The sequence below is a fragment of the Lichenifustis flavocetrariae genome (assembly GCF_026130545.1).
GTDB classification, from domain to species: Bacteria; Pseudomonadota; Alphaproteobacteria; order Rhizobiales; family Beijerinckiaceae; genus Lichenihabitans; species Lichenihabitans flavocetrariae.
On sequence record NZ_JAMOIM010000001.1, the window covers coordinates 459,779 to 573,482 of the forward strand.

The 113,704-nt window shown below is 63.5% G+C and carries 111 protein-coding genes and 1 tRNA gene (2 of these 112 cut by a window edge); 40 read left to right on the top strand and 72 right to left on the bottom strand.

From position 1 onward, the window contains the following. The 6 genes from metK to miaB all read right to left on the bottom strand — a co-directional run. On the bottom strand, window positions 1-659 hold the 5' portion of the coding sequence (metK, locus tag M8523_RS02100; protein WP_282583155.1) for a methionine adenosyltransferase. The gene continues 532 nt to the left of window position 1, outside the view; only the first 659 of its 1,191 coding nucleotides appear in the window; it begins with the start codon at window positions 657-659; its stop codon lies off the left edge, out of view. A gap of 171 nt (window positions 660-830) precedes the next feature. Further along, window positions 831-2,468, bottom strand: coding sequence for an apolipoprotein N-acyltransferase (lnt, locus tag M8523_RS02105; RefSeq protein ID WP_282583156.1), 1,638 nt, complete (start codon window positions 2,466-2,468; stop codon window positions 831-833). A 118-nt stretch (window positions 2,469-2,586) separates the two neighbouring features. After that, a complete protein-coding gene (locus tag M8523_RS02110; protein ID WP_282583157.1) occupies window positions 2,587-3,549 on the bottom strand; it encodes a hemolysin family protein in 963 nt (320 codons plus the stop codon). Then, window positions 3,546-4,046 carry an rRNA maturation RNase YbeY gene (gene ybeY / locus M8523_RS02115; RefSeq protein ID WP_282583158.1) on the bottom strand — a complete coding sequence of 167 codons (501 nt, stop codon included), beginning with the start codon at window positions 4,044-4,046 and terminating at the stop codon, window positions 3,546-3,548. Before ybeY ends, M8523_RS02110 begins: the two co-directional genes overlap by 4 nt. After that, window positions 4,043-5,137, bottom strand: coding sequence for a PhoH family protein (locus tag M8523_RS02120; protein ID WP_428349632.1), 1,095 nt, complete (start codon window positions 5,135-5,137; stop codon window positions 4,043-4,045). Before M8523_RS02120 ends, ybeY begins: the two co-directional genes overlap by 4 nt. Beyond that, on the bottom strand, window positions 5,124-6,584 hold the full coding sequence (miaB, locus tag M8523_RS02125; protein ID WP_282583159.1) for a tRNA (N6-isopentenyl adenosine(37)-C2)-methylthiotransferase MiaB: 1,461 nt from the start codon (window positions 6,582-6,584) through the stop codon (window positions 5,124-5,126). Before miaB ends, M8523_RS02120 begins: the two co-directional genes overlap by 14 nt. A 338-nt stretch (window positions 6,585-6,922) precedes the next feature. Here miaB and M8523_RS02130 point away from each other — a divergent pair, with 338 nt between their 5' ends. Continuing rightward, on the top strand, window positions 6,923-8,362 hold the full coding sequence (locus M8523_RS02130; RefSeq protein WP_282583160.1) for an ABC transporter substrate-binding protein: 1,440 nt from the start codon (window positions 6,923-6,925) through the stop codon (window positions 8,360-8,362). A gap of 53 nt (window positions 8,363-8,415) precedes the next feature. On the opposite strand, the gene topA is transcribed toward M8523_RS02130, so the two are convergent. Then, entirely contained in the window at window positions 8,416-11,049 is a 2,634-nt protein-coding gene (topA, locus tag M8523_RS02135) for a type I DNA topoisomerase (RefSeq protein ID WP_282583161.1), read from the bottom strand. Window positions 11,050-11,328: 279 nt separating this feature from the next. Here topA and M8523_RS02140 point away from each other — a divergent pair, with 279 nt between their 5' ends. The 3 genes from M8523_RS02140 to pyrC are packed head-to-tail and all read left to right on the top strand — an operon-like array spanning window position 11,329 to window position 14,625. Next, window positions 11,329-12,294 carry a DMT family transporter gene (locus tag M8523_RS02140; protein ID WP_282583162.1) on the top strand — a complete coding sequence of 322 codons (966 nt, stop codon included), beginning with the start codon at window positions 11,329-11,331 and terminating at the stop codon, window positions 12,292-12,294. A 55-nt stretch (window positions 12,295-12,349) separates the two neighbouring features. After that, the gene (locus M8523_RS02145) at window positions 12,350-13,303 is read left to right on the top strand and encodes an aspartate carbamoyltransferase catalytic subunit (RefSeq protein WP_282583163.1); all 954 of its coding nucleotides are present in this window, start codon (window positions 12,350-12,352) and stop codon (window positions 13,301-13,303) included. Next, entirely contained in the window at window positions 13,300-14,625 is a 1,326-nt protein-coding gene (gene pyrC / locus M8523_RS02150; protein WP_282583164.1) for a dihydroorotase, read from the top strand. Before M8523_RS02145 ends, pyrC begins: the two co-directional genes overlap by 4 nt. 70 nt (window positions 14,626-14,695) lie before the next feature. Here the strand turns inward: pyrC and M8523_RS02155 are convergent, their stop codons facing one another. Then, entirely contained in the window at window positions 14,696-16,426 is a 1,731-nt protein-coding gene (locus M8523_RS02155; RefSeq protein ID WP_282583165.1) for a response regulator, read from the bottom strand. Beyond that, window positions 16,416-17,924 carry an ATPase domain-containing protein gene (locus tag M8523_RS02160; RefSeq protein ID WP_282583166.1) on the bottom strand — a complete coding sequence of 503 codons (1,509 nt, stop codon included), beginning with the start codon at window positions 17,922-17,924 and terminating at the stop codon, window positions 16,416-16,418. The genes M8523_RS02155 and M8523_RS02160 overlap by 11 nt, the downstream gene beginning before the upstream one ends. A gap of 374 nt (window positions 17,925-18,298) precedes the next feature. On the opposite strand from M8523_RS02160, the gene M8523_RS02165 reads away from it, so the two are divergent. Next, window positions 18,299-18,742, top strand: coding sequence for a DMT family transporter (locus tag M8523_RS02165; protein WP_282583167.1), 444 nt, complete (start codon window positions 18,299-18,301; stop codon window positions 18,740-18,742). Between the two features lie 138 nt (window positions 18,743-18,880). Beyond that, the gene (locus tag M8523_RS02170) at window positions 18,881-19,777 is read left to right on the top strand and encodes an MBL fold metallo-hydrolase (RefSeq protein WP_282583168.1); all 897 of its coding nucleotides are present in this window, start codon (window positions 18,881-18,883) and stop codon (window positions 19,775-19,777) included. A 5-nt stretch (window positions 19,778-19,782) separates the two neighbouring features. Here M8523_RS02170 and M8523_RS02175 read toward each other — a convergent pair whose 3' ends face one another. Then, window positions 19,783-21,285 (bottom strand): glycosyltransferase family protein, encoded by a 1,503-nt coding sequence (locus M8523_RS02175; RefSeq protein ID WP_282583169.1) that lies wholly within the window; start codon window positions 21,283-21,285, stop codon window positions 19,783-19,785. A 140-nt stretch (window positions 21,286-21,425) separates the two neighbouring features. On the opposite strand from M8523_RS02175, the gene M8523_RS02180 reads away from it, so the two are divergent. The 6 genes from M8523_RS02180 (at window position 21,426) to M8523_RS02205 (ending at window position 25,539) form a co-directional block, all read left to right on the top strand. Next, window positions 21,426-22,172, top strand: a complete 747-nt coding sequence (locus M8523_RS02180) for a YebC/PmpR family DNA-binding transcriptional regulator (protein WP_282583170.1) — start codon at window positions 21,426-21,428, stop codon at window positions 22,170-22,172. A 24-nt stretch (window positions 22,173-22,196) separates the two neighbouring features. Further along, a complete protein-coding gene (gene ruvC / locus M8523_RS02185) occupies window positions 22,197-22,736 on the top strand; it encodes a crossover junction endodeoxyribonuclease RuvC (protein WP_282583171.1) in 540 nt (179 codons plus the stop codon). Next, entirely contained in the window at window positions 22,733-23,338 is a 606-nt protein-coding gene (gene ruvA, locus M8523_RS02190) for a Holliday junction branch migration protein RuvA (protein WP_282583172.1), read from the top strand. Before ruvC ends, ruvA begins: the two co-directional genes overlap by 4 nt. A gap of 103 nt (window positions 23,339-23,441) precedes the next feature. Next, window positions 23,442-24,533, top strand: a complete 1,092-nt coding sequence (locus M8523_RS02195; RefSeq protein WP_282583173.1) for an L-lactate permease — start codon at window positions 23,442-23,444, stop codon at window positions 24,531-24,533. Continuing rightward, on the top strand, window positions 24,494-25,042 hold the full coding sequence (locus M8523_RS02200) for an L-lactate permease (RefSeq protein ID WP_282583174.1): 549 nt from the start codon (window positions 24,494-24,496) through the stop codon (window positions 25,040-25,042). The genes M8523_RS02195 and M8523_RS02200 overlap by 40 nt, the downstream gene beginning before the upstream one ends. Further along, window positions 25,024-25,539 carry a GNAT family N-acetyltransferase gene (locus tag M8523_RS02205; RefSeq protein WP_282583175.1) on the top strand — a complete coding sequence of 172 codons (516 nt, stop codon included), beginning with the start codon at window positions 25,024-25,026 and terminating at the stop codon, window positions 25,537-25,539. The genes M8523_RS02200 and M8523_RS02205 overlap by 19 nt, the downstream gene beginning before the upstream one ends. Here the strand turns inward: M8523_RS02205 and dnaQ are convergent. The 4 genes from dnaQ to rpmB form a co-directional block, all read right to left on the bottom strand. Next, window positions 25,536-26,258 (bottom strand): DNA polymerase III subunit epsilon, encoded by a 723-nt coding sequence (gene dnaQ / locus M8523_RS02210; protein ID WP_282583176.1) that lies wholly within the window; start codon window positions 26,256-26,258, stop codon window positions 25,536-25,538. The genes M8523_RS02205 and dnaQ overlap by 4 nt on opposite strands. Next, window positions 26,258-26,848, bottom strand: a complete 591-nt coding sequence (gene coaE / locus M8523_RS02215; RefSeq protein WP_282583177.1) for a dephospho-CoA kinase — start codon at window positions 26,846-26,848, stop codon at window positions 26,258-26,260. Before coaE ends, dnaQ begins: the two co-directional genes overlap by 1 nt. 7 nt (window positions 26,849-26,855) lie before the next feature. After that, window positions 26,856-27,479, bottom strand: coding sequence for a flavin reductase family protein (locus tag M8523_RS02220; protein ID WP_282583178.1), 624 nt, complete (start codon window positions 27,477-27,479; stop codon window positions 26,856-26,858). A 222-nt stretch (window positions 27,480-27,701) separates the two neighbouring features. Further along, complete coding sequence (rpmB, locus tag M8523_RS02225) at window positions 27,702-28,001, bottom strand: 50S ribosomal protein L28 (RefSeq protein ID WP_282583179.1); 300 nt, start codon at window positions 27,999-28,001, stop codon at window positions 27,702-27,704. A 419-nt stretch (window positions 28,002-28,420) separates the two neighbouring features. Here rpmB and M8523_RS02230 point away from each other — a divergent pair, with 419 nt between their 5' ends. Further along, entirely contained in the window at window positions 28,421-29,374 is a 954-nt protein-coding gene (locus M8523_RS02230; protein ID WP_282583420.1) for an acetyl-CoA carboxylase carboxyltransferase subunit alpha, read from the top strand. A 153-nt stretch (window positions 29,375-29,527) separates the two neighbouring features. After that, window positions 29,528-31,009: a L,D-transpeptidase family protein gene (locus tag M8523_RS02235; protein ID WP_282583180.1), complete on the top strand. Its 1,482-nt coding sequence runs from the start codon at window positions 29,528-29,530 to the stop codon at window positions 31,007-31,009. A 211-nt stretch (window positions 31,010-31,220) separates the two neighbouring features. On the opposite strand, the gene pheT is transcribed toward M8523_RS02235, so the two are convergent. The 16 genes from pheT to M8523_RS02315 all read right to left on the bottom strand — a co-directional run bounded on the left by pheT (window position 31,221) and on the right by M8523_RS02315 (window position 46,670). Further along, on the bottom strand, window positions 31,221-33,653 hold the full coding sequence (pheT, locus tag M8523_RS02240) for a phenylalanine--tRNA ligase subunit beta (RefSeq protein ID WP_282583181.1): 2,433 nt from the start codon (window positions 33,651-33,653) through the stop codon (window positions 31,221-31,223). Between the two features lie 41 nt (window positions 33,654-33,694). Next, window positions 33,695-34,777 (bottom strand): phenylalanine--tRNA ligase subunit alpha, encoded by a 1,083-nt coding sequence (gene pheS / locus M8523_RS02245; RefSeq protein WP_282583182.1) that lies wholly within the window; start codon window positions 34,775-34,777, stop codon window positions 33,695-33,697. Window positions 34,778-34,958: 181 nt separating this feature from the next. Then, window positions 34,959-35,342 carry a 50S ribosomal protein L20 gene (gene rplT, locus M8523_RS02250; protein ID WP_282583183.1) on the bottom strand — a complete coding sequence of 128 codons (384 nt, stop codon included), beginning with the start codon at window positions 35,340-35,342 and terminating at the stop codon, window positions 34,959-34,961. A gap of 39 nt (window positions 35,343-35,381) precedes the next feature. Beyond that, entirely contained in the window at window positions 35,382-35,582 is a 201-nt protein-coding gene (gene rpmI, locus M8523_RS02255) for a 50S ribosomal protein L35 (protein ID WP_282583184.1), read from the bottom strand. 223 nt (window positions 35,583-35,805) lie between these two features. Beyond that, the gene (locus M8523_RS02260) at window positions 35,806-36,504 is read right to left on the bottom strand and encodes a DUF2934 domain-containing protein (RefSeq protein ID WP_282583185.1); all 699 of its coding nucleotides are present in this window, start codon (window positions 36,502-36,504) and stop codon (window positions 35,806-35,808) included. Continuing rightward, window positions 36,501-36,764, bottom strand: a complete 264-nt coding sequence (locus tag M8523_RS02265; RefSeq protein ID WP_282583186.1) for a hypothetical protein — start codon at window positions 36,762-36,764, stop codon at window positions 36,501-36,503. The genes M8523_RS02260 and M8523_RS02265 overlap by 4 nt, the downstream gene beginning before the upstream one ends. A 107-nt stretch (window positions 36,765-36,871) precedes the next feature. Further along, window positions 36,872-37,360, bottom strand: coding sequence for an MmcB family DNA repair protein (locus M8523_RS02270; protein ID WP_282583187.1), 489 nt, complete (start codon window positions 37,358-37,360; stop codon window positions 36,872-36,874). A gap of 158 nt (window positions 37,361-37,518) precedes the next feature. Beyond that, window positions 37,519-38,451 carry a sugar-binding protein gene (locus M8523_RS02275; protein WP_282583188.1) on the bottom strand — a complete coding sequence of 311 codons (933 nt, stop codon included), beginning with the start codon at window positions 38,449-38,451 and terminating at the stop codon, window positions 37,519-37,521. A gap of 71 nt (window positions 38,452-38,522) precedes the next feature. Continuing rightward, window positions 38,523-39,557 carry an ABC transporter permease gene (locus M8523_RS02280; protein ID WP_282583189.1) on the bottom strand — a complete coding sequence of 345 codons (1,035 nt, stop codon included), beginning with the start codon at window positions 39,555-39,557 and terminating at the stop codon, window positions 38,523-38,525. Beyond that, entirely contained in the window at window positions 39,557-40,330 is a 774-nt protein-coding gene (locus M8523_RS02285; RefSeq protein ID WP_282583190.1) for an ATP-binding cassette domain-containing protein, read from the bottom strand. Before M8523_RS02285 ends, M8523_RS02280 begins: the two co-directional genes overlap by 1 nt. Before the next feature lie 249 nt (window positions 40,331-40,579). Further along, window positions 40,580-40,894, bottom strand: coding sequence for a DUF1476 domain-containing protein (locus M8523_RS02290; protein WP_282583191.1), 315 nt, complete (start codon window positions 40,892-40,894; stop codon window positions 40,580-40,582). Between the two features lie 202 nt (window positions 40,895-41,096). Further along, window positions 41,097-42,068: a dipeptide ABC transporter ATP-binding protein gene (locus M8523_RS02295; protein WP_282583192.1), complete on the bottom strand. Its 972-nt coding sequence runs from the start codon at window positions 42,066-42,068 to the stop codon at window positions 41,097-41,099. Then, window positions 42,065-43,069: an ABC transporter ATP-binding protein gene (locus M8523_RS02300; RefSeq protein WP_282583193.1), complete on the bottom strand. Its 1,005-nt coding sequence runs from the start codon at window positions 43,067-43,069 to the stop codon at window positions 42,065-42,067. Before M8523_RS02300 ends, M8523_RS02295 begins: the two co-directional genes overlap by 4 nt. Continuing rightward, the gene (locus M8523_RS02305) at window positions 43,069-43,989 is read right to left on the bottom strand and encodes an ABC transporter permease subunit (RefSeq protein WP_282583194.1); all 921 of its coding nucleotides are present in this window, start codon (window positions 43,987-43,989) and stop codon (window positions 43,069-43,071) included. The genes M8523_RS02300 and M8523_RS02305 overlap by 1 nt, the downstream gene beginning before the upstream one ends. Beyond that, window positions 43,979-44,992: an ABC transporter permease subunit gene (locus tag M8523_RS02310; RefSeq protein ID WP_282583195.1), complete on the bottom strand. Its 1,014-nt coding sequence runs from the start codon at window positions 44,990-44,992 to the stop codon at window positions 43,979-43,981. The genes M8523_RS02305 and M8523_RS02310 overlap by 11 nt, the downstream gene beginning before the upstream one ends. 76 nt (window positions 44,993-45,068) lie before the next feature. Then, window positions 45,069-46,670, bottom strand: a complete 1,602-nt coding sequence (locus M8523_RS02315) for an ABC transporter substrate-binding protein (protein ID WP_282583196.1) — start codon at window positions 46,668-46,670, stop codon at window positions 45,069-45,071. 215 nt (window positions 46,671-46,885) lie between these two features. Between M8523_RS02315 and ahcY the strand changes: the two genes are divergently transcribed. The 7 genes from ahcY (at window position 46,886) to M8523_RS02350 (ending at window position 60,994) form a co-directional block, all read left to right on the top strand. Beyond that, window positions 46,886-48,313 (top strand): adenosylhomocysteinase, encoded by a 1,428-nt coding sequence (ahcY, locus tag M8523_RS02320; protein ID WP_282583197.1) that lies wholly within the window; start codon window positions 46,886-46,888, stop codon window positions 48,311-48,313. Window positions 48,314-48,575: 262 nt separating this feature from the next. Next, window positions 48,576-51,059 (top strand): PAS-domain containing protein, encoded by a 2,484-nt coding sequence (locus tag M8523_RS02325; protein WP_282583198.1) that lies wholly within the window; start codon window positions 48,576-48,578, stop codon window positions 51,057-51,059. Between the two features lie 159 nt (window positions 51,060-51,218). Further along, window positions 51,219-52,727 carry a tRNA (adenosine(37)-N6)-threonylcarbamoyltransferase complex ATPase subunit type 1 TsaE gene (tsaE, locus tag M8523_RS02330; RefSeq protein WP_282583421.1) on the top strand — a complete coding sequence of 503 codons (1,509 nt, stop codon included), beginning with the start codon at window positions 51,219-51,221 and terminating at the stop codon, window positions 52,725-52,727. Between the two features lie 29 nt (window positions 52,728-52,756). Then, window positions 52,757-53,461 carry a nucleotidyltransferase family protein gene (locus M8523_RS02335; RefSeq protein ID WP_345894215.1) on the top strand — a complete coding sequence of 235 codons (705 nt, stop codon included), beginning with the start codon at window positions 52,757-52,759 and terminating at the stop codon, window positions 53,459-53,461. Window positions 53,462-53,490: 29 nt separating this feature from the next. Beyond that, window positions 53,491-56,604 (top strand): double-strand break repair protein AddB, encoded by a 3,114-nt coding sequence (gene addB, locus M8523_RS02340; protein ID WP_282583423.1) that lies wholly within the window; start codon window positions 53,491-53,493, stop codon window positions 56,602-56,604. Then, window positions 56,601-60,116 (top strand): double-strand break repair helicase AddA, encoded by a 3,516-nt coding sequence (gene addA, locus M8523_RS02345; RefSeq protein WP_282583199.1) that lies wholly within the window; start codon window positions 56,601-56,603, stop codon window positions 60,114-60,116. Before addB ends, addA begins: the two co-directional genes overlap by 4 nt. Beyond that, window positions 60,113-60,994, top strand: a complete 882-nt coding sequence (locus tag M8523_RS02350) for an NAD(P)-dependent oxidoreductase (RefSeq protein WP_282583200.1) — start codon at window positions 60,113-60,115, stop codon at window positions 60,992-60,994. Before addA ends, M8523_RS02350 begins: the two co-directional genes overlap by 4 nt. Window positions 60,995-61,064: 70 nt before the next feature. Here M8523_RS02350 and ligD read toward each other — a convergent pair whose 3' ends face one another. The 9 genes from ligD to M8523_RS02395 all read right to left on the bottom strand — a co-directional run bounded on the left by ligD (window position 61,065) and on the right by M8523_RS02395 (window position 71,862). Beyond that, entirely contained in the window at window positions 61,065-63,734 is a 2,670-nt protein-coding gene (gene ligD / locus M8523_RS02355) for a DNA ligase D (RefSeq protein ID WP_282583201.1), read from the bottom strand. A gap of 95 nt (window positions 63,735-63,829) precedes the next feature. Further along, window positions 63,830-64,663 carry a phytanoyl-CoA dioxygenase family protein gene (locus M8523_RS02360; protein ID WP_282583202.1) on the bottom strand — a complete coding sequence of 278 codons (834 nt, stop codon included), beginning with the start codon at window positions 64,661-64,663 and terminating at the stop codon, window positions 63,830-63,832. 37 nt (window positions 64,664-64,700) lie between these two features. Further along, a complete protein-coding gene (locus tag M8523_RS02365) occupies window positions 64,701-65,726 on the bottom strand; it encodes an ABC transporter permease (RefSeq protein ID WP_282583203.1) in 1,026 nt (341 codons plus the stop codon). After that, window positions 65,723-66,760, bottom strand: a complete 1,038-nt coding sequence (locus tag M8523_RS02370; protein ID WP_282583204.1) for an ABC transporter permease — start codon at window positions 66,758-66,760, stop codon at window positions 65,723-65,725. Before M8523_RS02370 ends, M8523_RS02365 begins: the two co-directional genes overlap by 4 nt. Continuing rightward, complete coding sequence (locus tag M8523_RS02375) at window positions 66,757-68,277, bottom strand: sugar ABC transporter ATP-binding protein (protein ID WP_282583205.1); 1,521 nt, start codon at window positions 68,275-68,277, stop codon at window positions 66,757-66,759. Before M8523_RS02375 ends, M8523_RS02370 begins: the two co-directional genes overlap by 4 nt. A 258-nt stretch (window positions 68,278-68,535) precedes the next feature. After that, window positions 68,536-69,519: an ABC transporter substrate-binding protein gene (locus tag M8523_RS02380; RefSeq protein WP_282583206.1), complete on the bottom strand. Its 984-nt coding sequence runs from the start codon at window positions 69,517-69,519 to the stop codon at window positions 68,536-68,538. 237 nt (window positions 69,520-69,756) lie between these two features. Further along, window positions 69,757-70,683 (bottom strand): ribokinase, encoded by a 927-nt coding sequence (gene rbsK / locus M8523_RS02385; RefSeq protein ID WP_282583207.1) that lies wholly within the window; start codon window positions 70,681-70,683, stop codon window positions 69,757-69,759. Window position 70,684: 1 nt separating this feature from the next. After that, window positions 70,685-71,563 carry a DUF4432 family protein gene (locus M8523_RS02390; RefSeq protein ID WP_282583208.1) on the bottom strand — a complete coding sequence of 293 codons (879 nt, stop codon included), beginning with the start codon at window positions 71,561-71,563 and terminating at the stop codon, window positions 70,685-70,687. Window positions 71,564-71,598: 35 nt separating this feature from the next. Beyond that, window positions 71,599-71,862, bottom strand: a complete 264-nt coding sequence (locus tag M8523_RS02395; protein WP_282583209.1) for a hypothetical protein — start codon at window positions 71,860-71,862, stop codon at window positions 71,599-71,601. 220 nt (window positions 71,863-72,082) lie between these two features. Here M8523_RS02395 and deoC point away from each other — a divergent pair, with 220 nt between their 5' ends. The 3 genes from deoC to M8523_RS02410 all read left to right on the top strand — a co-directional run bounded on the left by deoC (window position 72,083) and on the right by M8523_RS02410 (window position 76,526). Beyond that, on the top strand, window positions 72,083-73,141 hold the full coding sequence (gene deoC, locus M8523_RS02400) for a deoxyribose-phosphate aldolase (RefSeq protein WP_282583210.1): 1,059 nt from the start codon (window positions 72,083-72,085) through the stop codon (window positions 73,139-73,141). Between the two features lie 156 nt (window positions 73,142-73,297). Continuing rightward, on the top strand, window positions 73,298-75,697 hold the full coding sequence (locus tag M8523_RS02405) for an aldehyde dehydrogenase family protein (protein ID WP_282583211.1): 2,400 nt from the start codon (window positions 73,298-73,300) through the stop codon (window positions 75,695-75,697). A 97-nt stretch (window positions 75,698-75,794) separates the two neighbouring features. Next, entirely contained in the window at window positions 75,795-76,526 is a 732-nt protein-coding gene (locus tag M8523_RS02410; protein ID WP_282583212.1) for a DeoR/GlpR family DNA-binding transcription regulator, read from the top strand. Here M8523_RS02410 and M8523_RS02415 read toward each other — a convergent pair. From M8523_RS02415 to gap, 3 genes are all read right to left on the bottom strand, one after another. Further along, window positions 76,512-77,573, bottom strand: a complete 1,062-nt coding sequence (locus tag M8523_RS02415; protein ID WP_282583213.1) for a Gfo/Idh/MocA family oxidoreductase — start codon at window positions 77,571-77,573, stop codon at window positions 76,512-76,514. The genes M8523_RS02410 and M8523_RS02415 overlap by 15 nt on opposite strands. A gap of 61 nt (window positions 77,574-77,634) precedes the next feature. Then, on the bottom strand, window positions 77,635-78,825 hold the full coding sequence (locus M8523_RS02420; protein WP_282583214.1) for a phosphoglycerate kinase: 1,191 nt from the start codon (window positions 78,823-78,825) through the stop codon (window positions 77,635-77,637). A gap of 248 nt (window positions 78,826-79,073) precedes the next feature. Further along, window positions 79,074-80,081, bottom strand: coding sequence for a type I glyceraldehyde-3-phosphate dehydrogenase (gene gap, locus M8523_RS02425; protein WP_282583215.1), 1,008 nt, complete (start codon window positions 80,079-80,081; stop codon window positions 79,074-79,076). Between the two features lie 198 nt (window positions 80,082-80,279). Here gap and M8523_RS02430 point away from each other — a divergent pair, with 198 nt between their 5' ends. From M8523_RS02430 to M8523_RS02460, 7 genes are all read left to right on the top strand, one after another. Continuing rightward, window positions 80,280-80,579 (top strand): DUF4164 family protein, encoded by a 300-nt coding sequence (locus M8523_RS02430; protein WP_282583216.1) that lies wholly within the window; start codon window positions 80,280-80,282, stop codon window positions 80,577-80,579. A gap of 18 nt (window positions 80,580-80,597) precedes the next feature. Further along, the gene (locus M8523_RS02435; protein WP_282583217.1) at window positions 80,598-80,966 is read left to right on the top strand and encodes a cell division protein ZapA; all 369 of its coding nucleotides are present in this window, start codon (window positions 80,598-80,600) and stop codon (window positions 80,964-80,966) included. A gap of 97 nt (window positions 80,967-81,063) precedes the next feature. Beyond that, on the top strand, window positions 81,064-81,858 hold the full coding sequence (locus M8523_RS02440) for an inositol monophosphatase family protein (RefSeq protein WP_282583218.1): 795 nt from the start codon (window positions 81,064-81,066) through the stop codon (window positions 81,856-81,858). Window positions 81,859-81,963: 105 nt separating this feature from the next. Continuing rightward, the gene (locus M8523_RS02445) at window positions 81,964-82,935 is read left to right on the top strand and encodes a flagellar motor protein MotA (protein ID WP_282583219.1); all 972 of its coding nucleotides are present in this window, start codon (window positions 81,964-81,966) and stop codon (window positions 82,933-82,935) included. Further along, window positions 82,935-83,963 (top strand): peptidoglycan -binding protein, encoded by a 1,029-nt coding sequence (locus M8523_RS02450; RefSeq protein ID WP_282583220.1) that lies wholly within the window; start codon window positions 82,935-82,937, stop codon window positions 83,961-83,963. Before M8523_RS02445 ends, M8523_RS02450 begins: the two co-directional genes overlap by 1 nt. After that, window positions 83,960-84,430: a GNAT family N-acetyltransferase gene (locus M8523_RS02455; RefSeq protein WP_282583221.1), complete on the top strand. Its 471-nt coding sequence runs from the start codon at window positions 83,960-83,962 to the stop codon at window positions 84,428-84,430. Before M8523_RS02450 ends, M8523_RS02455 begins: the two co-directional genes overlap by 4 nt. Window positions 84,431-84,678: 248 nt before the next feature. Next, window positions 84,679-84,755 (top strand) — tRNA-Arg (locus M8523_RS02460). A 113-nt stretch (window positions 84,756-84,868) separates the two neighbouring features. Here the strand turns inward: M8523_RS02460 and M8523_RS02465 are convergent. Then, entirely contained in the window at window positions 84,869-85,456 is a 588-nt protein-coding gene (locus tag M8523_RS02465; RefSeq protein WP_282583222.1) for a hypothetical protein, read from the bottom strand. Beyond that, window positions 85,449-85,712 (bottom strand): hypothetical protein, encoded by a 264-nt coding sequence (locus M8523_RS02470; protein WP_282583223.1) that lies wholly within the window; start codon window positions 85,710-85,712, stop codon window positions 85,449-85,451. The genes M8523_RS02465 and M8523_RS02470 overlap by 8 nt, the downstream gene beginning before the upstream one ends. Before the next feature lie 384 nt (window positions 85,713-86,096). Here M8523_RS02470 and M8523_RS02475 point away from each other — a divergent pair, with 384 nt between their 5' ends. Both M8523_RS02475 and M8523_RS02480 read left to right on the top strand, forming a co-directional pair. After that, window positions 86,097-86,630 carry a hypothetical protein gene (locus M8523_RS02475; protein ID WP_282583224.1) on the top strand — a complete coding sequence of 178 codons (534 nt, stop codon included), beginning with the start codon at window positions 86,097-86,099 and terminating at the stop codon, window positions 86,628-86,630. Between the two features lie 247 nt (window positions 86,631-86,877). Further along, a complete protein-coding gene (locus M8523_RS02480) occupies window positions 86,878-87,588 on the top strand; it encodes a hypothetical protein (protein WP_282583225.1) in 711 nt (236 codons plus the stop codon). A gap of 368 nt (window positions 87,589-87,956) precedes the next feature. Here M8523_RS02480 and M8523_RS02485 read toward each other — a convergent pair whose 3' ends face one another. Then, complete coding sequence (locus tag M8523_RS02485) at window positions 87,957-88,124, bottom strand: hypothetical protein (RefSeq protein ID WP_282583226.1); 168 nt, start codon at window positions 88,122-88,124, stop codon at window positions 87,957-87,959. A gap of 59 nt (window positions 88,125-88,183) precedes the next feature. Next, window positions 88,184-88,648: a hypothetical protein gene (locus M8523_RS02490; protein WP_282583227.1), complete on the bottom strand. Its 465-nt coding sequence runs from the start codon at window positions 88,646-88,648 to the stop codon at window positions 88,184-88,186. A gap of 94 nt (window positions 88,649-88,742) precedes the next feature. Between M8523_RS02490 and M8523_RS02495 the strand changes: the two genes are divergently transcribed. Together M8523_RS02495 and M8523_RS02500 are read left to right on the top strand one after the other, a co-directional pair. Further along, entirely contained in the window at window positions 88,743-89,189 is a 447-nt protein-coding gene (locus M8523_RS02495; protein WP_282583228.1) for an NUDIX hydrolase, read from the top strand. Window positions 89,190-89,221: 32 nt separating this feature from the next. Continuing rightward, complete coding sequence (locus tag M8523_RS02500; RefSeq protein WP_282583229.1) at window positions 89,222-89,668, top strand: C40 family peptidase; 447 nt, start codon at window positions 89,222-89,224, stop codon at window positions 89,666-89,668. Between the two features lie 177 nt (window positions 89,669-89,845). Here the strand turns inward: M8523_RS02500 and M8523_RS02505 are convergent, their stop codons facing one another. Further along, window positions 89,846-90,406: a hypothetical protein gene (locus tag M8523_RS02505; protein WP_282583230.1), complete on the bottom strand. Its 561-nt coding sequence runs from the start codon at window positions 90,404-90,406 to the stop codon at window positions 89,846-89,848. Window positions 90,407-90,475: 69 nt separating this feature from the next. Here M8523_RS02505 and M8523_RS02510 point away from each other — a divergent pair, with 69 nt between their 5' ends. Then, window positions 90,476-90,733, top strand: coding sequence for a hypothetical protein (locus tag M8523_RS02510; RefSeq protein WP_428349658.1), 258 nt, complete (start codon window positions 90,476-90,478; stop codon window positions 90,731-90,733). 853 nt (window positions 90,734-91,586) lie between these two features. Here the strand turns inward: M8523_RS02510 and M8523_RS02515 are convergent. The 17 genes from M8523_RS02515 to M8523_RS02595 all read right to left on the bottom strand — a co-directional run bounded on the left by M8523_RS02515 (window position 91,587) and on the right by M8523_RS02595 (window position 102,892). Then, a complete protein-coding gene (locus tag M8523_RS02515; protein WP_282583231.1) occupies window positions 91,587-92,618 on the bottom strand; it encodes a diguanylate cyclase domain-containing protein in 1,032 nt (343 codons plus the stop codon). Between the two features lie 167 nt (window positions 92,619-92,785). Next, entirely contained in the window at window positions 92,786-93,052 is a 267-nt protein-coding gene (locus tag M8523_RS02520) for a helix-turn-helix domain-containing protein (RefSeq protein WP_282583232.1), read from the bottom strand. Window positions 93,053-93,249: 197 nt separating this feature from the next. After that, window positions 93,250-93,600: a hypothetical protein gene (locus tag M8523_RS02525; protein ID WP_282583233.1), complete on the bottom strand. Its 351-nt coding sequence runs from the start codon at window positions 93,598-93,600 to the stop codon at window positions 93,250-93,252. A gap of 111 nt (window positions 93,601-93,711) precedes the next feature. Next, window positions 93,712-93,993: a hypothetical protein gene (locus tag M8523_RS02530; RefSeq protein ID WP_282583234.1), complete on the bottom strand. Its 282-nt coding sequence runs from the start codon at window positions 93,991-93,993 to the stop codon at window positions 93,712-93,714. Next, entirely contained in the window at window positions 93,993-94,406 is a 414-nt protein-coding gene (locus M8523_RS02535; RefSeq protein ID WP_282583235.1) for a hypothetical protein, read from the bottom strand. Before M8523_RS02535 ends, M8523_RS02530 begins: the two co-directional genes overlap by 1 nt. A 2-nt stretch (window positions 94,407-94,408) precedes the next feature. Continuing rightward, window positions 94,409-94,846 carry a hypothetical protein gene (locus M8523_RS02540; protein ID WP_282583236.1) on the bottom strand — a complete coding sequence of 146 codons (438 nt, stop codon included), beginning with the start codon at window positions 94,844-94,846 and terminating at the stop codon, window positions 94,409-94,411. A gap of 10 nt (window positions 94,847-94,856) precedes the next feature. Beyond that, a complete protein-coding gene (locus M8523_RS02545) occupies window positions 94,857-95,975 on the bottom strand; it encodes a hypothetical protein (RefSeq protein WP_282583237.1) in 1,119 nt (372 codons plus the stop codon). Between the two features lie 2 nt (window positions 95,976-95,977). Next, entirely contained in the window at window positions 95,978-96,214 is a 237-nt protein-coding gene (locus tag M8523_RS02550; RefSeq protein WP_282583238.1) for a hypothetical protein, read from the bottom strand. An 85-nt stretch (window positions 96,215-96,299) separates the two neighbouring features. Beyond that, window positions 96,300-96,800: a hypothetical protein gene (locus M8523_RS02555; RefSeq protein ID WP_282583239.1), complete on the bottom strand. Its 501-nt coding sequence runs from the start codon at window positions 96,798-96,800 to the stop codon at window positions 96,300-96,302. A 230-nt stretch (window positions 96,801-97,030) separates the two neighbouring features. Further along, window positions 97,031-97,246 carry a hypothetical protein gene (locus M8523_RS02560; protein WP_282583240.1) on the bottom strand — a complete coding sequence of 72 codons (216 nt, stop codon included), beginning with the start codon at window positions 97,244-97,246 and terminating at the stop codon, window positions 97,031-97,033. 420 nt (window positions 97,247-97,666) lie between these two features. Next, window positions 97,667-98,818 carry a helicase RepA family protein gene (locus M8523_RS02565; RefSeq protein ID WP_282583241.1) on the bottom strand — a complete coding sequence of 384 codons (1,152 nt, stop codon included), beginning with the start codon at window positions 98,816-98,818 and terminating at the stop codon, window positions 97,667-97,669. Continuing rightward, a complete protein-coding gene (locus tag M8523_RS02570) occupies window positions 98,815-99,714 on the bottom strand; it encodes a DUF7146 domain-containing protein (protein ID WP_282583242.1) in 900 nt (299 codons plus the stop codon). The genes M8523_RS02565 and M8523_RS02570 overlap by 4 nt, the downstream gene beginning before the upstream one ends. Next, on the bottom strand, window positions 99,711-100,091 hold the full coding sequence (locus M8523_RS02575; RefSeq protein ID WP_282583243.1) for a hypothetical protein: 381 nt from the start codon (window positions 100,089-100,091) through the stop codon (window positions 99,711-99,713). The genes M8523_RS02570 and M8523_RS02575 overlap by 4 nt, the downstream gene beginning before the upstream one ends. Window positions 100,092-100,351: 260 nt before the next feature. Continuing rightward, complete coding sequence (locus tag M8523_RS02580) at window positions 100,352-100,552, bottom strand: hypothetical protein (RefSeq protein WP_282583244.1); 201 nt, start codon at window positions 100,550-100,552, stop codon at window positions 100,352-100,354. 3 nt (window positions 100,553-100,555) lie between these two features. Then, entirely contained in the window at window positions 100,556-100,795 is a 240-nt protein-coding gene (locus M8523_RS02585; protein WP_282583245.1) for a helix-turn-helix transcriptional regulator, read from the bottom strand. Between the two features lie 98 nt (window positions 100,796-100,893). Then, window positions 100,894-101,703, bottom strand: a complete 810-nt coding sequence (locus M8523_RS02590) for a hypothetical protein (RefSeq protein ID WP_282583246.1) — start codon at window positions 101,701-101,703, stop codon at window positions 100,894-100,896. Continuing rightward, window positions 101,687-102,892: a tyrosine-type recombinase/integrase gene (locus M8523_RS02595; RefSeq protein WP_282583247.1), complete on the bottom strand. Its 1,206-nt coding sequence runs from the start codon at window positions 102,890-102,892 to the stop codon at window positions 101,687-101,689. Before M8523_RS02595 ends, M8523_RS02590 begins: the two co-directional genes overlap by 17 nt. Before the next feature lie 465 nt (window positions 102,893-103,357). Between M8523_RS02595 and M8523_RS02600 the strand changes: the two genes are divergently transcribed. Both M8523_RS02600 and M8523_RS02605 read left to right on the top strand, forming a co-directional pair. Next, window positions 103,358-103,555, top strand: a complete 198-nt coding sequence (locus M8523_RS02600; protein ID WP_282583248.1) for a hypothetical protein — start codon at window positions 103,358-103,360, stop codon at window positions 103,553-103,555. A gap of 30 nt (window positions 103,556-103,585) precedes the next feature. Beyond that, on the top strand, window positions 103,586-103,783 hold the full coding sequence (locus M8523_RS02605) for a short-chain fatty acyl-CoA regulator family protein (protein ID WP_282583425.1): 198 nt from the start codon (window positions 103,586-103,588) through the stop codon (window positions 103,781-103,783). 34 nt (window positions 103,784-103,817) lie between these two features. On the opposite strand, the gene M8523_RS02610 is transcribed toward M8523_RS02605, so the two are convergent. Together M8523_RS02610 and M8523_RS02615 are read right to left on the bottom strand one after the other, a co-directional pair. After that, on the bottom strand, window positions 103,818-104,711 hold the full coding sequence (locus tag M8523_RS02610; protein WP_282583249.1) for a DMT family transporter: 894 nt from the start codon (window positions 104,709-104,711) through the stop codon (window positions 103,818-103,820). Window positions 104,712-104,995: 284 nt separating this feature from the next. After that, complete coding sequence (locus M8523_RS02615; protein WP_282583250.1) at window positions 104,996-105,517, bottom strand: YcxB family protein; 522 nt, start codon at window positions 105,515-105,517, stop codon at window positions 104,996-104,998. Window positions 105,518-105,857: 340 nt separating this feature from the next. Here M8523_RS02615 and M8523_RS02620 point away from each other — a divergent pair, with 340 nt between their 5' ends. Continuing rightward, window positions 105,858-107,267 carry an alpha/beta hydrolase gene (locus M8523_RS02620; protein ID WP_282583251.1) on the top strand — a complete coding sequence of 470 codons (1,410 nt, stop codon included), beginning with the start codon at window positions 105,858-105,860 and terminating at the stop codon, window positions 107,265-107,267. Then, a complete protein-coding gene (locus M8523_RS02625; protein ID WP_282583252.1) occupies window positions 107,264-108,805 on the top strand; it encodes a GMC family oxidoreductase in 1,542 nt (513 codons plus the stop codon). Before M8523_RS02620 ends, M8523_RS02625 begins: the two co-directional genes overlap by 4 nt. 160 nt (window positions 108,806-108,965) lie before the next feature. On the opposite strand, the gene M8523_RS02630 is transcribed toward M8523_RS02625, so the two are convergent. The 6 genes from M8523_RS02630 to M8523_RS02655 all read right to left on the bottom strand — a co-directional run. Then, window positions 108,966-109,844, bottom strand: a complete 879-nt coding sequence (locus M8523_RS02630; RefSeq protein ID WP_282583253.1) for an SMP-30/gluconolactonase/LRE family protein — start codon at window positions 109,842-109,844, stop codon at window positions 108,966-108,968. Window positions 109,845-109,868: 24 nt separating this feature from the next. After that, window positions 109,869-110,744, bottom strand: a complete 876-nt coding sequence (locus M8523_RS02635) for an SMP-30/gluconolactonase/LRE family protein (protein WP_282583254.1) — start codon at window positions 110,742-110,744, stop codon at window positions 109,869-109,871. Window positions 110,745-110,883: 139 nt separating this feature from the next. Next, the gene (gene kce, locus M8523_RS02640) at window positions 110,884-111,813 is read right to left on the bottom strand and encodes a 3,5-dioxohexanoate:acetyl-CoA acetone transferase (RefSeq protein WP_282583255.1); all 930 of its coding nucleotides are present in this window, start codon (window positions 111,811-111,813) and stop codon (window positions 110,884-110,886) included. A 9-nt stretch (window positions 111,814-111,822) separates the two neighbouring features. Continuing rightward, window positions 111,823-112,767, bottom strand: coding sequence for a 3-hydroxyacyl-CoA dehydrogenase (locus M8523_RS02645; RefSeq protein WP_282583256.1), 945 nt, complete (start codon window positions 112,765-112,767; stop codon window positions 111,823-111,825). 7 nt (window positions 112,768-112,774) lie between these two features. Then, on the bottom strand, window positions 112,775-113,554 hold the full coding sequence (locus M8523_RS02650; protein WP_282583257.1) for an SDR family oxidoreductase: 780 nt from the start codon (window positions 113,552-113,554) through the stop codon (window positions 112,775-112,777). A gap of 10 nt (window positions 113,555-113,564) precedes the next feature. Then, a protein-coding gene (locus M8523_RS02655) for an ABC transporter permease (RefSeq protein ID WP_282583258.1) crosses the window boundary here: on the bottom strand, window positions 113,565-113,704 show its end. The gene runs 1,921 nt beyond the window's last position; the window shows 140 of its 2,061 coding nt (coding positions 1,922-2,061); its start codon lies beyond the right edge, outside the window; its stop codon occupies window positions 113,565-113,567.

Sequence of the window (113,704 nt, forward strand, 5' to 3'; positions counted from 1 at the left end):
GCCTTGCGGGCATAGGGTTCGATGAGCGCCCGCATGTCTTCGGAGGTCAGGCTCTCATCGACATGCTGGTGCGACACGACGATCTGAGTCGCAGCCACCGGCTTTCCGTTCTCGTACCGGACCGTGACCTGGCTCTTGGCATCTGGTCCGAGGGCCTTCTCGGCGCCCGAGCGGCGGGCTTCAGACAGAAGCTGCAGGATGCGATGGGAATAATGGATTGGCGCGGGCATCAGGTCCGGCGTTTCCTTGCAGGCGTAGCCGAACATGATGCCCTGGTCGCCGGCGCCTTCATCCTTGTTGCCGGCGGAATCGACGCCCTGCGCGATGTCGGCCGATTGCGCGTGCAGCAGAACTTCGACCTGGGCGTTCTGCCAGTGGAAGCCGTCCTGCTCATAGCCGATGTCCTTGATGGCCTGGCGGGCCGTCTCGACGATCGTTGACGTTGCCAGCTCTGGACCCCGCACTTCACCGGCGATCACGACACGGTTGGTTGTGGCCAGCGTCTCGCACGCGACCCGGATCTGATAGGGATCGAGACCCGCTTTGGCGCCTTCGCGAAAAAACAAGTCCACGATTTCGTCGGAGATGCGATCACAGACCTTGTCGGGGTGACCCTCGGAGACCGATTCGCTGGTGAAGAGGTAGCTGGGGCGCGCCAAATCCAATGCTCCATTTCCTGATACGGCGCCGCTCCGCGACTCCGGGCACGAGCCGACGCTCGCAGAATCGAAAAAACTTGCCTGCGTTGAAGGCAGGCCGTCAAGCGGAAAACCGGAAATTCGTTCGATAAAACGAACGCTATGGTGCATTAGCCATAAAGAGCCGGGACGTCAGGCACGCCGCGCGAGTGCAAAGCACAGTGCTGCGATCACTGCCGCCGTATAGAGCAGAGGCTGAATCATCGGCCAGTGGCGGGCGAAGAGCGTCGGCGCGATGCGTTTCGGCAAAGCACCGTCGAGCACGCCTCTGGCACCGAGCGGCAGACTTGCACGGATGCGGCCATAAGGGTCGATGATCGCCGAGATTCCTGTGTTGGCGGCGCGAATCAGCGGAAGCCCTTCCTCTATGGCCCTTAGGCGTGCCATTGCGAAATGCTGGTAGGGGCCGGAAGTCTGCCCGAACCAACCGTCATTGGTGACATTGAGGATCACGCCGGCGCGTGATGCGCTCGGCCCCTCCGGGAGGACGGCCCCAGAAAAAATCGCCTCATAGCAGATGACCGGCGCGGCCGGTGGCAGGCCGGGCACATCGAGAAGGCGACGTCGCACTCCGGAATCGAAGCCCCCCGGAATATGCACAAAGTTCTTGAGCCCGATCGCGCGCAGCAGGCCGTCGAGCGGCAGATATTCGCCGAACGGGACAAGATGGACCTTGTCGTAACTGTCAAGAATGGTGCCGTCCGCTCCCAGCACCTCGACGGCATTGAAATAATGCACGCGTCCTGGATGACCGGGACCGGCATTCGGCTCAGTTTCCATGCGGGCCGCGCCCGTGACCAGCAGCGTGCCCTGCGGCAGAGCGGCCGCAATGGTGCCGAGTGCATCGGGCTCGCGGGACAGGATGAACGGGAACGGCGACTCGGGCCAGATCAGATGCGTGACGTCCTTCAAGCCGTTGGAGTCGGACGACGATCCGCCAGTCGACAATGCGAGATAGTCCGCCAAGATCTTGTCTTTGTTGACATAGGTGAAGTTCTCGTCGAGCGGCGTGTCAGGCTGCATGAGGCGCAGATGCACACCAGCCACGTCTCCCACCGGGCCAGCTGCCAAGCGGTGCAGCCCAAAGCCGCCCAAAGCCAACATCACGAAAGCCGCGAGCGCCGTTGGCGCCAGACGCCTCGTCACGCCTGAAACCGGATCGGCCAGGGTGGCGGGCGCGGCGAATACGGCGATCGCGATCAGAGTGAGCCCCTCGAGCCCGGCCCCACTCGCAGCTTGGGCGAGCGTGAGATCGCCGCCGAGTGACATACCGTAGGCATTCCAGGGAAAGCCTGTGAAGACCCAGCCGCGCAGCCACTCGCTCAGGCCGAGTCCTGCGGCAAGCGCAATGATGCGGCCGGCATTGGCCGACCAGAGCGTGCGGGCCAATGCGAAACCGAGCGCCGGAAAAGCCGCCAGGAGGGCCGGCAAGGCTACGACACCGAGAGGAAGCGCCCAGACATAGCCAGGTTCAACCAGAAAGGCCGCGCCGAGCCACCAGAAGCCTGCAACGAAATAGCCGAACCCCCACCACCAGCCTATCCCGGCTGCCGCCAGGCTCGAGCGCCAGCGGACGATCCTCCCGAGGCGTTTTCCCTCGGCGCGCGCCGATCCGTCGATCAACCAGACCGCGACGGTCATCGGCACCAACATCATTGGCACGGCGTTGACGGGTGCAAGCGCAAGTGCGCCGGCGGCTCCTGCCAGGAAGGCGACCAGCCAACGCCGCCACCCTTCCGACAAGACGATCCAATGCGCGATTTTGGCCATTCACTCGTCCCGGTCGATTCGTTTCAGCGACGAATCGTCGGACGCCGAACCCTCATCGGCCGAACCACATGCACGAACACGATGGTGACGGGAACCCTGCGACGACGGGACGTGACGCTCAGGACCCGGTCTCGAGATTCTGCACGGCGGCTGTCGCGGCTTCCGACGAGTTCGCCGCCACTTTCGGACGGATGCGGACCTGCTTGACCCGACGCGAGTCGGCATCGAGAATTTCGAACGCCAGCGGACCTTCACCCGACACGACATCGCCCACGGCGGGAACGCGACCGGCCAGCGATGTGATCAGGCCGCCGAGCGTATCGACATCCTCGGCCTCCTCGTCGGTCGCGACCGCACTTCCGACCACTTTCACGACATCCTCGATGTCGGCCCTTGCATCCGCCAGATAGGTGCCGTCGGGTTCCGAGGTGACGATCGGGCGCTCGTCCTCATCGTGTTCGTCCTCGATGTCCCCAACGATGACTTCGACGATGTCCTCGATGGTCACGAGACCGTCGGTCCCACCGAATTCGTCGATCACCAAGGCCATATGGGTGCGCGTCGTCTGCATGCGGACAAGCAGGTCGAGGGCCGGCATGGAGGGCGGAACGAACAGGACAGGGCGCATCACCCCGGCATCCTCGATGCTCCGGCTCATGTCGACCTGCACGGTCACGCTGTCGCCCGTCTCCGGCTCGGCGATCACATCCACGAAGTCGCGGATGTGGATCATGCCTTTGGGATCGTCGAGCGTGTTGCCATGCACCGGAAGCCGCGAATGCGAGGCTTCGCGAAACACCGTCAGCACCGTCTTGAGGTTCGCCTTGCAGTCGACCGCGATCATGTCGGCGCGCGGCACCATGATGTCCTCGACCCTGATTTCGTGCAGGTTCAGCACGTTGCGGAGCATCGTGCGCTCCTGCGGAGAAAACACGGCGTCCGGATCGGGCTCGTCCAGGGCGTCTTCGATGTCGTCTCGGACGTTGGCGGCGCTCAGGCCGAACAACGAGCGCATGCGCTCGAGCAAGGTCGGAGGCTCGCTCCGTTTCTCAGCACGGGCATCGGCATCACGACTGCTCATGATGTCGACGCCTCGGCTGGGTCGGTGTCGGCATAGGGGTCGGCGATCTTGAGTACGGCGAGGATGCGGGTCTCCAATGCCTCCATGGCGACAGCCTCGTGCTCCACCTCATGGTCGAAACCAACGAGATGCAGGAAGCCATGCACGACGAGATGGGTGAGATGATCGCTAAGCGTCTTGCCGTCATGCTCCGCTTCGCGGCGCACGGTTTCGAACGCAATGGCGAGATCGCCCAGCAACGGCTTTTCTTTCAACGGCAAGGGCGACGAAGCCGGAAACGACAAGACGTTGGTGGCCTTGTCGAGACCGCGCCATTGCCGGTTCAATGTCCGGACCGTTGCATCATCACAGAGCAGGACGGAAATCTCGGCCTCTTTCGCGAGGTCGAGCCCAGCCGTTCGTTGCGCCTGGTCGACGGCGCGCTGGAGGAGGCCGTCGAGGTCGCCGAGGGCCTCCCAACCGGAATCTTCCACGGCAAGATCAATGTGAAGGCTCATCGGCCCTGGCCTGCCTCCACCTGGGCACGTGTCGCCGCCTCATAGGCCGCAACGATGCGGCGCACGAGATCGTGTCGCACGACATCGCCTTCGCGGAATGTGACGTGAGCAATACCCTCGAGGCCGGACAAGAGGCGAACGGCTTCGCTCAGGCCCGACTTTTGACCCGGCGGGAGATCGGTCTGGGTCGGGTCGCCGGTAATGATCATCCGCGACCCCTCTCCGAGACGGGTCAGGAACATCTTCATCTGCATGGCGGTGGCATTTTGCGCTTCGTCGAGCAGCACGACGGCATTGGTCAGAGTGCGCCCGCGCATGAAGGCCAGGGGGGCAATTTCGATCATGCCCGTGAGCATGCCGCGCTCGACCATGCGGGCATCCATGAAATCGTAAAGCGCATCGTAGACAGGGCGAAGATAGGGGTCGACCTTGTCCTTCATGTCACCGGGCAGGAACCCGAGCCGTTCGCCCGCCTCGACGGCGGGGCGCGACAGGATGAGCCGCTCGACGAGGCCGCGTTCGAGCAGCGCCACGGCATGGCCCACCGCCAGCCAAGTCTTGCCGGTGCCGGCCGGGCCTTCGGCAAAGACAAGCTCGTGGTTCTTGAGCGCCCGCATGTAGATGTCCTGCGCGGCCGTCCGGGCCTTCACGGAACCACGCTTGCGGGTGCGGATTTCGTCGAAGGCGCTCCGCTCCGGCTCACTCTGCTTGGGGAACAGGGATCCCTGCAGCACGCCTTCTTCGATCGCGCCGTCGACGTCGCCCAAAGTGAGACTCGCGCCTCCCTTGACGCGAGCGTAAAGCGCTTCAAGGACACGCCTGGCCTGCTCGCAGGCATCGGGCGGCCCCTTGATGACCACATGATTGCCATTGGCGGTTGCCCGAACACCGAGACGGCGTTCGATCTTCGCGAGATTCTGATCGAATTGGCCGAGCACCAACGAGGTCAGCCTGTTGTCGTCGAAGGTGAGGCTCACGTCGGAGAGCGGATCGCCACCATCGCGAATCGGACCGCCGGGAAGCAGCGCTGGCGGTTGCATGTCCCTGATGCTGCGGCGGCCCGACGACGGAACGCGATCAGGTGGTCTCATATAGGCTCTCTCTTTCGAGCGTGGCCGACGGCGGGCGCGGCAGCACCCGTCCAAATAGGGAATTGGCCTCGACGGATTCAATGGCCACGTCGTGAACCGTGCCGATCAACGTCGCCGGTCCCTCAACATGGACCGGTTGCAAATAGGGGCTCTTTCCGACCAGCTGGCCGGGATGGCGACCTAGTTTCTCGAACAGCACCGGCATCGTGCGACCGACCGCTGACGCGTTGAAGCCGTGACGCTGCGACTCGACGAGGGTCTGGAGCCGGGCGAGACGGTCGCGCTTCACAGAGTCCGGGACCTGATCGGGCAGGGTGGCACCCGGTGTTCCGGCGCGGGGCGAATAGATGAAGAAGAAGGTCGACGCGAAGGTGATTTCCGCGATCAGGTCGAGCGTTGCCTGGAAGTCGGCCTCTGTTTCTCCGGGAAATCCGACGATGAAGTCGGACGAGAGCGCAATGTCGGGGCATGCTGCCCGGACGCGTGCAACGAGAGCCCGATAGTCGGCCGCGCGATGCTTGCGGTTCATGGCGGCCAGCACGCGGTCCGACCCCGATTGCACCGGCAAGTGAAGGAACGGCATCAGGCTCGGCACATCCCGGTGTGCCGCGATCAGGTCGTCGGCCATGTCGTTCGGATGACTTGTCGTGTACCGGACCCGGACCAGGTCCGGGAGGGCATCGAGCTGACGCACGAGGCGCGCGAGCGACCATGCTGCGCCGGCACCATCGACCCCGTGATAAGCGTTGACGTTCTGACCGAGCAGCGTCACCTCGCGAACACCGGACGCGACGAGCGTTTCGACCTCGGCCAGCACCTTCTCGGGCGGGCGTGACACTTCGGCGCCGCGTGTATAGGGCACGACGCAGAAGGTGCAGAACTTGTCGCACCCCTCCTGGATCGTGACGAAAGCCGAAAGGCCGCGAGAGCGGATCTTGGCGGGCGAAGGGGCGGCGATATGGTCGAGCTTGTCCTCGACCGGAAAATCCGTATCGACCGCGTGGCGGCCGTGCGCCTGCCGCAGCAATTCCGGCAGGCGATGGTAGCTCTGTGGGCCGACTACGACGTCCACGGCCTTTTGCCGCCGCACGATTTCAGCCCCTTCGGCCTGAGCGACGCAACCCGCGACCGCCAGGGTCAGCGGCCGGGCGCTCGCCGCCCTTTCGTCTTTCATCTCGCGTAGGCGACCGAGCTCGGAAAAAACCTTCTCGGTTGCCCGTTCTCGAATGTGGCAGGTGTTGAGGATCACCAGGTCGGCGCTTTCGACATCGCTCACCTCGCGATATCCTTCAGGCGCAAGAGCATCCGCCATTCGGCCCGCGTCATAGACGTTCATCTGGCAGCCGAAGGATTTGATGTACACCGTGCGGGTACCAGTCGCCTCCGGGCCAGCCTCAGCCGCGGGTTCCTGCCGTCCTCGCACCGCTTCCGCGACCTGTGTAGTCATGAACCCCGTCGTAACCTCGGCGTGCCTCGCCTGTCACTTCATAGGGTGTTTCGACGTCGTTGAGAACCGCTTCGAGGCAGCTGTTACCGGAGATTATCACGCTTCCTGAAAATCGGGCCTTTGCGTGTTGCCCGTACGGTTCTCCCGTTGAGCATGAAACCGGCGCACGGTTGCGCGGTGCTCCTGCAAAAATCTCAAAAAATGGCCAAAAGCCGCCTTCTTCACGGTCTGTTGACCGATGAACCTACGGCGCGGCTCTCTGATGGTCACTTCTGGACCGGTTGCACGTTGTAAATAGACAGGTAGGCCCAGGGATCGTTCGATTGAGGAAGGTCGCCATGTACGACAAGGAAAAAGATCTCTTCAATGCCTTCGCTGGCCGGCGCCTCAGCCGACGCGAGCTGCTCGCGGCAACCGCGAAGCTCGGTGTCGCGACATCGGCGGCCCATTCGCTTCTCGGGGCGGCCTCGACCGCAGCCATGGCGGCCGACTTCGACTGGATGAAATACAAGGGCAAAAGCCTCAAGCTTCTGCTCAGCAAGCATCCCTATTCGGATGCGATGATCGCAGATCTCGACAGTTTCAAGTCCCTGACCGGCATGGATGTCTCTTACGACCTCTTTCCGGAGGACGTGTTTTTTGACAGACTGGCGGTCGAGCTGTCGTCCAAGTCCGACCGGTACGATGCCTTCATGACCGGCGCCTATATGACGTGGACCTACGGTCCGGCAGGCTGGGTCGAAGATCTCAAGCCCTATCTCGCCGACGCCGGCAAGACGAACCCTCATTACAACTGGAACGACATACTCCCCGGCCTAAGGGCCTCGACGGCGTGGAACGGTATTGCCGGCGCGGCGCTCGGCACCGACGATGCGAAGCAATGGTGCATTCCGTGGGGCTATGAGCTGAACTCGATCAGCTACAACCGTCGAATGTACGACAAGCTGAAGATGCAGCCGCCGAACAGCATGGCCGAACTGATAGACGGCGCTGCCAAGTTTCAGAAGGACGCGGGTGGCCCCTATGGGGTCGGGGTGCGCGGCTCGCGCTCCTGGGCGACGATCCATCCGGGATTCCTCTCGGGCTACACCAACTTCGGGCAGAAGGATTTCACGGTTGCGGACGGCAAGCTGACGCCCGCCATGAACACGAGGGAATCCAAGGAGTTTCACAGGGACTGGGTCAGGATGATCCAGCAGTCTGGGCCTAGAAACTGGTCGACGTACACGTGGTATCAGGTCGGCGCGGATCTTGGCGCTGGCCTCTCAGGCTTGATCTATGACGCCGACGTCATCGGCTATTTCGCAAATGACATCGGCAACGCGGAGGCCGACAATATCGGCTACCACGCGTTCAAACCCAACCCGGCCGCCGCCGCACCGACCCCGAACGTCTGGATCTGGTCGCTGGCCATGTCGCGCTTTTCAAAGCAGAAGGATGCGGCCTGGTACTGGATGCAGTGGGCCTCCTCGCTCGAGCACGGCCTGTTCGGCGCCCGCACGAAGGATTTCATCAACCCGGTTCGCGCGACCGTCGCCGACGATTCGGAATGGCATGCCCGGATCGCCAAGCGCTATCCCGGCTACATCGAGCAACTCAACGTCTCCTCCCCTGGAGCGCAGATCTACTTCACGCCTCAGCCGCTCTTCTTCAATGTCACGACCGAATGGGCCTCCACCCTTCGGCAGATGGTGTCCATGGAGGTGCCCGTCGACGAGGGGCTCGACCGCTTGGCCCAGAACGTGGCCCAGCGGCTCAAGGACGCCGGGCTGGGTTGACGATCTTATCGTGACGGGGCCGGGGCATCGTGCCTCGTTCCCGTCTGAGCCGCTCACGACGTCTTGCGAGCTCTGGCTTTTACGGGCGCCTTTGCGGCTTTGGTTGGCGCCTTAGCTTTCGCGGCCGGCTTCGCCTTCGTGGTCGCGCGGCCCTTGGTCGGGCTGCGTCCGCTCGGTTGGGCTGCGGCCCGCGCTTCGATCAGCCGGAGCGCCTCGTCGAGCTCGATCGTCTCTGGTGCCGTGCCTTTCGGCAGCGTCGCGTTGACCTTGCCCCAGTTGACGTAGGCACCGAACCGACCGTCCCGGACCGTCACGGCGCCCCCCTCCGGGTGATCGCCGATCGTGCGCCCGGCTGGGGCCGCGCCCCGGCCGCGCCGTTCGCCCGTTCCGGTTTCCTTGCCGACGATGAGATCGATGGCTCGGTTGCCGCCGATTTCGAGAACGTCGTCGTCATTGCCGAGGTTGGCGTAGGTCTTGCCGTGCTGCACATAGGGGCCGTAGCGCCCGATGCCGGCCAGGATGGGCTCGCCCGAGGTGGGATGCTTCGCCACCTCGCGGGGCAGGGACAGCAAGGCCAAGGCTTTTTCGAGATCGATGCTCGCGGGGGTCACGCCTTTCGGCAGTGACGAACGCTTCGGCTTCTCGCCTTCGCCGAGTTGGATGTAGGTGCCGAAGCGCCCGTCCCGGACCGTGACCTCCTGGCCGCTGACGGGATCGGTTCCAAGGCTGCGCTGGCCCGGTTTTTCCCCCTCGCCGGTCCCCTCGGCGCCGGTCGCCGACAGCGTCCGGGTGTACTTGCATTCGGGGTAGTTCGAGCAGCCCACGAAGGCACCGAACTTGCCGACCTTGAGCGACAGCTGGCCGCTGTTGCAGGAGGGGCAGAGGCGCGGATCGAGCCCATCGGCCCTCGGCGGGAAAATCGCCGGGCCCAGCAGCTCGTTCAAATTGTCGAGGACCTCCGTGGTCCGCAGGTCCTTTGTACCACCGATGGCGGCCGAAAAATCGGTCCAGAAATCGCGCAGCACGGCGCGCCAGTCGATCTCGTGGTTGGAGATCCGATCGAGCTGCTCCTCGAGCCCGGCGGTGAAATCGTAGTCGACCCACTTGTTGAAGAAGGATTCGAGAAAGGCTGTGACGAGGCGCCCCTTGTCCTCCGGCACGAGCTTCTTCTTGTCGATCTTGACGTATTCGCGGTCACGCAGCACCGCGAGAGTCGCCGCATAGGTGGAAGGGCGACCGATGCCCAACTCCTCCATGCGCTTGATCAGCCCTTCCTCCGCATAGCGGGGCGGCGGCTCGGTGAAATGCTGGTCGGCGTCGATCTTCTCCTTGGCCAAGGTTTCGCCGCGCGCCATGGGGGGAAGACGGCCGTCGTCATCACCCTCTTCTTCGGTGTCCACGCCATAGAGCGTCAGAAACCCGTCGAAGCGGATCACTTGCCCGGTGGCGCGGAGATCGAGCTTGCGGCCACCCGCCTCGGCCAGGATGTCGACCGTGGTGCGCTCGAGTTCGGCCGATTCCATCTGGCTCGCCACCGTGCGTTTCCAGATCAGCTCATAGAGCTTGGCCTGGTCGGGTTCGAGGTAGCGGGCCATGTCGCGCGGCAGGCGCGAGAAGTCGGTGGGCCGGATGGCCTCGTGCGCCTCCTGGGCGTTCTTGGCCTTGGCGGTGTATTTGCGCGGAACCGAGGGGACGTAACGGTCGCCGTGCAGGTCGCCGATCACCTTGCGGACGCCGCTGATGGCCTCGGGCGCCATGTCGATGCCGTCTGTTCGCATGTAGGTGATGAGACCAACCGTCTCGCCGCCCAGCGTGATTCCTTCATAGAGTTTCTGAGCGATCTGCATGGTGCGAGCGGGCGAAAGGCCGAGCTTGCGCGAGGCATCCTGCTGCAGCGTCGAGGTGCGGAATGGTGGATAAGGATGGCGCTTGGCGGGCTTCGATTCGATCTCGGCCACGCTGAATTTGGCGGCGTCGAGCGCCGCCCGGAACGCCATGGCTTCCTGCTCGGTGCCGACATCGAGCCGCGTGATCTTCTTGCCGTCCGCGCCGGCAAGCCGCGCCGTGAAAACCGCGCCCTTGGCGGTCTTGAGCTGGGCTTCGATCGACCAATATTCGCGCGGCTTGAACAGCTCGATCTCGCGTTCCCGATCGCAGACGAGGCGCAGGGCCACGGATTGGACGCGGCCCGCCGAACGGGCGCCCGGCAATTTGCGCCACAGCACAGGTGAAAGATTGAAGCCGACGAGATAGTCGAGAGCACGCCGGGCCAGATAGGCGTCGACGAGGGCCTGGTCGACCGGGCGCGGATTGTTCATCGCGTCGCGGATGGCGGTTTTGGTGATGGCATTGAACACCACCCGCTCGACCGGCTTGTCCTTGATCAGCTTCTTGGCCTTCAGCACTTCAAGCACGTGCCAGGAAATGGCCTCGCCCTCGCGGTCCGGGTCGGTCGCCAGAATGATCTTGCTGGCCGTCTTGGCGGCGCGGCCGATTTCGGCGAGGCGCTTACCTCCTCGGTCATCCGTCTCCCAGACCATCGCGAAATCCTGGTCGGGATCGACGGACCCGTCCTTGGCCGGCAGATCGCGCACATGGCCGAATGAGGCCAGAACCTCGTAATCCTTGCCGAGATAACCATTGATGGTCTTCGCTTTCGCCGGGGACTCGACAATGACGAGGTTCATTCAGGTCCGATCCTTGGTGGCGTGCGCAATACGGTGATCCGCTCGCCAAAACGGCGCGGACCATGGTTGAGCCCCAAGGGTTAGTCAAATGGGAGCGGGAGGTGCCGACGAAAAGACCTCACAGCTGCGGTAAGTGGATCACGTTGGCGGTCATGCCGTCGATTAAGGCCTCAAATCGCCAACACGGTCTTGTTCGTATTCAGACAAGCCGACAAAGACGGGGTCTCGCAAAATGAATGCGGGTAAGCGCCACGCGTCTCGATGCGGCTCGGAGATATCATGTTGATCGGGATCTTGGCGGGGCTCGCCACCTGCGCGCTTTGGGGGCTGACCTTCGTGGCCCCGCGGGCCGTCGCCCCGTTTTCGACGTGGGACCTTCTGGTGGTGCGCTACGGGCTGTTCGGCATCACGTCGCTCCTCCTCATGCTTCACCCTCGATTGCGCCTCCCGCGCATGCCGCTCGCGCAGGCGGCGCGAGGTCTTCTCTTCGGCGGTGTGTCCGCGGTTGGCTACTTCGTGAGCGTTGCCTATGCGGTGAAGCTCGCCGGCGCCGCCATTCCGCCGCTGATCGTCGGGATTGCGCCGGTCCTGCTCGCTATCCTGGCGAACCGGCGCGATGCGTCGCTGCCATGGGGGCGTCTGGCATGGCCGCTCGGTTTCATTCTCGCAGGGCTTCTGATCGTCAACATCGACGGCATCGGGCAGGCGCCCCCGGGGCAGGGGCTGGCTTTGCTGCTCGGGATTGTGTTCTCGGGTCTCGCGCTCGCGGCCTGGGCGGGTTTCGGCTGGGTGAACGCCCGTGTGATGCAGGGACCCAATCCGCCCGACGGTCTGCACTGGACTGGACTGCAAGGTCTCGGGGCCGGATTGGGCGCCCTGCTGCTCATCCCGGCCGTTTCCGTCGAGCATTTCGAGATCGCGTCTCCCGCCGCGCGCCTCTCATTTTTGTTCTGGGTCTTGCTGATGGGCCTCGTCGGTTCCTGGATCGCGACGTGGCTTTGGGTGGTGGCGTCACGGCGGCTTCCTCTGGCGCTTCTCTCGCAATTGATCGTGGGAGAAACGGTGTTCGGCCTGACATACGGGTTCATCTTCGAACACCGCTGGCCGACGGCGCCCGAATGGATCGGCTCGCTTCTCCAACTCCTCGGCGTGGTGGTGGCGATTGCTCTGTTCACGCGGACGAAGCGCAGTACAGTGCCACTCGTTCCGGCGCCCCAATGTGCCCTCGAAATTCCGCAGTCCTGACCGCAATCTGCGCATCGCGCTTGCCCATGGGCGCCGCGACCGCTAGACGGCAGGCATGTCCGCTGCCACGCCGGTCTTTTCCCATCGTCATCTCCTCGGCATCGAGGGTCTGTCGGCGTTGGAGTTGACGGCCCTGCTCGATCTCGCCAACGAGGCCGTCGATCTCTCCCGGCAGGTCGAGAAGAAACGCTCGACCTTGCGGGGCCGGACGCAGATCAATCTTTTCTTCGAAGCGTCCACCCGCACCCAATCGTCCTTTGAGATCGCCGGCAAACGGCTCGGTGCCGACGTCATGAACATGGCGGTGGCGGCCTCTTCGATCAAAAAGGGCGAGACGCTGATCGATACGGCCGCGACGCTCAACGCCATGCATCCGGACATCATCGTGGTGCGGCACAATCAGGCCGGAGCCGTGCACCTGCTTGCCCGCAAGGTCGGCTGCTCCGTGGTCAACGCGGGTGACGGCGCGCATGAGCACCCGACCCAGGCGCTGCTCGACGCCTTGACGATTCGGCGCAACAAGGGGCGGATCGAGGGCCTTGTGGTCGTGATCTGCGGCGATATCCTTCATTCTCGTGTGGCACGCTCGAACATTCTGGCCCTGTCGGCGCTCGGCGCCCAGGTCCGGGTCTGCGGGCCGTCGACGCTGCTGCCCGCTGGGATCGAACGCATGGGCGTGACTGTCTTTCGCGACATGACGCTGGCGCTCCGCGACGCCGACATCGTCATGATGCTGCGCCTGCAGCGCGAGCGGATGAACGGCGGCTTCGTGCCGTCGACGCGCGAATATTTCCGCTTCTTCGGCCTTGATGAGGCCAAGCTGAAGCTCGCCAAACCCGACGCGCTCGTGATGCATCCCGGCCCGATGAACCGCGGCGTCGAGATCGACACCCTCGTGGCAGACGGGGCGCAATCCTTGATCCAGGAGCAGGTCGAGATGGGGGTCGCGGTCCGCATGGCGGTCCTCGAAGCTCTTGCGCGTCATCTGCCGAACAGTTCGCCGCAATGAGCGTTCACGCCCTTTCGCCAGCGCCGCTCGCGCTTGTCAACGCACGGCTGATCGATCCGGAGCAGCTCACGGAGGCGCGCGGCGGTGTGCTGGTCCGCGACGGCGTGATCATGGCGCTGGGGGCGGGGGTCTCGGCCGGAGCGCTTCCAGGGGATGTGAAGGTCGTCGATTGCCACGGCGACTGCGTTTCGCCTGGCCTCATCGATCTTCGAGCCTTCGTGGGCGAACCGGGCGCCGAGCATCGCGAGACGATCGCGACTGCGACCGCGGCGGCGGCGGCCGGTGGCATCACCACAATGCTGGCGATGCCCAACACAGATCCCCCGATCGACGACCCGGCCGTCGTCGACTTCCTGCTTCGCCGGGCACGCGACACCGGTCGAATCAAGGTCCTGTCGGCAGCGACGCTCACCCGCAAGGCGGCCGGTCACGAATTGTCCGAAGTGGGGCTTCTACAGGCGGCTGGCGCCGTGGCCTTCACGGACGGACTCCATTCGGTTGCCGACGCACGTGTGATGCGGCGCGCGCTTACTTACGCGCGAGACTTCAGCGCCCTGGTCATGCATTTCTGCGAGGATGCGTCGCTCGCCGATGGTGGCGTGATGAACGAGGGGGAGCTCGCGAGCCGCCTCGGACTCACCGGCATTCCGCGCGAAGCCGAAACGATCGTTCTCGAACGCGACCTGCGTCTCGTGGCTCTGACGGGCGCGCGCTATCACGCGGCGGTCGTCAGTTCGTCGCAGTCGCTCGCCCTGATTGCGCGGGCCAAGGCTGACGGGTTGCCGGTGACGTGCTCGACCACCATCAACCATCTGACACTCAACGAGTCGGATATCGGCGATTACCGCACGTTCCTGAAATTGTCGCCGCCCTTGCGCGGCGAGGATGAGCGTCTGTCGCTCGTCGAGGGGCTGCGCGACGGCGTGATCGACACGATCGTTTCCGATCACAATCCGCAGGATGTGGAAACAAAGCGCCTCCCCTTCGCGGAAGCTGCGCCCGGCGCCATCGGCCTCGAGACGCTGCTGTCCGCCGCGCTGCGCCTGTTTCATGCCGGACAGGTGGGCCTGCCGGATCTCATGGCCGCATTGACCTGCAAGCCGGCCTTGATTCTGGGATTGCCGCAAGGCCGGCTGGCGGTCGGCGCCCCGGCCGATCTCATTCGCTTCGATCCCGACGAACCTTTCGTGCTCGACACGAACTCGCTGCGCTCACGCTGCCGCAATACGCCCTTCGATGGCAGCCGTATGGAAGGTCGGGTGAAGTTGACTCTGGTCGACGGACGGGTGGCGTTTGAGGAGCAAGGGATTTTGCGCGGCTAGATTTTGCCTGAACGGCGAAATCAAGCAAGCCGCACTCCTCTGAAATCAAGCAAGTGTTGGAAAGCCGTGCTCAGGAGGAGCAGATATCGGCCTCCTTGGAGGAGTGAATCGTGTCGCGATCCTCCAAGATGTCGCCGATCAGCGTGGCCACTTCTCCGATCCGATAAGGTTTTCTGAGAACCCGTTCCGTGGACAGTTCCTCGCCAAAAGTCTGGATGTCGGCGTAGCCGCTGGCAAACAGCAATGGGACGTGAGGGGCGATCTCGCGGAGCCGCCGCGCCAATTCGACGCCGGACATGCCCGGCATCACCACGTCGGTCAGGACCAGGGCGAAGTGGTTCCTGCCGAACTCGCGAAGCGCCTCCGCGCCGCTGGAGACCGCCACGACGCTATAGCCGACCTCCTCGATCATCTGAGCCGCGACCTCACGGACATCGCTGTCGTCATCGACGATCAAGATCCGGGCGCCACCTCCATCGACGTGTTTCATGCCCTCGATCTGTGCGGGTTCAGTGCTGTCGCGGGTCCGTGGCAGATAAAGGGTGATCCGAGTGCCTTCGCCTTCGGCGCTCGTGATTCGGACCGTCCCGCCCGATTGCCGTGCAAAGCCGTAGACCTGCGCCAAGCCGAGTCCGGTCCCCTTGCCCTGCGCCTTGGTCGTGAAGAAAGGCTCGAATGCGCGTGCCTGCACCTCCTGCGACATCCCAATGCCTGTATCCGCCACCTCGATGGCCACATATTCGCCTTGTGCGAGTTCGCCCTGTACCGACGCCGGAACGCGAGAGATGTTTCGCGTGCCGATCGTCAGTGTGCCGCCCGCCGGCATGGCGTCGCGGGCGTTGATGGCCAGATTGAGCAGCATGACCTCGATCTGTGTTGGATCGGCCAGAGCGCGCCATAGATCGCGTGCAAGGTCGGCGCGAACCATGACCCCAGCGCCGATCGTGCGCGTCAGCAGGTCGCTCATCGACTCCACGACCGTGTTGATCTGGACCGGCCTCGGCGAAAGCCTCTGTTTGCGCGAGAAGGACAGAAGCTGCGACGTCAAAGCCGCTCCACGCTCACCCGCCTGCAGCGCCATACTGGCCAAGCGCTGGATCTTCTCGTCATCGGTGCGACGTATCAGCATCTCGAGCGAGCCGATCACCGCTGTCAGTAGATTGTTGAAATCGTGCGCGATACCGCCCGTCAGCTGGCCGATCGCCTCCATTTTCTGCGCCTGAACGAGCCGCGCCTCCGCGCGTTCGCGTTCGCCGATTTCAGCAGTCAAGCGGTCATTGGCGGCCGCGAGTTCCCGCGTGCGCTCCAACACCTTCGCTTCGAGCGTATCGGCGAACTGTTGCAGTTCGGTGCGCGCTTTTTCGCGATCCGCCAGATGTTGCGCTGCGAGCCGTTGGCGCTCACGAGCGCGCAGAGCGGCTCGCGCGGCGCTGACCAGGGAGGCCGGATGCAGCGGCCGCTCGAGCACGGTGACGTTGATCACGTCCTCCAGCCGTCGGGTTCCCCTCCGCAGCTCTCCACGCTTGGTGAGCAGGATGAACGGGAAATCGGACCACGGCGCCTGCGCCTCGATCGCATGGAGGATCTCGCCCTCGTCCAGCCGCGAGAGAGCGTCATCGGTCAGGATCGCGCCGGCGTGATCACCGTTCGAGATTGCAGCCGTCAACCGGCGGCCGTCAGGGTCAGCCAGGGCTTCAATCCCTGCGGTACGCAACAATTGCGCCGTGACCTCCGCATCACGACCAGCCGGCGCGACAACCAGAAATAGGTTCTGCAATTTCTCCGATTTTTCAGTCGTCACTACGCTTCTTCAACAATCGCTCTTCGCCTTCAAAAATCGGCGTCCCCGTAAGAACACCTCGGAAGCCGGAGAGTTTCGGGCCGACCCGAATTCCGCTTTGGTCGATCCGGAACTCGCGCAGCGTCGTTTCATGGGGCCCCGTACGCCGCTTCAGAAACGACATGGCACGGCGAATGTCGCCATCCGACTCGAAGAAGCGGAGCAACATCACCGAATCCGAGAGGTAGGTCAGATCGACCGGGGACTGCATCGTGCCGATCATCCCGGTCTGGGTTAATACAAGGAAGGTAAGCACGCCCTGCTGGTTGAGATAGGTGACGATTTCGTGCATCTGGAGCAGCAGATACTTCTCCTCCAACATGGCGTGCTGGTAGCCAGACAACGAATCGAGAACCACGACAGTGGCGCCGTGCTGTTCCACCTGCCTGCGGATGAGCCCGGTCAGTTCACCCGGCGAGATCTCGGCCGGGTCCACTTGCCGGAAGACGAAGCGGCCATGGTTTGCCTGTTCCGAAACGTCCATGCCGAGCCCGGCGGCACGCTGCATGAAGACGCGCTCGGTCTCATCAAAGCTGACGAAAAAGACGTGTTCGTTGCGGCCGAGTGCGGTGATGACATATTGCATGGTCAGCGTCGTCTTGCCCGATCCCGACGGACCGATGACCAGTGTCGATGTCCCATAGTCGATGCCGCCGCCGGTTAGCGTATCGAGTTCGGCGATCCCGCTCGTGGCCACCCGGTTGGCATATCCTTCGTCGGGGTGAGCCCCGGCGGTTAGGCGCGGGAAGATACGAAGACCCCCAGGCCGGATCACGAAATCGTGGAAACCGCCACGAAACTGGCGGGCGCGCATCTTGTAGACCCGCAGACGGCGCCGCTCTGTGCCATAGGGCAGCGCGATCTGTTCGAGCCGCAAAACGCCATGGGCCAGGCTGTGGAGGCTGAGGTCGTCATTGGTCTGCGTGAGATCATCGAGAAAGAGTGCGGTGCAATGACGCTGCGCGAAATAGTGTTTGAGCGCGAGGAGTTGTCTCCGAAAGCGGAGCGGACCCTGCGCAAGAAGGCGGATTTCCGACAAGCTGTCGAAGACGATGCGGCTCGGCGCGACACGATCGACCTCATCCATCACCATCCGGACAGTCTCGCCGAGCTCCAGATCGGACGAGTAAACGATGGATTGTTCCCGGTCGACGTCGAGGCTGAGTTCTGGAGGAACAAGCTCAAAAATCTCGATCCCGTGCATGTCCCAGCCATGCGTTTCAGCCACTTGCACCAATTCGTCTCTGCTTTCGGACAGCGTGATGTAGAGACAACGTTCTCCTTTCGACTGTCCGTCGAGAAGGAACTGCAATCCGAGGGTCGTCTTACCGGAGCCGGGTTCACCCTCGATAAGATGCACGCGATTGAACGCATAGCCGCCCTGAAGGATGTAATCGAGCGAGGCGAGGCCAGTCGATATCGCGCTCCCGCCTCGATGTGGAAAGGACTCTTCAGTCACGCGCTTGCTCCATGGGGAAACCCGCTGAGCCAAATACTTGCCCGCTTGCGCAGCGTAGGCTCGCCTGCGCGGGCCGCGGTATGCCGGGTAGGACGATTCACAACGGCGACATGGATAGATGCCGCAACCAAGACAAGGGCATGTTGGACTCTAAGCCGCGCGAAAGCGTGGTGGCGCTTGGGCCGGCACAGGCGTGAGGTGCCGGTCACTGTCGCCGCCGCCTCTCCACGCATGCTGGAGTTGGGTTTTTGGCGCCGCATCTCGGCGTCCGACATTCGTTGGGTTATGAGCATTACGCAGTATCTCGGGCCGGCCGATCGTCCGCGCTCTTCCGGATGCTGTCATCCTCTTCGGGCATTGTGATGGACCTGACTGTGCTACTGTTTTCGACGCTCGCGGTCATGGCCGGGATGCTGTTCCCGAGCCAGACGGCGATCAACGCGAAGCTCGCGGCCGGTGTCGGCGGCCCGGTGGTCGCAACGACGATTTCCTTCGTGGCCGGGCTGGCATCGCTGATCGTGCTGTTGGCCATCACGACGCGCGGCGCGCCGGACTGGGCGGCGATCCGGCAAACGCCGCCTTGGCTGCTCTGCGCCGGTGGTTTCCTGGGGGCGATCTATCTGTCGCTGAACGTGTTCCTCGTGCCCAGAATTGGCGCGGGCGCCATGATGGCGCTGGCCATCGCGGGACAGATGTTGGCGGCTCTGACGATCGATTCCGCAGGTCTGTTCGGGGTGGCGCATCACACGATCTCGGTCGGGCGCGCGGCAGGGGCGGTCGTTGTCCTTCTCGGCGCCCTGATGGTGCGATTTCTCTAGCCGGCGAAGTTCGGGCTTCGAGACCTTCGCAGGGGGCGGCTGAGCGCCTACATCGACGCCATGACAGATTTTCGGATTTCGGATCACTGCGATGGCCAAAGATTCTTCAATCCCGGTGTCAACACGGACAAGAGCCTGGTGGACATCCTTCGCTGGCAACGCAAACGGGAGCGTGTTCCCTGGCCAAGGGCAGTCGCCAATCAACCCTTCCCGCCGCCCCCTGAGGCCACCGGTCCCGGCGAGGCGACCATCACGTTCATCGGTCATGCCTCCTATCTGATCAGGGTCGACGGATTCACGCTGCTCACCGATCCAATCTTTTCCGACCGGGCGAGCCCCTTCGCGTTTGCCGGCCCGAAGCGCGTCCGAAAACCGGGTCTGGCACTCGACGCACTCCCGCCTATCGATGCCGTACTGCTCAGCCACAACCACTATGACCATATGGATCTGCCGAGCCTTCGCGCGCTCGCGTCCCGGTGCCGCCCCACGATCGTGACGGGCCTCGGCAACGGCGCCTATCTGTCCGCACGCGGCATTGGCCCTTCGGTCGAACTCGACTGGTGGGAGCGAGCGGAGCCGAAGCCGGGGCTCGTCATCACCTATGTCCCGGCCCAGCATTGGTCGAGCCGTAGCTTACTCGACCGGCGCCGGATGCTTTGGGGAGGCCATGTCATCGAGACGGCCTCGGGGCGCCTCTACTTCGCCGGCGACAGTGGGTATTTCGACGGCTTTCGCGAGATTCGCTCACGCTTGGGCTCGCCATCGGTCGCGTTGCTGCCGATCGGCGCCTATGAACCACGCTGGTTCATGCAGAGCCAACATATGAACCCCACCGAAGCCGTCGAGGCGCATGTCGACCTCGACGCGGCTCTGAGTCTTGCCACGCACTGGGGCACGTTTCAGCTCACCGACGAGGGGATCGACGCGCCTCTGGAGGCGCTGCAAACAGCCAAGCGGGAGCGGGGGCTTCGGCAGGAGGCGTTCCAGGCGCCATTGCCCGGCCAAACGATCGTGGCACGGCTTGAGCGGATCTGATCGTTCTAGGGCCGTCGGTACAGCGTCCATTGCGTGCCTGACAGCGGGGAAGACGCGAAGGGGCGGCGCGCCCGATATGTGGTGCGACACTGTTCGGGACCCACCGCCAGTGGCGCATCTGGCATCGGATCGTAGAGACCGACCGCGATGTACCATTCGGGCGGATTTGGGCAGAACGCCGCCGCCGAAAGCGGGACGCCGGCCATGGTCCGTCCAGCGGCGGCGTCGAGCAGCAATGCCGCCATCTTGGGGCGGCTGGCCGTATAGGTTTCATCGCCCTCTGCGTTCATGAGAGCCAGCGTGGCGCTTGCGGCGCTCCGTCCCCAGCCGATCTGCAAGCTGTCGAGCGTGAGCCCGCCTGTCACGATGGCAACACTGCCCGCCACAGCCCAACGCCGTCCGTTTTCGCTGCATACCCAGAGGTGACCCAGCGCCGCCGCCTCGATCATGAGAAGAACCAGTCCGCAGACCGCAAAATAGCGTGCGTAGCCGACATTCGGCGGCTGGGCGGCCAGGATGACGCATGGCAGGATCACGAAGGTCGAAAGGCTCAACGTGGTCCAATGGGGCGCCAGGATCCGCCGAACGGCCGCAGTGGCCACAACAGCCAGCGTCGCCGTGATCGCAACTGCCGGCGGGATCGTGTCGGGCAGGCCGGTGATCATGGTGAGCATGCCGCCCAGACCTTGCGCCAGTTTGGCAGCCGAAAACGGATCGATATCGCCGATCTTGTAACCGCCACCTCGGTCGATGCCGATCGCCAATGCGGTCAGAGCCGGGAGAAGGTAGAGACAGCACGGCAGGAACAGGCGGGTGGCGCCCACAAGAGTCGTTACGACCCGACGCGTGCTGGCGCCCATGTGGATCAGAGTTGCGGCGCCCAGCACCGAGACGGTGAGCATCATGCCGAGGTGGCTCAAGGCTCCGAACCCTATCGCTAGACCCAAATCGCGGCGCGCCCGCCGATAAAGGCTGGGCCGCGACCAGGGAGGGGCCGCGACAACCCTGTCCCAGGCATCGATGGCCAGCACCGAGGCCAGCGTGAGCCCCGCATATCCGCGCGCCTCCGAGCCGAAATCGACGAGCGGCAGAGCGACGGCGGCGAACCACGCTCCGATGATGCCGGCAACCTCGCTCCTGCGGCCGAGGCAGCGCGCAACCGCCGCGATCGTGAGCGTGCCGAACACGATGGCCGGCATCCTGTAGAGCCAGACGGGTCGCCCGGCACCGATCAGAAACAGCCACGCCGAATTCAGTGGATGGTTATTGTCGTGCGGCAACCCCCAAAAAACGTCTCCGAAACTGTGTAATCCGGTCACCAGCTTCAGGGACCACGCTTCGTCGAGCCCGAGATCGCCGGTTGCAGCCGCGATCCGCAGCACGAGCCCGACCAGGAGGGCCACAGCCACAGCGGCACGCCGGCGCGTCATCCAACCGAAATGGGAGGTCGATCGGCCTTGTGGTGAAGCGGATGCCAGAGCGCCGGACGGCGGGGCAGTGCGGAGCATGGCAATCCTGGCGACCAGACCAGGCAACACTTTGTGCGGTCGGCGTTGACAAAGGGTGAGGAATGCCGTCGCTCCCTTTTCTTGCAGGCTGCTTTCGCTTACATCCCGCGGAAGCATCTGCCCGGCATCGCGAGGGGACCATGGCTGGCCATAGTCAGTTCAAGAACATCATGCACAAGAAGGGCAAGCAGGATGCTGTTCGCTCGAAGGTGTTTTCCAAGCTCGCCCGCGAAATCACGGTTGCGGCCAAGATGGGTTTGCCGGACCCGGCCATGAACCCGCGCCTGCGCGCGGCCGTCATCGCGGCCCGGGCCGAAAACATGCCCAAGGACAATATCGAGCGCGCCATCAAGAAGGCGGCCGGCGGCGAAGGCGACAACTATGACGAGGTGCGTTACGAGGGCTATGCGCCCGGTGGCGTCGCCGTGATCGTCGAGGCGCTAACCGACAACCGGAACCGCACGGCAGGCGAGGTGCGCTCCTATTTCACCAAATCCGGCGGGGCGCTTGCCGAGACGGGCGCGGTCTCGTTCATGTTCGATCGCGTCGGACTCATCGAATACGACATCAAGGCCGCCTCCGAAGACGCCATGATGGAAGCCTCCCTCGAAGCCGGAGCCGACGACGTCTCCACCTCCGAAGATGGCCACGAGATCGTCACCACGGTCGAAAGCATGAAGGACGTCGCCAAGACCCTCGAGGAAAAATTCGGGGAGCCGCGTCGCGCGGCCCTGGTCTGGCGGCCGCAGAACACCATCGCGGTCGACGACGAGGCGGGCGAGAAGATTCTCAAGCTCGTCGGGTCATTGGAAGACAATGACGACGTTCAGAAGGTCTATGCCAACTTCGAGGTGTCTGACGCTTTGATTGCCAAGATGGATGCGTAAGGCGCCTCCCCTGTGCGTGGCGGCGTGAGCTCGGCGGTCCGTATTCTCGGTATCGATCCAGGCCTTCGCAACATGGGTTGGGGGGTCATCGAATCCGAGGGCACGCGCCTCTCATTCGTGGCCTGCGGTTCGATCCATTCCGATGGCGAAACGGCCTTGAGCGAGCGTTTGCGGTATCTGCACCAACAGCTCAGCCATGTGATCGAAGCGCATTGGCCGCATGAGGCGGCGGTCGAGGAAACCTTCGTCAACCGCGACCCGCAGGGAACACTGAAGCTCGGCCAGGCGCGCGGCATCGCGCTCGTTGTGCCAGCCCTCGCGGGTCTCACGGTGGCCGAATATGCCGCCAACCTGGTCAAGAAGACCATCACGGGAACCGGGCACGCCGAAAAGCATCAGATCAGCGCCATGTTGAAGATCCTGCTGCCGAAGAGCCATGTCACGAGCCCGGATGCGGCGGACGCCCTGGCGGTCGCCATCACCCATGCTCATCATCGGCGTCCGGCCCGTCTCGATGCGGCGCTCGCCAAAGCCGTGGCAGGCACGAAAGTGCGGACGGCGTGATTGGCAAGCTGACCGGCCTCGTCGACAGCCAGGGTCCGGATTTTGCGATCATCGACGTGAACGGTGTCGGCTATGTGGTCTCCTGTTCGCCACGCACATTGTCGCAATTGCCCGGGACTGGCGAGCCCGTGTCGCTGGCCATCGAGACTCAGATGCGTGAGGATTCGATCCGCCTGTTCGGCTTTTCATCCGCTGCCGAGCGTGACTGGTTCCGGCTGCTGCAGGGCGTGCAGGGCGTCGGTTCCAAAGTGGCCCTCGCGATCCTCGGGGTTCTGCCGCCGAGCGATCTGACCCTCGCGATCGGACGACAGGACAAGGTGGCGGTGGCGCGGGCGCCGGGGGTAGGGCCCAAGCTCGCGGCGCGAATCGTGGCCGAGCTCAAGGACAAGACGGTCGACCTCGGCGGTGTGGGGCCAAGTCTCGCGGAGGTCAGTACGGCTTCGCTGCCGCGGCAGGCCGACGATGCCGTCTCGGCTCTGGTCAATCTCGGTTATGGGCGACCGCAAGTGATCGGGGCCGTCGCCGAGGCGGTGGCGTCGCTCGGCCCCGAGGCCGCTACCGCGGTGCTGATCCGCCAGGGCCTCAAGCTGCTCTCGAGCTGATCCGAAGCAGGCCGTTCAAGCCCCCGAACCCTCCGAGCACGGGTCCGCGGGTTGACGCCGATGACACCCATGCCTCTGATGAGGAAAAACATTGGGAGGATTCGTGTTCGCACAACTTTTGACGCCGGTCGGCGACAGCTTGCTTTTGTCTTTTTTTGTCGCCGCCGTGCCTGTCGTGGTTGTGCTCGTCATGCTGGGGGTCATTCACCGTCCCGGCTGGCAGGCCTCGCTCGCGGGGCTCGCAGTCGCATTCGTGCTTGCGACGACGGTGTGGGCCATGCCGGTCGGCATTGCCGGAGCCGCGGTCCTAAACGGGGTCGTCTTTGCGCTCTGGCCGGTCATGTGGATCGTGGTCAACGCCTTGCTGCTCTACAACATCGCCGTGGTGTCCGGCCGGTTCGATGCGTTCCGGGATTGGGTGATCGCGCGCCTGCCGAACGACCGCCGCGTCGTCCTGGTGGTCATCGGTTTCTGCTTCGGCGCTCTTCTCGAGGGCGTGTCCGGCTTCGGCACGCCGGTGGCTATCACCAGCGCCCTTCTCATTTTGGTCGGCTATGCGCCGCTGGAAGCCCTGACCTTTACGCTGATCTTCAATACCGCGCCGGTCGCCTTTGGCGCCCTCGGTGCACCCGTGACGGTGCTGGGGCAGGTGACCGCCCTGTCGGACGTCACCCTCGGCCAGATGATCGGCCGGCAATTGCCGATCATCGCGGTACTGCTGCCGTTCTACGTCATGGGCGTCTATGGCGGACGACGTTCGATCGCGGCTGTCTGGCCCGTGCTGCTCGTATCAGGCGTGAGCTTCTCGCTCAGCCAGTTCTTCGCCTCGAACTATCTCGACTACCGGCTGACCGATGTCTTGTCGTCGCTCGGCTCGCTTGTGGTGACCATCGCGTTTGTCCAGGTCTGGCGTCCCGCACCCGATCCGCTCTATGCGATCGCCAAACCGCCCGTCGCGATTGCCGGGGCGGCGCGGATTCCCGGCTGGCAAGGCTGGTTGCCGTGGATCATCGTGTCGGTCGTCGTGATCGTCTGGACCCATCTGCAGATCCCGGGCTTGGCGCCCTCAAGCTGTCCTGGCCGGGCCTCGATAAGGCGGTCTCGATCACGCTTTACGGCAACAAGCCCTATGGCGCCGTCTATATCTTCCAGCCCTTGGCGGGCGGCACCGCGATCCTGCTCGCCGCTATTCTGACGGCCGTGGTCGTCAGATTGCCGGCCGGATCTTTCTTCACCTGCATCGGCACGACGTTGCGGCAGAGCCGGATCGCCATCCTGACCGTGGCCCTGATCGTCGGCTTGGCCTATCTCATGAACTATTCCGGAATGACCTACACGCTCGGCAAGGGCGTGGCTTCGGTCGGACCGGTGTTCCCGCTGGTGTCGGCCTTTCTCGGGTGGCTTGCCGTGTTCCTGTCCGGCAGCGATACCTCCGGCAACGCGCTGTTCGGCAACCTTCAGGTGGTCGCCGCCAATCAACTCGGCCTCAACCCCGTGCTGATCGCGGCGACGAACTCCTCCGGCGGCGTCATGGGCAAGATGATCTCGCCACAGAATATCGCCACGGGCGTCTCGGTGACGAACCTGAAGGGCCAGGAAGGACCGGTCTTCGCACGCACTTTCCACAGCATCGTGCTCACGCTCCTCCTCGGCGTGATCGTCGTCCTGCAGCAATATCTCGTGCCATGGGTCATCCCGAAGTGAATTCGGTCCCATCTGCCGAGCCGGGTCTGCAGGGCGAAAGCTGGGCTTTCGGCGGCTTTCGCCTGCAAAGGTGGACAGATCCGGGTCTGCCGGGCGGCCTTTCTCGGCTGCTGGCCGAAGCCGAAGGGCAAGGATACGCCTGGATCGTCGAGTTCCTCGGGGAGTGGACAGGGCGGCCCTTCGCAAACGATGGCGAGGCCTTGTTCCTGGCCTTTGACGAAGCCGATCCCGTCGCCATGGCTGTGATCAGCGCGGATCCGCATGTCTCTGACCGGGAGACCGGACGGCTGCGTTACATCTATGTGGGGCAGGGCGCCCGCAAGCAGGGTTTAGCGCGCTGCTTGGTTGAGGCCTGCCTGCGGCGCGGCGGGGCACACTGGCAGCGCTTGCGGCTTCACGCAGACAATCCGGTCGCTGCGCGACTCTATGAAAGCTACGGATTTCGGCCCGTCGATGGAGAGGCCCGCTCCACCCACGTCAGGATAGCCGCTCGCTAAACGGCTGCGACGCTGGCGTCCCGTACCGCCTCGACTGACGCGTAGTTTGCCCAGAGCGGGGTCCCGCCCATCGTGGCGATGAAAGCCGCATGCGCCTCGCGTTCGGCATCAGTGAGCGCGGACGGGAGCGGGACAGGACGCTGGCGCACCACATCCTTCGTGTCCCGCCGCAGGGTGATGATATTCGACCCGAGGCCGAGCGTCGTCTGCCGGCCGCCGAGCAGTTCGAGATAGACGTCAGCCAGGATTTCCGCGTCGATGAGCGCGCCGTGCTTGGTCCGCTTCGAATTATCGATCTTGTAGCGCACGCATAGGGCGTCGAGCGACGCGGGTGCGCCCGGATGCTTACGGCGCGCCATCGCCAGCGTATCGATCACATGCTCCATACCGATCGCCGACCGGCCCAACAGGCCAAGCTCGTGATTGATGAAACGCATGTCGAATTCAGCATTGTGAATGACGAGTTTGGCGCCCTCGACAAAGGCCAGGAACTCGTCTGCCACGTGCGCAAAAAGCCGATGCGCGGACAGGAACTCGGCCGACAAGCCATGCACCTTGAACGCGCCCTCCGGCATGTCGCGCTCGGGATTGATATAAGTGTGGTAGTGCCGGCCGGTCGGGATGGAGTTGATCAGTTCCACGCCGGCGATCTCGACGAGACGGTCACCAGTCTTCGGGTCGAGCCCGGTCGTCTCTGTATCGAGCACGATTTCACGCATCAGGCTGCCAATACTCTCGCTTCCGCCAAGATCGCGCGGACCTTCGCGCGTGCGGGGCCGATCCCGTCTCCCGTCTCGATCACCCAGTCCGCCCTGCGCCGTTTTTCGGCATCGGGCATCTGCTTGGCCAGTATGGCCGAATAGTGCTCCGCCGTCATGCCGGGCCGCGCCAACACACGCGCCTTTTGCACCGATTCGGGCGCGGACACCACGACCACGCGGTCGACCTCTCCCTCGGCTCCGGTCTCGAACAACAGGGGAATGTCGAGGACGACGACAGCCGCACCTTTCGCTTTCATCTCAGCCAGGAATGCCTCGCGGGCGGCCCGTACGAGAGGATGGACGATCGACTCGATCTGACGGAGCGCCGTGCCGTCGTCGAGGACACGAGCCCGCAGCAGTGCGCGGTCGATCACGCGATCTCGCACGACCTCCGGGAAGATCGCGGCGACCGGTCCGACCGCGGCACCGCGATACAACGCATGTACCTCGGCATCCGCGTCATGCACGGGAATTCCCTCGTCCCGGAACATCTGCGCGGTGGTCGACTTGCCCATGCCGATGGAGCCGGTGAGGCCGAGCACGAGCATGGGAATCTCATGAGCCCGGACGGCTCATGACGAACTTGTTCTCCGGCAGGATGTCGAAATAATCGCCGGCGCCACCGCCGCGCACGACAGGCCGGGCTTCGGCGGTCTGATAAATACCGTCCTTTAGGAAGGCGGGGTCGATGTAGACCGCCAGGACTTCCCCGAAGATCATCCAGCAATCCACTTCGCGGCCCTGCAGGTCTTTCAGCCTGAACATCTGGGTGACGCGGCATTCGAAGGAAACCGGACTTTCGGCGACACGCGGCACGGCGATATGTCGGGAAGGCGCTGGCGTCACGCCAGCCAGTTCGAACTCGTCCACATCCGGAGCCACGGTGGCGCTCGATGCATTCATGGCTTCGACGAGCGGCTTCGTCACAAGGCTCCAGCCGAACTCCCGCACTTGTTCGATATTGCGGGCCGTGTCCTTCCAGCCCGTCGTCGAAAAGCCGATGATCGGCGGCTTGTAGTTGAAGGCATTGAAGAAGCTGTGGGGCGCCAGGTTGCGAACGCCATGCCGATCCTGAGAGGAGATCCAGCCAATCGGCCGGGGTCCGACGATCGCATTGAACGGATCATGTGCCAGGCCGTGCCCCTCGGATGGTTCGTAATAGTAGCGCTCAGCACTCATCCCGCACCCGTCCCAACCCTATCTGCCTCGCCCGCCATGCCACCGCCGATTTGCGTCCCATCAGCCAATCGAACGCCGACACATTCGTCCCGACGCAAGCAGGCGCTAGATGGCCGTTGTCGTCACACCGCGATAACAAAGAAGCCCGGCTGCTGTGCAGCCGGGCTTTATCGGAACGCATCACGCAGGCCTACACAAGGCCCGCTTTTGCATGGATGGTCTTCAGGCTGCGCTTGGCACCTCGGCCGTCTTCTTCACGATCTCCCGTCTCAGGATGCGAGCGTTTTGCGACAGCTCGGTCTCCCTGGCCTTGATCAGGAATGCATCGAGGCCGCCGCGATGCTCGACGGACCGAAGCGACGCCGCAGCCACGCGCAAACGCACAGAGCGGCCAAGCGCGTCGGAAATCAGCGTAACGCTGCACAGGTTGGGCAGGAACCTGGTCTTGGTCTTGTGGTTCGAGTGGCTGACGAGATGACCGGACTGAACAGCCTTCCCGGTCAATTCACAACGACGGGACATGAGAACACCTTGAATTCGAACGAGCGATGCGCATGAAAGCCATGCGGAGGCGCATCGGAAACCGATCCCCATCCACCGCTTATGATGCCGGAATGACGCCTCATATGAGAAGAGGGCGGCGACGTCAAGGTCGACGACCCCTGCTTCCAGTTGGATCTTCAGCGAGCGATAGAGACAGTGCGCCGCGATAGCTTCGACTTGCACGTCAGACAGGCTCGTTGTGGAACCCGTTGCCTTGATCGCTTCAGAGGGAGAGGTTCCGTTGCTCCATATGCTATTCAAGCTTATGGATCGTTCGCAGGTTGAATGATCAGGGCAATGCTTGACTTGCCGAAGCATTGAGGGGCAGGGTCCGGCCTCATTTTCGGCCGGACTTACGCTTGCTGGCCCTGTTGTCCGATGAGAATGTGCCCGAGACCATGCGTTCCTATCTCGATTTCGAAAAGCCTGTCGCCGATATCGAGGCCAAGATCGAAGAACTTCGGGCTGTTGCCGCCAGCGGCAATGCGGTGCCGATCGGCGAGGAACTCACGCGGCTCGAGGTCAAGGCCGACAAGGCCTTGGCCGATCTCTATCTCGGCCTGACGCCTTGGCAGAAGACGCAAGTGGCGCGGCACCCTCAGCGGCCGCATTTCTATGACTATGTGAAGCACCTCGTGACGGACTTCACCCCGATGGCGGGCGACCGTGCCTTCGGCGAGGATGAAGCGATCGTCGGCGGCTTCGGGCGGTTCCGCGGGCGTCCGGTCTGCGTGCTGGGTCAGGAAAAGGGCTCGGACACCGACAGTCGCATCCGTCATAATTTCGGCATGGCCAAACCCGAAGGCTACCGCAAGGCGCGGCGCCTGATGGAGCTGGCCGACCAATTCAACTTGCCTGTCATTTCGATGGTCGACACCGCCGGGGCGTTTCCTGGGATCGAGGCCGAAGAGCGCGGTCAGGCGGAGGCGATCGCCCGTTCTACGGAGGCGTGCCTCGCCCTCGGCGCACCCAATGTTGCGGTCGTGATCGGGGAAGGGGGGTCGGGTGGCGCTGTGGCGATCGCCACGGCAAACCGGGTTCTCATGCTGGAGCACGCGATCTACACAGTGGCATCGCCCGAAGCCTCGGCCGCAATTTTGTGGAAAAGTTCCGCGCGCGCCGAGGATGCGGCCACCAACATGAAGATCACCGCGCAGGATCTCCTGCGTTTCGGCATCATCGACGGCATTATCCCGGAGCCTTCCGGGGGCGCCCATCGGGATCCCCAGGCCGCGATCGAGTCCGCCGGACAGGCGATCTCCGACGCATTGGGAGATTTAGAGGGCATGAGCTCCGAAGACATTCGCGAAGCGCGCGCCGCCAAGTTCCTCGCCATCGGTCGACGCGTATAAAATTAATTGTCGGAGTATGGAACCTTTTTACAACAGCTTTCTGAAATCGCCCGCTCGGCTTGCTGTAATGGTTCGGTAAGGTTACAAGACGTAAGCTTCAGGACTGGTACGCGTGCGACCGGACCCTGTCCGGCCAAGATTGGACGATGACGTATGGCGCTTCGCCGCTCCGTAAAACTTCTTTCGGCCATGGCCATCATTGTTGCGTCAGCGGGCCTTCTCGCTGGCTGCGACAGCCCCACCGAAAGCAGCTCCGGCTATCGCGCCTTCGCGCCGCTCTCCCCTGAGCTTCTCGCGTCCATGCGCGCCAAGGACACGGATCAGAACGCGCCGATGTTGATCCGCGCCTATAAGAAGGAAGCGGAATTCGAGGTTTGGAAGAAGAAGAGGGATGGGAAATACGCCCTCCTGAAGACCTATCCGATGTGCCGTTGGTCCGGCCAGCTCGGGCCCAAGAAGACTGAAGGGGATCGCCAGGTTCCCGAGGGCTTCTATACGATCACGCCGGGTCAGATGAACCCGAATTCGCACTACTATCTGTCGTTCAACGTCGGCTATCCGAATGCTTACGATCGAGCGAACGGCAGGCAGGGCGGCTCCATCATGGTGCACGGAATCTGTTCTTCCGCCGGCTGCTTCTCGATGACCGACAAGCAGATCGAGGAGATCTATGCGGTGGCGCGCGAGTCGTTCGCGGGTGGCCAGCGTGAGATCCAGATGCAGAGCTTTCCGTTCCGGATGACGGCCGAGAATATGGCCAAGCTTCGGCTCGACCCGAACATGCCCTTCTGGCGCGAAATCAAGAAGGGCGCCGACTACTTCGACGTAACCAAGTTGGAAACGCCGGTCGGGGTCTGCGCGAAGCATTACGTCTTCGGTACGCCGAAGGCGGGCCGCTTCGATGCGTTTTCTCCGTGCCCGCCCCTGAAGACCGACAAAGACACGGATGCCGCCATTGCGGCCAAGGCTGCAGCGGACGACCGGGAAGTTGCCGAACTCATCGGCAAGGGTGTGAAGCCGGTCAAGATCGTCTACGCCGACGGCGGCCAGAACCCCGAGTTCGCGCACCGGGTCGCGGAAGTCAGCCGTCCGGACGCTCTCGCGGCAGGTGCATCCGAGATCGCACTCGATGATAGCTCAAAGGCGAAGTCGGCTGTCGTGCAGGTCGTCGCGGCGAAATCGAAGGCGCTGGTGGCTGTCGCTCAGTCTGCACCGGCTGCCGCCCAGGCTGCGCCAGCAGCCCTGAAAGTCGCCGATGCGACCCCGACGGGTTCGATCTCTCCGGGAGGTGACTCAGTGGTTCCGGCGACGTTCACGGCAGCGCCTTCGGCCTATGCCAGGGAAGAGCCGAAAACCGGCACGGAGGGGTTTTTTAAGAAGTGGCTGAACCTTGGATCCAGCGAGACCCCGGAAGCGACGCCCGCCATCGCGGCTCAGCCCACCGTGATCGCGCCGACATCTGACAAGAAGCCTGCGCCGAAGCATATCATCGCCAAGAACACCCACGTGAAGCCTGTGCCGGTCTCGTCACCGGCTCAGACTGCGAAACCGGAGCAACTCTCCAGCGCGGCAACCCCTTTGTTGAAGGTTGCGGCTGGGGTGACCGGAGACACGGCTTCGGCGCAGACTCGCTGACCTCGTCGGGGTACCCTCGCGCACTGTGTTGTTGCACAAATCTTCGGTTGCGTGACAGCGCGCGCCCTGGGACGGAAATCGTCGGCCAGGCTCGCTATCAGCTTATAGCTTCGCCGATTTCGATCTTGAGACGTCTGCCCGTCGAGTCCTCTCCTGTCGTATCGCTTGGCTGGAGGACCCCGAAGACCGGGGGCTCAACACGACCGGTGCGCTATCCGCGCAGCACGGCTCCCGTCTTCTTGCCAACTTCCTCGACGATGCGCCGGCCGAGCGATTCGAGATCCGCTTCTGTGAGGGTCCGCTCGCGCGGCTGAAGGGTCGCGGCAATGCCGATCGACTTCTTGCCCTCAGGCACGCCCGCGCCCTCATAGACATCGAAGACCGCGAGCCGCGTGATCAGCGCGCGGTCTGCCGCTTGGGCAGCCTTGAGGATATCGGCTGCCTGAACGCCACGGTCTACCACAAAGGCGAAATCGCGTTCGACCGGCATGAGCTCGGGAAGATCGAGCTTCCCCTTGACCTTGGTCGGCTTGGCTTTCGGCTGGGGCAGTGTGTCGAGGACAATCTCGAAACAGGCCATCGGGCCTTCCGCGTCGAACGCATCGAGGATGGTGGGATGGAGTTCACCGAAATGGCCGATGACGGCTTTCGGTCCGAACTGCAACGTTCCGGAGCGGCCCGGATGGAAGTAGGATGGTCCACCCGCGACGATTTGAAGACCGCCTGTCGCCACACCGAGCGACGTCAGCAAGTTCAAGGCGTCAGCCTTGGCATCGAAGACGCCGGCGCGATCGGTCTTCTCGCCCCACTGCCGACCCGCGCCCGCCACTCTGGCGGTGCCCTGCCGCAGACCGGCAGCGGCGACACGTTGGTCGTTCTCGCCCGCACCGAGAAAGATCTGCCCGACCTCGAAAAGCGCCGCATCGCTCATGCCGCGCCGGGCGTTGCGTTCCGCTGCTGCGATGAGTCCGGGCAGCAGGCTCGGTCGCATATCGCTGAGGTCGGCCGCGATCGGGTTGGCCAGAGCAAGCTCTTCGCGGCCGCCACCGAACAGCAGGGCTCGCTCCCTTGACACGAAGGACCAGGTAACGGCTTCCAGCAGCCCGCAGCTGGCCAGCGTACGCTTGGCGAGCCGGGCTCGCTTCTGCAGCAGTGTGAGCACGGGACGGGGGACGGAAGGCGTCGGGCGTGCAAGCGGTACAGGCGCAACCTGGTCGAGACCGGCCAGCCGCACCACCTCCTCCACAAGGTCAGCCTTGCCGTGCACATCGGGGCGCCAGGATGGCACGCGGACGAAGACGCGATTGTTGTCGCCCTCATCGCTCGAAAGCTCGAAGCCGAGCCGTTCCAGACTGCGGGCCATTTCGGATTGCGGCAGCTCGAGCCCCGTTAGACGCGCGACCTCGCTCCATGGAAAGACGATGCGACGATCCGGCTGCGGCACGGCGCCGGCCAGTGCGTGTTCCGAAGGCGTGCCGCCGCACAGGTCGACCACCATGGCGGTCGCGAGGTCCAGCCCGGGAACGCAGAAGGCCGGATCGACACCGCGCTCGAACCGATAGCGTGCATCCGTGTTGATGCCGAGTTTGCGCCCGGTGCGCGCAATCATGAGCGCATCCCAGAGAGCGCTCTCGATCAGGACATCCGTGGTGCTCTCGTCGCAACCCGAGGCTTCGCCGCCCATGATCCCGGCAATGGATTCCGGGCCCCGCTCGTCGGCGATGACCAACACGTCGGTGTCGAGCGCGTAGCTGCGCCCGTCCAGTGCCGTCAGGGCCTCGCCCGCCCGCCCGCGACGCACGACAAGATCGCCCGCCACTTTCGCGGCATCGAACACGTGGAGCGGCCGCCCGCGGTCGAAGGTCAGATAATTGGTGATATCGACGAGCGCATTGATGGGCCGCAGGCCAATGGACACGAGGCGCCTGCGCAGCCACTCGGGTGAGGGACCGTTCTTCACACCACGCACGCGCCGCAGCGCGAAGGCGGGGGCGAGATGGCTGTCAGCGTCGGCCAGATCCAATCGCGCGGTGACACCGGGCGCGCCCCGACCGGCCACCGGCGTAACAGCGCCCCTCCGCAGCGTGCCGAGACCTGCCGCAGCCAGATCGCGGGCGATGCCGTAGACGCTGGCGGCATCGGGCCGGTTTGGCGTGAGATTGATCTCGATCACCGGATCGTCGAGACCTGCATAGGCCGCATAGGCGGCGCCGATGGGCGCATCGAGCGGGAGATCGATGATGCCGTCGTGATCGGTCGAGAGTTCGAGTTCGGCCTCCGAGCAAAGCATGCCCTTCGAGTCGACCCCGCGAATGACGCCCTCGCCGATCGTGATGTCCTTGCCCGGAATATAGGTGCCGGGGGGCGAAAAGACCGAGACCATGCCGGTTCGGGCGTTGGGTGCTCCGCACACGACCTGCACCGGCGCGCCTTTCCCGGTGTCCACCATGCAGACACGCAAACGATCGGCGTTCGGATGCTGTGTTGCCTCGATCACGCGAGCAATCGTGAACGCCGCGAGGCGCGCGCCGGGATCCTCGACCCGCTCGACCTCAAGGCCGATGCGCGTGAGGGTTTCGACGATCTCGTCGAGAGCCGCGGTGGTGTCGAGGTGCTCTTTGAGCCAGGAAAGGGTGAATTTCATTCACTCAGCCAAAAAGTCGGAAGTTCGGAAAGCGGAGTTCGTCACCCTGTGAGACCACCCGCCAACGTCGGGATGTCCAATGGCCGGAACCCGTAATGTTTCAGCCAACGCACGTCGGCCTCGAAGAAAGGTCGCAGGTCGGGCATGCCGTATTTCAGCATGGCGATGCGATCGATGCCCATGCCCCACGCAAAGCCCTGGTACTCGTCAGGATCGATGTTGCAGTGGCGCAGCACGTTCGGATGCACCATGCCGCAGCCGAGGATCTCCAGCCAATCGTTCCCCTCGCCGAAGCGGATCTCGCCGCCCTGACGCGAGCATTGGATGTCGACTTCCATCGAGGGCTCGGTGAAGGGGAAGAACGAGGGGCGAAATCGCATCTTCACCTGGTCGACCTCGAAGAAGGCCCTACAGAACTCCTGCAGCACCCATTTGAGATTGGCGAGATTGGCGGTCCTGTCGATCACGAGACCCTCGACCTGATGAAACATCGGCGTGTGGGTCTGATCGGAATCGCACCGGTAGGTGCGCCCGGGGCAGATGACCCGGATGGGTGGCGCCTTTCCGAGCATGGTGCGGATCTGAACCGGACTCGTATGCGTGCGCAGGAGCTTCCGTTCCCCTTGAGCGTCCGGCTTGAAGAAGAACGTATCGTGCATCTCCCGGGCCGGGTGGCCTTCGGGAAAATTCAGGGCCGTGAAGTTATAGAAATCGGTTTCGACATCCGGGCCCTCGGCGATGGAAAAGCCCATATCCGCGAAGATCGCGGTGAGCTCGTCCATAACTTGGGTGATCGGATGGATACGCCCGAGGGTGACCGCCTCGTCCCGAACCGGCAGTGTCACGTCGACAGCTTCGCGCTGCAGGCGCTCGGTCAGGGCCGCGGCCCTGAGCCGGTCCCTCTTGCTGGCGAGCGTCGCCGAAACGGCGTCTTTCAGCGTGTTGATCGCGGCGCCGCGTAGTTTGCGCTCGTCGGGCGACATCTTGCCGAGCGTCGCCAACAAGGCCGACACGGAGCCTTTTTTCCCGAGGGCCGACACGCGCACGGCCTCAAGAGCCGCCTCGGTGGCGGCTGCCTCGATCTCGATCGCGATGCTTTTTTCGAGTTCGATTGTGTCGGTCATGATCCGTCCCGATGGTCCGGGACCATTCTCTCGCGGTGACAGGAGAAGGCGCTCCTCACCTCGGTGAGGGTCGATGAGGGAGACCATGACCTCAGGACCGGGGGTCCCCTCATCCATCACGGCCAGGCCGTGCCACCTTCTCCCGCAAGGCGGAAGAAGAGATCCCGTTGCAGGTTTAGCCCTAGGCGGCCTTGGCGGTTTCGGTCTGAGCGGGAAGAGCTGCCTTCACCTTGTCGACGATCGCCTTGAAAGCCTCGGGCTCATGGATGGCGATTTCCGACAGCACCTTGCGGTCGATCTCGATGCCAGCCCTGGACAGGCCATCGATGAAGCGGCTGTAGGTCAGTTCGTATTCACGGACAGCGGCGTTGATGCGCTGGATCCAGAGCGCACGGAACGTGCGCTTCTTGTTCTTGCGATCGCGATAGGCATATTGCATCGATTTCTCGACGGCCTGCTTGGCGATGCGAATTGTATTCTTGCGACGACCATAAAAGCCTTTGGCTTGGTCGAGGACTTTCTTGTGCTTGGCGTGCGAAGTGACGCCGCGTTTGACACGTGCCATGGTCTAAAATTCCAGATCAGAGAGAAGGGGAAAGCGCGATCAGCTGTTGGGAAGAAAGAACCTGATGATGTTGTCACCATCGGTCTTGAACAGCACATCGGTTCCGCGGTGATTGCGGATCTGCTTGTTGGTCCTCTTGATCATGCCATGACGCTTGCCGGCCTGCTGGTATTTGACCTTGCCGGTTCCGGTGATCTTAAAGCGCTTCTTCGCGCCTGACTTGGTTTTCAGCTTGGGCATTTGGCTCTCCATAACGTGCAGGCCCGCACCCTGGAGGACGCAGGCCCAAATTACTCAACAAAGTCGAGCGTTCGAACCGCCACGGCAGCCCTGATGAGCCGGACGGTTCGCGAGGAGAGGCTTATAGGCGGAAGGGCGACCAAAACGCAACCGCCTTTGTAGCTTCGAAGCGCGGCGAGGGTACGTTTTGGCGTGGGCGGTCACGTCCGACAAAGAACGGCTGTTACTGAGTTTTTTCTTTCGCAGAAGCCGCCGGCTTCTTCGCGGCGCGCCCTGGTTTCACGATCTCGGGTTTTGCAGCCTCGGGCATGCTTGCGGTCTTGGGTTGAGCCGCAGCGGCAGGAGGCATCGGGTCCGGCTTGGCCTGCTTAATCGAACTCTTCGGTGACGCAGCCTTCGGCGCGGCGTCACCTTTGGTCGGCTTCGCGGACGCCCTTTTGGGCTGTGGCGGTATGCCGGGCTGATCGGAGATCGGCACCTCGGCCTTAATCGAACTCTTCGGTGACGCAGCCTTCGGCGCGGCGTCACCTTTGGTCGGCTTCGCGGACGCCCTTTTGGGCTGTGGCGGTATGCCGGGCTGATCGGAGATCGGCACCTCGGCCTTGGGCATTCGCCCCTTTTTACCCGACGGCGTCGCGGTGAGGTCTGGCTCCCGGTCCGTGCTGGTCAGAAGGTTTTCACCCTGGTCGGTCAGGTTCGGAAAATCGGCCAAGTTGCGGAGAGCCTCTTCGGCTTCCTCGATCGGTTCCTCGGCTCCGGTATCGCGCGGAAGAAGCGTGTCTTTCTGGCTGTCTTCGATCGCGATGATCTCGCGGGCTTGATCCCAATGATCTTGGTCACGACCGTGTGGGCGGCCCTCGGCCTCCCACAGTTCATGCGCCTTCTTGCTAATGCGGTCGAAATCCGGGTCTTGCGCCATCATAAACTCCCAGGTGTATCCAAGGGCAGGTCTTCAGCTTGATGGCGCACCTCTTCGTCGGTGTCGTCCAGGCCGTCGACAGTTTCGTCGGGAAGATCAGGGCGGCTCTTCTCCGCTTCCGCGAGGTTTTCGTCCAAGTCATCCGTAGGAATGTTGGATGTCATGCCGCCCACGACGCCGCTGGGCTCGTTGTCGGGATTGCTGAGCGGGCCTTGGCCGCCGCGATCGAAAACCGGCAATTGTTTGTCCGCTGCACGCGTCATCTCTGGCCTCCTTATCTGTTGCTCCGTTCCGAAGCAACGTTCGCCATCAATGCAGGTTCCGAACCTGCCCGATGAGGGCGAAAAAGCCACAAGTCCAAGATGATGGATCAGAACAATCCCTGCTGGTCGGACCAGCCTTCAGGGTCGCCAAGACGATGGAGTCGGTGGGCGGCGGCCTGTCCGAATCGGATGAACATCGCACGCCGTGTGGCGGCAGCGAGGCGTCTCTCGACGGCCTCGCGAATAATCTCGGCCCCATAGGCGTCCGCGACGATCAATCCCGCTTCCTCCGGCATCAGAGCCGCCGGGACGACCGAGGGAATCGCGAAAAGAAGACGATCGCAATGGGCCTGATAAAACCGCCACTTGGTGTCGGCCTTGTAGTCGGCCACAGAGGATTTCACCTCGACGATCGTGATGGTGCCGTCGTCCCCCAAGGCGACAATATCCGCACGTCGACCATCAGCGAGCGGCAGTTCGGTCACGGTGGCGTAACCATGCGCCCGCAACAACCTGCGGGTTCCACGCGCTACCGCCCGCGCCGTTTCGGATTGGCGGCCATCATCGGGGAACTGAAATTCGGTTTGCGCCAGCACTCGCACGTCGATGCCTTCAACTGAGTCGAATCAGTTTAGCGGAAGGCGAACTCGGGATGGAAGTGGAAGCGCAAAGTCTTGCCACTGGCATAGACTTTATAGCCCGGCGACCCTCTCTCCGACTGAGGAGAGAGGGCGCCTTCGCGCGAATGAAGCGATTATTTCAGGAACTTGTCGACATTGTCCTTCGTGACGACGTCCAGCCCCGCGATCGTGACAGGGTCGACTTTCTCGCCCTTTTTCAAAGCCAGCAGGATGTCCATCGCCTTCTGGCCCATCTCGTAAGGTCGTTGGCCGACCAGCACCTGAGCGTAGCCCTCCTTGAGGGTCTGCAACTCCACCGGCAGCGTGTCGGGCATCACCAGCGGGAACTTGCCGGCCTTGACCTTGTCCATATTGGCATCGACGAAGCTTTTATAGGCCTTGGGGGCGAACAAGGCCCAGCCGCCGACCGGGATGATGGCGCCAATGTCAGGGTTCGCCGTGGCGAAATCCGCCAATTGCTGGGCCGCCAAGGCCGCATCGTCATTGCAGAAGGCAGGCGAGCCCTTGACTTCTGTCCAGCCCGCGCCTTTCAGCCCTTCGTAAAGGCCCGCGAGCCGATCGTTGAGGTTGGCCGCGGCGGGACCGCCCGATTGCGTTGCAAAGGTGCTGGGCTGCGGATGCACCTTGATGAGCTGGCGGGCGAGTTCGCGGCCCATTTCCTTGTTGTCGGTGCCGACATAGGCCTGTCGGGCCGATTTGTCGGCGTCGGCATCGAAGGTGATGACCGGAATGCCGGCCTCGCGCGCCTGTTTGATCACGCCGATCACCGAATCGGCATCCGCTACCGAGATCGCGATCCCGTCCACGCCCTGTGTGATGAAATCCTGCATGATCTGGACTTCGGTCGCCGGCTCGTGTGTGGCCGGACCCTTGTAGATGCAAGTCACGCCGAGCTTCTTGGCTTCGTCCATGCAGCCGTCGCGCGACAGGTCGAAATACGGATTGTCCATCCCCTTGGGGATCAAAGCGAATTTGTAGGCGTCGGCCGCATGGGCCGCCGACATCAGGGTTACGGCCGCGACGGCCGCCAGCAATAGGCTTTTCAAGGTCGTTCCCTCACATTGGTCCGTTATGTGCCGTTCCGGATGGACCCCGTCCGGAACGGAATTGATGTGGGCTATTCGGCCTCGCGCGTTCGCAGACGATCGACGAGGACAGCCAGGATGATGATCGTGCCCACGAAAACCTGCTCCCAGTAGGTGTCGGCACCGAAGAGCGCGAGGCCATTGCGGATCACCTCGATCAGTGCGGCGCCGATCACAGCCCCGACCGGGCCGCCGACGCCGCCGGCGAGATCGGCGCCGCCGATCACCGAGGCCGCGATGATCTTCAGCTCGTAGCCGGTGGCGAGATTGGCGGGAGCTGAGCCAAGCCAACCGGCAATCAAGATGCCGGCAAACCCCGCGCTCATGGCGCAGAGGATGTAGACCGAAATCTTCACGCGAGAGACTGCGACACCCGTCAATTGCGCGGCGCGCTCGTTGCCGCCGAGAACGAAGACATAGCGTCCCCAGCGCGTCTGCCGCAGCGCCACCCCCATGACCACAGCAAGAACGAGAAGGTAGACCAGCGGCACCGGAAGGCCGAACAGCTTGCCATCGGTCAACGAGTAGAACGTGTCGACCTGTGGGCCGGCCGGCGCCTGGCCACGCCCCTGCGTGATCACGTAGGTGGCGCCCCGGCAGATCGACAGCATGCCAAGCGTGGTGACAAAGGGCGACAGCCGGATCTTCGAAATCAGCAGGCCGTTGACAAGCCCGACCAGGGCCGACACCAGCAAGCCGCCCAACACGGCCAGCGTGATGCCGAGATAGGGAATACTGGCCACGAAGGTCGTGGCGAAGAATTTCATCAGGATCACGGTGAGCACGGCGACCAAAGCCATGACCGATCCGACGGACAGGTCGATGCCGCCTGTAATGATCACCAGAGTCGAGCCGAGCGCCACAATGGCGATATAGCTGAAGTTCTTGGAGGTATTGAGCAGGTTCCCATAGGAGAGGAAGTTGTGCGTGAAGACCGCCACCAGCACGGTGATCAGCACGAAGGCGACCGCTACATAAGCTGTCTGGCTCGCAAAGGCGCCGCGCCGGTACCAGCGGGCCTCCCCGACATTGCCAAATGAGACAGGGCCGGCCACATTCTCTGACATCAGGCGAATTCCTTTGCGCCGGTGATCAGGGCGGTCACTTCTTCCGGGCTCGACTGGCTGACCAGCTTGTCGGCGCGCTTTTCGCCGCGCCGGAGCACCACCACCCGATCGCAGACCGAGAACACGTCGGGCATGCGATGGGAGATCAGGATCACGGCGACGCCCTGATCGCGCAGGCGGCGGATCAGGTCGAGCACCTCAGCCACCTGCCGCACCGAGATTGCCGCTGTGGGCTCATCCATCAGGATCAGCTTGGCATTGGCGAGGCGCGTACGGGCGATGGCGACCGCCTGGCGCTGCCCTCCCGACATCTGTTTGACGAGATCCTTGGGCCGCGTTTCGGATTTCAGCTCGTTGAAGAGTTCGAGGGCCCGCGCGTTCATGGCCCGATGATCGAGAAAACGGAACGGCCCGACCTTGCGAAGGATCTCGCGGCCCAAAAACACATTGGCGGCCGCACTGACATTGTTGGACAGGGCGAGGTCCTGGTAGACGACTTCGATTCCCGCCGCACGTGCGTCGAGCGGGCGGTCGAAACGATGTTCGGCCCCATCGAAGCGGATCGTGCCATGCGTCGGATGAAAGTTGCCGGCGATGATCTTGACGAGCGTGGACTTACCCGCGCCGTTGTCACCCATCAGCCCGACGACGTCGCCCGGATTGATGGTGAGATCGATACCGGACAGCGCCCGGATCGCCCCGAACTCCTTGCCGATGCCCGATAATTGCAGAACCGGCGTATGGTCCCGCGATGCAAGCGCAGATGCACTCACCCTCCCTCCCAATTGTTCTCTTATACTTGGACCGCAGTGTAGGAGGCGGCCTCGTCAAAATGCAACAGCATTCACGGATAAGAGGCTGAGAAGAGGACTGCGCGAGATAGGGGCAACGTCTTCAGTGTTTGGACACTGGCCCCGGTGTGAAGCAACTTGACCGCAAGCGTGTCGAAGCACGCAAGCGCTTCCGGGTTTAGCGATCCGCGATGGGAGCAGCGGCTCCGAACGACATGCCGATAGATCGGCTTAGCTGAAGCTGCGTTCTGCTTCCGTGGTAAACAGGTCCATCTGGGCGCGGACTTGCTCGTAGGAGATTGCGAAGCCCACCATGGCGAGGTCCGTTCCCACCCGCTTGACAACGGCTTCATCCATGCCGGCTTCGACAGCAACGGCAATAATCGTCTCCAGATAGCTATTCGCATCCACTTCAGAGAGCTTCATCATCTCCGCCGCCCACTTCGCCAGAGCCTTGTTGCGGCGCGCCCGAACCCTGAAGCGCATCGCTTCCTCGTGGACGAACATGGTTTCGAAGGCTTGCTGCCGACGGGCGAGAAACGACATGGGCACTCTCCGGGAAAACCGCCCAACGCGGCGGTGATTTCCAAGAGTGACACCAACCATTTGATTGAGAACGAAAAAAACAGGTGAGTTTGAGGAGTGCGGCTTAAGTCTTGCTGAAGGTCAATCCCGGATGAAGGGATCGAGAACAGTTCGCGCCCCGACATCAAACCAATGGGCACCAAGCTGGTCGAAGACGGGCGGGTTAGGACGCCGGCACCGCCCAACAGGCCACCTCGCGTCCGTGCTTGAGCTCGAGGGGTGGTTCGGCGACGCGGCACTTGTCGAAGGCGAGTGGACAGCGGGTGTTGAACACGCATCCGGACGGCGGATTGAAGGGCGAGGGCAACTCCCCTTTGAGGACGATGCGCTCGCGCCGTGCGGCTGGATCGGTGGTGGGCGTCGCAGAGAGAAGAGCACGAGTGTAGGGATGTTGGGGCGCACCGAAGAGCGCATCGCGCGTGCCGATCTCCACCACATGGCCAAGGTAGATCACCATGACCCGGTCCGCGATATGCTGCACGACCGAGAGATCGTGCGAGACGAACACATAGGCGAGCTTCAATTCATCCTGCAGGTCTGCCAAGAGATTGAGCACCTGAGCCCGCACTGAAACATCGAGCGCCGAGACTGGTTCGTCCAAGACCAGGATGCGGGGCCGGAGCATCAGGGCGCGCGCGATGGCGATACGCTGGCGCTGCCCGCCGGAGAACATATGCGGATATCGGGCTGCATATTCCGGGCGCAGGCCGACTTTCGCCATCACGTCGCGCACGGCGGCTTTGCGGTCCGGCGCCGCCATATCGCTCGACACGATCAGTGGTTCTTCGAGCGCGGCCCCGATCGTCTGCCTTGGATTCAACGAACCGTACGGGTTTTGAAACACCATCTGAATGTCGCGGCGGAGCGCCTTGCTGTCGCTGCGTGTTCTTGTGGCGACGTCGCGCCCGTCGATGGTCAGGACGCCGCCGGTCGGGGTTTCGATCAGCGTCAGCAAACGGGCAAGTGTCGATTTGCCGGAGCCGGATTCGCCGACCACCGCCAAAGTCTCGCCCGCCTGAAGCTCGAAGCTCACGCCGGCCAAGGCCTTGACGGTTGCGGTCCCGCCGAAGACGCCGCGCTTCGTCGTGTAGTCGCGTCGCAAGTCCTGAGCCTGGAGCAGGGGCGCGACGCTCATGCGGGAACTCCGGTCTCGGTGAGCACGAGCGGCGTCGGCCGGCCGTGGACGAGCGGGATATGACAGAGGGCCCGTCCCAATGATGCGTCGGCAGCAACAGGGGCGTGCGTGCGGCAATAATCGAACGCGAACTGGCAGCGCGGCGCGAAGACGCAGCCGGCCGGCCGGTCGAACTGGCCCGGGACGACACCCGGAATGGCCGGCAGACGCCGGCCGGTCGCCCGCTCGGGCAGGGCCGCCAACAAGGCTTCGGTGTAGGGATGATGTCGGTCGGAGAAGAGTGCGTCGGTAGTGTTCGACTCGACTTCGCGGCCGGCATAATGCACCTGCACGCGCGTTGCGGTTTCGGCGACTACGCCCATGTCGTGGGTGATGAGGACGAGACCCATGCCGGTCTCGTGCCGGAGCGACAGCAGCAGATCCAGAATCTGCGCCTGAATCGTCACGTCGAGCGCCGTTGTCGGCTCGTCGGCGATCAGCAACTTGGGCCGACAGGCGATCGCCATGGCGATCATCACGCGCTGGCTCATTCCGCCCGACAATTGATGCGGGAACACCTTGAGGCGTCGGGCCGGGTCGGGGATACCGACCTGTGCCAGGAGATCGACAGCACGCGCGCGCCGCTCGGTTCGTCCAAGGCCGAGATGGGCCTTCATGGCCTCCTCGATCTGAAAGCCGACCGTGTAGCACGGGTTCAGCGAGGACATCGGCTCCTGAAAGATCATCGCCATGTCCTTGCCGACGATCTTGCGGCGCTGCTTGGCCGACAAGGCACGCAGGTCCGTGCCGTCGAAGGTCATCCGGTCCGCCGTGACGGTCGCGCTCCAGGGCAGAAGGCCCATGATGGCCAGCATGGCGACCGACTTGCCTGAGCCGGATTCGCCGACGATGGACAGGACCTCGTTGGGATCGACGCTGATATCGATGCTGTCGACGGCACGAAACCGACCGGTTCGGGTCGCGAAATCGACCGACAGATTGCGGATGTCGAGGAGCGCCATCAGCTTGTTCGCATCTTGGGATCGAGCGCGTCGCGCAGGCCGTCGCCCATCAGATTGATGGCCACGACGGTGATCAGGATCGCGAGCCCCGGCAGCGTCACGATCCAGGGGTCCGAGCGGATGAACTCCCGCGAATCGGCCAGCATCGATCCCCATTCCGGGGTCGGAGGCTGCGCTCCCAAGCCAAGAAAGCCGAGCGCCGCCGCCTCGAGAATGGCGTCGGAGACGCCGAGCGCGGCTTGGATCACCAGCGGAGCCAGACAATTGGGCAGAACGCTCGACAACATCAATCGTATCGGGCCGACGCCCGCGACTTTGGCGGCCACAACATAGTCTTTCTGCATTTCGGACGCGGCCGAGGCGCGAACCAGGCGGACGTAGCGGGGTAGATAGACGATCGTCACAGCCACGATCGTGTTGATCAGGCTGGGGCCCAGGATCGCCACGGCCAGGATGGCCAGCACCAGGTCGGGCACCGACATGATGAGATCCATCACGCGCGTAATCACGATATCGACCAGGGAGCCAAAATAAGCGGCCAGTAGTCCGAGCAGGACGCCCACCACGAACGAGACCGTCATCACGGCCACACCGATAAAGAGGGACACCCGCGCCCCATAGATCAAGCGGGACAGCATATCCCGCCCCACGCCGTCCGTGCCGAGGGCAAAGCGCCAGTTGCCGCCGGCCCAGACCGGCGGTGCCTTTACGGCGTCGCGGAACTGTTCGATCGGAGAATGTGGTGCCACCAAAGGCGCGAATACGGCCAGCCCGACCACGATCAGGACGATCACGAGGCCGACGACCGCACCCTTGTTCTGGCGAAACGAATACCAGAAAGCCGCGAAAGGTCCGGGCGGTGCCCGCAGAGTGGCGGGTACTTCGTCGATCGAGACGATGCTGCTCATCTCAGCCGCCATGCCGAATCCTCGGATTGATGGCGCCGTAGGTCACGTCGACCAAAAGATTGACGAAGATTACCACGACCGAAATCAGCATGATGCCGCCCTGCAGGGCCGGATAATCGCGCCGCGAGATGCCGTCGATCAGATAATGGCCGACACCCGGCCAGGAGAAGATCGTCTCGGTCAGCACGGCACCGGCCAGCAATGACCCCGTCATCAATCCGATCACGGTCGTCACGGGAATGAGCGCGTTGCGCAAGGCGTGGATCCCGATGACCCGAAACGGCGATAGGCCCTTGGCGCGAGCGGTCCGCACATAATCCTCGTTCAACACTTCGAGCATCGACGACCGCGTCATCCGGGCCACCACGGCGAGCGGGATCGTGCCAAGCACGATCGCCGGCAGAACGAGATGGCGCACGGCATCGAGAAAAGCGCCCGGCTCGTCCGATAGGAGCGAGTCGATCAGCATGAATCCGGTCGGTGTGTCGTAGTCGAACCGAATAAGGTCGATGCGGCCGCCCACCGGCGCCCAGCCGAGCCGCTCGGCGAACAACATGACGAGGAGCAGGCCCCACCAGAAAATCGGCATGGAATAGCCCGTGACGGACAGGCTCATCAGGATCTGGTCGGTCCACGAGCCCCGTTTTACGGCCGCGATCACGCCCGTCGGAATGCCGATCAGGATCGCGAGCGCCATCGCCACGAGCGAAAGCTCCACCGTGGCCGGGAAGAGCGTCATGAACTCCGTGAGCACACTTCCACTCGTCGAGAGCGAGGTGCCGAAATTTCCGTGCAGGAGGCCCCATCCATAATCCAGGAACTGCTTCCAGACCGGTTGATCGAGCCCGAGCTGATGTCGCAGCAGGGCCAGCCGCTCGGGCGTGATGCCATGCTCTCCAACCCTGGCCTCGACCGGGTCACCCGGCACGAGCCGGATCGCCACGAAGGTCAGAAACGTCAGGGCGATGAACGTCGGGATCGTCAAAACGATCCGGCGAAGAAAGAAGCCGATCACGCTGCGTGATCCACTTCAGTGACGGCCGAGCGGCGAGCGCCCGGCCGGAAGAGTTCGAGCTTGAACACCAAGCGCATTATTTCAGGGATACGCCGTCGAACTGGTTGCGCCCAAGCGGGCTCATCTTGAAGTCGATCACTTCCTTGCGCACGGGCTCGTACTGCAGCGAATGCGCGATGTTGAGCACCGGCTCTTGATCGTGCTGGATCACCTGCATGTCGCTATAGAGCTTCTTGCGCTGATCGAGCTCCGTCACCTGGCGGGCTTGCGCGAGCTTGTCGTTGAAATCCTTGTCGCACCACTTGGCGATGTTGCTCGCGGCAGGCTTGGTGCCGTCGCATCCCAGGAAGAAGAAGAAATTGTCCGGGTCGCCGTTGTCGCCGGTCCAGCCGAACAGGGCCGTGGTGGCTTCGCCATTCTGAATGCGCTTGCGATACTCGCCCCACTCGTAGGTCACGAGCTTGGCGTTGACCCCGACCTTCGCGAGATCGGACTGCATCATCTCGGCCATGCGCTTGGCATCGGGGTTGTACGGGCGCTGTACCGGCATGTACCACAGGTCGATATCGATCGACCCTGACACGCCCGCACTCTTCAACATGGCTTTCGCCTTCTCGGGATCGAACGTGTAGTCGACCACGCTGTCGTCATAGGCCCACATGGTTGGCGGAATCAGGTTCTTGGCCATCTGTCCGGCTTGGCCATAGACCTGGGTCAGGATCGCTTTCCGGTCGATCGCCATGCTGAGTGCCTGTCGCACCTCCTTCTTGTCGAAGGGAGGTTTCGTGGCGTTGAACGCGAGATAGCCGATATTGAGGCCTGGCTGGGTCAGGACATTGATATTGGCGTCCTTCTGCAGCTCCGGAATGTCGGCGGGGCGGGGCAGCGGAGAGACTTGGCATTCACCGGTCTTCAGCTTGGAAATGCGGGCCGTCGGATCGGGCGTGATGGCATAGACGAGGTCATCGATGGCGGGCTTGCCGCCCCAATAGTCGGGGTTGGCTTTGAAGCGGATGACAGCATCTTTCTGATAGGCGGAGAACACGAAGGGACCCGTGCCGACCGGTACCTGATCGAACTGCTCCGGCTTGCCTTTTTTCATCAGGTAGTCGGCATATTCGGCCGATTGGATCGTGGCGAAGTCCATCGCCAGATTCGCCAGGATGGCGACATTCGGCTGGCTCAGCGTCATCACGATCGTGTGGTCGTCCGTTTTCTTGATGTCCTTCAGGATCGTGGGCATGTCCATGTCGTTGTAGTAATCGTACTTGCCGCCCGAGACCTTGAAGTAGGGGTTTTTCTCGTCGAATTGGCGCTGAAACGAAAACAAGACGTCGTCGGCGTTGAAGTCGCGCGTCGGCTTGAATTCCTTGGTGGCACCGAATTTCACGCCCTGGCGCAGTTTGAACGTAATGGTCTTACCATCCGGCCCGATGGTCCAGCTTTCGGCGAGACCCGGCTTCAGGTTCGTCGACCCGCGCTCGAATTCCACCAGCTGATCGAAGACAGGGCGAGCCGCGTCGAGGCTCGTCCCAGTGGTGTTGATGGCGGGCGTAAAATTCTCGGGCGAACCTTCCGAACAATACACCAAGGTCTTGGCCGAGGCTGCGGTCGACCCCAACAGCAAAGCCGCCAAGCCAAGCCCGACTGCGGCACGGAATAGTGTCAACGCGTTCATCAACAACCCTTCTCTCGAACCGAATGCTCACGGCCCGTAGGCCGCAAGGCCTACACGGAGGCATCGAACCGTCTTTCTGGAACCGTTGCAAACAATATTCCAAAAGGCGCATTAGAACTACACAGGACAGAAACACATAAGGATTTGCTTATATGTTTATTGCGACCTCTGGCCCGACCTGATATGGCAGCTACAGGCATTTTGAGGAATTTATGATGACCCAGGCACGTCCCACCGATCCGACTGGCAAGCATGACTACGTGGTCGCCGACATCGCGCTCTCGGACTGGGGTCGCAAGGAACTAACGATCGCGGAGACCGAGATGCCAGGCTTGATGGCGGTCCGGCGTGAGTTTGGCGCGGACCAGCCGCTCAAGGGCGCCCGGATCGCCGGCTCGTTGCACATGACCATCCAGACGGGCGTCCTGATCGAGACCCTGAAGGCGCTCGGGGCAGACGTGCGCTGGGCCTCCTGCAACATCTATTCGACGCAGGATCATGCGGCCGCCGCGATCGCCGCGACCGGCACGCCCGTGTTCGCCATCAAGGGCGAGAGCCTCGTCGATTATTGGGACTACACGCACCGCATCTTCGAATGGGCCGACGGCGGCACCCCGAACATGATCCTCGATGACGGCGGCGACGCGACGCTGCTGATCCACCTCGGCATTCGGGCCGAGGGCGGCGATACGGCTTTCCTCGACAAGGCCACCAACGAGGAAGAGGAGGTCCTGTTCGCCGCCATCAAGAAGCGTCTCGGATCGCAGCACGGCTGGTACGGTCGGGTCGGTAAAGCCATCAAGGGCGTGACGGAGGAGACCACCACGGGGGTGCACCGCCTCTACATCATGGCCAAGGAAGGCAAACTGCTTTTCCCCGCCATCAACGTCAACGATTCGGTCACGAAATCGAAGTTCGACAACCTCTACGGTTGCCGTGAATCACTCGTCGACGGCATCCGTCGCGGCACGGACGTCATGATGGCCGGCAAGGTCGCGATGGTCGCGGGTTTCGGCGATGTCGGCAAGGGCTCGGCCGCTTCGCTCCGCAACGCCGGCTGCCGCGTCATGGTGTCGGAAGTCGACCCGATCTGCGCCCTGCAGGCCGCCATGGAGGGTTATGAGGTGACCACGATGGAGGACGCTGCCAAGCGTGCCGACATCTTCGTGACCGCGACCGGCAATGTCGACGTCATCACGGTCGATCACATGCGGGCCATGAAGGACCGGGCGATCGTCTGCAACATCGGTCACTTCGATTCCGAGATCCAGGTGGCAGGTCTGAAGAACTTCAAGTGGCACAATGTGAAGCCGCAGGTCGACGAGGTCGAGTTCGTCGACGGCAAGCGCATCATCCTTCTGTCGGAAGGCCGCTTGGTGAACCTCGGCAATGCCACAGGTCATCCCTCCTTCGTGATGTCGGCGTCCTTCACGAACCAGACGCTTGCTCAGATCGAACTCTGGACCAAGCCAGGTCACTACAAGAACCAAGTCTATACCCTGCCGAAGCATCTCGACGAGAAGGTCGCGGCCCTGCATCTCGACAAGATCGGTGTCAAGCTGACGACGCTGACGGGTGCCCAGGCGGACTATCTTGGCCTCGCCAAGACCGGACCATTCAAGCCCGAGTCCTATCGGTACTGACGCTTCACTTTTAACCGTTGCACGAAAAGCACCCCCGGCTCGTCAGCACGAGCCGGGGGTGCTTCGTTTTATGTCAAGATCTTCTGAGCGCGGAATCCAAGGTCTACAGTCAGGTGATTCGAAACGCCCGGTGGCGGATTGGGGACACAAGCCGACGCCGTGCGGTGGCTTGATCGTACAGGGCGAAAGGCAGGGAATGGCTTGGTTATGGGGTTTTGCGGGCTGTGCAGCCAAACCTCGTTCCGCCGCACCGTCGCGCCCTGTGACGGGGCCCGCAAAGCTCAACGACAGGCTCCTTCGACGTGTCATCGGTACGGGGTGGACCTTCGGTGTATCCGCTCTTTGCACGCCCCTGAAGGCGGACGAACTTCACACCGTCGCAGCCGACATCGTGGCGCAGCATGGCGCTTTTGCGGGCGCGGCTATCTTCTGCGGCCTCGTCCTCTTCTCCACCATCACGGCGCTTCTTTACGTGTTCGGACGGCGGCGATGGACCGATCGGGAACGACATCTTCTCAGCGAACTGGACCATCTTCGAGCGAAGCTGGACAGGGCTCAGGTCTTTCTGTCGGCTGAGCCTCAGATCGTCATCGCCTGGCATTCCATGACCGGCGACCCGGACATCGAGGGCGACTTCGCGCTTGTCAGCGATACACCTATGCCCCGCCGCATTCTCGGCTTCGGATCGTGGCTGCCGCCCGAATCCGCGCAGGCGCTCGACCATGCCGTCGATCGCCTGAGGTCCCGGGGCGAAGCCTTTCGCATGGCGGTCCGCACAAAGACCGGACGTCACATGGAAGCGGACGGTCGCGCAATGGGTGGACGCGCCATCCTTCGACTTCGCGATGTGTCCGGAGACCGCCTCGAACTCACGCGGCTTCGCGAGCAGCATGGTCGCGTGATCAACGATCTGGAGGCCCTGCGGAAACTCACGGACAATATCCCTGACCCCGTTTGGGCGCGGGATGCGAGCGATCGACTCGTATGGGCAAACAGCGCCTATGTGAGAGCCGTCGAGGCGCACGATCTGGACGACGCCGTCTCGCGCGGCACAGAACTCCTCGATAAAGGCGCCCGCGAGGCGTCGGCCCTGGCGCGCCGCGACGGCGGCATCTGGCGTGCCCGCGCGCCGGCGATCGTGGCCGGCGCGCGCCACATGCTGAACGTGATCGACGTCCCGAGCCCCGTGGGGTCCGTGGGCATGGCGATCGACCTGTCCGAACTGGAAACGGCACGCGAGAACCTCGCCCGTCAAGCCTCGGCTCACGCCCAGCTTCTCGACCGGCTGTCGACCGGGGTCGCCATCTTCGATCGCAACAAGCGGCTGCAATTCTACAACGCCGCCTATCGCTCGATCTGGGCGCTTGGCCCGGCCTTCCTCGACTCCAAACCGTTCGATGGCGAGATCCTCGACCGGCTTCGGGCTGAAGGCCGGCTTCCGGAACAGGCGGATTTCCGCGTCTGGAAGGCCTCGGTGCTGTCCGCCTACCAAAGCGTCGATGTGGCGGAGCAGATCTGGTACCTGCCCGACAGCCGGAGATTGCGGGTCGTCACCAGCCCGAGTCCGGATGGCGGCGTCATCTATCTCTTCGACGACACCACCGAACGCTATCAACTCGAGTCCAAATTCAACGGCCTTATTCGGGTGCAGGGTGAAACGCTCGACACGTTACGCGAGGGCGTGGCGGTGTTCGGAACGGATGGGCGGCTGACGCTGTTCAACCCGGCTTTCGGAACCATGTGGGACATGGACCACGCGCTTCTTTGCGGAAGGCCGCATATCGACGAAGTGGCTCACCGCTGCCGCAAACTGTGCCAGGACCCTGACGACATCATGCACTTGCGATCCGTCGTTGCGGGCTTCGCGGATGAGCGGCTGACATTCGAGCGCCGCGTTCATCGCATTGACGGGATGGTGCTCGATTGCTCTGCGGCGCCTCTCCCCGATGGGGCGACCCTGATCACGTTCACCGATGTCACCGACGGGGTGAACATCGCGCGGGTCCTGACCGAGCAGAACCAGGTGCTGTTGGAGGCCGAACAGCTTCGCAACAACTTCGTGCACCACGTGTCCTATGAACTGCGATCGCCGCTGACCAACATCATCGGGTTCATCGAGTTCCTGGGCGACAGTTCCGTTGGTGACCTCAATCCCAAGCAGCGGGAATATACGGGCTACATCCTGAAGTCGTCGGCCGCGCTCCTGGCGATCATCAACGACATTCTCGATCTTGCGACGATTGACATGGATGCCATGGAACTGGCGCCGGGCACGATCGATATCGTGAGTACCATGGAAGAAGCCGCCAAGGGCGTGCAGGACCGGCTCGCCGACAATGGTGTAGCGCTCGACATCGTGGCTCTCGATGGAATCGGCTCCTTCCGGGCGGATGGCAAGCGCGTGCGGCAGATCCTGTTCAACCTTCTGTCCAATGCCATCGGGTTCTCGACCCCGGGCCAGCGGGTGACGCTGGCAGCGATGCGGCGGGACGACTCGGTGGTGTTCAAAGTGACCGACCAAGGCCGCGGCATCCCGCTCGATATGCTCGACCAGGTGTTCGACCGCTTTCATTCCTATACGGCCGGCTCGAAGCACCGGGGCGTCGGTCTCGGCCTGTCGATCGTTCGTTCGCTCATGGAACTTCACGGCGGCAAGGTGCTGATCGACTCGGCGCCGGAAGAAGGAACGACGGTCACCTGCATCTTCCCGGCCCGTGAAGTCATGGCGATCAGCGCGACCTCCTGAGGAGGGTCGAAGCTGCAGGCGGCCGGTCTGACCTGGCAGGAAGGGCCATGAACGCACCATTTCTTGTTCGGCAAGGGTTCCTCATATAGTGACGGCGAGCGCCCCAAGAGGAGAATCCCGTTGCCGATCAATCCGGCATCCCAGCCAACCTTTTGGTCTGTGACAATATCCGACGAGACCGAGCTGAGCGGTCTCGTGAACACCTTGGTCGCGACCCTGCGGGTCGGCGACTTCGTGGCGCTGTCGGGAGGCCTCGGGGTGGGCAAGACCACCCTCGCGCGGGCAATGATCCGGGCGTTGGTCGGCGATCCCGAACTGGAGGTGCCCAGCCCTACCTTCACGCTGCTGCAGACCTATGAGGGGCAATCCTATCCGATCGCCCATGCCGATCTCTATCGGATCGACGGGGAGGATGATCTTGCGGAACTCGGCTGGGACGAAGTCATCGAAGGCGCCCTGGTTCTGGTCGAATGGCCGGATCGCATTGCCGATCGTCTACCGCCGGATCGCCTCGACATCGAGATGTCGCTTGTGCCAAGCCTCGGCGCCGAGACGCGCAGCGTCATGATCACGGCCTATGGCACCATGACGTCCCGGCTCAAGCTGGCGCAGGCCATCGAGGCACTACTCGAACGTGCCGGTTTCGGCGGGGCCAGCCGCAGCTTCATGACGGGGGACGCATCGACGCGGGCCTATGAACGTCTCTCGCGAGCGGATGGCCGCAAGGCGGTTTTGATGATCTCGCCGCCGCGCTCCGATGCCGTGGTGGTCCGCTTTGGCAAACCCTATCATCATGTCGCCCGTCTGGCGGGCGACATTCGACCCTTTCTCGCGATCGATCGCGCGCTGCTGGCTCGCGGCCTTTCCGTGCCTGAGATCCTGGCGGTCGATGCGGGTAGGGGCTTGGCCGTCATCGAGGATCTCGGCAATGAGCCTCTGGTGCGTGGTGGCGCACCAATCCCAGAGCGCTATGGCGAAGTCGTCGCTCTCCTGGCTTGGCTGCATGATCAGAACCTTCCCGAAGAGATCCCGGGTGAAGGCGGCGTGCCATACCAGATCCCGCCCTATGATCTCGATGCTCTGCTGATCGAAGCCGAACTGGTGCTGGATTGGTACGCGCCTGAAATCGCAAAGATCACGTTGCCGGCGAGCGCACGGGCGAATTTCATCTCGCTCTGCAGCAAACTGTTCGGCGAGGTTCTGTCGGGTCCCAAGACGTGGTCCTTGCGCGACGTTCATTCACCGAACCTCCTTTGGCAGTCCGGGCGCGAAGGCCTTGCTCGCGTGGGCCTGATCGATTTCCAGGACTGCGTGATCGGGCATCCGGCCTACGATCTCGTCTCGCTGCTGCAGGATGCGCGCGTCGCCGTACCGGACAATTTGGAGCTGCAACTTCTCGGCGCCTACGCCCAGCACCGACGCGCCGTGAACGCGTTCTTCGACATGGCCAGCTTTGCCGAGGCCTATGCGATCCTCGGCGTTCAGCGTGGCACCAAGATCCTCGGCGCCTTTGCGCGTCTGAACAAACGCGACCGCAAACCTCAATACCTCGCGCATCTGCCGCGGATCGAGGCCTATCTGGCCAAAGGGCTGGCGCACCCCGCGTTGAGCGAGATGCGCTTCTGGTATCAGACCTACCTGCCGCGAACCCTGGGTTTGCGTCGTTGACCTCGCCAACACCACCCCGCAACGCCATTGTGTTTGCGGCCGGCCTCGGCACCCGGATGCGGCCGATCACCGACACGATCCCCAAGCCCCTCGTGAAGGTCGGCGGCAAAACGATGCTGGATCACATGCTGGACCGGCTGGAGGAGGCCGGAGTCGAGCGCGCGGTCGTCAATGTCCACTACCGTGCCGACCAGATCGAGGCCGCGCTGAAGGGCCGGTCGCATCCCGAGGTGGTTGTTTCCGATGAGCGCGAACTCTTGCTCGATCAGGCCGGCGGCATCATCAAGGCGTTGCCCGAGTTTGGGCGTGAGCCGTTTTTCATCTGCAACACCGATGCGCTGTGGCAGGAGACGAGTCCCACCCTTCGCCGCTTGGCCGCCGCCTGGGACGGCGATCGCATGGACGTGCTTCTCATGGTCGCCTCGACCGACACCAGTATCGGCGTCGACTGGGACGGCGACTTCAGCATGGCCGGCGATGGGCGGCTGATCCGTCGGCAGGAGGGGCGCGTGCCTTTCGTCTACGCGGGCGTCGGCATCATCAAGCCGGCGCTGTTCGAGACGCTTGAGCTCCGGGTCTTGAAACTCGCTCCTTTCTTCTTCGCGGCCGCTGCGCAGAACCGCCTGTTCGGCGTCGCCCTTGAGGGCACATGGCTGCATGTCGGCACGCCGCAGGCTGTTGGCGAGGCAGAAGCGGCGTTTGCAGCCGGCTTAGACGGTGCTGAAGGGGGGTAGAAACGATCGGAGCCCCCAATGTCTTCACCATTCCGGCTGGCGCACCGTTCCTCGACACCCTCGTCGATGCCCTGTTGGATGGGCGCCTGGTCCCTGGTTTCAGCCGCGATCTGGGACCGCTCGGCATGGTCGATGCGACGATTTACCTGCCGACGCGTCGGTCTGCCCGTGCGCTGGCGGCCACAATCGCAAGCCGCATCGGGACCGCGGCGTTCCTGCCCCGCATCCGGGCTCTCGGCGCATTGGACGACGACAACGGGCTCTTCGACGATCTAGCCCTCGGCGAGGGCCTGCAGGTCGAGATCCCCAAAGCGATCGAGCCCCTGGCCCGACGCATGATCCTGACGCGGCTCATCCTGCGTTGGAGCGAGTCCGTGCGGCACGCGCTTGTGTCGGTCGGACCCGACGGCCGGCGTGAAACACAGGAGCACGAGGCCTTCCTGGTCGCCACCACGGCGGCTGACGCCTGGCATCTGTCGGGTGAACTCGCGGCTCTGCTCGACGAACTGACCATCGAAGACGTGAGTTGGGCCGCCATGAAGCCGCTGGGCACGGAGGCTTTTGACCGCTACTGGGCCGTGACGCTGGACTTTCTCGCGATCGCAATCGAGCAATGGCCGGCCATTCTCGGCAGCCTCGGGCTGATCGATCCGGCGGCCCGGCAGGCAAGGTTGATCGAGGCCGAAACGCTCCGCCTGCAAAGGCCGGGGGCTCGGTCGGGCCCGGTGATCGTTGTCGGCTCAACCGGGTCGAATAGGGCGACAAGCCGGCTTATGGCGGCCATCGCGTGCCTGCCGCAAGGGGCCGTGGTCCTGCCAGGGCTCGACCAGTATCTCGACGAGCCGAGCTGGGCCAGCATTGACGGGACACGCTTCGATCCGGGATCGGCGGCCGGGCATGCCCAAGCAGCCATCCGCCGTCTGCTCCCGGTTTTGGGAGTCGAGCGGACCCATGTTGTCGGCCTGGGTGAGGTCGCACCGGCGCTTGCGGCGCGGGGTCGCTTTGTCAGCGAGGCTTTACGCCCAGCGGACTCGACCGATGTCTGGCATGCGCTTGGCCCGGATCCCTCCGGCGCCGACCTCGGGTCGGCCCTGGCGGGGATCAGCATCGTCGAAGCCGCCGACGAACGGGAGGAAGCGCTCGCCTTGGCGCTCGCCCTGCGCGAAGCGCTGGAAGGTCCGGGTTCGGCGACCCTCGTCACACCGGATCGTTCGCTAGCCCGCCGCGTCCGTGAGGAACTGATCCGCTGGGACATCGTCATCGACGATTCCGGCGGCGAACAGCTCGGGCAGACCAGCGCGGGAGCGCTCGCGCGCCTCGCGATCGAGGCGGCATGCGGGGACATGGACCCCGTCGCGGTGCTTGCCCTTCTGGCACACCCGGCCGTCTGTCTCGGACGGTCCCGCGCGACGGTGACGCGGCTGTCGCGCCTGCTGGAGATGGCGGTGTTGCGAACGACCCTGGACGCCGGCGCGCTGCTCGATCCGTCGACGCTCATGGCCAAGACGCGCGCGCGGGCCTCCGACCCACATGCGCCGCGATGGCTGCAGGCGATGGATGAGGACACGTTCGGGGCCATCGAGAACCTGCTCGAAGACCTGCTCGCCCTCCTTGAACCCCTGCGCCGTGCGCGACAGAGCCTGCCGGCCTGGATCGACGCGCATGAGGAGGCCGTCGTGGCGCTGGCGGCCACAGAGTCCGAGGCAAGCGGGCTGCGTGGCCCCGACGCCAATGCGCTCATGACACTGTTCGAGGAACTCTCCGAGGCGGCGGACGGCGCGATTACCTTGGAGGGCGGCAGCTATGCCGCCCTCTACGACCGCATGGTCTCGGAAGTGCCGGTGCGCGGCCCCGAGCGAAGCCATCCCCGCCTCAAGATCCTCGGTCTTTTGGAAGCGCGTCTGCTGTCGTCGGATCGCGTCCTGCTCGGCGGACTCGACGAAACGGTCTGGCCCACTCAGGTCAGCGCCGATGCCTTTCTGAACCGGCCGATGCGGGCCGTCCTCGGTCTGACGCCGCCCGAACGCCGGATCGGTCAGGACGCGCATGACTTCACGATGGCGCTGGGTCAGCCCGAGGTCATCATCAGCCGTGCCGCGAAGCGGGGTGGATCGCCGACGGTGCCGTCCCGATTCCTGCAGCGCATGGCGGCTGTCGCCGGAGCAACCCATTGGGATCGCTGCCGCGCCCGCGGCCGCATATACCTCGACATGGCGCGCGCGCTCGACCGGCCGGCGCAAGCCATCACGCTGGCGCGCCCATGTCCCAGGCCACCGGTAGAACTCCGCCCGACAGCGCTCAGCGTTACGCGGATCGAAACCTTGCGCCGGGATCCTTACGCGATCTATGCCGATCGTATCCTCCGGCTTTCGGCACTCGATCCGGTCGCCGCGCCGCTCGGGCCGCGCGAGTGGGGCACTTTGTTTCACAAGGTGCTGAGCGACTTCACGGCGGCATGCCCAGGCGGTCGGCTCCCGGCGAACGCCGAGGCCACGCTGCTCGAACAGACCCGCGTGGCCTTCGCACCTTTGCTGGGGGACCCCGGGTTCCAAGCCTTCATGGCGCCGCGTATCGAGGGCTGGGCCAAGGCGTTCTTCCTCTGGGAGGAGAAGCGCCGGGGTGAGATCGCCACGATCGCGGTCGAGGAGAAAGGGGCGATCGACCTTAAACTCCGCGACGGCTCGGCCTTCACGCTGCGCGCCAACGCGGACCGGCTGGAGACCACCAAAACGGGTTTGGTCCGGATCATCGACTTCAAGACGGGGCGCGTGCCTTCGAAAAAGGAGGTGCAGGTCGGCTTCGCGCCGCAGCTCACGCTGGAGGCGGCCTTGGCCGAACAGGGCGGGTTCGCGGCGCTTGGGCCGGGCGCGAAGGTCGAAGAGGCGCTGTATGTCGGTTTCGGATCCTCGGCCGACCTCGCCCTGACCCGGCTCGAATGGAAGGACCGCTCGCTGCCCGACGTGGTCGAGGATCATCTCACCGGTCTCGTGGCGCTTCTCAGCGATTTCCGTGATCCGGCGACCGGCTATCTGGCCCGTCCCTATCCGCAATTCCAGGCCAGGTACAGCGACTACGATCATCTGTCGCGGGTCAAGGAGTGGGCGGCCCAGGGCAGTGATCCAGGCGAGGGCACCGAGGGATGAGTTCCGCCCTTCCGCCGGTCCCCGTCGACACGATCGAGCGCCAGCGCCGCGCCTCGCATCCGCGATCTTCCGCCTGGGTGTCGGCCAATGCCGGATCGGGCAAGACACATGTGCTGACGCAGCGCGTCGTGCGTCTGCTGCTCGAAGGTGTCCCGCCGGCCCGCATCCTGTGCCTGACCTTCACCAAGGCGGCCGCCGCCAATATGGCGATCCGTGTCTTCGACGTGCTCGCGGCCTGGACAGGGCTCGACGATGCCGGGTTGCGCGATTCCATCATGGCCACGGGAGCGCCGCGCCCGAGTGCGACCGATCTGTCGACGGCCCGCAAGCTGTTTGCCCGGACGGTCGAGACCCCCGGTGGCCTGAAGATCCAGACCATCCACGCCTTCTGCGAGCGCTTGCTTCACCTGTTCCCCTTCGAGGCCAATGTGGCGGCGCGGTTCACCGTGCTGGACGACATGAAACAGGCCGATCTGCTCGAGGCCGCGCGGCGAGACACCTTGGCCCGAGCGGTGGCCTCGCCCGACATGGAACTCGGCCGCGCCGTCGCGTTCCTGGCCCAGGAATCGTCGAGCTTCGGCTTCGACTCCCTTGTCGCCGAGGCGCTCGGGCATCGCGAGACCCTGGCCACCGCCATGCTGATGGCCGGCGCGATCGACAATTTCGGTTCAGGCTTGAAACTGGCCTTGGGACTCCAGCCGACCGAGGATCTGGCCAGCATCGAGCATGGCATGATGCATGGCGGACTCGACCGCGCGACCTGGGGTGCTGTCGCGCGCAGCCTCGGGGCGGACGGCAGCGAGAAGAGTTCGACGGGCAACCGCCTTGTCAAAGCGGCATTGGCGACGGGCGAGGCGGTGCTCGAAACCTATCTCGACGTGTTCCTGACCGAAAAGCGGACACCGCGCGACGCCAAATATCTGGTCCAGGCCCTGCGCAAAGCCGAGCCGGCGCTCTGCGAGGCGCTCGACCGGGAGCGTGACCGCCTGTTCGGTCTTCTGGATCGCCGGAGGGCCGCCGAAACGTTGCAGCGTACCCTCGCGCTGGTGAGCGTGGCGAAGGCCGTGCTGGACAGCTACGAGACCGCGAAACGGCTTCGCGGCCTGTTGGACTTCGACGATCTGGTAGAACGCACCGGCACGCTCCTGTCACGGTCGAGTGCGGCCTGGGTGCTCTACAAGCTTGATTCCGGCATTGATCATGTGTTGGTCGACGAGGCGCAGGACACCTCGCCCGCGCAATGGCAAATCCTGCAGAAGCTGACGGGTGATTTTTTCAGTGGGGCCGGACAAAACGCCACCAACCGGACGGTGTTCGCGGTGGGCGACGAGAAGCAGTCGATCTTCTCGTTTCAGGGCGCCCGACCCGCTGAATTTGCGGCCATGCGCCGGATGTTCGAAGGTGTTGTCAGGCGCGGCGGGGGGCAGTTCGAGGCCATCACGCTCAATCTGTCGTTCCGGTCCACCACCGCCGTGCTCGATACGGTCGACCGGGTCTTCGCGACGGGGGGCCACGCGCAGGGGCTCTCCGGCACGGGTGACGCGCCGCCGCCGCACGTTGCCATGCGCAGCCGGACACCGGGTCTCGTCGAACTCTGGCCCGCCGTCGGGCCGCTGCCGCAACCCGACCCCGTCGATTGGCGCCTGCCGCTCGATCAGGCCGATGTCCAATCCCCGGCCGTGACCGTCGCCCGGCGGGTCGCCGACCGGATCGCCTCCATGATCGCGCCCAACTCGACCGAAACCGCCGAGGTGCGAGGCTCCGGTGCCCGGCGGCGCATCGGCCCGGGCGACATCCTCGTCCTGGTGCGAACCCGTAACGCATTCTTCGAGGCCGTTATCCGCGCCTTGAAGGACAGGCACGTCCCGGTGGCCGGGGCCGATCGGTTGCAGCTCACCGAGCATATCGCGGTCCTGGACCTGATGGCTGTCGGCCGCGCGGCGCTCCTGCCGCAGGACGACCTGACCCTGGCCTGCGTGCTCAAATCGCCGCTAATCGGGCTCACCGATGACGACCTCATCGCTCTCGCGCCTGGCCGTCGGGGCAGTCTGGCGGCGGCCCTGGAAGCCTCGACCGAGCCCGCACATCGGCGTGCCGCCGCGCGTCTCGCAGCCTGGCGCCGACGCGCCGCCACCGAAACGCCATTTGGCTTCTACGCGCGTCTGCTGGGCGCCGACGGCGGCCGGCGGGCGATGCTGGCACGGCTTGGGCAGGAAGCCGGCGATGTGCTCGACGAATTCGTGGCCCTCACGCTGGCTCACGAGCGCGACGGCCCACCCTCGCTGACGTCCTTCCTGGCGAAGCTGGAGACCCGCACTCTGTCGGTGAAGCGCGACATGGAAGCGGCCGGCGACGCCGTGCGGGTCATGACCGTGCATGCCGCCAAGGGGCTGGAAGCCAAGATCGTGTTCCTGCCCGACACCTGCAGCGCACCCTCGGGCCGGCACGATCCCGCGCTTTTTGCCTTCGACCATGGGCCGACGCGTTTCCTCGCCTGGTCGCCCAAACGCGACCGTGACCCTTTTCGCGTGGCGACGGCCCGGCAGGCGCTCCGGCAGGCCGCGATCGAGGAGCATCGCCGTCTTCTCTACGTCGCGCTGACGCGGGCCGAGGAGCGGCTCTACATCGGCGGTTTCCACGGCGCCGCGGGTCGCGCCGAGGGCTGCTGGTACGACATGTTGGCCGCGAGCGATCTCGGCCTGGTCGAAACGGCAGCGCCCTGGGATGCCACCGAAACGATCCTCCATCGACGCGATCCGGGTCTGTCGGCCGAAGTCGCGGCAGCCAGTGAAGCCGGGGCGCCAGTCGTCCTCCCGGCCTGGGTGACGACGCGGCCTGAGCGCGAGGTCAGTTACGCGCCCCCTGTGCGCCCGTCGAACGCGCTCGATGCTGCCGATCAGAGGCTTCCCGAGTCGGATCCGCTCACGGTCGACAAAAGGTCTCGCGCGCGCCGCGATGCCGCCGTCCTGGGTCGTCTCGCGCATCGGTTGCTGCAGCATTTGCCCGAGGTGCCTCGCGACCGCCGGATGGTTGCCGCAGCGCGCTACCTTGAGATCCAGGGGGCGGCGCTCGAACCGGCGCGGCGTGACACTCTGCAGCGGGATATTCTGAATCTCCTCGACGATCCGGCGCTTGCTCCCTTGTTCGGACCTGGCTCACGCGCCGAGGTGGGGATCGCGGGACGCGCGATCCTGGCCGACGGCCGCCCGCTCGACATCACGGGGCAGATCGATCGGGTGGGAATAACCGACGAGGCCGTGCTCATCGCCGATTTCAAGACCGGCCGCGCCCATCCGCTGGAGACCATCCCTCCAACCTACGTGACGCAACTCGCGCTCTATCGCGCCGCGGTCGCGCCGCTCTATCCGGCCAAAAGGGTGCGCGCGTTTTTGATCTGGACAGCTGGACCAACAGTCGTGGAATTGCCCGGGCCGCTGCTCGATGCGACGCTTGCCGAACTTGCACCTGCGCCCGGTGCCAGTGAGGCAACCATGGAATGGAGTGAGACATGAAAGTCGGATTCATCGGGCTCGGCGCCATGGGCATCGCCATGGCCCGGAATCTCTTGCGGGCCGGCCATGAGGTCACGGTCTGGAACCGCTCCCCGGAACCAGCCCAGAGCCTCGCGGGCGAAGGCGCCAAGGTGGCTTCCAGCCCGGTTGAGGTCGTTGCCGCCGAGGCCGTGGTGACGATGCTGGCAAATGACGCGGCGGTGAAATCGGTGTTTCTCGATGGCGGCGCCCTCGACCAGATGTCCAAGACCACCATCCATGTGAACTGCGCGACGATCTCGGTGGCGCTCGCCCAAGACCTCACGGAACGGCATCGCGCGCGCGGCCTTGCCTACGTTGCGGCGCCCGTGTTCGGACGGCCGGATGTCGCAGCCGCGCGTCAGCTCAACATCGTGGTGGCGGGTCCGGCTCAGGCGATCGAGACGATCCGGCCTCTGCTCGATGCGATGGGGCAGAAGACCTGGCCGGTCGGCGAAGAGCCGTTCCAGGCCAACGTAGTGAAAATCGGCGGAAACTTGATGATCGCGTCCGCGATCGAAGCCATGGCCGAGGTGGCTTCGCTGGGCGTCGCGCATGGCCTCGACCCGGCCGCGATGCTCAACATCTACACCTCGACGCTGTTCGCGTGCCGGGCCTACCAGAGCTATAGCGGCGGCATCGCAGCCCGACGCTACGAGCCCGCCGGCTTCAAGCTGGAATTGGGATTGAAGGATGTGCGGCTGGCGCTCGCGGCCGGGGACGCGACGAATGTCTCTCTTCCTTTCGGGAGCGCTCTCCGCGACGCGATGATGTCGGCCGTGGCGGCAGGTGATGGCCATAAGGACTGGTCGGCGCTTGGCGACGTGGCGCTCCGCCGCTCAGGGCTTGTCTCCGATTAGGCCTATGGGCCAACCAATCGGGTGAAGTCGGCACATGAGAGCGACACGTGACGCGCGGTCGAAGACCGCCTTACCGTGTCGCCTTCACCTTGCCGAGCTTCTTGATCGCATCCGCGAGCGGACGCGCCGCGTCATCATAGTCGGCCCAGGCCTTGCTCCGCGCCAGGAGAGCCGGGACCGTGCGGATCGTGAACCTTTTCGGATCGAGATCCGCCTTCACCTGCGTCCATGTGAGGGGCATCGATACGGTCGCGCCCGAGCGTCCACGTGGCGACAAGGGCGCCACGGCCGTCGAGAGGCGATCGTTACGCAGGTAATCGAGGAAGATGCGCCCGTTGCGGAGCTTCTTGGACATGTTCACGAGATAGAGCTCGGGATTGTCCCGCGCCAACCGGCTGCAAACCTCCCGCGCGAAATCTTTCGCGGCCGGCCAGGCGAGCGGCTTGCGCGATGTGGTGGCAAGCGGCGTGACGATGTGCAGCCCCTTGCCACCTGTCGTCTTGCAGAAGCTCACCAGACCGAGTGCATCGAGCCTGTCGTGCATCTCGCGGGCCGCCGCGACCACCGTCTCAAAGGGAACGTCCGGCCCCGGATCGAGGTCGAACACGAGCCGTCCCGGCACCTCCGGCGCCTTCGGCTTGCAGTTCCACGGATGCAATTCGACAGCCGCCACCTGGGCCACCGCCGCGAGGCCTTCCACGCGGTCGATCTGCAGGTAGGGTTTGCGGTCGCCCGCGACTGTCACAAGGTTCAAGAGGTTCGAGGTGCCCGGCATGGCGTGGCGCTGGAAAAACAATTCGCCGCCCAGGCCGTCCGGTGCCCGCAGGATCGAGCACGGCCGCCCTTCAATGTGGCGGATCATCCATGGGCCGACCGCCTCGAGGTAATGGGCAAGGTCGAGCTTGGTCACGGGCTTGCCGTCGCCGGCATCGGCCCACAATTGTTTGTCGGGATGCGAGATCAACACGCCCATCACGGCAACCTTGGCGCTCGCGCGACGGGACGTGGGCGGCTTCGCATCAGCTTCGACGCGTGCGGTCGCATCCGGCACGTCGACCGTGGCGGCGGGTGCGGGAACCTCCGCTTCGACCTCGGTGGCCGGTTTGTCGGCGCGCAAGCCCTTGAACGCCGCCTGACGCACCATGCCGTCGGTGGTCCATCCGGCGAATTCGATCTCCACCACGAGATCCGGCCGCACCCAATGGGTCCCGGCCTGTTTGCGCGGGGCGCCAACCCCGGTGAACGGCGATATCTCGGACGCGAGCGGATCGAGCCTCGGGAGTAGTTGGCGAAGCTTGGCCTCGCTGTAGCCCGTGCCGACCCGGCCCACATAGACAAAATGGGCGCCCCGGTGGACGCCAACGAGCAGCGACCTGAACTTGTCCGCCGTGGTGGTCCAGCCGCCGACCACGACCTCATGTCCCGCGCGGCATTTGGACTTTACCCAGGAATCGGTTCGGCCCGACACGTAGGGCGCATCGAGGCGCTTCGACACGATACCTTCGAGCGACAGCCGGCAGGCCGATTTCAGAACGGCATCGCCGCCTGTCTCGAAATGTTCGACAAAACGGATCAGACCCATGGGGGCGGGTGCGTTGGCGGCCAACAGGTCCTGAAGCTGCGTCTTCCGCCGCGCGAGCGGCAGGCCCCTCAGATCCTTGTCGCCGTCGAATAGGAGATCAAAGGCGAAGAACACGAGATCGTCGGTTTTTTGCTCCGAGATGGCGGCCTGCAAGGATGCGAAATCTGGTGCGCCGTGGTCGTCGAGGGCGACGATTTCACCGTCGATGATCACATCCGGCAAATGCGCCGCCGCTCCGGCGATCGCCTCGAACTTGGCTGCCCAGTCGAGGCCTTTACGGGTTTTCAGCGTCACGGCACCGGCGCTGACGCACATTTGGATGCGATAGCCATCGAATTTGATCTCGTGTCCCCAACCGGCTTCGGCGGGAGGCCTCTCGACGGCCGTGCAAAGCTGCGGTTCGATGAAGTCGGGCAAGGCAGCCGCGGGCTTGTGCATCGCTTTCGTTGGAGTGCGCCGACGTCCGGTCTTCTTGCGCTCGTCGGCCGCGAGACCCTTCGATGTGTCCCAGACGGCGGCTGCCGCCACCGGTTTGTTGGCGACACGCATGAACGGTTTAGGTCTTGGTCCTTTTCCTTCGGCGATAACGGCCATCGATCGACCGGAGGCCACGGAGCGGTCCTCCACCAGCAGGGCGTCGGCGTCGCCTTCATGGGCTTCAGCATCGCGATGTTTGATGAGCAGCCAATTGGTGCGCTTTCCCTTCGTGCGATCGTTCTTCAGCCGCACCAGGACCCAGCTTCCATGCAGACGGTCGCCCTCAAGTGTGAACTTGAAGTCGCCGGCCGCGAGCGCCTCCTCCGGGGCCTTCTGACCCTCCGGTTCCCAGTAGCCCCGGTCCCACAATTGCACCGTGCCGCCGCCGTACTGGCCTTTCGGGATCGTCCCTTCAAAATCGCCATAGTCGAGCGGGTGATCCTCGACCTCGACGGCCAGTCGTTTGTCATGCGGGTCGACGGAGGGGCCGCGCGTGACCGCCCAGGATTTGAACACGCCATCAAGCTCGAGCCGGAGATCATAGTGCAGCCGTGTGGCATCGTGTTTCTGGATCACGAAGCGGCGGCGGGCGGACCCTCCGGTGGCAGCCTCGCCGCTCGGCTCCAGGGTTTTCTCAAAATCGCGCTTGGCGCGGTAGGTCGAAAGCTTACTTTCGGGCACGCGGACCCTCGCCGGCGGTCAATGGGATCGCAAAGGCAACGCTCTCGCTCGTTCAGGAGTTCACCCGCGCTCGACGCGGGCTCATCTTCAGCCGGTCAGTCGGCACCCATGACGAGACCTTCGATGTCGTGTTTCTGGACCACCGGCACGAGTTCGTCCACGACCCGGCAGACGAGATGATGTTTGACGCTTTGCGGCAGCGCCGCGAAGTAATCGGGCGTGACCATCATGTCGTGTAGCGCCGCATGCCCGGCGCCCGGCGCATCGACCCCGAGCACAAGGACCGGGCGGGCGATGGGCGAACCGTGTTGGGTTCCGCGATGCATGGTCAAGGCAGAGCGGCAGGAGATGTCGCCCATGGACGGGTATTTGCGCACGGCCCGTTCGGCAAAACGCCCCCAGCTTTCCACGGATGGGAACATCTCGTGGTTCCAGCTCCGTCCGTCATCCCACTGCGTGCCGGGTGCGATTTCGAAGGGTCCCATCTCGGGCGTCACATCGACTCCGGTCAGATTGAACGCCAGCGACGTGATGCGATGGTCGCGCCAAGTGTCTTCCGGCGACGGGAAATCGCGATGCCAGGGTTGGTTCTTGGCACCCTGGAAAGGCGTGTCAAAACCGACTTCGACGATCTGATAATCGGGGCCGAGCACCGCTTCGCACATGGCCGTCACCCAGGGATGGGTCACGAGGTCGACGAAGCCACGCAGATCCTGCGGGTGGATCTCGACATACCAGCGGCGCGGGCCGCGTCCGACGGCGCCACCCTGTCGCTGTATGGCGCTCCAAAACGCGGTCATGATGTCCTCGCGCATGGCGTCAGCCCATTCGCGCGAGAAGGCGCCTTTGCGGCCGACGATTCCGTCGCGGTAGAGCGTTTCGCGATCCGCCGAAACGTCCAGACGATCTGCGGTTTCGCTCGAACTCATCCGATCCTCCCGAAGCCCATAGGGCTGCATCGCGTGCTTAAGCCGGAGCCGTTCGGGCCAGCCTGCTTTGCAGGATGACGACCACGAGCAAAAAGGCGCCGCGCACCACCGACTGCCAGTAGGCCGAGAGGCTGATCCACCCCATGCCGTTTTCGAAATTCAGAATGGTGAAGATCAAGCCCAGCAGCAGAACACCCGCAAGCGTGGTGAAAACAGAGCCTTTGCCGCCCGTCAGCAGCGTGCCGCCGACCACAACGGACGCGATGGCGAAGAGCTCCCATCCGATCCCCTCGATCGGCTGGCCAGCCCCGAATTGGGCCGCCAGAATCACGCCTGCGAGGCCGGCCAAGCCGCCTGAGATGAGATAGACCGCGAACACAGTGCGGTCTGTGGGCAGTCCCATCAGCCGCGAGGCTTCCTCGCCGCCGCCGACGGCGAGCACATGACGGCCAAAGGGTCGCGCGTTCAACACCACTGACCCTACGATATAGGCCACAAGCGCAATCCAGGCCGGGGTGGGAAAGTTGAAAAACAAACCCAGCGCCGTCCCCATCCAACCGGCATTGTCGCCGTCGATCCACTCGGGCTTGAACGCCGCGAGGAGATTGCCCTGCCCAAGTGTCGTAAAGGCAGAATCGTAGGAGACGGCCACCGACTGATTGTTGGCCAGGAGCAGCCCTGTTCCCGAAGCCGCGAGCATCACGGCCAGCGTCGCGATGAAAGGCAGGATCTTGAGCTTCGTGATGATGAGGCCGCTGAGCGTACCGGCCACGAGCCCGGCCCCGACACCCCCGAGAAGACCCGGGAGGAGCCCATAAGGGCTCAGATAGGCCGAGACCACGCTCGCCATCGCCGCGACAGAGCCCACAGAAAGGTCGATGCCGCCCGTCATGATGACGAAACACATCCCGAGACCGACCAGCGCGAACATCGAATTGTAGCGCAGCACGGTGAGGATATTGTAGCTACCCAGGAACCCGTCGTAGCGGATGCCCCCGAAGGCGATCAGCAGCGCGAGTGCGATGACGACGCCGATGCCGGCGCCCGACCAGCGATGTTTCATGCCCGCTCCTGTCGCTGCAGCCAGACTGCCAGAACGATCAGCGCAGCCTTGGCGATGAGGGCTGCCGCATCCGGCACGCCGTTGGCCAAGAGCGTGTAGCGGACGAGCTGAATGATCAGGGCGCCGATCAGTGTGCCGACCACTGTGGCGCGGCCACCGGACAACAGCGTGCCCCCGACCGCCACTGCCGCGATGGCGTCGAGTTCGACGCCCATGCCAATCAGGTTCGCGTCGGCCGCCGAGTTCATGGCGATGACGATGAGACCGGCAACGCCGCTGCACAGTCCCGAGATCACGTAGACGAGCCGCTTGACCCGTTTCACCGGCACACCCGCAAGACGCGCCGCGGGCTCGTTGCCGCCGACCGCCAGCAGTTGCCGGCCGAACACCGTCTTCCTCAGCATCCAGGCGGCGGCGATCACGAATACCAGCATGATCCAAACTTGGAACGGCACGCCGAGCACATGGCCGAGAGCGATCGCCTGGAACTCAGGGGCCTTGAAGACCTGCAGGTCCCCATTGGTCCAGACTTGGGCGATGCCGCGGCCCGCGATGAACAGGATCAGGGTCGCGATGATCGGCTGGATCCGAAAACTTGATACGAGCCACCCGTTGAAGAGGCCGAAGAGCCCCGCAACCATGACCGGAATGACAATGCCGAACCCGATGTTGACGTAGAGATTGCCGCCATGAAACAGCGCACCGGTGAAAAAACCCGGGGCCAGCGCACCCGAGATCGCCATGAGCGATCCGACCGACAGATCGATGCCCCCTGTGGCGATGACGAGAGTCATGCCCACACCGACGATGACGATGGTGCAGATCTGGGTGAGGTTCACCGACAGGGTCTGCATCGTGGCGAAATGGGGCGTGATCGCCAAATTGAGCAGGATCAGCACGGCCAGCGCGATGAGTGCGCCCAAGCGCCTAGCCGCGAGGCCAATACGGAAGCCGGTTGCCGGCGGCGCGCCGCCTGGAGGCCGAAGGCCCGCAGTGCCGCCTGTGGCGACCGTGGTTGACGAGTCGAGGCTCATGCGGCTGTTCCGTGCGCCATGGCATCCATCAACGTCGCCTCGCTCGCCTCCGCCCGGTCGAACGTGCTGACCGTACGTCCGTCGCGCAACACGAAGGTGCGATCGGCTCCCTCGACGATCTCTTCGAGCTCGGACGAGATCATCAGAACGCCGAGGCCGTCGTCGGCGAGACGGCGGATCAGCTTTTGGATCTCGGCCTTGGCCCCGACATCGATTCCGCGTGTCGGCTCATCGAAGATGAGAAGCTCGGGATTCATGCACAGCCAGCGGGCGAGCAGGACCTTTTGCTGATTGCCGCCCGACAGCTCGCGGATCGGCTGGTCGGGGCTAGAGCATTTGATGCCGATGTCCGCGATGAAACGTTCGACGATCTTGCGTTGGCGCGCTTCATCGACGAGGCCGGATCGCGACAAGGCCGGGAGCAGCGCCAGCGTCATGTTCTCCCGCACCGACATGCCTGGAATGATGCCTTCCTGTTTTCGATCCTCCGAACAGAAGCCGATACCGGACGCAATCGCGTCATGCGGTTCGGTGAAGGTGACAGGCTTGCCGTTCAACCGGATCTCCCCGCCGCCGCGCGCATCCGCGCCAAAAATCGCGCGCGCGGTCTCGGTTCGGCCAGAGCCCAGCAGGCCCGCAAGGCCGACGATCTCACCTCGTCGCACGTTCAGAGAGGCGTTCGTCACACGGCGGCCGACAGCAAGGTTCTCGACAGCAAGCACCTCGGCGCCCGGAGGGCGAGCTGAGGCTGAGAACGCCGTCGCACCCTGCTTACGCACCTCCGCCAGATCCCGGCCGAGCATCGTGGCGACGAGCTGCAGCTTGTTCATTTCGGCCATTGAGGCGACCGCCACCGTGCGGCCATCGCGCATGACGGTCACCCGGTCGCAGACGGCGTAGAGTTCGTCGAGCTTATGGCTCACGAAGATCACGGCGACGCCCTGCTGCTTCAACCGCCGGATCGTGGCGAACAGAACCTGCACCTCGTGGTCATCGAGGGAGGACGTCGATTCGTCCATGATCACGAGCCGCGCGTTGAACGACACGGCACGGGCGATCGCCACCATCTGCTGAATGGCGGTGCTGTAGTGGCCGAGCGGCGCCTCGACGTCGATCGCAATACCGAATTCATCGAGCAACGTTTTGGCCGCGATCGTCATCTGCCGCCACCGCAGGAACCCGGCGCGGTTGCGGATCTCGCGGCCCAGATAGATGTTCTCGACCACAGACCGGAACGGGATGAGGTTGATTTCCTGGAAGATCGTGCTGATCCCGGCACGCTGCGCCACCTCGGGCGAAGCCGCAGCCCATGGCTTGCCCTCGAACTGGATCGTGCCTGCGTCGTGTTTCACGAAGCCGTTCAGCACCTTGATCATCGTCGACTTGCCGGCGCCATTTTGGCCGATCAGGGCCATGACTTCGCCAGGCAGGACATCGAGGTGCGCACCGACGAGCGCAGGCGCGAGGCCAAAACGTTTGTCGATACCATGCATGCTCAGAAGAGGCTCGTTGGCCATAAAGTGTCCTGGGCTCGGGTCGGTCATTCGCCGCACCCCCGGCATTCCACAATGTCCCGGGGCGCCCACTCCTCGCTCAATTGAACAGCCAAGTCGCAGGACGCACGAAGCCCGATTGAGCCAGGAATGTGGTCTATGCAGGTTGCTCAGCCTGAGGAGTAGTGTGGGCAGGAGGGTTAGGAGGTCCTTCGCGCCTCGCAACCCATTCGAGTCAGGCTTGCCAACTCGAATGGGCCGATGACGATGTCGCTAAAAACGTTAGAAGGCTTCCGGCATATAGCTGGCGATATTTTCCTTCGTGAACAGGCGATCGGTGTTCACCACCCACTCGGGGATCGTCTTGCCGGCGGCATAATCCACCACTGTCTGGAAGGCTTTGGGGCCGAAATGCGGGTTGCATTCAACCAGAACGGCGATCTTTCCGTCGGCGACCGCCTGTGCGGCGTCCTTGGTGCCGTCGATCGAACAGATCATGATGTCCTTGCCGGGGGTTTTGCCAGCAGCTTCCATGGCCGCGATGGCGCCCATGCTCATCTCGTCGTTATGGCCGTAAAGAGCGGTCGCTTCCGGATGCGCCTGGTAAAGCGTCTCGAACACCTGGCGTCCTTTGTCGCGTGCGAAATCGCCGGACTGCGACGCGATGATGACCATATCTGGGAATTTGCTGATGGCGTCCTTGAAACCCTTCATGCGGTCGTTCGCAGGCGAGGAGCCGACGGTACCCTGAAGCTCGATGATCTTGGCCTTGCCGCCGACAGCCTTGGCGAAGGCCTCACCCGCCATATTGCCTTCCTTGACGAAGTCCGAGCCGATAAACGCGACATAGTCGCGGCCGGCCTTGGCCATGGACGCGTCGACGCTGCGGTCGATGCAGAGCAACGGGATTCCGGCGTTCTTGGCCTCCATCACGGCCGGGACGAGCGGCTTTTCTTCGCGCGGGGCCAGCAGGATCACGTCGACCTTCTGGGCGATCATGGAGCGAACGTCGGACACCTGCTTGGCGGCCGATCCGGCCGCATCGGTGTACACCAACTGCCAGCCGCGCTTTTCAGCCTCTTCCTTCATGCTCGCCGTCTGAGCGAGGCGCCATGGATTGTTGCTTTCGGTTTGGGCGAAACCGATCTTGTACTTGTCCTTCTGCTTAAGTTTCGGCAGGCCAGCGGCCCATGCGAGATCGCCGAGACTTGTTGCGGCGAGGCCACCTACGGCAGTGGTCAAAAGCGTGCGGCGTGTGAAAATCATAACTTCTCTCCCTCCATTCGACGACTGGATCTCGTCGAAGCCGAAACCAAGCGGTCTCAGCTGATGTTGAACGTTTTCGATTTGCCCGGATTCTGCGGCCGGTTGATGCGATGCCCTACACGTGCCGCCTCACGGGCAGGCCTCGGAATATTGCACCCTCGCATTGTCTTAGCATGACGCGAGACGAGCGGAATAGACATCCGAAAGCCGTTACCGCGTATAGTGTATTGTCGGATGCTAAACCGGTGTCGCCGCTCGGCTTAAAAACTCCCTCTCGGTCGCATAAGCCTTCTGCGTCCCTCGCCGGGTGATCGAATCGGCCGCATAGGCAGCAGCCTTGCCAAGGGCGACATCAAGCGCGTCACCTGCCACGAAATACCGGGCGAAGCTGCCGATGAAGGCGTCTCCCGCCCCCGTCGTGTCGACCGGCGATACGGGCACTGGCGCGATCGTGCTGGTCTGACCGGGTGTCACGAGAAGCGCGCCACGCGATCCCATGGTCACGATCACGGTCTCGATCCCTTTTCCGATCAGGCTGAGAGCGGCTGTTGCTATCTCATCGGGCGTGCCGACAGGCAGGCCGGTGAGGATCGCAAGCTCGGTCTCGTTGGGCACCAGAAAGGTCGCGTCCTTGATGCGCTCGGGGTCGAGGTCGGGCAGGGCGGGCGCGGGATTGAGCAATGTCTTGATGCCGTGCCGCTTGCCGAACGCGACGGCTGCGTAAACGGTCTCGACCGGGATTTCCAGCTGCAGAAGGATGAGGTCGCAACGCTTGAGATCCTCGGCCGCGGCTTCGATGTCGGGCGGCAGCAGGTCGTCATTGGCGCCTTTCACGATGAGAATCGAGTTCTCGCCGGACGGATCCACCATGATGGGCGCGACACCGCTCGACCGGCCGGGCACTTTGACGACGTGGCTCACGTCGACTCCGCACGCCTTGAGGTTGCCGATCGTATTATCCGCGAACGTGTCATCGCCGACTTTGGTGAGCAGCAGCACATCGGCACCGAGTTTGGCGGCCGCGACGGCTTGGTTGGCACCCTTGCCGCCGTGACCCATCTCGAAGGAGCGCGCCTCGAGCGTTTCTCCCTTGGCCGGCATCCGCGTGACATAGGTGACAAGGTCGACCATGTTGCTGCCGATGACGGCGATCCGTCCTGCCATGTCAGACCTCCCTTACCTCGATGAGCCGGGCAAGCTTTACCGCAGCCTCAGTGTCGACATAACCAAGCTCCGTCGAAAAAGCCACGCGGGCGCCGCCGGGAAGTGAGCGCACGTGGCCCTTGCGGCGCTCGGCCGCGTAGCCCTCCGGCTCGCAGGTGCCCGGCATCGCGAAAGCGCAGGTGCGTTGATCGCTGTTCGCCAGCACCCATCGGATCGCATGGGGCATCGATCGGGGATCGTAGGCAACAGTAAAGCCGTCGCCTTGGGGACGCTGCAGCATGAAACGTACGAGACCATCGGGACCGCCGCGCAGGCCCTTGATGTAGAACACCTGCTCGGGATCGTACCTGGCCGGCTCGGTGAACCGTTCCATACGGGCTGGGTGCTCGGCCAGATCGGCGAGCAGTGTGCGATAGTCATCGTTCGGCCTGACATGGGCCGGGATCGCGGTACGGGTCACCACATGGGCCGTGTCGAAGGGCACGGGTTGCACGATGCGGCCGCCTTCTACGAAGGCGAAGTTCGCGTGGCAGAGGTACATCAGGTCCATGGAGGCCGCCGAAAGGTTTTCAGCCTCCATCACCACCGTGAAGGCCGTCGCATCCTCTCTCAGGATGACGTGCGGCGTCGCGCGATAGTGGGCTCCAAAGCCCATGGCGTAGTCACGCAAACCCGTAATCGCGATGTAGGCGCCGAGACTGTCCTCGCCGCAGGCGAGCCCGGCCTTGTCCATCGGCATGCATGACATTTCCCCATGGAGAGGATGCGTATCCTCAGCCGTCGGGACGCCGTTGCGCAAAAGCCCTGCGTGATAAGCGAGGCAGCCGTAGGTTTCCACAATGCCGGTGGCCTGGCGCGGCTGATCGAACATGCTCTGCATCGCGAGTTCCACGCCATCGAATGCGGCGCGCCAGATCATCTGCCCGAGATAGGGAGAACGGTCACGCTTCCCCGCGCATTGGCAATGCGGATCGCCTCGACGCCGGTGTCGTAGCGAAACAGCGTCGCGCTCAGCGGGCCATGCCGCAGCAGGATCTGCTCCTTTGCGCCGAAAAAGCTTCGATCGAGAGAAATGGAGGTCGTGGGCGTCAAAGATGGCGTCAACTCTGATTTTCTCCCATCTTCAATTTCGTCTTGCGCGATTGTTATAATTGTCACATTGTTGAGTGAGAATTGCATCAAGATCTCAGGGGCGTCAAGCTGGGGCGGCAAAGGTCCTTCACACTAAGCAATCGGAACAGGCGGCTTACCGAGGCATTCAACGATGCTTCCGATTTGCAGGCAGCTTAGAGGTAAGGGTGTTGGACTTGGCGGATCGAAGAAGCAGGCCGCAGTTCCCCTTGGCTGTGCTGCTTCGACCGGCGGACGGCGGCGGCTACGCCATATCGGATGAACAACGATGACACAGGACAGTTCACCCATTCAGCAGGACGGCACCAGGCCCTCGCGTGCGAAGACGGCGCTGCAGACCGTCAAGAGCGTCTTGCCAAAGGCGCTCGTTGGTCCGTCGGAACACCGCAACCCGGGCACGGCCCTGAAGCCCGAATGGTTCGACACGATTCAGGTCAATCTGAGCGCCATCGAGCGGCGCGCGGCCACGATGGGTACACGGCGCTCAGTCAAGAAGAACTATCAGGCGGCGTGGCTCGTCAAGGCGATCACCTGCATCGATCTGACGACCTTGGCGGGCGACGATACGCCCGGCCGCGTCCACCGCCTGGCCATGAAAGCCCGCAGGCCCCTCCGTGACGACCTCGTCGAGGCGCTCGGTCTCGGCGACGCACCCCCGAAGGTCGGGGCTGTTTGCGTCTATCCCACCATGGTCGCGCCCGCCGTGAAAGCGCTGCGCGGGTCCGGAATTCCGGTCGCCTCGGTCGCCACTGGGTTTCCCGCCGGCCTCACCCCGTTGCCGCAGCGGCTCGCGGAAATCCGCTACGCGGTCGAGGAAGGTGCGGGCGAGATCGACATCGTGATCACCCGTGCGCATGTGCTTCTCGGCGAGTGGCAGGCACTTTACGACGAGGTCGCGGCCATGCGTGAGGCCTGCGGGCCGGCCCACCTCAAGGCGATCCTGGGAACCGGCGATTTGAAAACCCTGCGCAACGTCTACAAGGCCTCGATGGTGGCCATGCAGGCCGGCGCGGATTTCATCAAGACCTCGACCGGAAAGGAAGACGTCAACGCCACCATGCCGGTCAGCCTGACGATGATCCGGGCCTTGCGGGACTACGGCGACTTGACCGGCGAGCGCGTCGGCTTCAAACCCGCCGGCGGCCTCAAGACCGCCAAGGATGCCTTGAATTGGCTGACCCTGATGAAAGAGGAACTCGGCCATCCCTGGCTGCAGCCCGACCTCTTCCGCATCGGCGCGAGCTCGATGCTGGCCGATATCGAACGCCAGCTCGAACATCACGTCACGGGCCAATATGCTTCGGCAGCCCACCACGCGATGGCCTAGCGAAGCGTCCTCCCTTCTCCCGCACGAGCGGGAGAAGGTGCCCGGTAGTGCGGATGAGGGTCACCTCAACGCCGAGCTTCCCCTCATCCGACCCGGCTGCGCCGGGCCACCTTCTCCCGCTCGCACGGGAGAAGGGACGCATAGCGGACCCCCTCGATGCCCCAGATCAAAGAGATCCTCGAAACTATGGATTATGGCCCTGCGCCCGAAGCCGCCGATCATGTGCGGGAGTGGCTGAAGGCGCATGCCGCGGGCTTTGGCCACTTCATCGACGGCCGTTTCACGACGCCTGTCGCAGATCAGACCTTCGAGGTGCGAGACCCGGCGCGGGATGAGACAATCGCCACGGTCTCGCAGGGAAGCTCCCAAGATGTCGATGCCGCGGTTGAGGCGGCCCGGGCCGCCCTCGCAGGATGGTCGGCGACACCCGGCCACATTCGCGCTCGGCACCTTTATGCTTTGGCGCGCCACATCCAGAAGCGTGAACGCTTCCTGTCGGTGCTGGAATCCATCGACAATGGCAAGCCGATCCGAGAGTCGCGCGATATCGACATCCCGCTCGTTGCCCGGCATTTCTATCATCACGCCGGCTGGGCCGAACTCATCGCCAGCGAGTTTCCGGACCACGCGCCGGTCGGCGTCTGCGGTCAGATCATTCCCTGGAACTTCCCGCTTCTGATGCTGGCCTGGAAGATCGCGCCGGCGCTCGCGGCGGGCAACACCGTGGTCTTGAAGCCGGCCGAATTCACGCCGCTCACGGCCTTGGCCTTCGCAGAGGTTTGCCGGGAGGCCGGGCTGCCCAGGGGCGTCGTCAATATCGTCACCGGTGACGGCGCGACAGGCGCGGCTCTCGTGAAGCACCCCGGGATCGACAAGGTCGCATTCACGGGTTCGACCGACGTCGGCCGGCTGATCCGCGAGCAGACGGCGGGTTCGGGCAAGAAACTTTCGCTCGAACTTGGCGGCAAGTCTCCCTTCATCGTGTTCGAGGACGCCGACCTCGATGGCGCGGTCGAGGGCGTTGTCGATGCCATCTGGTTCAACCAGGGTCAGGTCTGCTGTGCCGGCTCGCGGCTCCTGGTGCAGGAAGGTGTCGCGGCACGATTCCACGCCAAGCTGAAGCGGCGCATGGCGACGCTGCGGGTCGGCGATCCGCTCGACAAGTCGGTCGACGTCGGCGCCATCGTGGCGCCCGTCCAGCTCCAGCGGATTCGCGAGCTGGTGGCGAAAGGCGAGCAGGAGGGCGCAACTCTCTTCCAGGCCGATACGGCTCTGCCGCAGAATGGTTGCTTCTTCCCGCCGACGCTGTTCACCGACGTGGCGCCAGCCTCCACCATAGCCGAGGTCGAGATCTTTGGCCCCGTGGCCGTCTCCATGACGTTCCGGACGCCCGACGAGGCCGTGGCGCTCGCCAATAACACCCGTTACGGCCTTGCCGCCTCCATCTGGTCGGAAAACATCAACCTCGCGCTCGACACGGCCGCCAAGGTGAAGGCGGGCGTCGTGTGGGTGAATTCGACCAATATGTTCGATGCCGCCGCCGGCTTCGGCGGCTACAAGGAAAGCGGATTTGGCCGCGAGGGCGGTCGCGAGGGACTGGCCGAGTATCTCGTTCCCGCTTGGCTGAAAAGCTTGCCAAAGGCGGAAGACGTACCGGCCCTGACGCTGTCGGCCCTGCCGGCCGAGACCGACGCCGGGGGAGCGGCTACGCTGACCATCGACCGCACGGCCAAGCTCTACATCGGCGGCAAGCAGACCCGTCCGGACTCAGGCTATTCCACGACGGTCCGCGATGCCGCGGGAGCGCCGCTGGGGCAGGTTGGCCTCGGCAATCGGAAGGACATCCGCAACGCGGTCGAGGCCGCCGCCAAGGCTGGCGCCTGGGGTGCCGCCACCGCCCACAACCGCGCGCAGGTTCTCTACTACGTGGCCGAAAACCTGCACGCGCGGGCGCCCGAATTCGCGCAACGTCTCTTGGCGACTGGCGCGTCGCCGGAGCGGGCGGAGCGCGAAGTGGCGGCCGCCGTCGAACGTACCTTTTTCTACGCCGCCTGGGCCGACAAATATGACGGGCAGGTTCATGCCACCCGGTCCCGCCATGTCACCTTGGCCATGCATGAGCCCTGGGGCGTCATGGGTCTCGTCTGCCCTGACGAGGCGCCGCTTTTGGGCTTCGTGTCCTTGCTGATGCCGGCGATCGCCATGGGCAACCGCGCCGTGATCGTTCCCTCGGTCGTTCAGCCGCTTCTCGCCACGGAGTTCTATCAGGTTCTCGACACGAGCGATGTGCCGGCCGGCGTCGTCAATATCGTCACGGGGGAACGGGAGCCTCTGGCACGAACACTGGCTGAACACCACGACGTCGCGGCCCTGTGGTATGTGGGCTCGCGCCAGGGGTGCGCCGCGGTCGAAAAAGCCTCGGCCGCCAACCTCAAAGGCACCTGGGTCAGCGATGGCCGGGTGCGCGACTGGTTCTCGGCCGAGCAGGGGCAAGGACGGGAATATCTGCGTCATGCCACCCAAGTGAAGAACATCTGGGTGCCTTATGGCGAGTAGCCGCTCCATCCATTGGGCCACATGACGCGACGGATGGGTTTGTCATCGTCATGGGAAACGTTGAGTGTGAACAGCTGAGGGGCGAGGTCGAGCGTCGATGGCGGTGAGCAAGGCCAAGCGCGTCGCCGCCCTTGCCGATGGGCTCTCCGAGCGGCGCGTGATGCATCTTCGCGACGCGGCCAGCATGCTCGGCGTCTCTGAAATGACGGTCCGGCGCGACATCGCCGACCACGCCGACCAATTCACTTACCTCGGCGGCCACATCATGCTGGCTTCCGAAATCGAACCCGACAGACCCTACGAACTCGCAACCGCGGCGGACAGCCATGCCCAGGCGAAGCGAGACGCTTGCGTTCATGCGGCCAAACACATCCGGGACGAGGAAACGATCTTCATCGACTGTGGGACGACGCTGATCCATATGATCGACCTCATCCCCGACACGGCTGCCGTCACGGTGATCTGCTATGCCCTGAACGTCGCCGAACGGCTGGCGCGGCGGCCCAACATCACGATGCTGATGTTGGGGGGATTGTTCTACCCGGCCTCGGCTTCGTTCTCGGCACACCAGGATCTGGCGCTCCTCGACGGGATCGGCATCAATGTCGCGTTCCTGTCGGCGGCCGGGGTCGACGCCAAGCGCGGCGCCACCTGCGAGCATTTTCATGAGGCTCAGGTCAAGCGGAAGGTCTTGTCGCTGGCGCGCGAGAGTTACCTCGTGGCTGACACGAGCAAGATTGGGAAGCTGAAGCGGGCTTTCTTCGCGCCCCTGGGTGCCTTCACGGCCCTGATCGCGGAAAACGGCGAAATCATACTACCGGCGGACTGAAGCGACCGCGATCGTCTCGCCGCGCCAGACCTCGGGTGCCACGGCCCGGCCGCTCTCGGCGGCCGCATAGGCGGCATCCACCAAGGCGTAGGTGTTGAGGTTGTCTGCTCCGCTGGTCTCGGCCTCGCGGCCGGCCCGCCACGCCGCGATGATAGCCCTCTGGGTGAGCAGCACGCTTTCCTGAGCCACATGCCAGGGCGCTTGCGTCCACGGCAGCAGAGGGGATCCGATCGAACGCTCACTTACCTCATTCCCGGATGTCACGACCATCCGGAAATCCTCATGCACTTTGATGGAGCCTGTCTCGCCTTCGATGGTGACGAGCGTCTGGGGAAAGGAATCCGGAATCTGTCGCGCCTCGTAGGTGCATTCGACGAGGCTAACGGCGCCCGACGTATGGCGAAGAAGCATGGTGGCCGTGTCTTCGCCGACATTTCGCGGATTGCGCTGCTGGGTTTCGCAAGACAGATGGCGCACCTCGCCCAGGAAGACGCGGGCGAGATCCAGAACGTGAATGCCGACATCCAGAATGGCGAGCTTCTTATCCTGATGAAAATAGGGCTGGGTTTTGTAGACATCGAAGCCGGTGCGGAACGCGAAGCGGCCCCACGTCGGTGCCCCGATCGCACCGGAAGCGAGAACCTCGCGGACCGCCTGCATCGGCGCCTGAAAGCGAAAATTTTCATGGACCGCAAGCGGCACGCGCGCAGCCCTGGCGGTCTCGACCATCGACACACATTGCTGCCAGTCGGACGCGAAAGGTTTCTGGACGATCGTTCGCACCCCGTGACGGACAGCGAGGCACACCAGATCGTGATGCGTCTCCATGCGGGTCGCGATGTCGACGAAATCGAGCTGCTCGCTCTCGAACAGGGTTTGCGGGTCGGTGTAATGGCGAGGAACACCGAAGGTGTCGGCGGCCGCTTTCGCCTTGACCGGGTCGATATCGCAAACTGCGACGAGCTCGATGCCCTCTGCCCGCATGTCGCGCCAGGCATTGAGATGGTTCTGGGCGAAGAACCCGCAGCCGATCAAGGCACCGCGCATGTGAATTCCACCTGTGATGATTGCTTCGACGAGCCCGCGTCAGTTTTGATGCAGTCGGGGCCTATCGCCGGCGCAGCGCCTCGACGCCCGGAAGCACCTTGCCCTCCAGCCATTCCAAGAATGCCCCGCCTGCGGTCGAAAGGTAGGTGAAGTGGTCGGCGACGCCGGCGCCATTCAGCGCCGATACCGTATCGCCTCCGCCCGCAACCGTAACCAGAGACCCGCTTTCCGTCAGCTTCGCGGCGGCTTGCGCCACACGGGTCGTGCCGGTGTCGAAGGGCTTCAGCTCGAAGGCGCCGAACGGTCCGTTCCACACGATCGTCTTGGCGCGTTGCAAGATGGCTGTGATCGCATCGATCGACTTCGGTCCAATGTCGAGAATCATTTCGTCGGGCGCGACGTTGTCGACATCGACGACCCGAGACGCGGCGCCGGCCTTGAACTCCTTGGCGACCGTCGCGTCGACGGGAAGCACGATCTCGCACTTACCCGCGTTGGCGAGGATCTGTCTGGCCGTATCCGTGAGGTCGTGCTCACATAATGATTTGCCGACATCCTTGCCCTGCGCGGCCAGGAACGTGTTGGCCATGCCGCCGCCGATGATCAGGATATCGACCTTCTTGACCAGATTGCCCAAGAGATCGAGCTTGGTCGAGACCTTGGCCCCGCCCACGATCGCGGCCACGGGACGTTCCGGCTTTTCAAGCGCGCGTGTCAACGCATCGAGTTCGGCCTGCATCGAGCGGCCCGCATAGGCTGGAAGACGTCGGGCGAGACCTTCGGTGGAGGCATGGGCACGATGGGCGGCCGAGAAGGCGTCGTTGACGTAGATGTCGCCCAGCGCCGCGAGCTCGTCGATGAAGGCGTCTTCGTTCTTTTCCTCACCCTTGTGAAACCGCGTGTTTTCGAGCAGCAGCACGTCACCGTTCTTCATGGCGGTGACAGCCGCGACGGCCGGCTCTCCAATCGTATGCGGCACGAAGCTCACGTGGTGACCGACATGGTCGATCATGGCCTCGGCCACGCGCCGGAGCGAATTGATCTCGTCCGGTCCGCCCTTCGGCCGTCCGAAGTGAGCGAGCAGGATCACTTTCCCGCCAGCATCGGCGATATGTCGGATGGTCGGTACCACGCGCTCGATCCGGGTGGTGTCGCTCACCCGGCCGTTTTCCATCGGAACGTTCAGATCGACACGGACCAGGACCCTTTTACCGGCCAGATCCGCATCGTCGAGAGTGCTGAAATCGCTCATGGAAGTCTCCGTCGTCATTCTCCCGTGCGAACGGAAGAGCTTGGGTTCATACATCTCGGATCAGGAAGGCCGCTTGCCCTTTCCCTCGCCGGCAGGGGCAGGGGGCGCAACGACCGACCCGACGCTTCGTTTTTAAAAAACTCGATCCGCTCCCACACTCAACCTCATCTCCTCTTCACAAGGGAAAAGGAGATTCTTCCCTGACGAGTGGACGCCTTATAGCGGGAGCGCGAGGGAGGCGGTGACCGCTAGATGAGCTTCGCCATGGCGATGGCCGTGTCGCCCATGCGGTTCGAGAAGCCCCATTCGTTGTCGTACCAGGACACGACGCGCACGAAGGTGCCGTTGATCACCTTGGTCTGATCCATGTGGAAGATCGAGGACCGGGGGTCGTGGTTGAAGTCGCTGGAGACGTTCGGCTGCGTCGTGTAGCCGAGCACGCCCTCGAGTTCGCCTTCGGCGGCCTTCTTCATGGCCTCGTTGATCTCCGCGATGCTGGTCGCGCGCTTCGTCACGATCTTCAGGTCAACGAGCGACACATTGGGGGTCGGCACCCGGATTGCCGATCCGTCGAGCTTGCCCGCGAGTTCCGGCAGCACGAGGCCGATGGCCTTTGCGGCACCCGTGGAGGTCGGGATCGACGACAGCGAGGCCGCGCGCGCCCGGTAGAGGTCCTTGTGCATCGTGTCGAGCGTCGGCTGGTCGCCCGTGTAGCTATGGATCGTCGTCATGAAACCATGCTCGATCCCGACGGTCTCATTGAGCACCTTGGCGATGGGCGCGAGGCAGTTGGTGGTGCAGGACCCGTTCGAGACGATCAGATGATCCTTCGTGAGCGTCTTGTCGTTTACGCCGTAGACGATCGTCGCATCGGCGCCGTCGGCCGGGGCCGAGACCAGGACGCGCTTGGCGCCGGCCTTGAGATGAGCCGAAGCCTTGTCCTTCGAGGTGAAGATGCCGGTGCATTCCATGGCGATGTCGATGCCGAGGTCCGCGTGCGGCAGCGTCGACGGATCCTTGATGGCCGTGACCTTGATGGGGCCGTAGCCAACGTCGATCGTGTCGCCCGAGACCTCCACCTTGTGCGGAAAGCGGCCATGCACGCTGTCGAATCGCAGCAGGTGGGCATTGGTCTCGACCGGGCCGAGATCGTTGATCGCCACCACCTGAATGTCGGTGCGTCCCGATTCCACAATGGCCCGGAGGATGTTCCGTCCGATACGTCCGAAGCCGTTGATGGCAACTTTCACGGTCATTTCGTTTTCTCCTTCACACGGACGACTTGCCTCAAGCCGTTCCGCTCAGCAATCTTGAACTTGGAGCGCGCCGGCACGCCGAATCAGACGGGGTGGTTCGGAAAACGGCCGCCCCGCGGGACGACACCCCTTTTCAAGCCGCAGCTTGTACGGCAAAGCTGTTGCCGCCGCTACAGGCAAGGATGGCTGTTTTGATCCATGGCGTTGCCCGACCGCTTGCACAATGCCGTCAAGAGCTTGACGTCCGCGCTTGATCTTCTGGACGCCGCCGTTGAGCGGCGCATGCAGGCCGACGCGGCCCGCGGGGATCTCGAACAGGAACTGTCCGTTATGGCGGAGGACCGCGCGCGCCTCGCCGACGATCTCGACCGGGCACTCACCAAAACCGAGCGTGTCGAGCGCGCCAACCGCGCGGTCGCGGAACGTCTCGATCGCATGAGCGAGGCCTGCACGGCGCTTCTCGATCAGGCCCCGCCCGAAGAACCTCCGCAGCCCTGACCGCGATATAGAAGAGCAATGGCCCAAGTCAGCGTTTCCATCGCCGGTCGCAATTATCGCATGGCTTGCGACGATGGCGAGGAAGGCCATCTCACGGAACTGGCGGCGCGCCTCGACGCGAAGATCACCGAGCTTCGAGGCCATTTCGGCGAAATCGGCGATCAGCGCCTGACCGTGATGGCAGCGCTGACCATTGCGGACGATCTCAGCCGCGCCGACCAGAAGATCGAGGATCTCGAAAGCGAAGTGAAGCGCCTGAGCGGGCTCGACGCGGAGATCGAGGCGCGGGTCGCCGCGGCGGGCGAAGCCGTTGCGGGCTCGATCGAGGAAGCCGCGCGGCGGATCGAACGTGTGGCACGGCAGCTGGACGGCGCCCGCCGGCCCTGAACGCGCATCGTTCCACCGGCCCTGGAAGGCCGCAGGGGTGGCGCTTTGCCGCCGAATTTGCTTTGACGCCGCCTGCTTCCATGCTTGGACCTGTCTTATGATCCGTTCCGCCCTGATGACCGTCATGACCGCAGCCGCCCAAAAGGCGGGGCGAGGCCTCAAGCGTGATCTCGGTGAGATCGAGAACCTGCAGGTCTCGATCAAAGGGCCAGGGGACTTCGTGACGGCCGCCGACAAACGGGCCGAGAAGGTCCTGTTCGAGGAATTGTCGCGCGCCCGGCCCGGCTATGGATTCATCATGGAGGAGGGCGGGGTCGTCGAGGGAACGGACAAGAGCCACACCTGGCACATCGACCCACTCGACGGCACCACGAATTTCCTGCATGGCCTCCCGGTCTTCGCCATTTCGATCGCGCTGGTGCGCGACGAGCAGATCGTGGCGGGCCTCATCTTCAACCCGGCAACGGACGAGATGTATGTGACCGAGAAGGGGCAGGGCGCCTTTCTCAACAACACCCGGTTGCGCGTCGCGGCGCGTCGCAACCTGGCCGAGTCGTTGATAGGCTGCGGCATCCCGCCGCTCGCGAGGGCCAAGCATCATCCCGTGTTCCGCGCCGAGTTCGGGGCGCTCCTGGCGGTTGCCGGCAACATGCGGCGCCTGGGTTCCGCGGCCCTCGATCTCGCGTCCGTGGCCGCCGGGCGGTTCGATGGCTATTGGGAGCGCAACATCCATAGCTGGGATGTCGCCGCCGGCATCCTCCTGGTGCGCGAGGCCGGAGGGTTCGTCAGCACGGCCGACGGCAAAGACGACGTCCTCGACGGCGGCAGTATCGTGGCCGGCAATGAGTATATTCACCGCAACATGCTCGCCACACTTCGGCAGGCGCATTGAGCCAAACGATCCGTGGCGGTTTCGCGTGAGTTCCCGGAACCATTCTGTTAAAGGTTGCAAAAGGCTGTGCGGGAGCGCGCGCGTGGCCGCAACCGGATCGGATTGATGGCCTCACGTGGTGATCCCTTTCGCCTGTCCTCACCCCGGGTCTTCCTGGTCAGGATGGTGGTTTTCCTGATCCTTGTCGGCTTCGTGGCTCTGATCCTCTATCGGCAGATCCAGACAGCCTTCCTGGCCAATCCGGCCCTCAACGGGCTCATTTTCGGCGTCGCGGCAATCGGTGTGATCCTTGGCTTGCGACAGGTCATCCGCCTGTTTCGCGAGGTGCGGTGGGTCAATGGACTCCGGCAACAGACCAACGACGCGCCCCCGCCGGTTCTGCTGGCGCCGCTGACCACCATCTTCCGCCAGGGATCGACGGATCGCGCGATCCCGACACTCACCCTGCGCGCCGTGCTCGATGCGGTCGGGTCCCGGCTCGACGAGTCTCGCGAGCTCGCGCGCTACCTCACAGGCCTGCTGATTTTTCTCGGCTTGCTCGGGACCTTCTGGGGTTTGCTTGCAACGGTGGGCTCGATCTCGGGCGTCATCCAGTCCATGCAGGTCACCGGCGATGCCGGGACGATGTTCGACGATCTCAAGAATGGCTTGGCGGCGCCGATCGCCGGCATGAGCGTCTCCTTCACCTCGTCGCTGTTCGGCTTGTCGGGCTCGCTCGTGCTGGGCTTTCTGGACCTTCAGGCCGGGCAGGCGCAAAATCGTTTCTTCACCGAACTGGAAGACACGCTGTCGACCTTCACCACCGAAGCCGCCGGTGAGGGCTCCGAGGCTGCGGCCGTCGCGCTTCCGCCGGGGCTGCAGGCCGCGCTCGACAAGATCGCGGCCGGAACCGACCAGTCGAGCAGCCGGGCCGCAACCGTTGCCATGGCCAATCTCGCCGAGGGCATCCAAGGGCTCGTGCAGCACATGCGCTCGGAGCAGCAATTGATCCGCGACTGGGTCGAGACTCAATCGAGCCAGAGCAACGAGACGCGCCGCCTGCTGGAACGCATGGTGCGTGAGAAGGAGATGCGCTGATGGCGCTCGCCCGCGCCCGGCGTAGCCACCGTCAGGTCGACTATTGGCCCGGCTTCGTCGATGCGCTGTCGGTGATGCTTCTCGTCATCACCTTCCTGCTTTCCGTCTTCATGCTGTCGCAGTTCTACATGTCACGTGAGGTGACCGGCAAGGACTCGGCCTTGAGCCGGCTCAACCGGCAGATCGAGGAACTGACCTCACTGCTGGCGCTGGAACGGTCGAAATCGACCAGCGATCAATCGAGTCTCGCCTCGCTGCAATCGACGCTCGATGCGACCACCAAGGAGCGGAACCGCCTGCAGGGCGTGATCGATGCCGGCGTCCTGGCCGGTGCGTCGGAGGCCGCGCAGGCGAGCTCCGAGACTGCCGCTGTGGCAAAAGAAAAGGACAATACGGCGCGGGCGTTTGCCCAGATCGATATCCTGAACCAGCAGATTTCCGCCCTTCGCAAGCAATTGTCAGCTCTGGAAGACGCGCTCGGCGCTTCCGAATCGCGCGATAAGGAGAGCCAGGCCAGGATTGCCGAACTCGGATCCCGCCTCAATGTGGCCTTGGCCCAGAAGGTCCAGGAACTCGCCCGCTACAGGTCGGATTTCTTCGGACGGCTGAGGGAGATCCTCGGCAATCGGCCCGGCATCCGGGTCGTCGGCGATCGCTTCGTGTTCCAATCGGAGGTTCTGTTCGACTCGGGGCAAGCCACCATGAGTCCGGACGGGCGGGCTGGAATGGACCAGCTGGCCGCCGCCATCATCGATCTCGAGCGTGAGATCCCACCGGACATCCCGTGGATCCTGCGCGTCGATGGCCACACCGACAAGCGCCCCATCACGTCGCCGCAGTTCAAATCGAACTGGGACCTGTCTGCATCGCGCGCCATCGCGGTGGTGCAATATCTGGTGACAAAGGGCGTCGACCCGCAGCGGCTGCTCGCTGCCGGTTTCGGTGAGTTCCAGCCGATCGACCCCGGCGACAGCGAGGAAGCCTTGCGCCGCAATCGACGCATCGAGCTCAAATTGACGGAACGGTGACCCTTTCGATCCGAGAGGCGGACGATCGCGATTTTGCGGCGATGGTCGATGTCTGGGCCGAAGCCTGGACGGCCCTGCTGCCTCACATCGACTTTGACGCACGTCGGCCGTGGTTCACCCAATACCTCGGTACATTGCGACAAGAGGGCGCCATCCTTCTTGCCGCTTTCGATGCGGCGGACCGTGTTCAGGGTTTTGTGACGGTCGATCCTGGCAAGCAGGAGGTCGACCAATTGGTCACGGCTCTTGCCGTGCAGCGGCGCGGTGTCGGGCGACAGCTTCTACACCTGGCCAAGGAACGGTCCCCTGTTGGCTTATCGCTGACCGTGAATGTGATGAACACGCGCGCGCTTGGCCTCTACCTGAGCGAAGGCTTTGTGGTTGTCGGCGACGGGGTCAGCTCACGATCCGGCCTGCCGGTTCATCACATGCGCTGGACTGGTTCCGAGGGTCACGCACTCGTTTGAACGTGCAATCGGCTGGCGCGGTGCGTGCTCGCTGAAGCACGACTGCCATCGTCATCTCGACGAGCGGTCGATCCGGCCGGGATACGTTCCTGTGAGGGACGCCCACATGTCGAACCCTGCGCTCATCGATGCCAGAACATTGGACGCGTGATCGCGTTAAACCAGTTGCCAAATGCCGCGCGACCCACTAACTCTCCGCCCATGGTTGACCAAAGCGCGCTGCGGCCCGTTTCTGGTTCATCTTGTGCGCGCTCGTAGCTCAGCTGGATAGAGCACCAGACTACGAATCTGGGGGTCAGGAGTTCGAATCTCTTCGAGCGCGCCAATGAAATCAACCACTTAGATGCCCTTTTCAGATAAGTTTGCTTCCGGTAGAAACGACATCGGAAGCATATCGGAAGCAGGCCGACCCCCGCGAAGAAGGCCGGGCCAGGGATGTCAGTCAGCGAAGCCGATTACGCGGAGGGTGCTCGGCGGCGGCGCCGCAGGCTGGCCAAGCATCTCGGCAAGGTTCCTGCCGGCGCGGCGAGCAACCGATTTCGGATCCTCGGTGTAGCGCTTGCGGCGCTTCACCGGCCGGCGCCAACCGTCCTGTTCTTCGCAGCTTTGCTCATTCGGGCGCCCAGCCCAATCCCTCTGATCCAGCCGCGAATCGAGGGCCGCAAGCGAGGGCTCGTTGTCGGGCTCCTCATCGTGTGGCTGGCTTTGGATGCAAGCGCCTTCGTCTTCGCAGACAGGCTCGCAATCATCGAATTTCGGTGATCGCTTGCCCGCGGCCCATCGGCGCTGGTCAAGCGTGCCAACGGTCACCACACATGAGCCGCCCAGGGAGGACGTCCCCATCCATCCTTCCGGCGAGCCAAGCGTCGGCTCGACCTCGGGATCGCCGTCCAAGGCGTCGAGGGCCTCGATCAGGATCTCGATCGCGGCTTCTGCTTGCTTCCTTCGGAGTCGAGCCAAGGTGCGCAGCGTGTCGGGCGAGAAGGCACCGTCAGCCAGAATGTCTGAGAGCTGATGATCAAGCATCGCGCCCTCCCTTGAAAAGGAGGACTCCAGGATGCGCCTGGACAAGGCCGGCGCGCGGCGGGGCTGCAGCGGCGAGCCTGATCGGGCTGGGCGGGATGAGGATGTCGAGCAGCTCATACAGCCGAGCCGTAGTGCGGTCCCGGAGCGCGCTTAGGGCCAGGAACTCGCTTTCGAGATCCACTCGGCAAGGAATGCGGCCGACGGCGCCAAGTGGCGGACCGTCAGGCATAGGTGTGCTATTGGCGGGAGCAGCCATGGCGAGACTCCAAGAAGTTTCGGTGTGGTCAGGGCTGGATCGGAAGGTTGCACCCTTTCGCCCAGCCCGCCTTTCTGGTACACCTTTATCATGGACACGTCAATAAAGGTACACCAGAAAAAAGGACGCGGTCGTCCTGCGACAGGGCGAGGCCCCGCAGTCACATCCAGACTTACTGATGAGATTGTTGCCGGACTCGATGCCTACTCCGACCGTCAGCCAGATCCCAAACCCTCGCGCTCTGAGATGATTCGGAAGATTTTGGAAGACCGGCTTGTCCATGAAGGGTTGATCGAGGCAGGTCCGGCGGTCGGGACGCGAACCTAGCTCGAGGTCACCTGCTTAGGATTGGAAACAGCGAAATCAAATGACGGAAGGTTCAACTTGAGCAATCAGGATCCTGATTTCATTTCCGGAAGGATGGACGACGCCGAGAAGGCCTATGCTGATCGCGTCCATCAGGATCGGTCCAAGGCAATCGAATTCTCGAAAGATTACGGCACCGCGACCATCCGATCGCTGTTCCTGCTGAATGGCGGTGCGGCGGTAGCAGTTCTCTCCCTCATTGGAGCGCTCATCGCCCGGACGACCGACGCATCCGCGTTGCTTGCAGCGAAGCTCGTGAATGGGGTTAGCTTTGCCCTGTGCTCGTTTTGCGTAGGTCTCGTCTTCGCGGTTGTGCCTATGGCACTCGGCTACATCAACTTCATGCTGATTGCACACACGGTTCCTACACCGCTGGAACTATTCGCAGCCTACCTTCGCAACTTCGAGCACAGCCGATCAACGGTTCAGGCAAACAAATGGGCTATCCGAACCATGTGGATGGCCATCGTCGCCGCATTTGTGTCTGCCGCATTGTTTAGCCTTGGAGTTTTTCTGGTATACCGCGCCTTTGACAAAGCCACGAGCGGCTGAATCAACTAAGGCCCCAAACTAACCGTTTCGCGCGGCATGAGGTTTTTTGCGTACGATCCGGTAGGCGCGTAGCGACCGCAAGAGTCTGGCGGAGCGACGCCCGGGTGCGGAAGGATGGCGAACCATACGGCCAACCCGAGTGCCCCCGACGCTTCGTAATTAACCAAGATTGACAATTTGTCATGTCTCCACCGTAACTGGATTCCCAATTCGAAAAAGCTCGAATGGCGAAAAAAGGAGGAGGCGCATGCAAAGCAGTCTTTGGGCGGGCTTGGCCGTAGCGACGGCCGTTATGATCCCAAGCATCTCACAAGCGCAGACACTGAACCTGAGCTTCAGCGGTCCAGGTGTGGCTGCCGCGTTGACCCTTACGGTCTCACCCGATCCGAATACCGGCCCGTTGGGTACTTCGCCGAATCAGTACGACCCTGTTGGCGCGTATACCATCGATTCGGTAAGCGGCACGTTTTCCGACACCAACAACGGGCTTGGCATCACGAATGCAGCCGTAACCGGCTTTGCAAGTTTAAATCAGGTGGACCCGGAGCCTGGCAACCTGCTTGCGCCCGCTAGTTTTAGCCTCTTCACTGTCACCAATGGCGTTGATGATGGCTCCGGACACCCCTCACCGGGGCTTCACTACGACAATCTATTCTATCCAAGCGGATCGCCGCAGACCGCGACCGACTATCCGTTCCACGGTGGCGCGTTCGACATCTACGGCCTGGTGTTCACAATTGCCGGCGGTGATGCCGTGAACCTCTGGAGCAACGGCAATACGCCCGGCGGCCTGAACTACGGGGTTGCGGTTACCGACGGGGCCGACGTCTTGGATTACACAAGCGGTGTGTCAGCAGTCCCGCTTCCATCCTCTGCCCCCATGTTCGGCGCGGCTCTCCTGGCCCTCGGTGCTATGGGCTATGCGGCTAAGCGCAAGAAGGCTGCTGCCGCAGCCTGACACCGCTTGTTAAAGCCTCCTGGCCGCGGTCAGTAGGCAGGCAAGTCAACGCGAGACACCCGCGGCGAGAGCTGCGGGTGTTCTTGTGCGCAGCGTCGTACTCATCAGCCAGCCACATCTTGGCCTGGCCCTCGATCAGCAATGCATCGCCTTGGGCCTTGTAGGCGGCGGAGATCCCGTTCACCTCGCGTCAACCCTGATCCAGCATTGTGGCCCGGCAGACGCGCCGCCGCGTACCTCAGATATACGGATGGCGGCGCGTCGGCACGCCTGCTTCGAGAGGGTTGGCCGGGCCGCCCGGCACTGTCGTGCTTCGCCAGCCGAGAGGTGCGCTCTCTAACAGTCGCGGCCTGTCATCGGGAAGCAACTCACTTGCCTCGCGACACGCTCGCGCTCAGATCTTCAATCGGCCGTGGCTTGGATCCCACTATCACGATGATCGCGCTGAGGATAAAAAGCATGATGTAGGGGAAAATGCTTTGGCGACGGATGCGGACGAATCGGCGTGTTTTGCGAGGGGGAAGATTGCTGGGCATCCAAGCATCCTACCTTTTGCAGGTCGCTACATTGAGGTCGCACTGCACTCCGCAATTCATCAAATCCCGCCGATGACCTTTGCCATGACCACGAGCACGACGACGCCTACTAACGCCATCATCGCGACAATGGGCCAGACCTTCTTGGCGACGCCTGAGGACGGGTCGGCTCGAAGGGCAGCTTTGCTGGTTGATGCCTCTTGCCGACGAGCCAGCGCGATCTCTTCTGGTAGGGGCGAATGGCCACCGGCTTCATCGTCAGTGCCAAGTGGTGAGAGGCCAAGATCATGCACGGCGACACCTTCGCCGGCCCGAGCGACGTGAATGTCTTGCTTCAACTGGGCAACCGTGTCGCTGCCGCCTTGTGCTGATGTCTTCATGCGGAAGCAACGTGCAAGCGGTGAAAACGTATCTGCGCACATCGCCGCAGTAGAAAGATACAAAGGCAGATCGAGCCAACAAAGCCGGTTCAAGTTGGTGTCGAGGCTGCCGCGGGATCCTTGCGCGAGGCTGGTGCGCGTCAATTCCGACAAACCTCGACCGCACGGTGATCCACGCTGGCACATGGTATGAGGCTTATCACAGACAGGCCTCCAACCATACGGTACGCTCCCGGCTGTGAAATCGGCAAAGGCCATTCCCCTCAAACAAGTCGCCGCGCTCCCGTTGATGGTGGACGGACTCGGCGGCGTGCGGGTGATGCTCATCACTTCGCGAGAGACCAAGCAATGGGTCATCCCAAAAGGCTGGCCTATGAAGGGGCTGAAGGATTGGGAGGCCGCAGCGATCGAGGCCCGGCAAGAGGCCGGTCTCGTGGGAAAGGTGAAGCGAAAGCCGCTCGGCAGCTATTCCTACTTCAAGCGCTTTCCCGACCGGTTCGAACTCGTTCAGGTGACGGTCTACCCGCTTTGGGTTCAGCGCGAGCTGGATGATTGGGCAGAGCGGTGCGAGAGGCAGAGCTTCTGGCTGGCACCACGGATTGCGGCCGACCTCGTTCAAGAGACCGACCTGGCGGAACTCATCCGGCCGATGGCTGAAATCGGGTCAGGTGTGCTTGCTATCTAAGTCCGGTTTTCTCGCTTTGCCCAGGTGACGAAGTGGTTGCACTGATTGATCGCTGGTATGATGAAAAACAGCTTTCTCCACGAGAGCGGCTTGTCGCAGTGGCTCGCTGGTTCTTGGGAACTCCGTACCAGTTCGGGGCCAAATCAGCTAAGCCGCTTGATGGCCTTGCTCTTCATAAGCTTCGGCCGACGGATTGCTCCGGTCTCGTAAGGGCGATCTATGACGAGGTGTTCCCTGAGGCTGGCCTTGCTTCAAGGAAAGACCTTGGTGCCCAGGCGTTGCTGACCTGTCGGTTATTTCAAGATGTCGAGAGCCCCGACAAAGGAGACATCATTTGTTGGAAAACGCATGTCGGAATCGTTGCCGATCCAGGCGGCCGAACGATGATCCACGCACCTGGAGAGGGAAAGCCAGTCCGAATCCAGGATTGGAAATGGATGCCGGCCAATCCGACCTTTCGTAAGTGGCAGGATCTCTGACACCCGTTCACAGCCCGGACTGCCGGTTACAGCGCTGACACGCAATCCCGCGCGCACATTCCCCGTCAGGGGGAGCTCGTGAAGATGGTTGTCTTAGGCGCTGCGCTTGCCGCGATGATGGCGTGCGCGGGTTGCGGCGCGCGTACATCGGAATAGGCCCTTCGCCCGACGGCTTCATCAGCCGGGTCGCTCGAAAAGTGCCCCGCATTGCTCATAGACCGATTGCGACCGGCGCCGCGGGCATTCCGACGTCAAGATGACCAGGAGATCCGTCAACCGCGCGTCGCCGCCCGGGATGGACAAGCGAAGGTGCTCGACCAGGAGAACGTCGCGGCGCCCGCATCTGGCACAGGCCACGATGATCTCGGGATGCGGCCACGTCGAGAGCCGAGGCACCTCGCCAGGAAGCCGCGGCTGGGAAGCGGCAGGCCGTTTCGGCACGTCTTCACGAGCGGGAGGCCGGCGGCGATGCACCGGCTCGTTCGGATGATCGATCGGCGGCAGGTTGTGGTCGAGATCGACGAAGCGGGCGCCGCAGCGCGGCTCGTACTTTCTCGGGTTCGAGCGCCACCACGGGCAGTCGTGTGCGAGGTCGGCAAGAAGGCCCTCAAGGCTCTGCTCCGGACCGTAGCGGGCCGCCAGGCGGGCCAAGCGGTAGCAGCCGCGCCGATCGCACAGCACGCAATTGATCCGCACCACGACCCAGGGATATTGCGCGAGTGTCTTCGGGCGAACCATCTGCCAGAATGTGAACAGATAGAGAACGACGACAAGGGTTCTGCTACGATCGCGGCAAATGGTCGGGGGATGATGATGACGAACGTGACCTATTACGTCGTGGTGCCTTTCCTGCGGGATGAGGACGGCATGTTGTCGCCGGGAGAGGCAAAGGAAGCACTGAATAGCGAAGCGGCCCGGCGCCGTGCGCAAGCCGTGGCGACGGCGACCGGCAATGTCGGCGCCATCGCATTCTCACGCACGGGTGATCCGGACAGCGGTGACTTCGCGGAGGGTGTAGTGCTCGCCAGCTTCGGTGAGGTCGACCCGGATGCGTTGGGAGGATAGCGTCTCGTCAAGCCTGATCGCGTTGACCCTATCGAAGCCTTGCGCCATCTCGACCCCGAGGGCGCCCTTGCCGGACTCGACCTTACCGACGCGGAAGGGATGGCGATCCGAGCGGCGTGCGCTCTGGTCGGCATGCAGCGAGATCCGCCGGTCGCGGTAATGCCGCGGTCCGGGCTGCGCTTATCGACTACTTGATCGGCGTCGGATTGTGGCCGGCGGCGAGGCCGAAGGTATGACGGCGATCGTGTTGCTGCAGCGTGAGCCACCGGCGCGGCCAGCGATGTGGCGATCCATCACATCAAAAGTTAGTGGCGATGGTCCATAATACCGTGATCGCTACATGGCCGGGCCCGCATGCTGCACACGATCTGGCTCTGGATGATCTTGCCAGCCGTCAAGGCGGACGCGGATCGGCTTATGGCTGCCAATCCGTATCGAGCTCTCGCCGCTGCGATGGCAGGCGCGAAGGGCGACTTGGAGGCAACCGGTGACGGGCACTGGCACGATGTCGCGGCCGAGATCAAGCGCCGACGAAGCCGTGCTTCCCGCATGTGGTCGCGATGTCTGTGAGCGCGATGGCCGAATTCCAGAGAGGTGAGACACCGGGCGCAGGACGCGGACACGCCCGGCGTAGGGTTGCGGCCTGATGAGTATCTTGCCGCATCGGAATAGTGGCACAAGAGGTTGGAAGTCGAGCCCACGTCCGGCCCCGCGGGCCGATCGAGGCTTTGGGCGGCGATCAAGCCAGCGGAAGCAAACACCGAAGCGTGGCTCGCAGGTGGCACTTCTACGACCTGAGGACAGCGTCCCAGGACTGAGAACCGCTGCCGCTGAGGCTTAAACTCCGCCCCGCTTAGCCGTTTTGCTCGATCGTGTTCGTTGCATGCGATACGAACGTCCGGGAGAGATTTCCGCCGGCCTGCTTTGCTTGATATAAGGCGAGGTCGGCGCAGCGGATCAGACTGGTCGGGTCGGAGGCATGGAAGGGGACTGAGGCAATGCCGATCGAGCTCTTGATGGGCACGATGGTCCCGTCAACCGCGAACGGCTCAGCGAACGCCGCAAACACGCTACACGCAATATCCTCGGCGCACTTCACCGTAGAATTAGGGCTGAGTAGAATCGCAAATTCATCTCCCGCGACACGAGCCACAAGGTCGGTTTCGCGGACGGCACTCTCTAGGCGGCGGGCAACCTCGCAAAGGAGAGCGTCGCCCCCCGGATGCCCGAACCGGTCGTTCACGGCCTTGAAGCGATCAAGATCTAGATAAAGCAAAGTGCACGGGCGCTCCAACTCCGCTGCCAGGACGGCAGCCTTCAATTTTTCCATCAACAGACGGCGATTGCAAAGCCCGGTCAGCGAGTCGATTGAAGCCGCTTCCAGCAGAGCCAATCCATTTTTGTGCAACTCAAGCACGGCCGCGACGCCTCTGGCCATCTCCTTGAGACGGCTTCGTTCTTCGTGCGAGAGGGTGCGGGCTTTTACGTCGCCGATGCAGAGTGTCCCGATCGCATGATTGGAACTTGATCTCAGGATAGCTCCTGCATAGAAACGGACGCCATTCTCGACGAGGGGATGGTCCTTGAATCGGTCGTCCTGCGACAGGTCGGAAACCACCATGATGTCGTTATCAGCTTCGATTGCATGCGCGCAGATCGAAGTGATGCGCTTTGGTGTGTACAGGGGAAGTCCGATGAGGGACTTGAAACATGTGCGATCGGCATCAACGAAATTGATCGCAGAAATTGGCACGTTGTAGAGCCAAGTGCTCAATCGCGTGAACAGATCAAATCGGGCATCAGGCTGCGTGTCTAAGATGCTGTAGCTGTGCAACGCCTCCAGGCGCGCGGCCTCGTCCGAGGGAATCGGTGCTTTTGCAACCAAGGCATGCTCCTAGCAACGATGGCGGCCCGCGCACCGTTCTGCTCACAGGACTAATCAAAAAGGTTGCGGAGAGGTTCTTTGCTGCTAGCGGGGGACAGCAAACCTCAGGATAGGTTAACGAACGATCCAAAAAAGAGAGCGGCCGGACGGACCGCAATCCAGCATCTTCAACGATGGGGCGCGACGGGCCGGCGGCGCACCAACGCCTCAATCGCGATGCGCCACACGCCGCCGACCATGACCCCGGCTCCATCGCTCGCGCGCCGTCGCACCGTCCGTTCGCTCACGCCAAGCACGCGGGCCGCGTGTTTGATGGTGACGAGTTTGTCGGATGGTTCCGGCGCGGCGGCGTTCAAAGCGGCTCGAAGAAGGTCGAGGCCGGTCTGCATCGTGTCGAGCGCTTCGACAATGCGCGTATCTGAGACTTGAGCCACGCTCACCCCCTTCTTCGGGCAGGAAAGACTGGCACGAGGCCAGCCGAATGGAGCGGTTCAGCCGCTCGGAATTGATGCCGGATCGTGCCGGCCTTATCCGCGGTGACCCGTGAGGGTGCGCTGAGCCGCGGAGGCTGGCTTGCTGCTGTCGGGCGGCCCGGCGGCACCCTCAAGGAGGCCCCAGCGCATTGGTGTGCTCAGGCGAAAGCGTGCTTCCCGGCAAAACGCTCGGCGAAATACATGATGGCGCGGATCGCTGCCTGAGCGCCGTCGCTGTATCGAACGCCGATCAGACCGCCGTGTCCCTCGGCTGAGCAACGGCTCATGCGCTCGAGCGTCGCTTCGGGCATCACCTCGAAATCGTGGCGTAGAACACCGATGACCGCATCGAACGAAGCTACGATGGCTGGGACATCGGCAAAGCCGTCGAGCGTGGCTTCATCGGGGAAAGCCAAGAAGCCGTCGAAGGCGGCGCGCAGCGCAGGCAGGTCTCCAGTCGCGACGGCATTTCTGACAGAATCGGGCGTGATCACGGTGTCGATCTCCATTGGAAAGTGCCGGCCACGCCTCGGAGAAGAGGCCGCCGGCTGTCGGGGTTTTGGACCACTCGCCGACTTGGTCACCCGCGCCCGAGGAAGAGCACGCGGATTCTGGAAACTTCATCGCGGCCCGGGGTACCTGCTGAGGTTCTTCGGCAAACCACGGCGCTGCGATCCGGCCGGGCCGGTCAGGCGGTGCATGTGGCGTAGATTGTCACAAGGGAGGCGCTGGCCGAAAACAGCCTTCACGGCGTCGGACATGACGACTTCACGGGGCGTGTTCCTGCGAATGTAGACGTCGGCCTGCTCGATCGGCATGTGGGCGAGGTGGCAGATTTCGCGGATTTTGGCCTCGTAAGCCTGCCGCTTGGGATCTGGCCGAAGCTGGACGACTTCGCCCATCAGCGCTTGACCGGTTCCTGGCCGTGGGCGCGGAGCATCCTCTCCATGTTCGCGCGGCTCATGGCGCGGCCGTCGAGAGCGTCAGACTTCGGAGCGGCACTCGGAAGTGTGCTGGCCTTCGGATCGATACCGGAGCGCCGAACCTGGGCAAGCATGTCGTCATGGCTCAGTTTTCGGCCGTGATCGGCCATCATCACGTCGAACGCCCGCGCTTTGCGCGTCACTTCGGCAGGATCTTGAGCGGCAGGCTTTGGCGCGGCAGCGCGCGGTGCTGCGGCGACCGGAACAGGCGTGTCGTACCCGGGGATGTGCCCCATTGGCTTGCCGGCACGGCCGAGCGCAAATTGCGCGGCGGTGATCGGATAGGGGCGGCCGCCGATGATCGCCATAGGTCGGGTGTTGTGTGCGCTCATGCTCATTTCCTTTCATTGAGTTTTGCTCTGGCCTTGGCAGCGGCTTCGGGACCGTGCTTCTCCTCGATCTGCTTCAGCATGCTTTCCCGCATGAGAGTCCGACCGTCGGGTGCGCCATTGCCGGTCGGCTTCTTGTTGTCGACCAGGTTCGCCTCATCGGCATCGGCCATTGCATCGAAGATTGCGGTGCGCGCCTGGGCAATCGACAGGCGACCAGAGAGCACGCGATCCTTGATTTCCGCCGTGATCCCGGGCCGGTGCTCGACCATCGCCATTGTCGGCCGCAGCGTCGCGAGCACGTCAAGACGGGTTCGCGCCTGGGCCACGGTCGCGTTCTCTCGGATCAGCGTCGCGATCATCATCGGCTGCTCAGCATCGATGCATAGATCCGCCAACAGGGCGGGATCGCGGGAGTCGTCTGGGTGAGGCGAGCTCGTCATGCCGCCCTCCCTACGCCGCGATCTGCGGCCGATCGGCCAGCCACTCCGCGCGGCGCCGCTGCCATTCGGCATGGCGCCACGCTTCCAGATCCACACCGAGGTCGCGCGTGTTGTGAAGATCGAGCGGGTCACCTTGAGTGACCCTGGTCGCCGCGCGCTCGCGGACGGCTTCTACCGCGGCTTGACCCTCGTCAGAATCGGGATCAAGCGCGAGACCAGACTCCATCAGAATGTCAGCCACTGGCGCGGGGATGTCGTGAACCCACGCGGACAGGATGCGCGGCTGCTGATTCCCATCGCGGTAGTGGCATGGTTCCGTCACGAACACGCGGCGCTCGCCATATCTCACATCGTCGAGCTTCGGCTCCGCCCGATCGGTGCCCTTTCGCAGCTTCCCCGCAATCGCCCGCATCGGGTCGCTCAGTGCGGTGCGCGCCGTAGTGCCGTCGAGCGGCGCCAGGACGGGAGTGTGCTGACCCGCGATGTGACCGGCCGCAGCTTGTTCGGCGTCGACCACGGCGAGCGTCGGCAATGCGGTGATGATGAGGTGGCCGGCGAGGCGTGACGCAACCACGGCAGGGTCCAGCGGCGTCTCGATGATTCTGTGCCGACGGGCATCGAAGAAGCGCGGCAAAAGCGCCATCTCGCCATTCCAACCGGCCATCGAGGGAGGATCGTACAACTCGGCCATCTGAGGCGGGATCGCGGCTGCGAGATCCTGACGGGCCCGGTCGAGGTCGGCGGCGATCCTGACGACGCGCGCAACGATGCCGTCGACCGCCTTGGCCTGCGCTTCCAGGTCTGCGGCGGCGGCCTCTCGCTGCTCGGCGCGTTGCAATGCGGCCACCCGGGCGCCCAGTTCACCGAGGCGCGCCTGGATTTCCTGCCCAGCGTCGGCGGCAGCAGCCATCGCATCTTGCGCTTCACGACAGGCACGATCGGCGGCAGCCAAATCTTTGACAGGCGGATCGTCGTGCTCGGTCAGCAACGTGCGGCGGGCGGAAGCGGCCGTCTGAAATGCAGAGGACGCCGCATCGTGCCGGGCCTGAAGAGAGGAGCGGCGGCGCTGGAGGCCGGCCAACTCGGATTCGAGGTCAGTGGTTTTTGAATTTTGGGACGTTTTCGGCACGGTCAGTTCCGGGTCAGATGGGCGGGAGGACGGCGGGGCGCGGTAAGGCCGAGGTGGGCGTGATCGCGCATGCGTGGGAAACTTCGCCCATCACGCGCAAGGGCCGCGACGGTGGCGAGGCGCACATAATCCGCCATCGTCTGACGCTGGGCGGCCGCGGCGGCTCGAACAGCGTCCTTCAGTTCAGGACTGGCGGCGACCGTGAGGTTTTCGTGGAGGGAGATAACATCGACAAGCATGGGCCCGAGTATCAGGGGCACACCGAACCGGGTCGATTATGCAAAAGTGGTCATCGGGCCGAGGTTTGGTGCCGGTTGGCTTCCGCTATCGTCGGGCAGGTGACGGCACTTCGGTGGCCTTCGACGATCCAAGTTCGGTGAGGACCTTGCGAATCTCGACGTCAATTTTCAGAACGTCGGATGACGAGAGCTGTGGCAGCACATCGCGGATACGTCGAGGCAGTGCCAAAAAGCGGGATCGCGCCTTGGCGATGATGTCGGACCAGCGCGATTCCACTTCCACGATCGAGACCAATTCTCCGCGAGCCTGGGCGTTCTTGATTTTCTGGCCCTCGGCTTGCGCTTCGGCGAGACTAGCCCGCTTCCCGGTCAAGTTCATATGCAGCGCTGGATCGACGTTCCGGCCGGCTGCCACGTCACGAAGGTGACTGGCATACTTGCGGATGCTGGCCTGGAGATCGTAGCGGCCACGCTCGGCTCGAACGACGAAGCCCTTCTCTGCCAGATCACGAACTGCTCGATCAGACAGGCCGAGCCACGAAGCCAACGTCGCGGCCGATACTGTCGTTTCATGGTTTTCGGTCATTGCGGCGGCGGAACCCTGTTTGAAAACTTTGTCGCGAGGCAAAGGCCGGGAACCATAAACCCGCGACCTGTTTGAACCCGAGGAAGGACCCAGAATCCCTGGTGCTGCCAATCCGCAACGTCTCGCCACGGCACTCAGACGGCTTGGGACCGCCGCCATTGCCAACGACCCGCCGAGGGCAGTCGCCTTCGCGCGGTCGCCACCGGTGAAGTCTGACGCCTCAGTGTCCATCAGCTTTGCAGCAGCGAGAACGACCGCCGCCGCGCCTCATCCGGTGACCGCTTCAGCATCACAATACCATCGCTCAGCTCGTCGAACGCCACATCGATCATCTCGGCGACCTGTGCGTGCGGCAGATCACGCCGCGTCGCTGCTGCTGTGCGTTCGATCAGAATGCGCGCCGCTTCCAGGCCTTCATTGAAGCCGTCGATCTCAGTATGGGTCATAGGCGCACTGTCGCGCGAGCTCGGCTTCCTGACGAGTGGCCAAAAGTGGCCAACCTGTTCGGCGACGAGCGACTATGCCGCCGGCTTTGCATCCGCATCCTCGTCCCATGAGGCTGTGCGGGTTCGTGTGGCTGGTTCGCGGCGCCGGGAAGTTCTCAGCTTCACGCATCATCGCGAGGTGGCGCTCTGCTTCCGTCACGACCCCTGAGGCTCGGTGTGCAGCACATCAGCGTCAAGCCCGGGATAGCTTGTTCACGGAAGCTTTCAGACCATGAACGGCAGGCACCCGACCCGGAGGAAACAAGGAAACACCTCTTAAAGAGGTGTGTTTCCATGTTTCCATGTTTCCGGGCCGGTCATCAGATGCCGACCCAGGAAACATGGTGCCATGTTTCTCAGTGTTTCCAATGTTTCGAAGCATCAGCTTACCAGCCAAATCCAATTGCCCCACTGACCGAGATACCCGTCGCCAGCGAGCGTCCTGATGTGCCGATTGAGAGTGGAGTTGCGAACCTTTGGCGCCATGCCCTCCAGGAAGCCGAGTTGGTCGGCGTAGCGTGCAAGTGTCTGGCGTTTAACGCCCTTTGTGTTGAAGGGAACGTACTGGCTATGTGGAACGGCCTCGCCGGCCTCATCAATCGCCATCGACGCAGCCTTGACGAACTCAGACGCCTGACCGGTGAGCTTCTTTCGTTTCGACTTAACGGCACTAGAAACATGTCGCGGTGTTTCCAAGAGGTCGACTACGCAGGTGGTGACAGGATCGTTGTCCTCATCCTGACCAACCTCGACGGTCCTCAATCGGAATGGCCAGGAAACATCATCCTCGCCGTCCTTTTGCTTCCCCACTCGGATTGTTTTACCGCCCTCGCCAGAGAGGATTTCCCACTCGGCGTTCGTGGCGCCATGGAGTGCCGAAGAGCCACGCATGCCGCGGTCGGTTCCGCTTTTCCCCGTGTGGTGGATCGGCACGACCAAAGCGTCGAGATCCGCGCCGATCGCCTCCGCGTTGCTGACAAACAGGCCCATGTCTTTGGAACTGGACTCGTCGGCGCCGACGATTGATCGCGCGAGCGTGTCGAGGAGCACGAGCCCGGGCTGAAATTTCAGGACAGCGCATTGTTCGCGCACCTCGCGAATCAAGGTCTCGGCATCGCCTTTCTCGACGCCAAGATTTGGCGCAACGGTGATGAGGCCGAAAGGAGCACTGATGGGGATGTCATGCGCTTCTCGCGCGGCCGCGACCCGTTTCCTAAAGCCTGTGCCACCTTCTGCTGCGACGTAGATCACGCCCGCTTGTCGAACTCGTCGGCCTGCCCAATCCTTGCCGGCCGCTACATGCAAGCTCATGTCGAGAGCCACGAAACTCTTGCCACAACCTGGCGCTCCGTAGAGAACAGCCAAGCCGTGAGACGGCAGGAGTCCCTTGATCAGCCACGAGCCGGTCAAGACAGGCCGAATGGCCGACAATGGTTCGATAAGGAAGCGAGGCGGCTTGGCCGGCCTGCTGGCGTCCTCCGGCTCGTACCGGCGGGTTGTCACGTAGGCGGCAGGATCGAGCCCTTCCGTCATGTGACGCCTCTTAAGGCGTCATTCACGTCGGAGCCAATTCGCGGCTCGACGACGATCACCTCCCGTCCGGCCTTGAACCACCTACTGGCGCATTGCTCAATCGCGCGGGTGCTGGCTTCGTCGCGCTCGGCCAGCACCGTCAGCGCCTCGACCCCCGACAGCACCGGGAAAACCCCGATGGCCCCGGCCGAACCCATGGCCCAAGCAGGCCGGAAGCTAATCATGCGAGCGGCGAGTGTCGTTTCGATTCCTTCGCCGATGGTGAGCCCGGTGGTCACAACGTCATCAGGGTCGAGTTTGATGGCCGTCCCTGCCGCGCGACCAAGCACCATGCGGCCAAGCTTCACGCCGTCAGCCGACAGGCGAGTCCGGTGGACGGCCGTGATCCTATCAGTGTCGACTTGGCGGAGTGCCGCCACCATTGCGGGAACGCGAAGCATCTCGCCGGTTGCTTTTTCCTTCCACGGACATGCGGGGTGAAAGCGCAGCGACGCGCCAACTGTTGCCGCGTCGAGGTTGAGTGCGCGCCCCACGAGGTAGTGCTCCACTGGCGTCCCGCGCGGATCCTGAGCCTCATCCCAGATCGCTACAGCCCGCTCGATGCGGCCCTCGTCGTCCTGTACTTGCACGGCGGCATGCGGGACCGGAGCCCCTGTGCGCTCACGCCGAACGCCTTGTGGCAGCCCGAGCCGCTCTCGGACAAAATCCCGGCAGGTCCGGAAATCGTCCCCCGAATGGCTGAACACGATGAACCCGTCGGGCGAGTTGACCGAGTAGCGCACTGAAAGGCTTCGATCGCTGCGGCTGTGCCCGGGCCCGGGCGCCAGCACCGCTCCGCGCACGACTTCGCCGCCAAGAATGCGGGCGACGCGGCGAAGATCGAGCGCGCCGATCACGCCGAACCGCCTGGCTGGCTTGCCTCGAACAGGTGATCGAGGCGCTCGGCGAACTCAGTGACCGCGGCTGACTCGGTTTCCTCGGCGAAAGCGCTTCCTGTCAGGCCGAATTGGGCCAAGCTATCGCGGATTCCAGTAGCCAACAAATTTACGGCCGCCTCCGGAAATTCCGAAAGCCATTCGAATACTACTTCGGCTGTAGTGTCACTCGCGCTCTCCATTTCGGCGATCATCTTGAGAAAGACCGTATGGGCGCAATCTCTGCCGGTGGCTCGGAAATAGCCAATGAGGTGCTCAGGACCTTTGCCGGCGGCACAGGCCTCATCAACGCCGGCCGTGAAATCGCGGTGCAGCCGCTCGATGGTTTCGACGCTCATTTCGCGCCCCCATCGTTACGCACATCAACGGCGGCGAGATCTAAGAAAAGTCTGCCACCCCTTCGAACGCCGCGGCGCCGAGCCCAACGCCGTGCCGTCGTCACTGAGACGCCAAATGATGTGCGGCGACTTTGATTGGCGCGAGCGTGTTCTCGAGCTGGCTAAGGCGTGTTCGCGCGGCTTCGAGCTCTTGAAGCGCTTCTTCGAAGGTGGACGGTATCGGGCCGCAAGCTCGATCCAATGTCGCCGACGAGGAGATCTCACCCACGGGCGCCTCCCCAGGCCAGTTCTGCGACGATCCGTGCTCGATTAGCAGCGAGGCCGAAGCGGGCGACCAGCCATTTTTTTTGGATTTCAGGGACAGACGTGCTATCTTCGATCTTGGAACAGGCCTGCAAAACCATTCCGTCGAAGCCCTGCACGCGCACCCCGCTTGCGGGGTTTCGTGTTTTCTGAGTCATCGGTTATGCGGCCTCCTCAATCACGCCAACGAGTTTTGCTGCGACATGCGCCGGCCAAGCGACTGCGCGCCCGCCGATGCGAATTGGTTCGGGGAATTTGCCGGTTCTGTAGAGCCGGCGGATGTGAGCGATGCTGAACCCGGTCAGCTCCGCCATTTGCTTGACGTTCAGCAAACGATTGCGCTCAAGCAGCGGTGGCAAAACCACCGGCTCTGGCGCGTTGCTTTTGGAGCGGTACGCCATTTCTGTCCTCCACCACTACGACATGCAGCGGCTTACAGACGCAAATTTGCGCTCGAGTGCGCTTTACGTCTCCGGAAGAACTCGGAAATCCCGGAAAACTACTTCTCGGGCTTTTGGTCCAGCCCTTTGTAGAGCTCTGCTACGAACCGATCGAGATCACGGGGGTCAGGCACTTTGCCTTGGCCCTTGAACCACAGCCCTACCCGTTCCGCGAACACTGCTTTCACAGGTGGATAGTCGTAATGCATGCCATATGCTGCTGCGAAACCGGCAGCCGATGGCCAGTCATACTTCTGTGCAGCGCCGAGTCTCTTTGGCGCCGTGTCGTCGAGACGTCCTCGCGTAAATGGCTCCCCTGAAGGAGCAGATTTCTCTGATATCAACAGCGGTACCACTTCGTGACGAAGCACGAAGACACCTGCAAAGATGATGGTTCCTTCAGCATCGAACGCATTGAAGCTACGGTCAGGACCAATCGAAAGTTCTCGCCAAGCGTCATAAGCGATCGGGCGCACCACGCCCTCAGCATCCGTGCCGAACGCCCGCAGGATGCCCTGAGCGAGGTCTGACTTCAGCATCGCCTCTGCCTCTTGAAGGCTCATGACTTGGCGCTCATCGGTCTCATCGCGCCAAAGATCGCGTCCCCAGAAGCCGAACCGCTCCCACTGCTCCCGCGTATGCCCAAGATCACGCCATGCGTAGAACAACGAGGCCAAGGGCAGCCACCACACACTGTTCGTGGTTATGTCGTGGAGGTCCTGCCATCCTTCATGCGGAAGAGGGAGACCTTCTCGAGCGCATTTCTCTTCGGCTTCGACCGGCGTCGTTTCACCGGCGCGAACTGTCCGGACGAGCGTACGCATCTGCTCAACAACCTCGTCGCGGGTGCGGTCAGCTTTCGACGTCATGCCCTGTCCTTGTCAGCTTTGCTATCCGCTCGGCCCATAACGCGAGTGCTGCCCGCTTGTCGGCCGCATAGGTCGCCCGATTGTAGACACCTGCCACCCCGGCCCTGTGCCCGCTGATGTGGTTGAGCACCGCTTCAATCACATGCGGCAACACGCCGAGGTCGGCCATACGGGTCGCGGTCGTCCTGCGGAGATCGTGCAGGCGCCAGGGTGTCAGAATGGCCTTGTTGCCCCGTTCTGCCTTCAATGCCGTGAGCATGCGAGCGTCGAGGTCCACTTTCGCCTTAGACCATCCGCTGAACGGACCTGCACGGGAGCCGAAGACAAGATCCCGGCCGTCACGCCGCGGAAGCTCGGCCAGCACCTCGGCAGCGAGTAATGAGAGCGGCACGTCGTGCGGCAGACCGTTTTTTGTGCGCGGTCCTGGAATCGTCCATACGTTACCCTGCAGTTCGCTCCAGGCCATCCCGCCAACCTCGTCACGTCTGCAGGCTGAGAGCACCAGCATGCGCACGATGGCGCCGTAGTCTCCGACCCCGGCGCAGCGCCACACGAGGATCAGCTCCTCGTCGCTCAACACTCGATCGCGGGTGACCTCATCGGTGGCTTTGTTGGTGCCGGCGACGGGATTGTTTTCAGCCAACCCTTCGCCGATCGCCCATGAGAAAAAAGCGGACAACGCTGCTCTGGCTCGGTTCGCGGCGAACGGACCGTTTTCACGTGCGATCTCGACCAGACGAGCTGACACCAGGGCACGCGTGATGGAGGACAGAGGACGTTCGCCGAGCGGCTTCCAATGCTGCCGAAGGTGACGCTGCACCTCAGCAAAGCTGCCAGCCTTGAGCCGTTTGACCGCGTGCCTGGCGAGGTAATCCTCGGCGGTTCGCTTCAGTGTCACAGCGGCCTGCGTACGTGCCACCTCGGTCTCAAGGGCAGGATCGATCCCCAACGACACTTTTGCCAGCATGGCCTTGGCTTGGGCCCGCGCTTTCTCCGCGTCGAGCTGCTCGACGGTTCCGATCTTGAGCCGCCGCTGTCGCTGCCCAACCCGGTACTGGACAAACCAAGTCCGCCGCCCACCGGGGTGCATACGAAGTCCGAAGCCGGCAAGGTCGTCATCGTAGACGATGTGCTCGGCCCTGCCGGTCGGAAAGGTCAACCTCGAAACGTTCGCCTTGGTCAGCTTCATCGGCAACCGGAAGCAAATCGGAAGCAACGGTGCGCCGCCTCTTGCTCCGATTTGCTCACAAAAATCTGAGGGTGTCACGAGAAAAGCGAGGAAAGTCAGTCCTCTCGCATTCTCATGCTCACTCTTGCTTCTTCGCCGTCTAAGACTACGAATCTGGGGGTCAGGAGTTCGAATCTCTTCGAGCGCGCCAATTCCGAACGGACGGGTTCCTCGGGATAGACTCGGGCTTACCCGCGACACTCTTCGGAAGTGCGTCGCTTCTTGGCCGTTCGCCGCGCTCTAGCTTCGTTGACGGAGCACTTGCCCCCGCGAACAGGTAAGGGCCTTGCTGACGGAAAGCAGATCGGCGTCGGCCAAGTGCGTTCGCATCTGCGTTGAGAGGATCACGACCTGCTCGTCCGAGATGCTCGCCGGTGCCGACCGAGCCGGACCGAAGGCGGGGATCGATGAGGACATTCCAGCGCGATGGCGGTTCAGAAGCCTGGACTGCTCGCGCGTGAGCGGATCGTCGATCCCAAGCAGATCGCGCGTCGGCGTCGCGGCGTCCATGTTGCACCGATCGCCTTCAGCTCTTTTACGTATAAAATCGCCGACGCGTCCGATCGCACGGAATGCCCTATCGCCAAGGCTGTGATCAAGGGCGGCCAGAGCCATAACGCGTGAAGCGGCATTGCTCGATCGGTCTCGGCCCACATCGGCCATGCCGGCGTGATGGTCTATTTCGACGGGGTCGATCTCGATCGCCCCGATCGCGCGGTGCCGATCGGGATCGGCTGCCGCCTCCATTGCGACCAGCGTGCCCACTCGGCAGCCGGCCATAGCCTACAGATCGACGATCTGCAGCGCATGAAAAGCCTCTACGTGGTACCGCCCTTGCCGGACGAGCAATGAGGTTGGCCGGCGGCTCCGCCGACGCAACCGGCCGTCAGACCGGCGGCGTCAAGGGCTGATCGTCTGGCGAGGCGCGATGCCATGTCGACAGCACGCAGGCTGCGATGATCACGAGAGCCCCAAGGATCGTGAATGTGCTCGGCACCTCACCAAAATAGAAGAAGCCGAGTAGCGAGGCCCACACGAAGGCCGAATATTCGAGCGTCCCCAACGTTCCAGCCGGTGCTCTCGAATAGGACCAAGCGAGACACAGGTGGCCAGCGGTGCCGAGCAGACCCGAAAGCACGAAGATGGCGACGTGCGCCGCCGTGGGGGCTTGCCAGCCCGCAATCATGACGGGGGCGGCGAGCAGGAACACGAAGATATTCGAGAGCATGACGATCGTGATGCTCGAATCCGCGCCGCCCGTTCGGCTGATCAAGACGTTCGACAAGGCGTAGAAGAACGCACAGGACAGAGCGGCTCCGACGCCGACGAGATCGAACACATGATCCGCGTTGCTGCCCTGGCCGGCGGCGATGATACCAACGCCTGCCAGCCCGAACACGATGCCGAGCTTCAGTTTCGATGCGACGGGCTGACCGAGCATGAAATAACCCAGCGCCGCCGTGAAGAAGGGTGCCAAAAACGTGAGAGAAATGGCTTCCGCGAGCGGGAGACGGGCGATGGCCGTGAAGAACGATCCGGCCGTGAGCAGCACGACGACGGCACGCAAGAAATTCCGTTTCAGAGCCATGCTGCCAGGCAGGGCTTCCCGGGCTGTCCTGAAAACCGCGAACGACACGGCCATCCCGGCCGCGTAGCGGAGCCCGATCACTTCCGCCAAAGGATAGGCGGCGGACACCGATTTCATGGCCGCATCCATGCAGGACAAAATCAGGACTCCGAGGCCTGTCACCAGGATCGGCTTCCGCGAAACCACGCGCATCTCAGGATCCTGAAGTCAAAACATCGGGCGACGCCCAATGGTCCGCGAAACGACCATCGTCGCAGATACTGGAGCGCCAGTTGATGCAGGGTTGCTATCGACGGCGGCGACCGTAGTGGGTGAGCGCCACGACTTCAACGAGCCGAGCCGCCTTCTCGACGGGATACACTGCTGGCCGATTGCATCGAAGCCGTCGAGTAACGGAGAGCCACGCACGACAAACTTTGAGTCGCGTGCGTCAGTTCCGGAAGTGATTGCCGGTTCGTCCGAGCGTGTCGTGGAACCTAAGCCTGCCCAGCCATGAAGAGCCGCCGGACGTCGTCAACCTGAGAGCCAGACAGGAACCGTTTCGGCACGAATTGGAACAGAGCGTCCGACTGGTAGAACAGCATGACATTCCCGTCTTCCCGCAACTTTCGGTAATGCTCCCAAGGCGTGAAGGTTGTTCCGGTTTCGGAGGTCGACCGCAGGCCGTTCACCTCGAACGCGACATCGATGGGCTGCTGCAGCGCCTTCTGCTGCGCGTGGATCTTTCGCGCCGCCCTGGGTATCCGAAAGCGGATCATGAGGCGAGGCACCGTGATGCCTCCCAATGCGGACGCGAGCAGCACCACAGCGATCCCCGTCCAATCACCAGGCAAGCCAATCACCAGTAGGATGGCTTCGAGAACGAGCAATACCGTCACAGAAACGAGGGCAGGCTTGCGCCAGAGTTGATCCCGGTAGTGCAGCTGGTAGGCGTGGACTGTGTCGAGCGGGTCCAGCTCGAACTGGATCGTCAGGATCTGCGCGATTTCGTCGGACATGGATTCGGTCGTGTGCGTCAGGGCGGTAGGTTAGCCCCGGTAGCAATGCGGAGCGACCTGCGTCAACGTGATCCTGAACGACAAAACGCCCGCAGCATCAGCCACGGGCGCGCTCTTCGAGGCCGGTTGAGATCAGACCGCAGCCATCACCTTCCGCTTCATGCCGTAGCCGAGACATTCTGCACGTCTGTCGAATACTTGGTGAGTTTACTACCTACCTCCACATAAGTGCGCGCCTTCGCGGACCCGGAGCGCGAGGTCACGTGTTCATCCGTCGCATGCCTCTCTCGCGAGTTGCCCCTATGTCAGGACACAACCTCGTCAAACTTGGTGTGACCCGTTGCCCAATCCGGCCGAACTTTCGCAGAAGCCGCTGATCGTCGCGCTTCACTTTCTTGGAGGCAGCGCGCGGACGTGGCGCGTCCTCGCCACCGCGACAGCCGAACACTTCGACTGGCAAACCTTGGACCTGCCGGGTTTTGGTGAAGCCCGTGAACAGTCCGGTTACAGCGTGGACGAGATGGCCGCCGTGGTTCTGGAGGCCGTCAAGGCCGTCGGATCGAGGCGATGGTTTCTGGTAGGACACAGCATGGGCGCGAAGGTTGCCTGCGTTGTTGCGCGTGCCGTCGAGAATGGCGCTCCGCGCCTTGAGGGCATGAGCGGCCTTGTTCTGCTGGCCGGCTCTCCACCTTCACCCGAACCCATGACGGAGAGCAAGCGCTCGCAAATGCTGGGCTGGTTCGAGGGAGACGCGGCGCGGAGCCGTGATGAGGCGCATGGTTTCGTGCAAGACAATGTCGGCGAGCCTCTCGACCCGCACCTGCACGCTCGGGCCGTCGACGACGTCCTGCGCACCCATCCTGCCGCCTGGAAGGCCTGGTTGACGAGCGGCAGCCGGGAGGATTGGTCGTCGCGGATTGGCGTCCTCGGCATACCCGCTATGGTCGTCGCGGGCGAGAGGGATGAGGCGCTCGGGGCCCCGTCCCAGGCCGAATCGATGCTCCCGCATCTGGCGGACGCCACGCTTCATGTGTTGCCGGGGGCGGGGCATCTGCTGCCCCTCGAGCGAGCCGAAGACATCGCGAAGCTGATGATCGCCTTTGTGTCGGATCAACCGCGCGAGCCGGTCGTCGCCGCGTCCTATTCGGCATTGATCGCCTCGCCGCGCGTCAGTGCCCGAACCAGAGACGTCCTGCTTCGCCGTGCCGAGGGTCCGCCAGGAGACGACAATGTTCTCTCGCCCGCTCTCAGTGACACGCTGAGAGCTGTGATCGACCGCGTGCTCCCGCAGACCGGACCGCACAAGCTCGACCTCGCGGCGCGTCTTCTCATGGCGCTGAGCGGCCCGCAGGGTGACGGGTGGCGCTTTGCGTCTCTGCCGCCCGACATTGAGGCTCTTCGGGCTGGCCTGGAAACACTTGATCATGCCGCTATGAGCCAGCATGGCCGAGGCTTCGAGCATCTGGCCGGTGCCGACCAGGACAAGCTGCTCAACCAGGCGGCCGAGGGCGCGATCGACAACGAGGTCCTGGCGGGTGGGCTCACCTCGTCGGCCATGAAGCTCTGGTTCGAGGACGTCCGCTCGTCTGTGACACAGGCCTATGTGGCGCATCCCGCGACGATGGCGCGCATCGGCTATTCCGGCATCGCCAATCGTGGTGAACCCTCGGGGCCGCAGGGGTTCGTCCACTTCGGTGAGGGGATCCGGGAAGATTGGGAGCCCGTGGCGACAAGGACAGCCGCACAATGAACCTCGATAGGATGCGCCGCCACGGTCTCGACGAGGTGGTGGATGCCGTTGTTGTCGGCACCGGCGCGGGCGGAGCTCCCCTCCTGGCCCGGCTCGCCGAGGCGGGACTGCGCGTCGTCGCGCTGGAAGCCGGACGCAATCTCGATCCCGCGGATTTCACGCCCGACGAGACCGCGTCGATCGATCTTTACTGGACGGGCGAGCGCCTGAGCGGAGGCAGCACGCCGGAAGCCTTTGGGGGTAACAACAGCGGTGTCGGCGTGGGCGGCTCGACCCTGCACTGGGGCGCCTTCGTGCCTCGAGCCGACGCCCGCGATCTCCGGCTGAAGACAGAGTCGGGCGTCGGGGAAGACTGGCTTCTGACGCTCGACGAGTTACGCCCCTATTACGAAGCCGTCGAAGCCTTCATCGGCGTGTCCGGTCCCTCGTCCTATCCTTGGGAACCGTCCCGTCGCTACCCGCTAGCCCCGGTCGCTCGCAACGCCCCTGCCGAAGTGATGGCAAGAGGGTGCGAGCGCACCGGGATCCGCTACACGGATGCGCCCGCGGCGGTGCTGTCACGGCCGTTCGCGTCACCGGGCGGCGCGGAGCGTCCCCCCTGCGTGAACTGCGGTGCCTGCCACCAAGGCTGCTTCAACGGCGCCAAGACCAGCATGGACGTGACGTATCTGCCGCGTGCCGTGCAGGCAGGTGCCGAAATCCGACCCGACAGCACTGTCCACACCATCGAGCGTGACCGTGCCGGGCGGGTCACCGGCGTGGTCTATCGAACGGCCGACGGCGACCGACGTCAGCGCTGCGCGGCGCTGATCCTGTGCGGCGGCGCCATCGAGACACCCCGCCTCCTTCTTCACAACGGGCTCGGCAATAGCTCGGGGCAGGTCGGGCAAAACTACATGGCTCACCTCGCAACACAGGTTTGGGGGTTCTTCGAGACTGAGATGCGGATGAACAAGGGTTATCCGTCCTCCTTGATCACCGAGGATTTCATCAGACCCGACAAAGCCGATTTCGCAGGCGGCTATCTTCTGCAGAGTCTCGGCGTCTTGCCGATGACCTGGGCGAACCTTCTGGCGCGTGGCGCGGGACTATGGGGATCGCCGCTGGTCGAAGCCATCGATCGCTACAACTACGCCGCCGGGATCGGCATGAACGGCGAGTGCCTTCCCGCTGCCGACAATCGGCTCACGCTGTCGGACGAGGTGGATGCGATCGGCGTTCCCAAGGCCCGCATCATGTTCAGCCAAGGCGCCAACGAGCAGGCAATGGATCGGCATGCCATCGCGGCAATGACTGCGATATGGGAAGCGGCTGGGGCCCAAGGTATTGTTTCGGCACGGCGGTTTGCGCATACCATCGGCACCTGCCGCATGGGACGGAGCGCCGATGAGGCCGTGGTGGACGCCTACGGGCGAAGCTTCGACCTCCCCAACATGTGGATTTGCGACAACTCGGTCTTTCCGAGTTCACTCGCGGCCAATCCAGCCTTGACCATCATGGCCCTGAGCCTGCGTACAGCCGACGCCATCCTGGCGTGAGACAGGCGCACAGTTGGGGTGTTTGGGGGGTGGCTGACAAGGACGATACGGTCCCTATGTGTCAGCCGATGTTGTCTGGTTCGCAACCATTCCGAACGACATTGAGCCTTCCGGCGCCGTTCATAGCGCCGAAGACCAGCGGTCGCATCGACGAGGCTGCCTATGCCCCGAAACGCGGCTCCGGGATGCCGCGAATGCCGAGATCGTGGATCGCGAAGAGGCTGCCGCGCAGCACGCCGTCGCCTGGGAAGCGGGGCAGGGGCGGCTTGGCCATTGAGGTGACGAACAGGATGTCGAGGTTCGGGCCGCCAAACATCACGCTCGTCACCTTTTTGACAGGCATGTCGATGGTTCGTTCCACCCGTCCCTCGGGAGTGTAGCGGACGAGCTTGCCGTCATAGACGAGCGCGCTCCAGACGCAGCCTTCGGCATCGACCGTCGCGCCGTCGGCTGCACCGCCACCGCTGGTATTCACTTTTGCGAACGTGCGCCGATTGCTGACCCCGCCCGTCGAGAGATCGTAATCGTAGGCCCAGATCTCGCCCGACCATGTGTCGGCGAAGTAGAAGGTGCGGCCGTCAGGGCTCCAGCAGGGACCGTTTGAGCAGACGATGTTCGAGTCGAGCTTCGTCACTTTGAAGTCCGTCGCCAGACTGTAGAGCCCCCCGTTGGCGCCTTGCTCCATCGTGTCCATCGAACCGGCGACGAAGCGACCGCGTTTGTCGACCTTGCCGTCGTTGATGCGGTTGTCGGTGAACTCAGGCTCGGGATCGTGGATCGGGGTCACGTCTCCGCTTTTGAAGTCGAGCAGGTGGAAGCCGCGCTGCAACGAGACGACGGCGCCGAGGCCGTCCTTGCGCAGCGCCATCGAGCCGATCTTCTGGGGCACGTCCCATGCCCGCAACTCACCGCCATCGACGGTGGTGCGAAACACCCGACCGTCGAAGGAATCGATGAAGTAGAGCCGTTCCTGGTCGACATCCCACAACGGCCCTTCGCCGAGCGTGGTCTTCACATCCAGCAAAACCTCAATGCGCATGGGCCAATCCTCCTTTGTTTTCTGTCAGCCGGCGAAACGCGGTTCAGGCACGCCCCGGACGCCGAGGCCATGGACGGCGAATAGCATGCCGGCTTCGGCCTCACGCGGCGGCACGCCCCGGACTTCGCGCGCCATCGACGTCACATAGGCGATGTCGAGGTCCGGACCGCCGAACATGATCGAGGTGGCGCTTTCGACCGGCAGGCCGACGACCCGGTCAAGCGTGCCGTCTGGCCGGAAGCGCAGCAGCCGGCCACGATACACTTCACAGGACCAGAGACAATCTTCGGCATCGACGGTCGCGCCGTCCGGGAAGCCCGGAAATTCCATCGCGGCAAAATCTACGAATATACGGCGATTTGAGACGCTGCCGGTCGCGGTCTCATAGTCGTAAGCATAGATCAGCCGCTTGCTCGTGTCGGCGAAGTAGAGGGTTGTACCGTCGAGGCTCCAGCAAGGACCATTGGAGCAGACGATGCCGTCATCGAGTTGCGTCACGCGAGCATCGGCATCGAGCCGATACAGCGTGCAGATCGGATCGCGTTCCTCATAATCCATCGCGCCGGCCACGAAACGGCCCTGCCGGTCTACCTTGCCGTCATTGATGCGGGTGCGCGGATTGGGTGGCGAAGCTTGCGCCAACAGGGTCACGGCGCCGGTCTCGAAGTCAAGGGCATGGAACCCGGACTGAAGCGAGCAGACGGCACCGCCGCCCAGACGCAATGCAATCGACCCGACATGCTCGGGCAGCGGCCAGGAGGTACGCCGTCCGCTTGTTTCGAGGCGATGCACGGCCGGCCCGTAACTGTCGATCCAGTAGAGCGCCTGCTCGGTGACGTCCCAGAGCGGACCCTCGCCAAGCTGATCCCGATCGGGATTGACCACTTCGATCCGCAACATCGTTCTCCCTTGCCGCTCTTGTCCTGCCCCACGCCAGGCGAGGTTGACGCCCGGAAGTCGTTTCCGAGAAAAGCGAACGCCGTGGCCGCTCCGTGGGGAAAGGACCGACCACGCTTACATGGCCCCGCTCGGCAGCCCGTCAGAACCCTACGGCGTGACCGCCTTTCAACGACAGCATCTCGCGGGCGTCGTCCGGGGTGGCCACTTCGAGCCCGAGACCTTCGATGATCTGGCGGACGCGCCGCACCTGGACGGCGTTGCTTTCCGCGAACTTGCCGGGACCATCCCAAAGCGAGTCCTCGAGCCCGACCCGTACGTTGCCGCCCATCGCGGCCGCCATTGCGGCAATGTTCATCTGGTTGCGCCCGGCGCCGAGGACGGACCAGCGGTAAGCGTCACCGAACAGCCGGTCGGCCGTGCGCTTCATGTGAAGCACGTCGTCGGGATGGCCGCCGATGCCGCCCTGCAGGCCGAACACGGTCTGGATGAACAGCGGCGCCTTCACGAGACCGCGGTCGAAGAAATACTTCAGGTTATAAAGATGCGCCGTGTCGTAGCATTCGAACTCGAACCGCGTGTCGTTGCCGGCGCAAGTCGTGAGGATGTATTCGATCTGTCCGAACGTGTTGCGGAAGATGATGTCCTTGTTGCCCAGGTAGGTCCGCTCCCATTCGTGCTCCAGGTCCTTGAAGCGGTCGAGCATCCCGAACAGGCCGAAGTTCATGGAGCCGAGGTTGAGAGAGGCCACCTCGGGCCGGAACGTCGCGGCCGGCCGGACGCGCTCCTCGATGGTCATGGTGGGCGCGCCGCCCGTGGTGAGGTTGATCACCACGTTCGAGCGGCTCTTCACCACCGGCAGGAACTTGGCGAAAGCCTCGGGACTCTGGTCTGGCTGGCCGGTCTCGGGGTTACGGGCGTGCAGGTGGACGATGGCGGCCCCGGCCTCGGCAGCGCCGATCGCGGCTTCGGCGATCTGTTCAGGCGTGACGGGAAGGTGGGGCGACATCGAAGGCGTGTGGATCGCGCCCGTGACCGCGCAGGTGATGATGACTTTGCGTTTGCTGGCCATGATGGCTCCTCATTCTCCGATGTCGTTGGCGGCCCGGCGCTTGTGAGCCAGCAGGGCCATCAGGCGGCGGTCGCGCCACATCTGGCGGTCGCCGAGCTGGTCGGCCCCAAGCTTGGCCCGCCGGGTCGCCTCGACCGTCTCCATGACCGGGCCGGTCCAGTCGACGCGGCGCTGCACGGAAGGAAAGATGCCGGAGTAGATGCCCTGGTAGCGTTCCGCATAGTCGCGCACCCCGCCTGGTGCGTTGAGGTCGATCGTCTCGAAGGGACCCATGAAGGACCAGCGCAGCGCCAACCCGTCGCGCAGGCCGATGTCGATATCCTCCACACCCGCGATGCCGTCCGCCACCAGGCGGAAGGCTTCTTCCAGCAGCGCGCCCTGCAGGCGGTTCATGATGAAGCCGTCGATCTCCCGCTTCATCACGAGGGGCGCCTGCCCGCAACTGCGCAGGAAGGCGGCGGCTTTGTCCACCGTTTCAGCCTTCGTCCAAGGCGATGGGCACACCTCGACCGCGGGGATCAGGTAGGGTGGGTTGATGGGATGGCAGACGAGGCAGCGCGATCGGCCGGGGACGTGCTCGACGAAGGACGAGGGCAGGAGAGCCGAGGTGGAGCTCGCGAGCACCGCCGTTTCTGGAGCGTGCTGGTCGAGATCGGCGAAGACCTGCCGCTTCACCTCGACCCTTTCGGGCGTGTTCTCCTGGACGTAGTCGACGTCGGCCAGGGCCTCGGCGAGGTCCGCCACCGGGTTCAGGCGGGCGAGCAGCGCGTCCGGGGTGCCGCCGTTGAGGAGATCATTGGCTTCGAGGTCGGGGAGGATGCCGGCGATGAAGTCCCGTGCCGCATGCGGGGCCGCCGGGTTGGCGTCCCAGATCCGCACGTCGTGTCCTGCCCGCGCGAAGCTGATGGCCCAGGCGCGCCCGACGAAGCCGGCGCCGATGATCGCGGTTTTCATAAGTGCCTCACAGTGATTCCACGTTGCCGTCGACACCGAGCGACTGGCCCGAAATGTTGCGGCCGAGTGGCGACAACAGGAAAAGTACCATGCCGGCCACGTCCTCGGGGCCGGTCATCCGGCGTAGCGAGATGCGGTTCAGATATTCCTTTTCCATCGTCTCATAAGGCACGCCGACCTGGGCGGCGCGGTCGCGGATGACGCCTTCCATGCGTGGTCCGGTGATGATGCCGGGCAGGATGGCGTTCACCCGGATGTTCGACGGGCCGAGTTCCTTGGCGAGGCTCTGGGTGAAGCCGATCACGCCCCATTTCGCGGCCGAATAGGGCGTCCGATAGGCATAGCCGAAGCGGCCCGCCGATGACGACATGTTGACGATCGCACCCTCGCCTGCAGCCTTCAGCATCGGCACAGCGAGGCGGGTGCAGAGGAACTGCCCGACGAGGCAGATATCGATGGTGCGTCGCCAGTCTGCTGGTGCGATCTCGTCGACGCCGCCGGTCGGCCCCGCGATGCCGGCATTGTTGATCAGGGCATCGAGACCGCCGAGGCCGTCGCGCACGTCGGCGAAGAGTTGGTCCACCTGCGCCTCGTCCGACACGTCGCAGATGCTCGTGCCGTGGCCCGGATGGGCGCGGCGGAAGTCCGCCAGGAAGCTTTCGGAGATGTCGCAGACATGGACACGCGCGCCATTCTCGATCAACAGGTCCGCGATGGCACGGCCAATACCGGAAGCGCCGGCCGTGATGAGGACCCGCTGGTTTGGGGCGAGAGCGATGCCAGCCATGTCGAATGCCTCAACTGTTCTTTTCACGAAGCGCCACGACCGCGCAGAGCACGACCGTTCCGTACAGGATGGCGCGGGTTGCATAGGGGAGCATTGTGCCGGCCAGCAGCGTCTGCAGGGCAGTCAGCAGCAGCACGCCGCCGATCATGC

Excerpts from the sequence above, each read along its gene's own strand:
- rpmI (WP_282583184.1), bottom strand. The coding sequence starts at position 35,582 with ATGCCCAAGCTGAAAACCAAGTCAGGCGCGAAGAAGCGCTTTAAGATC.
- M8523_RS02295 (WP_282583192.1), bottom strand. The coding sequence starts at position 42,068 with ATGAGCGTCGCGCCCCTGCTCCAGGCTCAGGACTTGCGACGCGACTAC.
- M8523_RS02220 (WP_282583178.1), bottom strand. The coding sequence starts at position 27,479 with ATGAGTGCTGAGCGCTACTATTACGAACCATCCGAGGGGCACGGCCTG.
- M8523_RS02420 (WP_282583214.1), bottom strand. The coding sequence starts at position 78,825 with ATGAGCGATTTCAGCACTCTCGACGATGCGGATCTGGCCGGTAAAAGG.
- M8523_RS02175 (WP_282583169.1), bottom strand. The coding sequence starts at position 21,285 with ATGCTCCGCACTGCCCCGCCGTCCGGCGCTCTGGCATCCGCTTCACCA.
- M8523_RS02120 (WP_428349632.1), bottom strand. The coding sequence starts at position 5,137 with ATGAGACCACCTGATCGCGTTCCGTCGTCGGGCCGCCGCAGCATCAGG.
- M8523_RS02300 (WP_282583193.1), bottom strand. The coding sequence starts at position 43,069 with ATGGCGCTCCTCGACATCCGCAATCTGTCGGTCGATTTCGCGACCCGA.
- M8523_RS02585 (WP_282583245.1), bottom strand. The coding sequence starts at position 100,795 with ATGGCGTACCGCTCCAAAAGCAACGCGCCAGAGCCGGTGGTTTTGCCA.
- coaE (WP_282583177.1), bottom strand. The coding sequence starts at position 26,848 with ATGCTCGTGCTCGGCCTCACCGGCTCCATCGGCATGGGCAAGTCGACC.
- M8523_RS02480 (WP_282583225.1), top strand. The coding sequence starts at position 86,878 with ATGCAAAGCAGTCTTTGGGCGGGCTTGGCCGTAGCGACGGCCGTTATG.
- M8523_RS02485 (WP_282583226.1), bottom strand. The coding sequence starts at position 88,124 with ATGCCCAGCAATCTTCCCCCTCGCAAAACACGCCGATTCGTCCGCATC.
- M8523_RS02375 (WP_282583205.1), bottom strand. The coding sequence starts at position 68,277 with ATGGCCAACGAGCCTCTTCTGAGCATGCATGGTATCGACAAACGTTTT.
- M8523_RS02395 (WP_282583209.1), bottom strand. The coding sequence starts at position 71,862 with ATGCAATTCTCACTCAACAATGTGACAATTATAACAATCGCGCAAGAC.
- M8523_RS02430 (WP_282583216.1), top strand. The coding sequence starts at position 80,280 with ATGGCGTTGCCCGACCGCTTGCACAATGCCGTCAAGAGCTTGACGTCC.
- gap (WP_282583215.1), bottom strand. The coding sequence starts at position 80,081 with ATGACCGTGAAAGTTGCCATCAACGGCTTCGGACGTATCGGACGGAAC.
- addA (WP_282583199.1), top strand. The coding sequence starts at position 56,601 with ATGAGTTCCGCCCTTCCGCCGGTCCCCGTCGACACGATCGAGCGCCAG.
- M8523_RS02130 (WP_282583160.1), top strand. The coding sequence starts at position 6,923 with ATGTACGACAAGGAAAAAGATCTCTTCAATGCCTTCGCTGGCCGGCGC.
- M8523_RS02350 (WP_282583200.1), top strand. The coding sequence starts at position 60,113 with ATGAAAGTCGGATTCATCGGGCTCGGCGCCATGGGCATCGCCATGGCC.
- M8523_RS02510 (WP_428349658.1), top strand. The coding sequence starts at position 90,476 with ATGATGATGACGAACGTGACCTATTACGTCGTGGTGCCTTTCCTGCGG.
- M8523_RS02525 (WP_282583233.1), bottom strand. The coding sequence starts at position 93,600 with ATGGAGATCGACACCGTGATCACGCCCGATTCTGTCAGAAATGCCGTC.
- M8523_RS02555 (WP_282583239.1), bottom strand. The coding sequence starts at position 96,800 with ATGACCGAAAACCATGAAACGACAGTATCGGCCGCGACGTTGGCTTCG.
- M8523_RS02235 (WP_282583180.1), top strand. The coding sequence starts at position 29,528 with ATGGCGCTTCGCCGCTCCGTAAAACTTCTTTCGGCCATGGCCATCATT.
- M8523_RS02505 (WP_282583230.1), bottom strand. The coding sequence starts at position 90,406 with ATGGTTCGCCCGAAGACACTCGCGCAATATCCCTGGGTCGTGGTGCGG.
- M8523_RS02435 (WP_282583217.1), top strand. The coding sequence starts at position 80,598 with ATGGCCCAAGTCAGCGTTTCCATCGCCGGTCGCAATTATCGCATGGCT.
- pheS (WP_282583182.1), bottom strand. The coding sequence starts at position 34,777 with ATGACCGACACAATCGAACTCGAAAAAAGCATCGCGATCGAGATCGAG.
- M8523_RS02110 (WP_282583157.1), bottom strand. The coding sequence starts at position 3,549 with ATGAGCAGTCGTGATGCCGATGCCCGTGCTGAGAAACGGAGCGAGCCT.
- M8523_RS02360 (WP_282583202.1), bottom strand. The coding sequence starts at position 64,663 with ATGAGTTCGAGCGAAACCGCAGATCGTCTGGACGTTTCGGCGGATCGC.
- M8523_RS02550 (WP_282583238.1), bottom strand. The coding sequence starts at position 96,214 with ATGCTTGTCGATGTTATCTCCCTCCACGAAAACCTCACGGTCGCCGCC.
- M8523_RS02445 (WP_282583219.1), top strand. The coding sequence starts at position 81,964 with ATGGCCTCACGTGGTGATCCCTTTCGCCTGTCCTCACCCCGGGTCTTC.
- M8523_RS02470 (WP_282583223.1), bottom strand. The coding sequence starts at position 85,712 with ATGGCTGCTCCCGCCAATAGCACACCTATGCCTGACGGTCCGCCACTT.
- M8523_RS02565 (WP_282583241.1), bottom strand. The coding sequence starts at position 98,818 with ATGACGGAAGGGCTCGATCCTGCCGCCTACGTGACAACCCGCCGGTAC.
- M8523_RS02615 (WP_282583250.1), bottom strand. The coding sequence starts at position 105,517 with ATGTCCGACGAAATCGCGCAGATCCTGACGATCCAGTTCGAGCTGGAC.
- rplT (WP_282583183.1), bottom strand. The coding sequence starts at position 35,342 with ATGGCACGTGTCAAACGCGGCGTCACTTCGCACGCCAAGCACAAGAAA.
- M8523_RS02600 (WP_282583248.1), top strand. The coding sequence starts at position 103,358 with ATGGCGGTTCAGAAGCCTGGACTGCTCGCGCGTGAGCGGATCGTCGAT.
- M8523_RS02560 (WP_282583240.1), bottom strand. The coding sequence starts at position 97,246 with ATGACCCATACTGAGATCGACGGCTTCAATGAAGGCCTGGAAGCGGCG.
- rpmB (WP_282583179.1), bottom strand. The coding sequence starts at position 28,001 with ATGTCCCGTCGTTGTGAATTGACCGGGAAGGCTGTTCAGTCCGGTCAT.
- ybeY (WP_282583158.1), bottom strand. The coding sequence starts at position 4,046 with ATGAGCCTTCACATTGATCTTGCCGTGGAAGATTCCGGTTGGGAGGCC.
- M8523_RS02625 (WP_282583252.1), top strand. The coding sequence starts at position 107,264 with ATGAACCTCGATAGGATGCGCCGCCACGGTCTCGACGAGGTGGTGGAT.
- M8523_RS02530 (WP_282583234.1), bottom strand. The coding sequence starts at position 93,993 with ATGGGCGAAGTCGTCCAGCTTCGGCCAGATCCCAAGCGGCAGGCTTAC.
- M8523_RS02540 (WP_282583236.1), bottom strand. The coding sequence starts at position 94,846 with ATGACGAGCTCGCCTCACCCAGACGACTCCCGCGATCCCGCCCTGTTG.
- M8523_RS02290 (WP_282583191.1), bottom strand. The coding sequence starts at position 40,894 with ATGTCGTTTCTCGCCCGTCGGCAGCAAGCCTTCGAAACCATGTTCGTC.
- pyrC (WP_282583164.1), top strand. The coding sequence starts at position 13,300 with ATGAGCGTTCACGCCCTTTCGCCAGCGCCGCTCGCGCTTGTCAACGCA.
- M8523_RS02535 (WP_282583235.1), bottom strand. The coding sequence starts at position 94,406 with ATGAGCGCACACAACACCCGACCTATGGCGATCATCGGCGGCCGCCCC.
- M8523_RS02575 (WP_282583243.1), bottom strand. The coding sequence starts at position 100,091 with ATGAGCGTCGAAACCATCGAGCGGCTGCACCGCGATTTCACGGCCGGC.
- M8523_RS02440 (WP_282583218.1), top strand. The coding sequence starts at position 81,064 with ATGATCCGTTCCGCCCTGATGACCGTCATGACCGCAGCCGCCCAAAAG.
- M8523_RS02465 (WP_282583222.1), bottom strand. The coding sequence starts at position 85,456 with ATGCTTGATCATCAGCTCTCAGACATTCTGGCTGACGGTGCCTTCTCG.
- M8523_RS02265 (WP_282583186.1), bottom strand. The coding sequence starts at position 36,764 with ATGACGCGTGCAGCGGACAAACAATTGCCGGTTTTCGATCGCGGCGGC.
- M8523_RS02645 (WP_282583256.1), bottom strand. The coding sequence starts at position 112,767 with ATGAAAACCGCGATCATCGGCGCCGGCTTCGTCGGGCGCGCCTGGGCC.
- M8523_RS02580 (WP_282583244.1), bottom strand. The coding sequence starts at position 100,552 with ATGACTCAGAAAACACGAAACCCCGCAAGCGGGGTGCGCGTGCAGGGC.
- dnaQ (WP_282583176.1), bottom strand. The coding sequence starts at position 26,258 with ATGCGTGAAATCGTGCTCGATACAGAGACGACCGGGCTCGACCCGAAG.
- M8523_RS02450 (WP_282583220.1), top strand. The coding sequence starts at position 82,935 with ATGGCGCTCGCCCGCGCCCGGCGTAGCCACCGTCAGGTCGACTATTGG.
- M8523_RS02370 (WP_282583204.1), bottom strand. The coding sequence starts at position 66,760 with ATGAGCCTCGACTCGTCAACCACGGTCGCCACAGGCGGCACTGCGGGC.
- M8523_RS02610 (WP_282583249.1), bottom strand. The coding sequence starts at position 104,711 with ATGCGCGTGGTTTCGCGGAAGCCGATCCTGGTGACAGGCCTCGGAGTC.
- pheT (WP_282583181.1), bottom strand. The coding sequence starts at position 33,653 with ATGAAATTCACCCTTTCCTGGCTCAAAGAGCACCTCGACACCACCGCG.
- M8523_RS02365 (WP_282583203.1), bottom strand. The coding sequence starts at position 65,726 with ATGAAACATCGCTGGTCGGGCGCCGGCATCGGCGTCGTCATCGCACTC.
- M8523_RS02145 (WP_282583163.1), top strand. The coding sequence starts at position 12,350 with ATGTCCGCTGCCACGCCGGTCTTTTCCCATCGTCATCTCCTCGGCATC.
- M8523_RS02280 (WP_282583189.1), bottom strand. The coding sequence starts at position 39,557 with ATGTCAGAGAATGTGGCCGGCCCTGTCTCATTTGGCAATGTCGGGGAG.
- kce (WP_282583255.1), bottom strand. The coding sequence starts at position 111,813 with ATGGCCAGCAAACGCAAAGTCATCATCACCTGCGCGGTCACGGGCGCG.
- M8523_RS02205 (WP_282583175.1), top strand. The coding sequence starts at position 25,024 with ATGGGTCATCCCGAAGTGAATTCGGTCCCATCTGCCGAGCCGGGTCTG.
- M8523_RS02390 (WP_282583208.1), bottom strand. The coding sequence starts at position 71,563 with ATGCAGAGCATGTTCGATCAGCCGCGCCAGGCCACCGGCATTGTGGAA.
- M8523_RS02650 (WP_282583257.1), bottom strand. The coding sequence starts at position 113,554 with ATGGCTGGCATCGCTCTCGCCCCAAACCAGCGGGTCCTCATCACGGCC.
- M8523_RS02315 (WP_282583196.1), bottom strand. The coding sequence starts at position 46,670 with ATGAACGCGTTGACACTATTCCGTGCCGCAGTCGGGCTTGGCTTGGCG.
- M8523_RS02380 (WP_282583206.1), bottom strand. The coding sequence starts at position 69,519 with ATGATTTTCACACGCCGCACGCTTTTGACCACTGCCGTAGGTGGCCTC.
- M8523_RS02230 (WP_282583420.1), top strand. The coding sequence starts at position 28,421 with ATGCGTTCCTATCTCGATTTCGAAAAGCCTGTCGCCGATATCGAGGCC.
- M8523_RS02415 (WP_282583213.1), bottom strand. The coding sequence starts at position 77,573 with ATGCGCGGTGCCTTGATCGGCTGCGGGTTCTTCGCCCAGAACCATCTC.
- M8523_RS02405 (WP_282583211.1), top strand. The coding sequence starts at position 73,298 with ATGCCCCAGATCAAAGAGATCCTCGAAACTATGGATTATGGCCCTGCG.
- deoC (WP_282583210.1), top strand. The coding sequence starts at position 72,083 with ATGACACAGGACAGTTCACCCATTCAGCAGGACGGCACCAGGCCCTCG.
- M8523_RS02305 (WP_282583194.1), bottom strand. The coding sequence starts at position 43,989 with ATGGCGGCTGAGATGAGCAGCATCGTCTCGATCGACGAAGTACCCGCC.
- M8523_RS02635 (WP_282583254.1), bottom strand. The coding sequence starts at position 110,744 with ATGTTGCGGATCGAAGTGGTCAATCCCGATCGGGATCAGCTTGGCGAG.
- miaB (WP_282583159.1), bottom strand. The coding sequence starts at position 6,584 with ATGACTACACAGGTCGCGGAAGCGGTGCGAGGACGGCAGGAACCCGCG.
- M8523_RS02260 (WP_282583185.1), bottom strand. The coding sequence starts at position 36,504 with ATGATGGCGCAAGACCCGGATTTCGACCGCATTAGCAAGAAGGCGCAT.
- M8523_RS02140 (WP_282583162.1), top strand. The coding sequence starts at position 11,329 with ATGTTGATCGGGATCTTGGCGGGGCTCGCCACCTGCGCGCTTTGGGGG.
- M8523_RS02590 (WP_282583246.1), bottom strand. The coding sequence starts at position 101,703 with ATGACGTCGAAAGCTGACCGCACCCGCGACGAGGTTGTTGAGCAGATG.
- M8523_RS02180 (WP_282583170.1), top strand. The coding sequence starts at position 21,426 with ATGGCTGGCCATAGTCAGTTCAAGAACATCATGCACAAGAAGGGCAAG.
- topA (WP_282583161.1), bottom strand. The coding sequence starts at position 11,049 with ATGAACCTCGTCATTGTCGAGTCCCCGGCGAAAGCGAAGACCATCAAT.
- lnt (WP_282583156.1), bottom strand. The coding sequence starts at position 2,468 with ATGGCCAAAATCGCGCATTGGATCGTCTTGTCGGAAGGGTGGCGGCGT.
- rbsK (WP_282583207.1), bottom strand. The coding sequence starts at position 70,683 with ATGGCAGGACGGATCGCCGTCATCGGCAGCAACATGGTCGACCTTGTC.
- M8523_RS02595 (WP_282583247.1), bottom strand. The coding sequence starts at position 102,892 with ATGAAGCTGACCAAGGCGAACGTTTCGAGGTTGACCTTTCCGACCGGC.
- M8523_RS02630 (WP_282583253.1), bottom strand. The coding sequence starts at position 109,844 with ATGCGCATTGAGGTTTTGCTGGATGTGAAGACCACGCTCGGCGAAGGG.
- ahcY (WP_282583197.1), top strand. The coding sequence starts at position 46,886 with ATGACCCAGGCACGTCCCACCGATCCGACTGGCAAGCATGACTACGTG.
- M8523_RS02410 (WP_282583212.1), top strand. The coding sequence starts at position 75,795 with ATGGCGGTGAGCAAGGCCAAGCGCGTCGCCGCCCTTGCCGATGGGCTC.